The organism is Serratia sp. CY47444 (genome assembly GCF_052168635.1).
Classification (GTDB): Bacteria; Pseudomonadota; Gammaproteobacteria; order Enterobacterales; family Enterobacteriaceae; genus Serratia; species Serratia bockelmannii.
In genome coordinates this window covers 1-112,557 of the sequence record NZ_JBJNMH010000017.1, presented here as the reverse complement: position 1 = coordinate 112,557, position 112,557 = coordinate 1, and the positions used below count along the sequence as shown (strand labels likewise).

General features: G+C 60.1%; 104 protein-coding genes, 2 pseudogenes and 1 riboswitch (1 of these 107 only partly in view). Of the genes and pseudogenes, 43 read left to right on the top strand and 63 right to left on the bottom strand.

Annotated features, from left to right (window positions below; genetic code table 11):
- On the bottom strand, positions 1–254 hold the 5' end (the start) of the coding sequence (rluF, locus tag ACJ8IL_RS19765) for a 23S rRNA pseudouridine(2604) synthase RluF (RefSeq protein WP_025303889.1). Its footprint begins 616 nt before the window's first position; 254 of the gene's 870 nt are visible here — the first part of the coding sequence; it begins with the start codon at positions 252–254; its stop codon lies off the left edge, out of view.
- A 273-nt stretch (positions 255–527) separates the two neighbouring features.
- On the opposite strand from rluF, the gene ACJ8IL_RS19760 reads away from it, so the two are divergent.
- The 3 genes from ACJ8IL_RS19760 to ACJ8IL_RS19750 are packed head-to-tail and all read left to right on the top strand — an operon-like array spanning position 528 to position 1,765.
- Entirely contained in the window at positions 528–1,061 is a 534-nt protein-coding gene (locus tag ACJ8IL_RS19760; protein WP_308370184.1) for a type IV secretion protein Rhs, read from the top strand.
- 7 nt (positions 1,062–1,068) lie between these two features.
- The gene (locus ACJ8IL_RS19755) at positions 1,069–1,449 is read left to right on the top strand and encodes a putative T6SS immunity periplasmic lipoprotein (RefSeq protein ID WP_033648952.1); all 381 of its coding nucleotides are present in this window, start codon (positions 1,069–1,071) and stop codon (positions 1,447–1,449) included.
- A gap of 55 nt (positions 1,450–1,504) precedes the next feature.
- Positions 1,505–1,765 carry a DUF1158 family protein gene (locus ACJ8IL_RS19750; protein WP_060434382.1) on the top strand — a complete coding sequence of 87 codons (261 nt, stop codon included), beginning with the start codon at positions 1,505–1,507 and terminating at the stop codon, positions 1,763–1,765.
- A gap of 6 nt (positions 1,766–1,771) precedes the next feature.
- Here the strand turns inward: ACJ8IL_RS19750 and ACJ8IL_RS19745 are convergent, their stop codons facing one another.
- Positions 1,772–2,221 (bottom strand): winged helix-turn-helix transcriptional regulator, encoded by a 450-nt coding sequence (locus tag ACJ8IL_RS19745; RefSeq protein ID WP_060434485.1) that lies wholly within the window; start codon positions 2,219–2,221, stop codon positions 1,772–1,774.
- A gap of 95 nt (positions 2,222–2,316) precedes the next feature.
- Between ACJ8IL_RS19745 and ACJ8IL_RS19740 the strand changes: the two genes are divergently transcribed.
- Positions 2,317–3,546, top strand: coding sequence for an MFS transporter (locus ACJ8IL_RS19740; RefSeq protein ID WP_442516776.1), 1,230 nt, complete (start codon positions 2,317–2,319; stop codon positions 3,544–3,546).
- On the opposite strand, the gene ACJ8IL_RS19735 is transcribed toward ACJ8IL_RS19740, so the two are convergent.
- The 5 genes from ACJ8IL_RS19735 to ACJ8IL_RS19715 all read right to left on the bottom strand — a co-directional run bounded on the left by ACJ8IL_RS19735 (position 3,523) and on the right by ACJ8IL_RS19715 (position 8,081).
- Complete coding sequence (locus tag ACJ8IL_RS19735) at positions 3,523–4,203, bottom strand: class I SAM-dependent methyltransferase (protein WP_337055692.1); 681 nt, start codon at positions 4,201–4,203, stop codon at positions 3,523–3,525. The two genes, ACJ8IL_RS19740 and ACJ8IL_RS19735, sit on opposite strands and share 24 nt — an antisense overlap.
- 101 nt (positions 4,204–4,304) lie before the next feature.
- Positions 4,305–4,730: a GNAT family N-acetyltransferase gene (locus ACJ8IL_RS19730; RefSeq protein ID WP_406903631.1), complete on the bottom strand. Its 426-nt coding sequence runs from the start codon at positions 4,728–4,730 to the stop codon at positions 4,305–4,307.
- Between the two features lie 70 nt (positions 4,731–4,800).
- Positions 4,801–6,780: an FUSC family protein gene (locus ACJ8IL_RS19725; RefSeq protein ID WP_406903632.1), complete on the bottom strand. Its 1,980-nt coding sequence runs from the start codon at positions 6,778–6,780 to the stop codon at positions 4,801–4,803.
- Entirely contained in the window at positions 6,770–7,807 is a 1,038-nt protein-coding gene (mdtN, locus tag ACJ8IL_RS19720; protein WP_049204871.1) for a multidrug transporter subunit MdtN, read from the bottom strand. The genes ACJ8IL_RS19725 and mdtN overlap by 11 nt, the downstream gene beginning before the upstream one ends.
- A gap of 10 nt (positions 7,808–7,817) precedes the next feature.
- Positions 7,818–8,081, bottom strand: coding sequence for a YtcA family lipoprotein (locus ACJ8IL_RS19715; RefSeq protein ID WP_060434389.1), 264 nt, complete (start codon positions 8,079–8,081; stop codon positions 7,818–7,820).
- A gap of 217 nt (positions 8,082–8,298) precedes the next feature.
- On the opposite strand from ACJ8IL_RS19715, the gene ACJ8IL_RS19710 reads away from it, so the two are divergent.
- The 4 genes from ACJ8IL_RS19710 (at position 8,299) to ACJ8IL_RS19695 (ending at position 11,271) form a co-directional block, all read left to right on the top strand.
- Positions 8,299–8,913 (top strand): TetR/AcrR family transcriptional regulator, encoded by a 615-nt coding sequence (locus ACJ8IL_RS19710; protein WP_025303883.1) that lies wholly within the window; start codon positions 8,299–8,301, stop codon positions 8,911–8,913.
- Positions 8,914–9,004: 91 nt separating this feature from the next.
- Positions 9,005–9,101, top strand: a riboswitch (TPP riboswitch).
- A 35-nt stretch (positions 9,102–9,136) separates the two neighbouring features.
- Positions 9,137–9,928: a hydroxyethylthiazole kinase gene (gene thiM, locus ACJ8IL_RS19705; RefSeq protein WP_442516775.1), complete on the top strand. Its 792-nt coding sequence runs from the start codon at positions 9,137–9,139 to the stop codon at positions 9,926–9,928.
- A complete protein-coding gene (thiD, locus tag ACJ8IL_RS19700) occupies positions 9,928–10,728 on the top strand; it encodes a bifunctional hydroxymethylpyrimidine kinase/phosphomethylpyrimidine kinase (RefSeq protein WP_025303881.1) in 801 nt (266 codons plus the stop codon). Before thiM ends, thiD begins: the two co-directional genes overlap by 1 nt.
- An 84-nt stretch (positions 10,729–10,812) precedes the next feature.
- Complete coding sequence (locus tag ACJ8IL_RS19695; protein ID WP_060434395.1) at positions 10,813–11,271, top strand: inhibitor of vertebrate lysozyme family protein; 459 nt, start codon at positions 10,813–10,815, stop codon at positions 11,269–11,271.
- A 39-nt stretch (positions 11,272–11,310) separates the two neighbouring features.
- Here the strand turns inward: ACJ8IL_RS19695 and gutQ are convergent, their stop codons facing one another.
- The 15 genes from gutQ to yegS all read right to left on the bottom strand — a co-directional run bounded on the left by gutQ (position 11,311) and on the right by yegS (position 26,093).
- Positions 11,311–12,282, bottom strand: coding sequence for an arabinose-5-phosphate isomerase GutQ (gutQ, locus tag ACJ8IL_RS19690; RefSeq protein ID WP_016926691.1), 972 nt, complete (start codon positions 12,280–12,282; stop codon positions 11,311–11,313).
- Complete coding sequence (srlR, locus tag ACJ8IL_RS19685; protein ID WP_025303878.1) at positions 12,275–13,048, bottom strand: glucitol operon DNA-binding transcriptional repressor SrlR; 774 nt, start codon at positions 13,046–13,048, stop codon at positions 12,275–12,277. The genes gutQ and srlR overlap by 8 nt, the downstream gene beginning before the upstream one ends.
- An 83-nt stretch (positions 13,049–13,131) precedes the next feature.
- Positions 13,132–13,488 carry a transcriptional regulator GutM gene (gene gutM, locus ACJ8IL_RS19680; protein ID WP_442516774.1) on the bottom strand — a complete coding sequence of 119 codons (357 nt, stop codon included), beginning with the start codon at positions 13,486–13,488 and terminating at the stop codon, positions 13,132–13,134.
- A 46-nt stretch (positions 13,489–13,534) separates the two neighbouring features.
- A complete protein-coding gene (srlD, locus tag ACJ8IL_RS19675) occupies positions 13,535–14,314 on the bottom strand; it encodes a sorbitol-6-phosphate dehydrogenase (RefSeq protein WP_197836341.1) in 780 nt (259 codons plus the stop codon).
- A gap of 10 nt (positions 14,315–14,324) precedes the next feature.
- Positions 14,325–14,687, bottom strand: coding sequence for a PTS glucitol/sorbitol transporter subunit IIA (gene srlB / locus ACJ8IL_RS19670; RefSeq protein ID WP_004941520.1), 363 nt, complete (start codon positions 14,685–14,687; stop codon positions 14,325–14,327).
- 22 nt (positions 14,688–14,709) lie between these two features.
- On the bottom strand, positions 14,710–15,690 hold the full coding sequence (gene srlE, locus ACJ8IL_RS19665) for a PTS glucitol/sorbitol transporter subunit IIB (protein WP_025303875.1): 981 nt from the start codon (positions 15,688–15,690) through the stop codon (positions 14,710–14,712).
- A gap of 15 nt (positions 15,691–15,705) precedes the next feature.
- Positions 15,706–16,254: a PTS glucitol/sorbitol transporter subunit IIC gene (gene srlA, locus ACJ8IL_RS19660; RefSeq protein ID WP_004941528.1), complete on the bottom strand. Its 549-nt coding sequence runs from the start codon at positions 16,252–16,254 to the stop codon at positions 15,706–15,708.
- Positions 16,255–16,490: 236 nt separating this feature from the next.
- The gene (fbaB, locus tag ACJ8IL_RS19655; RefSeq protein ID WP_025303873.1) at positions 16,491–17,540 is read right to left on the bottom strand and encodes a class I fructose-bisphosphate aldolase; all 1,050 of its coding nucleotides are present in this window, start codon (positions 17,538–17,540) and stop codon (positions 16,491–16,493) included.
- 206 nt (positions 17,541–17,746) lie between these two features.
- On the bottom strand, positions 17,747–18,433 hold the full coding sequence (locus ACJ8IL_RS19650; RefSeq protein WP_025303872.1) for a GntR family transcriptional regulator: 687 nt from the start codon (positions 18,431–18,433) through the stop codon (positions 17,747–17,749).
- Between the two features lie 98 nt (positions 18,434–18,531).
- Complete coding sequence (locus tag ACJ8IL_RS19645; protein ID WP_442516773.1) at positions 18,532–19,863, bottom strand: MFS transporter; 1,332 nt, start codon at positions 19,861–19,863, stop codon at positions 18,532–18,534.
- A complete protein-coding gene (locus ACJ8IL_RS19640; protein WP_147824122.1) occupies positions 19,844–21,349 on the bottom strand; it encodes a mannitol dehydrogenase family protein in 1,506 nt (501 codons plus the stop codon). Before ACJ8IL_RS19640 ends, ACJ8IL_RS19645 begins: the two co-directional genes overlap by 20 nt.
- Positions 21,350–21,401: 52 nt before the next feature.
- On the bottom strand, positions 21,402–22,691 hold the full coding sequence (locus ACJ8IL_RS19635; protein ID WP_025303869.1) for an MFS transporter: 1,290 nt from the start codon (positions 22,689–22,691) through the stop codon (positions 21,402–21,404).
- Positions 22,692–22,782: 91 nt separating this feature from the next.
- Positions 22,783–23,799 carry a Zn-dependent oxidoreductase gene (locus tag ACJ8IL_RS19630; protein WP_173888398.1) on the bottom strand — a complete coding sequence of 339 codons (1,017 nt, stop codon included), beginning with the start codon at positions 23,797–23,799 and terminating at the stop codon, positions 22,783–22,785.
- Between the two features lie 5 nt (positions 23,800–23,804).
- Complete coding sequence (manD, locus tag ACJ8IL_RS19625) at positions 23,805–25,019, bottom strand: D-mannonate dehydratase ManD (RefSeq protein WP_173888300.1); 1,215 nt, start codon at positions 25,017–25,019, stop codon at positions 23,805–23,807.
- A 168-nt stretch (positions 25,020–25,187) separates the two neighbouring features.
- Positions 25,188–26,093, bottom strand: coding sequence for a lipid kinase YegS (gene yegS, locus ACJ8IL_RS19620; RefSeq protein WP_043137977.1), 906 nt, complete (start codon positions 26,091–26,093; stop codon positions 25,188–25,190).
- A 29-nt stretch (positions 26,094–26,122) separates the two neighbouring features.
- On the opposite strand from yegS, the gene ACJ8IL_RS19615 reads away from it, so the two are divergent.
- Positions 26,123–26,344 (top strand): hypothetical protein, encoded by a 222-nt coding sequence (locus tag ACJ8IL_RS19615; protein WP_141998673.1) that lies wholly within the window; start codon positions 26,123–26,125, stop codon positions 26,342–26,344.
- A gap of 216 nt (positions 26,345–26,560) precedes the next feature.
- Here ACJ8IL_RS19615 and trhP read toward each other — a convergent pair whose 3' ends face one another.
- Together trhP and ACJ8IL_RS19605 are read right to left on the bottom strand one after the other, a co-directional pair.
- Positions 26,561–27,913, bottom strand: coding sequence for a prephenate-dependent tRNA uridine(34) hydroxylase TrhP (trhP, locus tag ACJ8IL_RS19610; protein WP_025303865.1), 1,353 nt, complete (start codon positions 27,911–27,913; stop codon positions 26,561–26,563).
- A 178-nt stretch (positions 27,914–28,091) separates the two neighbouring features.
- Positions 28,092–28,430: a YegP family protein gene (locus tag ACJ8IL_RS19605; protein ID WP_016926703.1), complete on the bottom strand. Its 339-nt coding sequence runs from the start codon at positions 28,428–28,430 to the stop codon at positions 28,092–28,094.
- A 337-nt stretch (positions 28,431–28,767) separates the two neighbouring features.
- On the opposite strand from ACJ8IL_RS19605, the gene ACJ8IL_RS19600 reads away from it, so the two are divergent.
- Together ACJ8IL_RS19600 and ACJ8IL_RS19595 are read left to right on the top strand one after the other, a co-directional pair.
- Positions 28,768–29,031: an antitoxin gene (locus ACJ8IL_RS19600; RefSeq protein ID WP_004941563.1), complete on the top strand. Its 264-nt coding sequence runs from the start codon at positions 28,768–28,770 to the stop codon at positions 29,029–29,031.
- A 3-nt stretch (positions 29,032–29,034) separates the two neighbouring features.
- Positions 29,035–29,424 (top strand): type II toxin-antitoxin system VapC family toxin, encoded by a 390-nt coding sequence (locus tag ACJ8IL_RS19595; protein WP_025303864.1) that lies wholly within the window; start codon positions 29,035–29,037, stop codon positions 29,422–29,424.
- Between the two features lie 7 nt (positions 29,425–29,431).
- On the opposite strand, the gene baeR is transcribed toward ACJ8IL_RS19595, so the two are convergent.
- From baeR to ACJ8IL_RS19565, 6 genes are read right to left on the bottom strand one after another with little or no spacing between them, the layout of a single operon-like run.
- Positions 29,432–30,148, bottom strand: coding sequence for a two-component system response regulator BaeR (baeR, locus tag ACJ8IL_RS19590; RefSeq protein ID WP_004941568.1), 717 nt, complete (start codon positions 30,146–30,148; stop codon positions 29,432–29,434).
- A complete protein-coding gene (gene baeS, locus ACJ8IL_RS19585; RefSeq protein ID WP_049204856.1) occupies positions 30,148–31,530 on the bottom strand; it encodes a two-component system sensor histidine kinase BaeS in 1,383 nt (460 codons plus the stop codon). The genes baeR and baeS overlap by 1 nt, the downstream gene beginning before the upstream one ends.
- Positions 31,527–32,957, bottom strand: coding sequence for an MFS transporter (locus ACJ8IL_RS19580; RefSeq protein WP_049296101.1), 1,431 nt, complete (start codon positions 32,955–32,957; stop codon positions 31,527–31,529). Before ACJ8IL_RS19580 ends, baeS begins: the two co-directional genes overlap by 4 nt.
- 10 nt (positions 32,958–32,967) lie before the next feature.
- The gene (mdtC, locus tag ACJ8IL_RS19575) at positions 32,968–36,048 is read right to left on the bottom strand and encodes a multidrug efflux RND transporter permease subunit MdtC (RefSeq protein WP_060434402.1); all 3,081 of its coding nucleotides are present in this window, start codon (positions 36,046–36,048) and stop codon (positions 32,968–32,970) included.
- A complete protein-coding gene (locus ACJ8IL_RS19570) occupies positions 36,045–39,164 on the bottom strand; it encodes an MdtB/MuxB family multidrug efflux RND transporter permease subunit (RefSeq protein WP_025303860.1) in 3,120 nt (1,039 codons plus the stop codon). The genes mdtC and ACJ8IL_RS19570 overlap by 4 nt, the downstream gene beginning before the upstream one ends.
- Positions 39,164–40,417 carry an MdtA/MuxA family multidrug efflux RND transporter periplasmic adaptor subunit gene (locus ACJ8IL_RS19565; protein WP_442516772.1) on the bottom strand — a complete coding sequence of 418 codons (1,254 nt, stop codon included), beginning with the start codon at positions 40,415–40,417 and terminating at the stop codon, positions 39,164–39,166. The genes ACJ8IL_RS19570 and ACJ8IL_RS19565 overlap by 1 nt, the downstream gene beginning before the upstream one ends.
- A 272-nt stretch (positions 40,418–40,689) precedes the next feature.
- Here ACJ8IL_RS19565 and ACJ8IL_RS19560 point away from each other — a divergent pair, with 272 nt between their 5' ends.
- The gene (locus ACJ8IL_RS19560) at positions 40,690–41,643 is read left to right on the top strand and encodes an aldo/keto reductase (RefSeq protein ID WP_049204848.1); all 954 of its coding nucleotides are present in this window, start codon (positions 40,690–40,692) and stop codon (positions 41,641–41,643) included.
- A gap of 68 nt (positions 41,644–41,711) precedes the next feature.
- A complete protein-coding gene (locus ACJ8IL_RS19555) occupies positions 41,712–42,329 on the top strand; it encodes a pyridoxamine 5'-phosphate oxidase family protein (RefSeq protein ID WP_442516771.1) in 618 nt (205 codons plus the stop codon).
- Here ACJ8IL_RS19555 and ACJ8IL_RS19550 read toward each other — a convergent pair.
- Entirely contained in the window at positions 42,326–42,892 is a 567-nt protein-coding gene (locus ACJ8IL_RS19550) for a GNAT family N-acetyltransferase (RefSeq protein WP_442516770.1), read from the bottom strand. The genes ACJ8IL_RS19555 and ACJ8IL_RS19550 overlap by 4 nt on opposite strands.
- 52 nt (positions 42,893–42,944) lie before the next feature.
- The gene (gene yegD / locus ACJ8IL_RS19545) at positions 42,945–44,297 is read right to left on the bottom strand and encodes a molecular chaperone (RefSeq protein ID WP_442516769.1); all 1,353 of its coding nucleotides are present in this window, start codon (positions 44,295–44,297) and stop codon (positions 42,945–42,947) included.
- Between the two features lie 164 nt (positions 44,298–44,461).
- Between yegD and alkA the strand changes: the two genes are divergently transcribed.
- Entirely contained in the window at positions 44,462–45,952 is a 1,491-nt protein-coding gene (gene alkA, locus ACJ8IL_RS19540) for a DNA-3-methyladenine glycosylase 2 (RefSeq protein WP_442516768.1), read from the top strand.
- Between the two features lie 6 nt (positions 45,953–45,958).
- On the opposite strand, the gene ACJ8IL_RS19535 is transcribed toward alkA, so the two are convergent.
- The 6 genes from ACJ8IL_RS19535 to ppk1 form a co-directional block, all read right to left on the bottom strand.
- Positions 45,959–46,312 carry a DNA-binding protein gene (locus tag ACJ8IL_RS19535; RefSeq protein WP_049209521.1) on the bottom strand — a complete coding sequence of 118 codons (354 nt, stop codon included), beginning with the start codon at positions 46,310–46,312 and terminating at the stop codon, positions 45,959–45,961.
- Positions 46,313–46,506: 194 nt separating this feature from the next.
- Positions 46,507–49,833, bottom strand: a complete 3,327-nt coding sequence (locus ACJ8IL_RS19530; RefSeq protein ID WP_442516767.1) for a diguanylate cyclase — start codon at positions 49,831–49,833, stop codon at positions 46,507–46,509.
- Positions 49,834–50,018: 185 nt separating this feature from the next.
- Positions 50,019–51,452, bottom strand: coding sequence for a magnesium transporter (gene mgtE / locus ACJ8IL_RS19525; RefSeq protein ID WP_025303851.1), 1,434 nt, complete (start codon positions 51,450–51,452; stop codon positions 50,019–50,021).
- A gap of 103 nt (positions 51,453–51,555) precedes the next feature.
- Positions 51,556–51,738, bottom strand: a complete 183-nt coding sequence (locus ACJ8IL_RS19520) for a YfgG family protein (RefSeq protein WP_004941600.1) — start codon at positions 51,736–51,738, stop codon at positions 51,556–51,558.
- A 181-nt stretch (positions 51,739–51,919) separates the two neighbouring features.
- A complete protein-coding gene (ppx, locus tag ACJ8IL_RS19515) occupies positions 51,920–53,470 on the bottom strand; it encodes an exopolyphosphatase (protein WP_025303850.1) in 1,551 nt (516 codons plus the stop codon).
- A 10-nt stretch (positions 53,471–53,480) separates the two neighbouring features.
- Positions 53,481–55,544 carry a polyphosphate kinase 1 gene (gene ppk1, locus ACJ8IL_RS19510; RefSeq protein WP_025303849.1) on the bottom strand — a complete coding sequence of 688 codons (2,064 nt, stop codon included), beginning with the start codon at positions 55,542–55,544 and terminating at the stop codon, positions 53,481–53,483.
- Positions 55,545–55,940: 396 nt separating this feature from the next.
- Between ppk1 and ACJ8IL_RS19505 the strand changes: the two genes are divergently transcribed.
- The 10 genes and pseudogenes from ACJ8IL_RS19505 to ACJ8IL_RS19460 all read left to right on the top strand — a co-directional run bounded on the left by ACJ8IL_RS19505 (position 55,941) and on the right by ACJ8IL_RS19460 (position 71,911).
- Positions 55,941–58,112, top strand: a complete 2,172-nt coding sequence (locus ACJ8IL_RS19505; protein ID WP_060434410.1) for an ABC transporter permease subunit — start codon at positions 55,941–55,943, stop codon at positions 58,110–58,112.
- Complete coding sequence (pstA, locus tag ACJ8IL_RS19500; RefSeq protein ID WP_060434412.1) at positions 58,109–59,758, top strand: phosphate ABC transporter permease PstA; 1,650 nt, start codon at positions 58,109–58,111, stop codon at positions 59,756–59,758. The genes ACJ8IL_RS19505 and pstA overlap by 4 nt, the downstream gene beginning before the upstream one ends.
- A gap of 28 nt (positions 59,759–59,786) precedes the next feature.
- Complete coding sequence (pstB, locus tag ACJ8IL_RS19495; RefSeq protein ID WP_019452422.1) at positions 59,787–60,599, top strand: phosphate ABC transporter ATP-binding protein PstB; 813 nt, start codon at positions 59,787–59,789, stop codon at positions 60,597–60,599.
- 191 nt (positions 60,600–60,790) lie between these two features.
- Entirely contained in the window at positions 60,791–62,458 is a 1,668-nt protein-coding gene (locus ACJ8IL_RS19490; protein ID WP_442516766.1) for a ShlB/FhaC/HecB family hemolysin secretion/activation protein, read from the top strand.
- A gap of 60 nt (positions 62,459–62,518) precedes the next feature.
- Positions 62,519–68,578, top strand: coding sequence for a DUF637 domain-containing protein (locus ACJ8IL_RS19485; protein ID WP_442516765.1), 6,060 nt, complete (start codon positions 62,519–62,521; stop codon positions 68,576–68,578).
- Positions 68,578–68,958, top strand: coding sequence for a hypothetical protein (locus ACJ8IL_RS19480; RefSeq protein WP_049288535.1), 381 nt, complete (start codon positions 68,578–68,580; stop codon positions 68,956–68,958). Before ACJ8IL_RS19485 ends, ACJ8IL_RS19480 begins: the two co-directional genes overlap by 1 nt.
- Positions 68,959–69,126: 168 nt before the next feature.
- Positions 69,127–70,602: pseudogene (locus ACJ8IL_RS19475) on the top strand (DUF637 domain-containing protein); the annotation flags it as partial.
- Positions 70,603–70,613: 11 nt separating this feature from the next.
- A complete protein-coding gene (gene imm2 / locus ACJ8IL_RS19470) occupies positions 70,614–70,979 on the top strand; it encodes an Imm2 family immunity protein (protein ID WP_164098041.1) in 366 nt (121 codons plus the stop codon).
- A 146-nt stretch (positions 70,980–71,125) separates the two neighbouring features.
- Positions 71,126–71,359 (top strand): annotated as a pseudogene (locus tag ACJ8IL_RS19465) (DUF637 domain-containing protein); the annotation flags it as partial.
- Between the two features lie 285 nt (positions 71,360–71,644).
- Positions 71,645–71,911 carry a hypothetical protein gene (locus ACJ8IL_RS19460; protein ID WP_060434423.1) on the top strand — a complete coding sequence of 89 codons (267 nt, stop codon included), beginning with the start codon at positions 71,645–71,647 and terminating at the stop codon, positions 71,909–71,911.
- Positions 71,912–72,031: 120 nt separating this feature from the next.
- On the opposite strand, the gene ACJ8IL_RS19455 is transcribed toward ACJ8IL_RS19460, so the two are convergent.
- The 4 genes from ACJ8IL_RS19455 to purM form a co-directional block, all read right to left on the bottom strand.
- Positions 72,032–72,247 (bottom strand): hypothetical protein, encoded by a 216-nt coding sequence (locus tag ACJ8IL_RS19455; protein ID WP_043140451.1) that lies wholly within the window; start codon positions 72,245–72,247, stop codon positions 72,032–72,034.
- Between the two features lie 196 nt (positions 72,248–72,443).
- On the bottom strand, positions 72,444–72,995 hold the full coding sequence (gene speG / locus ACJ8IL_RS19450) for a spermidine N1-acetyltransferase (protein WP_004941631.1): 552 nt from the start codon (positions 72,993–72,995) through the stop codon (positions 72,444–72,446).
- A 113-nt stretch (positions 72,996–73,108) separates the two neighbouring features.
- The gene (gene purN, locus ACJ8IL_RS19445; RefSeq protein ID WP_025303844.1) at positions 73,109–73,747 is read right to left on the bottom strand and encodes a phosphoribosylglycinamide formyltransferase; all 639 of its coding nucleotides are present in this window, start codon (positions 73,745–73,747) and stop codon (positions 73,109–73,111) included.
- Positions 73,747–74,784 carry a phosphoribosylformylglycinamidine cyclo-ligase gene (gene purM, locus ACJ8IL_RS19440; protein ID WP_025303843.1) on the bottom strand — a complete coding sequence of 346 codons (1,038 nt, stop codon included), beginning with the start codon at positions 74,782–74,784 and terminating at the stop codon, positions 73,747–73,749. Before purM ends, purN begins: the two co-directional genes overlap by 1 nt.
- A 255-nt stretch (positions 74,785–75,039) precedes the next feature.
- Here purM and upp point away from each other — a divergent pair, with 255 nt between their 5' ends.
- Together upp and uraA are read left to right on the top strand one after the other, a co-directional pair.
- On the top strand, positions 75,040–75,666 hold the full coding sequence (upp, locus tag ACJ8IL_RS19435) for a uracil phosphoribosyltransferase (RefSeq protein ID WP_004941642.1): 627 nt from the start codon (positions 75,040–75,042) through the stop codon (positions 75,664–75,666).
- 76 nt (positions 75,667–75,742) lie between these two features.
- Positions 75,743–77,032 carry a uracil permease gene (gene uraA, locus ACJ8IL_RS19430; RefSeq protein ID WP_016926727.1) on the top strand — a complete coding sequence of 430 codons (1,290 nt, stop codon included), beginning with the start codon at positions 75,743–75,745 and terminating at the stop codon, positions 77,030–77,032.
- A gap of 47 nt (positions 77,033–77,079) precedes the next feature.
- Here the strand turns inward: uraA and ACJ8IL_RS19425 are convergent, their stop codons facing one another.
- Both ACJ8IL_RS19425 and ACJ8IL_RS19420 read right to left on the bottom strand, forming a co-directional pair.
- Complete coding sequence (locus tag ACJ8IL_RS19425) at positions 77,080–77,328, bottom strand: GlsB/YeaQ/YmgE family stress response membrane protein (RefSeq protein WP_016926728.1); 249 nt, start codon at positions 77,326–77,328, stop codon at positions 77,080–77,082.
- A 33-nt stretch (positions 77,329–77,361) separates the two neighbouring features.
- Entirely contained in the window at positions 77,362–77,877 is a 516-nt protein-coding gene (locus ACJ8IL_RS19420) for a hypothetical protein (RefSeq protein ID WP_016926729.1), read from the bottom strand.
- A gap of 272 nt (positions 77,878–78,149) precedes the next feature.
- Here ACJ8IL_RS19420 and hda point away from each other — a divergent pair, with 272 nt between their 5' ends.
- The gene (gene hda, locus ACJ8IL_RS19415; protein ID WP_173888396.1) at positions 78,150–78,851 is read left to right on the top strand and encodes a DnaA inactivator Hda; all 702 of its coding nucleotides are present in this window, start codon (positions 78,150–78,152) and stop codon (positions 78,849–78,851) included.
- 48 nt (positions 78,852–78,899) lie between these two features.
- Here the strand turns inward: hda and arsC are convergent, their stop codons facing one another.
- Both arsC and ACJ8IL_RS19405 read right to left on the bottom strand, forming a co-directional pair.
- A complete protein-coding gene (gene arsC / locus ACJ8IL_RS19410) occupies positions 78,900–79,253 on the bottom strand; it encodes an arsenate reductase (glutaredoxin) (protein ID WP_060434430.1) in 354 nt (117 codons plus the stop codon).
- Between the two features lie 20 nt (positions 79,254–79,273).
- Positions 79,274–80,743 carry a beta-barrel assembly-enhancing protease gene (locus tag ACJ8IL_RS19405; RefSeq protein ID WP_025303839.1) on the bottom strand — a complete coding sequence of 490 codons (1,470 nt, stop codon included), beginning with the start codon at positions 80,741–80,743 and terminating at the stop codon, positions 79,274–79,276.
- 340 nt (positions 80,744–81,083) lie between these two features.
- On the opposite strand from ACJ8IL_RS19405, the gene ACJ8IL_RS19400 reads away from it, so the two are divergent.
- Together ACJ8IL_RS19400 and ACJ8IL_RS19395 are read left to right on the top strand one after the other, a co-directional pair.
- Positions 81,084–81,623, top strand: a complete 540-nt coding sequence (locus ACJ8IL_RS19400) for an RrF2 family transcriptional regulator (RefSeq protein WP_025303838.1) — start codon at positions 81,084–81,086, stop codon at positions 81,621–81,623.
- 160 nt (positions 81,624–81,783) lie between these two features.
- A complete protein-coding gene (locus ACJ8IL_RS19395; protein WP_147824111.1) occupies positions 81,784–82,992 on the top strand; it encodes an NAD(P)/FAD-dependent oxidoreductase in 1,209 nt (402 codons plus the stop codon).
- A 36-nt stretch (positions 82,993–83,028) separates the two neighbouring features.
- On the opposite strand, the gene ACJ8IL_RS19390 is transcribed toward ACJ8IL_RS19395, so the two are convergent.
- Positions 83,029–83,490, bottom strand: a complete 462-nt coding sequence (locus tag ACJ8IL_RS19390; protein ID WP_019452433.1) for an Lrp/AsnC family transcriptional regulator — start codon at positions 83,488–83,490, stop codon at positions 83,029–83,031.
- Between the two features lie 193 nt (positions 83,491–83,683).
- On the opposite strand from ACJ8IL_RS19390, the gene ACJ8IL_RS19385 reads away from it, so the two are divergent.
- The gene (locus ACJ8IL_RS19385; protein WP_004941674.1) at positions 83,684–84,301 is read left to right on the top strand and encodes a LysE family translocator; all 618 of its coding nucleotides are present in this window, start codon (positions 83,684–83,686) and stop codon (positions 84,299–84,301) included.
- Between the two features lie 36 nt (positions 84,302–84,337).
- Here ACJ8IL_RS19385 and ACJ8IL_RS19380 read toward each other — a convergent pair whose 3' ends face one another.
- On the bottom strand, positions 84,338–84,766 hold the full coding sequence (locus ACJ8IL_RS19380; protein ID WP_406903640.1) for a TOBE domain-containing protein: 429 nt from the start codon (positions 84,764–84,766) through the stop codon (positions 84,338–84,340).
- A 114-nt stretch (positions 84,767–84,880) separates the two neighbouring features.
- Positions 84,881–85,333 (bottom strand): GNAT family N-acetyltransferase, encoded by a 453-nt coding sequence (locus tag ACJ8IL_RS19375; RefSeq protein ID WP_060434440.1) that lies wholly within the window; start codon positions 85,331–85,333, stop codon positions 84,881–84,883.
- 390 nt (positions 85,334–85,723) lie between these two features.
- Between ACJ8IL_RS19375 and ACJ8IL_RS19370 the strand changes: the two genes are divergently transcribed.
- A complete protein-coding gene (locus ACJ8IL_RS19370) occupies positions 85,724–86,806 on the top strand; it encodes a YncE family protein (RefSeq protein ID WP_060434443.1) in 1,083 nt (360 codons plus the stop codon).
- 56 nt (positions 86,807–86,862) lie between these two features.
- Positions 86,863–89,058, top strand: a complete 2,196-nt coding sequence (locus tag ACJ8IL_RS19365) for a TonB-dependent receptor (RefSeq protein ID WP_060434445.1) — start codon at positions 86,863–86,865, stop codon at positions 89,056–89,058.
- Positions 89,059–89,124: 66 nt separating this feature from the next.
- Here the strand turns inward: ACJ8IL_RS19365 and ACJ8IL_RS19360 are convergent, their stop codons facing one another.
- Positions 89,125–89,340, bottom strand: a complete 216-nt coding sequence (locus tag ACJ8IL_RS19360; protein ID WP_033644007.1) for a hypothetical protein — start codon at positions 89,338–89,340, stop codon at positions 89,125–89,127.
- Between the two features lie 852 nt (positions 89,341–90,192).
- On the opposite strand from ACJ8IL_RS19360, the gene ACJ8IL_RS19355 reads away from it, so the two are divergent.
- The gene (locus ACJ8IL_RS19355) at positions 90,193–91,269 is read left to right on the top strand and encodes an AI-2E family transporter (RefSeq protein WP_025303831.1); all 1,077 of its coding nucleotides are present in this window, start codon (positions 90,193–90,195) and stop codon (positions 91,267–91,269) included.
- A 44-nt stretch (positions 91,270–91,313) separates the two neighbouring features.
- Here the strand turns inward: ACJ8IL_RS19355 and bcp are convergent, their stop codons facing one another.
- Entirely contained in the window at positions 91,314–91,778 is a 465-nt protein-coding gene (gene bcp, locus ACJ8IL_RS19350) for a thioredoxin-dependent thiol peroxidase (protein ID WP_025303830.1), read from the bottom strand.
- Between the two features lie 2 nt (positions 91,779–91,780).
- On the bottom strand, positions 91,781–92,386 hold the full coding sequence (locus ACJ8IL_RS19345) for a glycine cleavage system transcriptional repressor (protein WP_369783268.1): 606 nt from the start codon (positions 92,384–92,386) through the stop codon (positions 91,781–91,783).
- Positions 92,387–92,496: 110 nt separating this feature from the next.
- Here ACJ8IL_RS19345 and dapA point away from each other — a divergent pair, with 110 nt between their 5' ends.
- From dapA to ypfH, 6 genes are all read left to right on the top strand, one after another.
- Positions 92,497–93,378 (top strand): 4-hydroxy-tetrahydrodipicolinate synthase, encoded by an 882-nt coding sequence (gene dapA, locus ACJ8IL_RS19340; RefSeq protein WP_060434447.1) that lies wholly within the window; start codon positions 92,497–92,499, stop codon positions 93,376–93,378.
- 16 nt (positions 93,379–93,394) lie between these two features.
- A complete protein-coding gene (bamC, locus tag ACJ8IL_RS19335; protein ID WP_442516764.1) occupies positions 93,395–94,447 on the top strand; it encodes an outer membrane protein assembly factor BamC in 1,053 nt (350 codons plus the stop codon).
- 170 nt (positions 94,448–94,617) lie between these two features.
- Positions 94,618–95,331: a phosphoribosylaminoimidazolesuccinocarboxamide synthase gene (gene purC, locus ACJ8IL_RS19330; protein WP_019453889.1), complete on the top strand. Its 714-nt coding sequence runs from the start codon at positions 94,618–94,620 to the stop codon at positions 95,329–95,331.
- A 209-nt stretch (positions 95,332–95,540) separates the two neighbouring features.
- Positions 95,541–96,407: a KPN_02809 family neutral zinc metallopeptidase gene (ypfJ, locus tag ACJ8IL_RS19325; RefSeq protein WP_043140420.1), complete on the top strand. Its 867-nt coding sequence runs from the start codon at positions 95,541–95,543 to the stop codon at positions 96,405–96,407.
- Between the two features lie 56 nt (positions 96,408–96,463).
- Positions 96,464–98,476 carry a tRNA(Met) cytidine acetyltransferase TmcA gene (locus ACJ8IL_RS19320; protein WP_442516763.1) on the top strand — a complete coding sequence of 671 codons (2,013 nt, stop codon included), beginning with the start codon at positions 96,464–96,466 and terminating at the stop codon, positions 98,474–98,476.
- Positions 98,477–98,596: 120 nt separating this feature from the next.
- Positions 98,597–99,286 (top strand): esterase, encoded by a 690-nt coding sequence (gene ypfH / locus ACJ8IL_RS19315; protein ID WP_442516762.1) that lies wholly within the window; start codon positions 98,597–98,599, stop codon positions 99,284–99,286.
- Positions 99,287–99,316: 30 nt separating this feature from the next.
- On the opposite strand, the gene ACJ8IL_RS19310 is transcribed toward ypfH, so the two are convergent.
- From ACJ8IL_RS19310 to ACJ8IL_RS19290, 5 genes are all read right to left on the bottom strand, one after another.
- Positions 99,317–99,502 carry a YpfN family protein gene (locus ACJ8IL_RS19310; protein WP_004941720.1) on the bottom strand — a complete coding sequence of 62 codons (186 nt, stop codon included), beginning with the start codon at positions 99,500–99,502 and terminating at the stop codon, positions 99,317–99,319.
- Between the two features lie 2 nt (positions 99,503–99,504).
- Positions 99,505–100,179: a M15 family metallopeptidase gene (locus ACJ8IL_RS19305; RefSeq protein WP_025303824.1), complete on the bottom strand. Its 675-nt coding sequence runs from the start codon at positions 100,177–100,179 to the stop codon at positions 99,505–99,507.
- On the bottom strand, positions 100,176–101,303 hold the full coding sequence (dapE, locus tag ACJ8IL_RS19300) for a succinyl-diaminopimelate desuccinylase (RefSeq protein ID WP_025303823.1): 1,128 nt from the start codon (positions 101,301–101,303) through the stop codon (positions 100,176–100,178). The genes ACJ8IL_RS19305 and dapE overlap by 4 nt, the downstream gene beginning before the upstream one ends.
- Complete coding sequence (locus ACJ8IL_RS19295) at positions 101,300–101,686, bottom strand: ArsC family reductase (RefSeq protein WP_025303822.1); 387 nt, start codon at positions 101,684–101,686, stop codon at positions 101,300–101,302. The genes dapE and ACJ8IL_RS19295 overlap by 4 nt, the downstream gene beginning before the upstream one ends.
- 255 nt (positions 101,687–101,941) lie before the next feature.
- Positions 101,942–102,493 carry a LuxR C-terminal-related transcriptional regulator gene (locus ACJ8IL_RS19290; RefSeq protein WP_049204816.1) on the bottom strand — a complete coding sequence of 184 codons (552 nt, stop codon included), beginning with the start codon at positions 102,491–102,493 and terminating at the stop codon, positions 101,942–101,944.
- A gap of 531 nt (positions 102,494–103,024) precedes the next feature.
- Here ACJ8IL_RS19290 and ACJ8IL_RS19285 point away from each other — a divergent pair.
- On the top strand, positions 103,025–103,450 hold the full coding sequence (locus ACJ8IL_RS19285; RefSeq protein ID WP_060434453.1) for a GNAT family N-acetyltransferase: 426 nt from the start codon (positions 103,025–103,027) through the stop codon (positions 103,448–103,450).
- Between the two features lie 7 nt (positions 103,451–103,457).
- Here ACJ8IL_RS19285 and ACJ8IL_RS19280 read toward each other — a convergent pair whose 3' ends face one another.
- Together ACJ8IL_RS19280 and ACJ8IL_RS19275 are read right to left on the bottom strand one after the other, a co-directional pair.
- Positions 103,458–103,889 carry a GNAT family N-acetyltransferase gene (locus ACJ8IL_RS19280; protein WP_025303819.1) on the bottom strand — a complete coding sequence of 144 codons (432 nt, stop codon included), beginning with the start codon at positions 103,887–103,889 and terminating at the stop codon, positions 103,458–103,460.
- A 9-nt stretch (positions 103,890–103,898) separates the two neighbouring features.
- Positions 103,899–104,378, bottom strand: a complete 480-nt coding sequence (locus tag ACJ8IL_RS19275) for a tetratricopeptide repeat protein (protein WP_141998646.1) — start codon at positions 104,376–104,378, stop codon at positions 103,899–103,901.
- A 216-nt stretch (positions 104,379–104,594) separates the two neighbouring features.
- Here ACJ8IL_RS19275 and ypfM point away from each other — a divergent pair, with 216 nt between their 5' ends.
- On the top strand, positions 104,595–104,654 hold the full coding sequence (gene ypfM, locus ACJ8IL_RS19270; protein WP_100396732.1) for a protein YpfM: 60 nt from the start codon (positions 104,595–104,597) through the stop codon (positions 104,652–104,654).
- A 126-nt stretch (positions 104,655–104,780) separates the two neighbouring features.
- Here the strand turns inward: ypfM and acrD are convergent, their stop codons facing one another.
- Positions 104,781–107,915: a multidrug efflux RND transporter permease AcrD gene (gene acrD / locus ACJ8IL_RS19265; protein WP_197836316.1), complete on the bottom strand. Its 3,135-nt coding sequence runs from the start codon at positions 107,913–107,915 to the stop codon at positions 104,781–104,783.
- 292 nt (positions 107,916–108,207) lie between these two features.
- Between acrD and ACJ8IL_RS19260 the strand changes: the two genes are divergently transcribed.
- On the top strand, positions 108,208–108,486 hold the full coding sequence (locus ACJ8IL_RS19260; protein ID WP_004941750.1) for a winged helix-turn-helix domain-containing protein: 279 nt from the start codon (positions 108,208–108,210) through the stop codon (positions 108,484–108,486).
- Between the two features lie 32 nt (positions 108,487–108,518).
- Here ACJ8IL_RS19260 and ACJ8IL_RS19255 read toward each other — a convergent pair whose 3' ends face one another.
- Together ACJ8IL_RS19255 and narQ are read right to left on the bottom strand one after the other, a co-directional pair.
- Positions 108,519–109,151 (bottom strand): response regulator, encoded by a 633-nt coding sequence (locus ACJ8IL_RS19255; RefSeq protein ID WP_025303816.1) that lies wholly within the window; start codon positions 109,149–109,151, stop codon positions 108,519–108,521.
- Positions 109,152–109,312: 161 nt separating this feature from the next.
- Positions 109,313–110,989: a nitrate/nitrite two-component system sensor histidine kinase NarQ gene (narQ, locus tag ACJ8IL_RS19250; RefSeq protein ID WP_173888264.1), complete on the bottom strand. Its 1,677-nt coding sequence runs from the start codon at positions 110,987–110,989 to the stop codon at positions 109,313–109,315.
- A 369-nt stretch (positions 110,990–111,358) separates the two neighbouring features.
- Between narQ and nudK the strand changes: the two genes are divergently transcribed.
- Positions 111,359–111,934, top strand: a complete 576-nt coding sequence (gene nudK / locus ACJ8IL_RS19245) for a GDP-mannose pyrophosphatase NudK (protein WP_033643990.1) — start codon at positions 111,359–111,361, stop codon at positions 111,932–111,934.
- A 50-nt stretch (positions 111,935–111,984) separates the two neighbouring features.
- Here nudK and ACJ8IL_RS19240 read toward each other — a convergent pair.
- Positions 111,985–112,557, bottom strand: a 573-nt coding sequence (locus ACJ8IL_RS19240) for a transketolase-like TK C-terminal-containing protein (protein WP_442516761.1), incomplete at its 5' end; no start/stop codon positions are given.

Below are 112,557 nucleotides of genomic sequence, written 5' to 3'. Positions count from 1 at the left end.
CCGTCTTCGGTGGTGGTGACGATGCCGACCGGTTTGTTCAGCGCGATCAGCACCAGATCTTCTTCATTGCGCGGTTCGATCAGCTGACCGTTAACCTTCACCACATCGCCGGCAAATACCTGAGCGCCAACGGTGGCGCGTTTACCGTTGATGAAAACGTTGCCCTGTTCGATGTATCGATCGGCGTCGCGGCGTGAGCAGATGCCACTCTCGCTAATGTATTTGTTCAGACGAATGGATGAGTTAGTCAGCATGGGATCTCCGTAAAACGCGGACTATACATTACCCGGATGACGCTGCGAAGCGAATCATGCAGGGGGGCTGGATAAGGGTATCCTGACCGCGGCTACTACAAAGGTATTTGCAATATGTTTTTTTCGTTTAATTAATTATAGAAAATCGATGAGGATTTTTCTGCAAATTATTCAGGTTATAAATGGATTGTGCCAAATTAAACCATTTAAGCGTTCATGTATAGATTCATTTTAGAAAAGCATTAGGATATTGATAAATTCAAGGAGGGATAAATGAACGCATTAGCCGAGGAAGGGACGTTACGACGTATGACCATGGGGGAAATTAAATTGGCTCGCCATATATATGGAAGCTCAATTATATATGGTCGTGTATGGATACACTGTGATAGCTATTTCCCGTTTGGCTTACAAAACAGAAGTTATGCCATGGCACCTAATGGCGAGTTATGGTTACGGAGGGAACTCTATAAAGACGATTTTTCTGATAACACGGTTCTGATAGAAGAAAAACATCTTTTCATCCATGAGTTGGGGCATGTATGGCAGCATCAGCATGGACAATGGGTAAGAATGCGTGGGTTGTTTAGTTGGGCGGCTGAGTACAACTATCATCTTGATAAGAATAAAATTACTGATTACTCGCTGGAGCAACAAGCTTCGATTTTTGCTGATTACTGGCTGCTGTTGGTTTATGGTATTGAAACGTGGCGTTATTATCAACGTCCTGGACGAGTGGGCAAGTACAGGGGAACCGATAGTTTGCGTGACATTCATGCACTTTATCAAAAAATTATTAAGGGATGAGGGGAGCATGAAAAAATATTTGGTTCTATTCACGGCCTGCCTCCTGGTCGGCTGTCCGGGGCCTGGCGATAAGCTGACTCCGCGCTTCCCCGCCGTCGTCACTGCCAAAGATAACCATGTCTGCATTCTTTCTTCTATGAAGGCAGGGGATAATATTCGCTTCGTTCAGATTTATAGCGAATCAGGCGATAAGCTCATTAAAGCTATCGATAATGACGTTTTCTTCGTTGAGCCGGGGAGGTGCATGCCGGTATTCGACTATGCTTTTCGGCCAGGGAAGCGTTATTCCGTCGCCTACGATATACAGACACCCGAAGGTTCGCATTTGATTACCGCCGCATTCATGGTTGTCTCCGACGAACGGGGCAACCTGAGGGTTAACCATTAACGCATGTTCTTAGGTTTAGTTTGTTGGACTGCGTTAGGTTGTAGAATGAAAGGCTATGAAAAAACTTGCCCTGTTGCTCGCTAACGCATTGGCTGTTGTTGGGCTGGCTGTGCTGACAATAAAGCTTTTTCCTGTACCCAGGCTAAACCAGAATCAAACCGCTTGGCTGATTGACGCCAGTGGGTTTTTCCATTTTAACGGTACGGAATGGTTTGGTGCGCTCGTTTTTGGCGCGGTTTATCTGCTGGCCGGGTGTCTGGAATGGCTCTTTATCCGCCAGGTTTTTCAGCGGGTGAGCTGCGGGCACCGCCACTAACTCTCATCACCGTTCCTCCACCTTCACCACCCGGGTATTCAGCGGGGTGAGCGTTTGCCCGGCGCTGCCGATCGGCGTCAGGCGCGGGACGGGGCGGCCGCTGTCGCTTTCCACCAGCGTTGAGTGCGCTTCTCCCTCGGCGAACAGATGATCTTCCCCCCACTGACGCAGGCCGACGATCACCGGAAACAGCCCGCGGCCTTTCTCGGTCAGCACATATTCCTGATAGGCGCTGCCGTCTGCGGCGGGCACGATCTCCAGCACGCCGTGCGTCACCAGGGCGCGCAGGCGGGTGGCAAGGATGTTCTTCGCCATCCCCAGCCCTTTTTGAAATTCGCTGAAGCGGGTGACGCCGTCGAAGGCGTCGCGCACGATCAGCAGCGACCACCAGTCGCCAATCACATCCAGCGTGCGCGCCACCGGGCACGGCGCGTCTTCCAGGCTTTTACGTTTCACGGCGGTTATCTCCAGCTGCACATTCTGGTTGCATTATAAAACCTCTGCGCCTAAAGTTCATTGGGTTTAATAATGAAACCAGATTGAGGTGTGTAATGAGCGACAAACTGCTGGCTCCCCCCTGTGCGGCGCTAGGGCGCCTGCCGGCCACCCTGGTGCTGCTGCTGGCTGCCGCCAGCGCCTTCAGCGTGGCCAACGTTTATTATGCGCAGCCGTTGCTGGACGCCATCGCCCATGATTTTTCCATCAGCCTGGCGGCGGTTGGCATGGTGATCACCGTGACTCAGTTGGGCTGCGCGCTGGCGTTGCTGTTGGTGGTGCCGCTGGGGGATCGGTTGAACCGGCATCGGTTGCTGGCGGGGCAACAGCTGGGGTTGATCGGTGCGCTGCTGCTGGTGGGCTGGGCGCACAGCGCGCCCTGGCTGCTGACGGGGATGTTGTTGGTGGGGCTACTGGGCACCGCCATGACGCAGGGGCTGATCGCTTTCGCCGCAGCCCTGGCGGCGCCGCAGGAGCGCGGGCGGGTGGTTGGTGCGGCGCAGGGCGGAGTGGTGCTAGGATTGCTGCTGGCGCGCACTCTGTCCGGCGCGCTGGCGGACGTTGGCGGTTGGCGCACGGTGTATTTCTTCTCTGCCGGAGTGACGCTGGTATTGCTGCCGATCCTGTCGCGGCTGCTGCCTGCGCCGCACACCGCACCCAGCACGCTGAGTTATCCCGCGCTGCTGCGTTCGATGCTGAGCCTGTTGCTGCATGACCGCACGCTGCAAATTCGCGGCATGCTGGCGCTGCTGATGTTCGGCGCTTTCAGCCTCTTTTGGAGTTCGCTGGTGTTGCCGCTGAGCCAGGCGCCGTTCAACTTCAGCCATGCCGCGGTGGGGGCGTTCGGCCTGGTCGGCGCGGTGGGCGCACTGGCGGCGGTGCGCGCCGGGCATCTGGCGGATCGCGGGCTGGGGCAGGCGGCCAGCGGCGTGTGTCTGCTGCTGTTGACGCTGGCCTGGCTGCCGCTTGGTTTGCTCGGCAGCGGCCTGGTTTGGCTGGTGGCGGGCATCGTGCTGCTGGATCTGGCGGGCCAGGCGATCCACGTGCTGAACCAGAGCATGATCTTCAGCGCGCACCCGCAGTCGCACAGCAGGCTGGTGGGCTGCTATATGCTGTTTTACGCCGTCGGCAGCGGTCTGGGCGCCTTTGCCGGCACCCATATGTACGCCTGGGCGGGGTGGAGCGGCGTCTGTTGGCTGGGGGCGGGCGTCAGCCTGAGCGCGCTGCTATTTTGGCGGCTGACGCTGCGCGGGATGCCGCCCTCAGCGACGGCGGTGGAGCAGTGAAAGCTGGAAGCCCAGCGCACCACACAGCCGCTGAGGCGCAGTGAAGCCGCTTTCCGCAAAAAGAAGACGGCTGCGCGCCGCCGCCATCGGGTGCCAGTTGCGGCGGGTGCGTTCGATCACTTCCTGCGCCTGCGCCGCCGAATGCCCGGCGCTTTGCAGCCAGTGTTGGTAGTGGCTGGCGGGCAGGCCCTCCGGTTGATAGTCGAACAGCAGCAGCGGTGCGGCGGGGGAGAGGCGCTGCGCCAACTGCTGCAGGAAATCCAGTTTGGCGCCATCGTCGGCGATAAAGTGCAGCACCAATGAGCACACCGCCGCGTCGTGGCGGGTTTGCGGCGCTTGTTGCAGCAAGGTGGGCTGGAAGCTCACCCGTTGTGCGTAACCCGCGGCTTCGGCCTTGGCGCGCGCGGCCGCCAGCATGCCGGTGGAGGGTTCCACGGCGCTGAAACGCCAGCTGGCGTTGGCGGCGGCCAGCGCCGACAGTTCGCTGCCGGTGCCGCAGCCGGCCAGCAACAGCGTGGCGTCATTCGGCAGCGTCTGCGCGAGCGTCGCCGTCAGCAAAGCCTGGGCAAACTGATAGCCGGGCACCAGGGTCAGGATACGGCGATCGTAATCCGCCGCTGCGGCATCGGGGAAGCGAGTATCCGTTTGATGTTGCATAACCTTCCTTGCCAAGTTCATTGAGAGGGGCAAGGAAGGGTATGCTTAAATGATAATGAAATCCATTATCATTAATGAGTTCTGTGACGGGAAAGGCGGCGTTAGCGGGCCGGTGAATGCATCAGGTAATAATCTTCTTCGCCGTTGTTGCCGGTAGAGATGATGCGCCAACCGTGTTTGCGGTAGAACGCCAGCGCCTTTTCATTCTTCACCAGGCATTTCAGCGAGCCGGTGGCGGTGAAGGTGGCTTGCGCTGCCTGCAGTAGCGCACTGCCGACGCCGCGCGGCGGCTGATGGGGATCGACATACAGGTTATGAATGAAGTTGTCTTCGCGGTAGACGGAGACGAATCCCAGCAGCGTGCCGCCGTCTTCCGCCACCCAAATCGCTTCGCCCAGCGTCGCGCCGTCGAAATCTTCCAACTGATAGTTTGAGGTATCGCGCCAGCCGAACGCCGCCTTGCGCGACGCCAGGTACAGCGTGCGCAGGAAGGGGCGATCGGTCTCTTGGTAGGGTCTTATCTGCATGGCATCTCCCGGTGGTTTGTGCTCACTATAGCGCATTGCACCGGGCGTGCACGGCCACAAACGGAAAATGCTAGGCGTCGCCCCAGGCGGGCAGGCGATTGAGCCCGTCGCTCAACTCCTGAGCCAGATGGCGCACGGTGTCGGCATGCAGGGCGGCCAGCGGTGGATGAAAGTCGGGCGTCCGCAGCGCTTGCGGCGCGCTGGCAAGCTGCGCCGCATACTCGGCGAGAACGCGCCCGCCCTGGCGTTGCACCTCGATCAGCGCCTGGCGTTCGTGCACGGACAGCGCCGCGCCGCCGCCTGCCAGATAGGTGTTGAGCTTTTCGCTGGTCAGCAACAGGCTGCGCGTCTGGTTAAAGATCAGTTGGATGTGCCGGGTGAAGCTTTCATGGTTATCATCTGCCAACTGCCAGGTAGGCTCCAGCGTCACCCGGGCCACCACCGCTTCGCAGCCCTCGATCTTTTGCCAGATGCCGATGGCGTTTGTGTTCTCGCCGCCGAGGAAGCGCGCCAGTTCCCGCAGCACGTTGGCAACCTGCTGCCGCAGCGACTCCCCTTCGTATTCCGGCCACAGCGTGGCGTGAATGAAAGTGGCGAACCCTACCCCCAGCACGATGCCGATCAGGCGATCGCGGATCTCGGTCAGCTCGGTGACCGGGCCAAAGCTTTCCAGCAGCGCCAGGGAAAAGGTGAACAGGATCTGTACCCCTGCATAGCTTATCTTCTCGGAGCCGGCGGCGATCCAGGCGGAGAGGGCGATCACCGGCAGCGTCAGCAGCAGTAAGCCGACGAGGCTGTCGAGCTGAGGCATGATCCACACCACCGAGATCAGCGCCAGCAGGCTGCCGATCGCCGCGCCGCCGAGACGCAGCCGCGCCCGCCGTTGTGTGGCGCCAAGGCTGGGCTGGGCCACGATCAGGCAGCTCAGCATGATGGTATGAATGCCGGGCCAATCGACGGCGGTATAAAACACGTAGGCGACCAGCACGGTCAGCAGCGTTTTCAACGAAAACTGGATGTAAACCGGGTTGGTCAGGGCATCGGGGGTAAAGAAGGGCACTTTTGGCGGTGGCGCGGCCTGCAGGGCGTCGGCGTAGTCGCTGCGGTTGGTGTAGACCTGCAGGAGGCCGGCCATTTCATTGAGCGGCGCCGGCACCTGCGGATCGTCGCTGCCGGCGATCGCGACGGAAAATCGCAGCGCGCTGTCGTGGCTGATCGCGGTTTGCAGCGCGCGGCAGGCGGCGTCTATCTCTTGCGCCAATTGACGCGCGGCCGCGCCGAAAGCCGGCGGCAGCTGATAGGCCAGGATATTCAGCTGCAACACCAGGGTGATCAGCGCCAGATAAGCGGGCTCGCTGGCGCGGCAGCGATCGCTGCGCATCACCGAAAAGCGCAGCAGCTTATGCAGCTCGGTGGCGTGCTGCGAGATGGCGCTCAGATCGCGCGTCTCGCCGCCATTGGCCAACATAGCGCGGGTTTCGTCCAACACCGCGTTCATCCGGCCCTTTAGCTGCTTCAGCGGTTCGGCCGGCAGCAGCAGGGTATTGACGATCAGGGTGAGCAGGATGGCGTAATTGATCGCCACCCATACCCACAGCACCAGCCGTATCACCACTTCCGCCTGCGGAGTGAGATCGACAAAGCTTTGCGTGTAGATCACCACCAGCGCCATCAGGAAGAACAGTACCCCAACCTTGGTCACCCGCATCAGGAACACGCTGAGGAAAAACAGCGCGCTGGAGAGCAGGATGCGCAGTATCGGGTAGTCGTAGGTGAACTTCAGTACCAGGATAGCGGCGCCGATCGCCAGCGTGGAGCTGACGAAAAACAGGATGCCGATCGTGCGGGTGATAACGATATTGGACTGCGTGATAAAGAAGACAGCGATCAGCGACAGCGCCAGCCACGGCACCTGCAGCGTCTGCGAGATCACGATGGCGATCGCGCTGGAGAGCAGAGCACGGATCATCAGGTTGATGCGGCTGTCCGAAGGGCGCAGCTCGTCGATCAACGGGGACAGCCAGCCGCGAGACATCGTTTTATTCTTCATGGCGCAGGTTCAGCTTGGCTACCGCCGAAGCGCCCACGCGGAACAGCGCCGGGTTGGGGGCCTCGACCGCGATCTTGACCGGGAAGCGCTGCGACACGTGTACCCAGTTGATGTTGCGCGACACGTTGGGTAGCCCGCCCAGCACGGTGCCGCCGTCGTCGGGCTGCACGCCGTAGCTGATCGATTCCACCTTGCCGCTGAAGGTCTGGCCGGCGTCGCTCATTAAATACAGCGTGGCCGGCACGCCGGGATGCACGCCTTTCAGGTCGGTTTCGCGGAAGTTGGCGACCACGTACCAGTGGCGGGTGTCGATCAGCGTGAACACCGGTTTGGCGCTGGAGGCATATTGGCCGACGGTGGTTTTCAGGGAGGCGATGCGGCCGTCGAACGGCGCTCTCACCTCGGTGAACTCCAGGTTCAGTTTGGCGATGGCGATGTCGGCCTGTACTTCGGCGCGCTGTGCGACCAGGGCTTCGACGCCGCTGACGGCGGCTTCCGCCTGTTTCGCCTGCAGCAATGCGGCCTGCAATTCCGCCTGCGCCGAGCGCTGGGAGGTGCGGGCGGTTTCCACTTCTTCCGCCGAAACGTAGTTCTTGCCGAGCAGCTTTTGCCGGCGGTTAAGGGTGTCGGTCGCCTGCGCCACCAGCGCCTGTGAGCGTTTGACGATGGCGTTCATCGATTCGGCGTTGTACTGCTGTGCGTTGACCGAACGCTGCGTCAGCTTGATCTGTTCATTCAGCGTGATCAGGCGCGCTTCGCTGGCCGCCAGCGCGTCCTGGTAAGGGCGCGGATCGATGCGGAACAGCAGATCGCCTTGCCGCACTTCCTGGTTGTCGCGGATCGGCATCTCGACGATGCGACCGTTCACCTCCGGCACCACGTCGATAGTGTCGGCATAGGCGTAAGCATCGTCGGTACTGGGGGCGTTTTCCACCCGCCAGACGACGACGGCGGCCACGATGAATGTCAACGCCAGGATGGTAAGCACCAGCAGTCTGCGCCGGTTTGGGGTGTGTGGTTGGGTCATGGCGTCAGTCTCAGTGGGGGAAAACCAGTAACCAGATCAGCATGGCGATCAGCGCGGTCAGCGCCGGATACGTCAGCAGTTGCGGCGCCAGCCAGGCGCGTTTTTCCGGGGTGCGCAGCAGCAGGTGGAGCGCCACCATACCCGCCACGCCGCCGCACAGGCAAAACAGCCAGTCGGGGAACGAAGCGCCGAACACCACTATCGACGGTGCCGGCGAGCACCCGGTGAGCAACAGCGCGGTCAGGCAGGTGATAAGCAGTTTTTTGTCGGGCATAGGGCATTCTCTGACGATTGGCTTGGGCGACGGGCCGAATGAAATGACTCTTTTTCAGTGAGTGAGGTCACTGTTTGTCTTCCCCACGCTTGCGTCAGGGTAAACTAGAATAAATACTCTACTCTAAACTAGAGGGATTAATCTAGTTTTTTGTGTCGCCCTGCCTTCGTAGCGGCAAATGGGTATAATGCGTTGATGACAGCGGGCAGAAACGAATATGCAAATCGACGAAAACATCACCGGGCGAGAGCCACAGCAGGAAAGAGGGCGGCAACGCGTACAAACCATTCTGGATTCGGCGGCGGCGATCGTGGCGCAGGACGGCCTGGCGGCGCTCAGCATGCAGCGGCTCGCCAAGCACGCCAAAACCTCCATCGGTTCGATGTATCACTTTTTTCCCGATCGCCACGCGGTGATCAAGGCGCTGGCAGATCGGCATACCGAGTCGATTGAGGCGCTGGTGCGCGACATGGCGTTGGCCAGTGACGATGAGTGGCGGCGCCTCTCCGCTGAAGCGGTGATCCAGCGGCTGTTTTCACCCTATGCGCAGTACCTGCGTGAGCATGCCGACTACCTGCCGGTGATGCGGGAAATGAACCTGCCGGATGAAAAGTCCAGCTTCCTGACGCTGATCGCTAGCGTGTTGCAGCTGCGCCGCCCCGAGACCGCCGAAGCGGAGATCCTGCAGCAAACCCGGCTGTTGCAAAGCCTGGTGGCCGGTACGCTGCACCATATCTTCAAGACGGCGCCGCAGAGCGTGGCGTTCACGCTGGCGGAGCTGCCCGGCGTGCTGAGCCTGTACCTGGCGGGAAAAGAGGGAAACATCGCTTAGGCGCGAGTCAATTTATTCGCTTGTTTGTCCGCGCCGCCGCTGGCATGATCCCCTGCAGGGATTAACGCAATGTTGATCACAACCTATTGATTTTCATGACTCGGGGTGCCCTTCTGCGTGAAGGCTGAGAAATACCCGTATTACCTGATCTGGATAATGCCAGCGTAGGGAAGTCACGGCCGCCCAGCCGGCGCCGCCTTCTTGAACGCCGGTTGGGAGGAATATGATCGCTCGACCTGATGCACTACCCGGCGCGCGCGCCGCGGCCTGTCTGACCCAATTCCAACAGCGGCCTCCGCTGATCCACTGCCTGACTAACGAAGTGGTGCAATCGCTGACCGCCAACGTGTTGCTGGCGCTCGGCGCTTCCCCGGCGATGGTGGTGGAGCCGCAAGAGGCGGCGCAGTTCAGCGCGCTGGCCGACGGCCTGCTGATCAACGTCGGCACCCTCAACGCGCTGCGTGCCGAATCGATGCGGGCGGCGGTGGCCGCCGCCAATCGGGCCGGCAAGCCCTGGACGCTGGATCCGGTGGCGGTCGGTGCGCTCTCCTACCGCACCGCCTTCGCCAAACAGCTGCTGGACGAGAAACCGGCGGCGATACGCGGCAACGCTTCGGAAATCATGGCGCTCAGTGGGTTGCTGGCCAGCGGCCGCGGCGTGGACAGCGGCGACGATTCCTTGGCGGCATTGCCCGCCGCGCGTGAGCTGGCGCGGCGCAGCGGCGCGGTGGTGGCGGTCACCGGCGCGGTGGATTACGTCACCGACGGCCAGCGCGATTGGGCGATCGAAGGCGGTTCCCCGCTGATGACGCGGGTGGTGGGCACCGGCTGCGCGCTGTCGGCGGTGGCGGCGGCGTTTTGCGCCCAGCCGGGCGATCGCCTGGACAACGTGGCGACGGCTTGCCGGGTGATGTCCCACTGCGGCGGCCTCGCGGCCAGGCAGGCCGCCGGGCCGGGCAGCTTTACGCCGGCGTTCCTCGACGCGCTGTATCAACTGCGCGGGGAGGATCTGTGATGAAACGCATTAACGCGCTGACCATCGCCGGCACCGATCCCAGCGGCGGCGCCGGCATTCAGGCCGATCTGAAGGCCTTCTCGGCGCTTGGCGCCTACGGCACCTCGGTGATCACCGCGCTGGTGGCGCAGAATACCCGCGGCGTGCAGTCGGTGTATTACATCGATCCGGCGTTCGTCGCCGCGCAGCTGGACTCGGTATTCAGCGACGTGCGCATCGACAGCGTCAAGATCGGCATGCTGGCCAACGCTGACATCGTGCAGGCGGTGGCCGAACGGCTGCGCCATTACCGGCCGGAATTCGTGGTGCTGGACACCGTGATGCTGGCGAAAAGCGGCGATCCGTTGCTGGCGCCGGAGGCGGTGGCGTCTATTCGGCGCGAGCTGTTGCCGCTGGTGTCGATCATTACGCCGAACCTGCCAGAAGCGGCGGCGCTGCTGGCGTGCGCGCCGGCGGAAGATGAAGCGCAGATGCGTGAGCAGGGGCGGGCGCTGCTGGCGATGGGCTGCCGGGCGGTGCTGATGAAGGGCGGCCACCTGAGCGAAAGTGAGAGCCCGGACTGGCTGTTTACCGCAGAAGGCGAGCAGCGCTTTACCGCGCCGCGCGTCGCCACCCGCCACACCCACGGCACCGGTTGCACGCTCTCGGCCGCGCTGGCGGCGCTGCGCCCGCGCCATGCCGACTGGGCGGCCACGGTGGCCGCCGCCAAGGACTACCTGCAACACGCGCTGCAACAGGCGGACACCCTGGAAGTGGGGCACGGCATCGGGCCGGTGCATCATTTTCACGCCTGGTGGTGAGTCAACTTTTTGCCGCAACCGTGGTCTGACTAGTTCAGGCCCGGTTTGACGGGCGAAACCTGATTTAACCTAGGGAGAAGGACTATGACGGGACACCAGGCGCTGCGTTGCGCCCTCTTCGGCGCACTGCTCAGCTTCAGCGCGGGCAGCTTTGCCCAGCAGATCGTCACCACGTCGGATTTAATTCAGCAGCCGGGGTATCAGGCCAGCTGGCAAAACATGGTGAAAGGCCAGGCGCGGATGCCGGGCTGGGCGCGCAAGGGCGTCGGCACCTCTACGCCGGCGCAGAACCTGAGCTGGAAGGGCAAAGAGTATCTGGTCGGCAACCTGTGCAAGCCGCACGACTGCGGCAACAACTTTTTGATCGTGGCGTTCAGCGCGGATAAATCTCAGGCCTGGGGCGTGCGGGTCGCGGTGGAAGATCGGCCGGAAGCCGTCGATCATCCGAAGAAATACGCCAAGTACCAGTGGCTAGGCAAGCCGAATGACGACATGAAAGCGCTGCTGAAGCAGCAGTTCGAGAACAATCCCGATTGGAAATGATCTGACCGGGGGCGCCTGTGATGGCGCCCCCGGCGTTGATCAGCCGATGCCGGCCTGATGCAGATCGTGCAGGTTGAGCGCCCCCACCAACACACCGTCCATATCGACCACCGGGGCCGCGCTGATGTGCTGTTCGTGCAGCGCTTCCAGCGCCTCGCCGGCGCGCCACTGCTCCGGCAGCCGATAGCCGGGGCGGGTGATCGCCGGGCTGAGCGGATCCTGCAGGCTGTTGCCCTTCACCAGCCAGCGGCGCAGGTCGCCGTCGGTAAATACGCCCACCACCCGCTGCTGCGCGTCGCAGACCGCCACCAACCCGAGCCCGGTGCGGCTCAGTTCCAGCATCGCTTCCATCACGTTGGCGCTTTCGCTCACGCGCGGCAGGCGATCGCCGGTGCGCATCAGGTGATGCACGCGGTTCAGCAGGCGCGCGCCCAGACTGCCGCCCGGGTGCGAGCGGGCGAAGTCTTCCGCGTTGAAACCGCGCTGGCGCATCAGCGCCATCGCCAGGGCATCGCCCATCATCAGGGTGTTGACCGCGCTGGAGGTGGGCGCCAGCCCCATTGGGCAGGCTTCTCGCTCGACGCCGATATCCAACACGCAGGCCGCGGCCTGCGCCAGCGGCGACTCTTTGCCGCCGGTAACGGCGATCACCGGAATACCGTTCTCCGCCAGCAGCGGCAGGATCAGGTCCAGCTCTTTGGCGCGGCCGGAGTAGGAGATGAACACCACCACGTCGTCGGCGCCGATCATGCCGAGATCGCCGTGCAGCGCCTCCGCCGGGTGCACGAAGAACGACGGCGTGCCGGTGCTGGCCAGCGACGCGGCGATCTTCTTGCCGATATGGCCGGACTTGCCGATGCCGGAAATCACCGCTTTGCCACGGCAGTTCAGCAGCAGTTCGCAGGCGCAGACGAAGTTGTCGTCCAGGCGCGCCAGCAGGCGCTGCGCTTCGGTCAGCTCGATCTCCAGCGTTTCGCGGGCGAAGGCGAGCAGGGCGTTGGCGTTACTCATCGGGGTCTCCTACCAGAAGGATATTGATGCCTTTCGCCTGCAGGGCGGCGAGGTAATCGGGGTTGATGTCTCGGTCGGTGATCAGCGTGTCGACGGCGCTGAGTTCGCACACCACGTTCGGGCTCTTACGGCCGAATTTCGAGGAGTCGACCAACAGAATAATGCGGCCGGCGGCTTCGCACATCGCTTTGCTGACGTTGTGCACTTCGTTGAAGGTGGTGACGCCGGCGTTGAGATCGACGCCGTCCGCGCCGATAAACAGCTTGTCGAAGCTGAACTGCTGGAACGCCGATTCGGCCAGGCTGCCGTGGAACGAGGCCGATTTTTTGCGGTAGGTGCCGCCTGGCATCAGGATGGTCTGATCGTTGTCCAGCTCCACCAGCGCGTTGACGATGGTCAGGCTATTGGTCATCACCGTGATGTTATTGAACTGCGCCAGGTGCGGTACCATTTGCAGCACCGTGCTGCCGGCGTCGAAGATCAGCGAGTCCCCGTCGGCGATCAGCGCCACAGCGGCGCTGGCGATGTGGCGCTTTTTCTCGGTATTGATATGGGTTTTGCGGTCGATCGGCTGATCGCCGTCGTCGCGGCTGAGCACCACGCCGCCGTAGGTGCGGATCACCTCGCCTTCGTCTTCCAGCAGGGTGAGATCCTTGCGGATGGTGGTGCCGGTGGTGGAGAAATGCTCGGCCAGGGCGTCCACTGCCGTTTTGCCATGCCGCTGCAGATATTCAAGGATAGCGGCCTGCCGCTGCTTTGGTTTCATCGCGATTCCCGTTCACAAGAGTGGGGCATTTCCCCTCGCTGAATAATTCACTATGAAAGGTAATGCCTTTTAATGTGAAAATATCACGATTTGGGTTCAATCGCTAACGATAGTGCAGACTGGCATGCGCGATCCTCGGGGAAGATCACATCCGGGCGCAAATCCCGCTGATGCAAACCGTGTAATCGAGGCAGCGGGCGGGGCTGGGCGAAAACGGTCAGGCCGCGTAGCAACAGGCTGCCGCACACCCGCCGATCGGCATCGAAGGCCAGCGCCAGCACCACCCGCGGGCGGAAACGGCCGCCGGAACGGCCGACGCCGACGGCGCCCAGTTGGCACAGGCCGTCGAAGGCGCGGTTGAAGCGCTGCAGTTGCCACCAGCCGAAGGCGATTTGCAGCAGCCAGGCCAGCAGTGCGGAGGCGATCAGAGCTTGTGTCATGGGGTTCTCCTTAGGCCCCCTTCCGCGGGAGGGGGCGTCGGTGGCGTCAGAACATTACCTGGCCGCCGGTGATGTTGATCGACTGGCCGGTGCAGTAAGAGGCCTTCTCGCTGGCGTAGAACAGCAGGGTGTTCAGCACGTCCTGATAGTCGCAACCGCGTTTCAGCGGCACCTTGTCGATGTAGTACTGCTCCACCTGGTCCGGTGCGATGCCCAGTTTTTGCGCGTATTGCGGCAGCAGCGACTGGAACATCGGCGACTTCAGCAGGTTGCCGAGCATCAGCGAATGCACGGTGATGCCGTACTCCGCCAGATCGAGCGCCAGCGACTGCGTCAGCCCCACGCCGCCGAACTTGGCGGCGCTGTAGCCGGAGTTGTGCTTGCTGCCGACCTTGCCGGACTTGGAGTTGATCTGAATGATGCGCCCAGCGATGCCGTCGCGGATCATCAGGCGCGAGAACTCGCGGGCGCAGAGGAAATAGCCCACCAGGTTCACCTGCAGCGAGCGGTCGAAGTCGCCCAGCGGGAAGTCGGTGATCGGCGCCGCCTTGGCGATGCCGGCGCTGTACACCAGCAGGTTGGTCTGGCCGAATGCCCGGTCAACCGCCGCTGCCAACGCGATCACGCTCTGCTCGTCGGTGGCGTCGGCCTGAAAACCGCAGGCGCTGCCTGCGCCAAACGCTTCGTTGATCTGCTGTGCCACCCGATTGGCATTGTCGGCGTTCAGATCGGCCACCGCCACCCGATAACCGGCCTGCGCCAGCCCGTGGGACAAAAAGGCGCCTAACGTTTGGCCGCCGCCAATCACTACAGCTACTTCAGACATGGTCTACTCCTTATGCGATAAATGACAGCGTGCTGCCCAACGGGATATCGGTCGGCGTCGGGCCGGATACGTGGATCGATCCGGGGAATTCGGCTTCGGCTTCGCCGTCGAAGCGCACGGTGATGTGGCCCAGTTCGCGCAGATTCTGCGTGGCGACGCTGCCGACGGCGGTGATGGCGTAGCGCTGCTGCGCCAGCTCCATCACGCCGCCGACCTGCAGCTCGCCGGCGGTCGCACCGTGGCGGTGGATGAAGCAGAACTCTTCGATATCCGCCGGCGCGCCTTCACGGAAAGTGATCAGCATGTTGTCCAGCAACGCGTCGCGGGCGCAACCGCCGATCTGTGTGATGGTGGTATGAAAAATGGTGTGCATAAATGTCTCCCTAGGGATCAACTTATTGATAAATGAAGGCCGAAGCGGCCCAGGCGATCAACACCGTCGGCGCGCCGGTCAGGAAGCGGCCGACCAGCACTGAAGGCACGCCGACTCGCACGGTGTCCTGCTTGGCTTCCGCCAGCGACAGGCCGACCGGAATGAAGTCGCAGGCGGCCTGCGCGTTGATGGCGAACAGTGCGGGCAGCGCCAGCTGCGGCGGAATATGGCCGAGGCCGATCTGCACCCCGACCAGCACGCCGATCACCTGGGCGATGACCGCGCCGGGGCCGAGGAACGGCGACAGCAGCGGGAATGAGCAGATCAGCGCCAGCGTTACCAGGCCGATCGGGCTATTGGCCAGCGGCGTCAGGCCGTGAGCGATAAAGTCCCCGAGGCCGGAGGCCATGATGATGCCGATCAAGGCCGAGACGAACGCCATAAACGGCAGGATGGTCTTCAGCACGGTGTCGATGGTGTCGCGCCCGGCCTGGAAGAACACCGCCACCACCGATCCCATGCCCATGCCGACCTTCGCCAACAGCCCGTCGCTTTGCTCGGTGATTTTCTTGCTGGTGTCGTAGTCGCGCGCCTTGGGCGGCGCTGCAACGGCGGCGGCGGGTTGGCTATCTGCCGCTTCGATTCGGCTGATGTTGTGGTCGCGCACGCCGGAGACATAGATGTCTTCGAGGATAAACTGCGCCAGCGGGCCGGACTGGCCGGTGGCGTGGATGTTGACTGTCGGAATGCGGCGTTTCGGGTACAGGCCGCAGCGCAGGGTGCCGCCGCAGTCTATCACCGCCACGCCGATCTCTTCCGCCGGCGGCTCGCCCTCTTTGAAGCCGTCGACGGCCGGCCAGCCGGTCAATTCGCTGAGGCGATCGACGATGGAAGGTCGGGTGCCGGCGGTGATGTACACCACTTTTTTACCGGGTTCGATCGGCAATTCCAGGGGGCCGCCCCAGCCGCTGGCGCCTTTTTCAATACGGATATAAGCACTCATGCTGCACTCCACGAATTAAAGTTGCACCTGGCGATCCAGACGGATGCCCATCTTGCGTTCAAACAGGCTGGTGGTCAGATCGGTGACCCAGCCGCGGAAGAAGTTGGTGAACAGCCCCACCAGGAAATAGCTCACCGCCAGCGGGCCGAGCGGCAGACCGAGGGTGGTCAGGCCGCTGGCGATGCCGAGATAAACGAACAGTTCGCCGGGGTTGATGTGCGGAAACAGGCCGTTCATCGAGTGGCAGCTGTAGGAGGCCGCCGCGTAGTAGCTCGGCTTGTATTTCTCCGGCATGAAGCGCCCCAGGCTGAGGGTCATCGGGTTGCAGAAGACAAAGGTGCCAATTAGCGGCAGCAGCAGATAACGCGAAACGGGGTTGCCCGCGCAGCGCTGCGCCAATCGTTCGATACGTTCCTGGCCAACAAATTTGATCAGCGCGTTCATGATAACCAACAGGCTGATCAACAAAGGTAAAATGCCGGTCACCATGCCGACAAACACTTCACCGCCTTTCTGAAACAGGCCGATAAACCACTCGGCGCCGTGGGTGATTAGCTCAATCATTATGTTCTCCTGTAATGGACTGATATGGCCTGGAGCGAACGGCGGCTCTGTCGCCATGGGCCTTACAGTAGTCACTTTGTTGGGCTATTTGTTTTAAATAGATCACAATTTGAAAGATAAATATTTTATTTTGAAAGTTTAAGGTGAAAGAAAGAGAAGGTTGACGGCGTCGGGTTTAGGGGGACGGGCACAAAAAAGCCCGGCGAACCGGGCTTTGGGACAGGCGGTCTGTCACATCAGGCGATGGTGACCTTCTTGTCCAGGTAGGCGTCTTGCACGGCGTTGATCAGCGCCACGCCGTCTTTCATCGATTTCTTGAACGCCTTGCGCCCCAGGATCAGGCCCATGCCGCCGGCGCGTTTGTTGATCACCGCGGTGCGCACCGATTCCTGCAGGTCGTTCTCACCGGCGGCGCCGCCGGAGTTGATCAGTCCAGCGCGGCCCATGTAGCAGTTGGCCAGCTGGTAGCGCACCAGATCGATCGGGTGATCGGTGGTCAGTTTGTTGTAGACGCGATCGTCGGTATAGCCGAATTTCACCGCACGGTAGCCGCCGTTGTTTTCCGCCATTTTCTGTTTGACGATGTCGGCGCCGATGGTGGCGGCGATGTGGTTAGCCTGGCCGGTCAGATCGGCGCTGGAGTGGTAGTCCACGCCGTCCTTGGTGAACGCCGGGTTACGCAGATAGGCCCACAACACGGTGACCATGCCCAGCTCATGCGCGCGCTCGAAGGCGATCGAGATCTCTTCGATCTGGCGGCGCGACTGCTCGGAGCCGAAGTAAATGGTGGCGCCGACCGCCACCGCGCCCATGTTGAATGCCTGCTCGACGCTGGCGTACAGGGTCTGGTCGTACTGGGTCGGGTAGCTCAGCGTTTCGTTGTGGTTGAGTTTGACCAGGAATGGGATCTTGTGCGCGTAGCGGCGCGATACCGACGCCAGCACGCCGTAGGTGGAGGCGACGCAGTTACAGCCAGCTTCAATCGCCAGCTCGACGATGTTCTTCGGATCGAAATACAGCGGGTTGGCGGCGAACGAGGCGGCGGCGGAGTGCTCTATGCCCTGATCGACCGGCAGGATAGACAGGTAGCCGGTGCCGGCCAGGCGGCCGTGGTTGAACAGGGTTTGCATCGAACGCAGCACGCTGTTGGGGCGGTTGTTATCGATCATTACGCGGTCGACGAAGTCGTCGCCCGGCAGGTAGAGATTCTCGGCGGGGATAGTGGTACAGCGGTGTTGCAGCAGATCTTCCGCTTCCTTTCCTAGCAACTGCACAATATCAGTCATGATTCACTCCCGATTAAGCTTCTTCATACACCGGCAATGCAAGGGTTTTTGACCACCGGCGCAGTAAAAAAGCGGTGATTGAAGCTGTAAAGCGATGCTACCGAACTTGATCCGGCAAGGACAAACAATAGATGCGATTGAGAGGAAATGCCATTGGCGTGGCCAAATACGCGGGGGCGATCGCCCCCGGCGCGCTAAGCGATTGATTATTCGATCTCGAACCACTCGGTGTTCTGCAGGGCGATCGGGGTGATGGAGTAGATCATCTCCTGCAGGTGATCGTGGATGGCGCGCTCCGCCGCCTCGGCGTCGCGCGCTTTCAGCGCCTCGTAGATGCGGTAGTGCTGCTTGATCAGGCTCTCTGGCGGCGAGACTTCGCTCAGGCTGAGGAAACGCACTCGATCCATGGTGGCCTTGATGGTTTCGATGGTCTCCCACGCCAGCGGGCAGTCGGCAAACTGGGTCAGCAGTTGGTGGAATTCGTCGTCCAGCGCCAAAAACTCGCGCGTTTGCCCGTTCTGCGCCGCCAGCGCCTGGCGGTGCAGATTATGCTCCAGCGTCATCAGCTGCGCCGGGGTGGCGCGCTCGGCCGCGCGGCGCACGATGGCGCATTCCACCGCCTGACGGATAAAGCGCCCGTCGGCCACGCGCTTGGCGGAAATCTTCATCACGAAGGTGCCGCGCTGCGGCAGGATCTGCACCAGGCCGGCCTCCGCCAGCTTGATGAAGGCTTCGCGCACCGGCTGGCGCGAAACGCAAAAGCGGGTAGAAATCTCTTTCTCGGACAGCAGGGTGCCGGGGGGGATGGTGCAGTCGACGATATCCTTGCGCAGGAAGCGATAGATCTGTTGGTTGACCGGGACGTTGTTGGTGAGGCTGTACGTTTCAGACATGGCGACAATCAGGCATCTGGCTGGAATTCGAATGCCACCATACTAGCAGATTATTGGTTAAGGGCGGGGGGATAAATCCGCCCGCCGAGCAGGGTAACTCAGTGATGCCAATCCTGATATTCCTGCTTGCGCCGCGCTGGCGCAGTTTCCGTCATCAGGCTCAGGCCGATGGCCGACACCACGCCCAGCACCATCATGTACCCCGCCAGCCCGTAGTAGTGGCCGCCGGTCACCTGCAGGATCTTCACCGCCAACAGCCCGAGAATGCCGCTGCCGATCAGCGAGCCGATCTGCCAGATCAGCGCGATGCCGCTGCAGCGCACGCGGGTGGGGAACAGCTCCGGGAAGTAAGAGGCCTGCGGCGCGTAGCACATGCTGTGGCCGAAGGTCAGCACCACGATCATGGCGATCTGCGTCACCCAGAAGCTATCGAGGTTGATCGCCATAAAGAACGGCACGATGCACACCACCTGCAGCAGCGCGCCGGCGATGTAAACCGGTTTGCGCCCCAGCCGATCGGAGAGGCGGCCCATCAGCGGAATGGCGAAAATCTCCAGCAGCACCGCCACGATCATCGCCTCCAGCAGAATGGTTTCGTTGAGGTGGTTGGCCTTGCCGTAGGCCAATACGATCACCGTGAACATGGCGAAGGCGCAGGCTTCGATCAGCTTGGCACATACCCCTTTGCCGATAAGGCCGGGATAGCGGCGGGCCACTTCCACCACCGGCCGGCTCTCCACCGCTTTGGTGGCGCGGATCTGGGTAAACACCGGCGATTCGTCGATCCTCAGGCGAATAAACAGCCCGACCAGCACCAGCAGCAGGCTGAGCAGGAACGGAATGCGCCAGCCCCAGTCCAGCATCTGCGCCGGTGACAGCACGGCGGTCAGCAGCGCGAACAGCCCGGACGGCAGCAGGAAACCGGCGGGCGCGCCGATCTGCACCCAACTGGCGTAGAAGCCACGCTGGGGCGGCGGCGCATATTCGGCGGTCATCAGCACCGCGCCTGCCTGTTCGCCGCCGACGCCGAAGCCCTGCAGCACGCGGATAAAGATCAGCGCGAGCGGCGCCCAGATGCCGATCTGCTCATAGGTGGGCAGCAGGCCGATGCAGAAGGTGCCGAGGCCGACGATCAGGATGGTGATCACCAGCGCCTTCTTGCGGCCGACCTTGTCGCCGATATGGCCGAACACGATGCCGCCCAGCGGGCGCGCCAGGAAACCGACCGCGTAGGTGGCGAAGGCCGCCAGCGTGCTGATCAGCGGATCGGCGCTGGGGAAAAACAGCTGGCCGAAGAACAGCACCGCGGCGGTGCCGTAAGCGAAGAAATCATAATATTCGGCGGCGGTGCCGATGGCCGAAGCGCTGGCGACGCGCCGCAGCAGCGGTTGATTGCCGGTATTGACGGCGTTATGCGTGGTGACGGTCATCGGAAACCTCCCGGTCGGTAAGCGGCAGAGCGGCGACGGCGGCTTTGGCCCCCTGGCTCAGCAGTTGATGATAAGCGTGGCTGACGGCGCGGACGAAGTCAGGCGAATCGGGCAGATCGTGGCCGAAGACGCTGTCGAGCTGCAGCAGCGCCAGGACGCGGGGCCGGCCTTCCTCGCTGCCGGCGACCAACGCGGCGAGGCGCTCGCGCAGCGGGTCGCTGATGGCGATCGGCTTGCCTTGTTCATCGCGGCCGCCGACGTAGCGCATCCAGCCGGCGACGCCCAGCGCCAGGCAGTCGAAGCGGCTGCCGCGCGCCAGATGCCAGCGGATCGCGTCCAGCAGCCGTTGCGGCAGCTTCTGCGTGCCGTCCATGGCGATCTGCGCGGTGCGGTGCTTCAGCGCGCGGTTGCGGTAACGCTGCAGCAGCGAGTCGGCATACTGCGCCAAATCGACGTTCGGCACCTGCAGGGTCGGCGCCTGTTCCGCCAGCATCAGGTGACGGGCGGCGCGGACAAAATCCGCATCCAGCATACAGTCGCCGACGTGCTGATAACCGGCCAGGTAGCCGAGGTAGGCGAGGAACGAATGGCTGCCGTTCAGCATGCGCAGCTTCATCTCCTCATACGGCAGCACGTCGCTCACCAGTTCGGCGCCGGCCTTTTCCCAGGCCGGGCGCCCCTGAGGAAATCGGTCCTCAATGACCCACTGGCTGAACGGCTCGCAGGCCACGCTGACGTCATCCTCGACGCCGCCCAGCCAGGTGCGCAACTGTCGGCGGGCCTCCGGCGTTACCGCCGGCACGATGCGATCCACCATGGTGGAAGGGAAGGCGACCTCTTGACGCACCCAGTCGGCCAACGCCGGATCCTGCCGCTGCGCCAGTTCGACCAGCACCTGGCGCGTGACCCGGCCGTTAGCCGGCATGTTATCGCAGGACATCACGGCGAACGGCGGCAGCCCGCGTTCACGGCGCAGGCGCAGCGCCGCCAGCAGCAGCCCCGGCGCCGACTGCGGCTGTGCCGGGTGGGCGATATCGTGCGCGATCGCCGGGTGTTCCTCCATCAGCCGACCGCTGGCGGGGTGGTAGCAATAGCCCTTTTCGCTGATGGTCAGCGAGACGATGGCGATCTCAGGCTGTGTCAGGGCCGCCAGCACCGCCGCCAGCCCGTCGGTTTGCAAGTGCAGCGCCTGGCGAACCACGCCGATGACCCGGCCCCGCCAGCCGTCGTCGTCCATCTCCGCCACCGAGAACAGCAGGTCCTGTTGCCGTAGGTCGGCGATCTTTTGCTGGCCGTGCTGCATGCTGATTTCGCAGTAACCCCAGTCACTGCCGTGCTCGCTGGCCAGCCTGTCGGCGTACATCGCCTGGTGCGCGCGGTGAAACGCGCCGAAGCCGATATGCGCCATGCGCGGTTTCACGCGCTCACGTGCGTAGCCGGGCCGGATAACGGCGGCCGGCAGCGCGCTGTGGTCGGAAAGTCTCATGTTCAATGTCCCTGGAGAGGTAAGCAAAGGGGCGAAGCCGCCCCGTCTGGCGTTAGGGTTTTAAGATTTGCACGCCCGCCGTTGCGCGCGGCGCCTTGATCACCAGCAGCACCAGCAGCGCGCCCAGCGCGGCGACGCCGCCCGCCAGCATAAAGGCGCTGTCGAATTTGCCGGTGTTCTGCACGATGTAGCCGGTGACGATCGGCCCGATGATGCCGGAGACGCTGCCGATCAAATGAATGAACCCGCTGGCGCCGCCGACCCGGGATTTATGCACCACGTCCTGGATGATCGCCCAGTAGAGAGCGCCGGTGATGTAAAGGAAGAAGATCGACACCGACATCAGCATCACCGCCGGCACCACGCTGCTGACAGTGCCTGCCAACGCCACGCACACCGCCGCCGCCAGCAGGCTGGTGACCAGCACGATCTTGCGCGACAGCAGCAATTTGCCGGTGATGTTGAAGATCTTGTCGGAAATATAGCCCCCGAGCGCCAGCCCGACGAAGCCGACGATCCACGGGATCATCGTGGTCAGGCTCATCTCTTTGATGTTCAGGTTGTGCGCCTGCACCAGATACGAGGGGAACCAGCTCAGGAAGAAGAACAGGATGTAGTTGTAGCAGAAGAAGGCGAAGGCGGTGACCAGAATGATCGGCTGCTTCAGGTAGTAACCCAGCCCGTGCGCGGCGTCGCTCAGCGCGCTTTCCTCGCCGAGGTTTTCCTGTTTCAACTGTGCGATCAGCGCCCGTTCTTCGTTGCTGACGCGTTGGCTTTTCGCCGGGTTATCCGCCACCACGAAGAACCACACCAGCATCCAGACGATGCCGATGGCGCAGATGATCATAAACGCCGGCCGCCAGCCGAACGCCAGCGCCAGATAGCCGACGATCGGCCCGGCCACCGCGCCGCCCAACGGTGAACCGGCGCTGAGCAGGCCCATAGCGGTCGCCGCCTGTTTCTTCGGGAACCAGCCGTTGATCATCTTGTTGGCCGAGGCGCAGATCGGCCCTTCGGCCATGCCGAACAGGACGCGCAGGATCAGCATTGAGTAAAAGCCGGTGGCGATCGCCGTCATGCCGCAGAAGATGGACCACAGGCCGACCGCCACGCCCAGCACCAGCGTCGGGCCGAAGCGGTCGACCGCCAGCCCGCCGACGAAGTTGAAGATGGCGTAGCCGAAGAAGAAGCTGCCGAAGATCAGGCCGAACTGTTCGGCGTTCAGCATCAGATCCTGTTCGATCATCGGCACGGTGATCGACAGCGCCACGCGATCGAGGTAGTTGATCATGTAGACCATGAACAGCAGGAACACGATGGTCCAACGCAGGTTTTTAAACATAAAGCACTCCACTGGGTGTCGTTTTAATCGTGATGCTTCGTTGTTTGCACGGGCGGCGGGTGCCGCCCCATGCCCCGATGCTGCCGTGACGTTACTCGAACTGCAGCAGTACCTTGCAGCAGGTGCGCTGATCCCGCTCGAACATCTGCATTGCCCGTTCGACGTCGCCGGCGGGCACGCAGTGGGTGAGTAGCCGCTGCGGGTCTAGCTTGCCGTCCGCCATCCAGGCGATCACCTGTGGGAAGCGCGCGCTGTTCAGGCGCGAGGAGAAGATCGACAGCTCCTTGCTGGTGATGCTCTGCTGGGTCAGGGTGCAAGCGTCGCCGGAAAAGCCCATGATGCCGATGCGCGCCGCCGGCGAAGCCAGCGCGATCGCCTCCGGCAAAATGGCGGGGTGGCAGGCGGCATCGACGATCAGCGTCGGCTGAACGCCGCGCTGCTGCAGCGCCTGCGGCAATGCGGCCTCGGCGTTGTTGAATACTTCGTCGGCACCGTTGGCGCGTGCCATGTCCAGCCGTTCGGCGATGCGATCGACGACCCACACCTGCTTGACGCCGTACACGCCTTTCAGCGTCTGGATCACCGTGAGCCCCATCGGCCCGGCGCCGTAGATCAGCGCGATGTCGTCGGGGCGCGGTTGCAGATGGGCGGTAATGTTGGCGGCGATGCTGAAGGGCTCGATCATCGCGGCGTGGCGATCGCTGATGGCGGCCGGAACCGGATAGGCGTTGCGTGCCGGCACGCAGGCGTAGTCGCTGAAGCCGCCGTCGCGGTGCACGCCGATCACCTGCAGCGAGGTGCAGACGTTGGGGCGGCCGACCGAACAGGGATAGCAGTGGCCGCAGCTCACCACCGGGTCTACCGAGACGCGTTCGCCGAGGCGCGCCGGATCGACGCCTTCGCCTAGAGCATCGATCAGGCCGAAGAACTCGTGGCCGATCACCCGCGGGTAGCGGGCGAACGGGTTATGGCCGTGATAGATATGGACGTCGGAGCCGCAGATGCCGGCGAATTTCACCTTGACCCGCACCTCGCCGGCCGCCGGTTGCGGCAGCGCGCGCGTCTGCAGCGCCAGGCGCCCGGGCTGTTCGATCACGACGCTGCGCATGGTGTTTACCAGTTCCATAAGGTGCCATCCTCCAGACGTGCGACCGGCAGGTAGGCCGGTTCATACGGGTAACGGGCCGCCAGCTTCTCATCGAACTCGATGCCGATGCCCGGCTTGTCGCCCGGATGCATATAGCCGTCGTCGAACGTCCAGCTGTGCGGGAACACCTCGAGCATCTGCTCGGAATAGCCCATGTATTCCTGCACGCCGAAGTTTGGCACCCACAGATCGAAATGCAGCGCCGCCGCCATGCAGATCGGCGACAGATCGGAAGGGCCGTGAGAACCGGTGCGCACCTGATACAGCGAGGCGAAGTCGGCGATGCGCCGCATGCCGGTAATGCCGCCCGCGTGCGTCAGGGTGGTGCGGATGTAGTCGATCAGCTGTTCTTCGATCAGCTGTTTGCAGTCCCAAATGCTGTTGAACACCTCGCCGACGGCGATCGGCGTGACGGTATGCTGGCGGATCAGGCGGAAACAGGCCTGATTTTCCGCCGGCGTCGGATCCTCCATCCAGAACAGGCGATACAGCTCGGCGCTTTTACCAAAGCGCGCCGCTTCAATTGGCGTCAGGCGGTGGTGCATGTCGTGCAGCAGGTGCTCGTTGAAGCCGAACCTGTTGCGCACCGCGTCGAACAGTTTGGGGGTGAAATCGAGGTATTTTTCCGTCGACCACAGCTGCTCTTCCGGCCAGTCACCCTTGGTGGCCGGCTCATAGGCCTGGCCTTTGCCCTTGGCCATGCCGTAGGTGGTTTTCATGCCGGGCACGCCGCATTGCACGCGGATCGCCTTGAAGCCTTGTTCTTTATGTTTAGCGTAGTCGTCGAGCACCTCGTCGATCGAGTGGCCGGTGGTATGGCAATACACCATCACTCCCGAACGTGAGGCGCCGCCCAACAGCTGATACAGCGGCATGTTGGCGGCCTTGGCCTTGATGTCCCACAGCGCCATGTCGACGGCGGAAATGGCGGACATGGTCACCGGGCCGCGCCGCCAGTAAGCGCCTTTGTAGAAGAATTGCCAGAGGTCTTCGATCCGCTGCGCGTCGCGGCCGATCAACTGCGGGCAGAGGTGATCTTTCAGGTAAGAGGCCACCGGCAATTCGCGCCCGTTCAGCGTGGCGTCACCGAGGCCGATGATGCCGTCATCGGTGGTGATTTTCAGCGTGACAAAGTTGCGCCCCGGGCAGGTGACGAACACCTCGGCGTTGACGATTTTCATAACCTTCACATCCTGTAGCTGCGGAGAGATAGCGCGAAAATACGTCATGAACTAACTACCATACAAGTATGAATTGATGAATTTGCCGGAGAGGATCACATTTGATCGCGAGTGGAAGCGGATGAACGGAGGGGAAGAAGTGGGGCGCAGCGGCTGCGCCCGACAAGGTCAGCCCAGCAGGGCGCAGTTAGGCGGCAGGCGGCATTCGATGGCCTGCGGCAACACTTCGATGCGGAAATGGCGGCCTTTGAGCGGTTCGCCGTCGAGGTTGAAGGTCATCTCATGCGGCGCGTCGATCTCGAGCCACGGCAGCGCCGCGCTGAGGATGCTGTTGCTCTCTTCGTCGTTGAACAGGGCGGCGACCAACGCCGGCAGCAGTTCATCGGCGATCAGCAGGCGCAGCTGCAGCAGGCCGTCGTTGATCAGCGCGCTGGGGCACAGTTCCTGGCCGCCGCCGGCCTGCTTGCCGTTGCCGATGCCGATCACCAATGCTTCGCCGGCCCAGCGGAAGTCCGGCCCGCGGATTTCACAGCGGTCGGCCTGCAGCGTATCCATGCGCAGCAAGCCGTGCACGAAGTAGGACACGCCGCCCAAGGCCGCCTTCAACTTCTCCGGTGTCTCGGTGGTGATGCGGGTGCCGAAGCCGCCGGTGGCCATGTTGATGAAGTAGCGCTCGCCGTTGACCTTCGCCAGATCGATCGGCACCGAGCGGCCCTTGATCGCCAGCTGCAGCGCCAGTTCGGGGGATGGGGGGATATTGCACGCCATGGCGAAGTCGTTGGCGGTGCCGAGCGGCAGAATGCCCAGCGCCGGCCGGTTATGCGCCGGCAGCTGCACCAGCGCGGCGGCCACTTCGTTGATGGTGCCGTCACCGCCGCCGGCGACGACGGTGCCGACGCCGAGTTGTGCAGCTTCCGCGACGTAGCGCGCGGCGTCGCCGTGCTCCCAGGTCACGCGCACGTACAGCGTGATTTGCTCTTCGCGCAGCCGTGTGACCGCCTGACGCAGTTCTTCGTTGCCGGCGCCCTTGCCGTTGAGAATAAGCAGGGCGGCTGCATGTGAGTGTTGAGGCATTACCGATCTCCTCCGGCGGAAAACCAAGAATGCCTCAAGATAAACCAGCCTACGCCGCCAAGCCATCAGAATATTCAGCTAATTCCGGTTATTTCCTATTGTGCCGTGAATATGAAGACGATGCGAATTTATCTGAATTTAACCTGACAATAAGCGGAATTTTAATGGCGGCAGGATTAATCGCTATAGCGTTATTTATATATCGATGTGGCGTTATTATTTTTATTAAAATGGATAACGGGAAAACGTAATGAAAAATAGGCGCACCGGCGGCAATGGCGGACCCATAAAGAAAAAGCCAGCCCAAGGGAGATTGGGCCGGCTAAGGAGGTGGTTCCTAGTATTGCTATGCAAATATTTTCGTTGTTCGTTTTAAGCAGCGTGATAGTAACCAAGCTGCGGGCACATTGATGTGATCCAATTCTAATATTTGCTAAAAATCGCCGCCGAATGGCGACGATTGATTGTTAGGCTCCGGCGCTATTTTCTTCCGCCAAATTGCGGATCAGCAATGCATAATTGAGATCAATATCCTGCGGGATCGGCAAATAAACGATATGGCCGTTGCCCGGCGCGACCTCAATCGGCTCGCCTTTCTTATTTTGCATGCTTTCGAGGGTGAACAGTACGTTGCCGCCTGGCGTCATCATCTCGACGCTGTCGCCGAGTGAGAATTTATTCTTCACGTCGACTTCCGCCCAGCCTTCGCGGCGCACGCCGGTGAACTCGCCGACGAACTGCTGGCGCTCGGAGAGCGAAGAGCCGTATTCGTAATTCTGCTGCGCTTCGTGCACGTGGCGGCGCAGGAAGCCTTCGGTATAGCCGCGGTGCGCCAGGCCTTCCAGCGTGGTGAGCAGGGTCGGATCGAACGGTTTGCCGGCAACGGCGTCGTCGATGGCGCGGCGGTAGACCTGGGCGGTGCGGGCGCAGTAGTAGAAGGACTTGGTGCGCCCTTCGATCTTCAGCGAATGCACGCCGAGCTGCGTCAGACGCTCCACGTGCTGGATGGCGCGCAGATCCTTGGAGTTCATGATATAGGTGCCGTGTTCGTCTTCGAAGGCGCTCATATATTCACCTGGCTTTTGCGCTTCAGACAGCATGAACACCTTGTCGGTCGGCGCGCCGATGCCCAGCGTCGGCTCGACGGTCTGCACCGGGATCGGTTCGTGCAGGTGCACGATATTGCCGGTGTCGTCCTCTTTGCCTTCCTCCGCCTTGTACTGCCAGCGGCAGGCATTGGTGCAGGTACCCTGATTGGGATCGCGTTTGTTGATGTAGCCGGACAGCAGGCAGCGGCCGGAGTAGGCCATGCACAGCGCGCCGTGGACGAAGATCTCCAGCTCCATGTCCGGCACTTCGGCGCGGATCTCGGCAATCTCTTCCAGCGACAGTTCGCGCGACAGGATCACGCGGGTCAGGCCCATTTGCTTCCAGAACTTCACCGTCGCCCAGTTAACGGCATTGGCCTGCACCGACAGGTGGATGTCCATCTGCGGGAAGGCTTCGCGCACCATCATGATAAGGCCAGGATCGGACATGATCAGCGCATCCGGGCCCATATCGATAACCGGCTTCAGATCGCGCAAGAAGGTTTTCAGCTTGGCGTTGTGCGGGGCGATGTTCACCACCACGTAGAATTTTTTGCCCAGCGCATGCGCTTCGTTGATGCCCTGCGCCAGATTCTCGTGGTTGAACTCGTTGTTGCGTACCCGCAGGCTGTAGCGCGGCTGGCCGGCGTAAACCGCATCGGCGCCGTAGGCAAAGGCGTAACGCATGTTTTTCAGCGTTCCGGCCGGGGAGAGAAGTTCCGGTGTAAACATAGTGTGTCTCGGTCTGATTTCAGGTCAGCACCACGCCACCTGATGGCGCAGTAAAAGCGGGGGATTGTAGCCGCAGCGCGGCAAGAAATCAGCAGTTAACCGGATTTATTCAAGGGAGATTGATCCCGGTCAAACGGAAAACGCGCGGTGGCGGCCACCGCGCGGGCGAAACGGGGGATCAGGCGCTCAAATCGCGGATATCGGTGGTCGGGCCGTTTTTCGTCACCGACTGGATACCGTTTTTGGCCGCGCTTTCGGAGCTGTACATTTCGCTGACGCCGATCACCTGATGGTTCTTGGCCTTCAGCACAAAATAGGGCTGATTGCTGGCGCTGTGCTTCAGTTCGTACTGCGCTTCGTGCGGTGAATTGGTCTGCACCGAGGCGATGCCGTTCTCCGCCGAGGCTTTGCTGGCATACATCTCGCTGGCCAGAATAATTTCGCCGTTACTGGCTTTCAGGTTGAAGTGGTACTGTCCGTTCTTTGCTTTTTTCAGCTCGTAATGACCGATTGCCATGGTTCTTCTCCTGTAGGTTCCGATTCGTGATGTAAGTGTAGCCAATCGCTTGAAAATCGGCGGCTAAACCTCACAGCAGCTTAGTCGAAAAAATGCGCAGTTTTTTTGCGCCGGCGCGGAGTTTTCATTCGGTGAGCCCGGCGCCGCACGGGAAGCTAAGGAAAGGCGCGGTGATTGCGCAGTGCGCCGCATAATGACAATTACGTGGTTTCATCGAGCAGCATTGCGCGTTACCGTTTGCCCGCTACGTAAAGGTGAGTGAAAAGTGAGCGATAGATCTTGGCATCGACGCGCTGCAGGCATATGCTTTGGCCTATGCCTGCTGTGGAGTGTCGAGATGGAAAGAATCGCCAAGCTGTTTAAAAACGGTAGAAATCAGGCGGTGAGGTTACCGGTGGAATTTGAATTTGATACGGATCGTGTGTATATCCGTCGCGATCGGGAGGGAAACGTGATTTTATCCAAATATCCGGCAAAGCCGGACAGCTGGGCACCGCTGCTGAGCATTATCGCCCAAACGCCGGTGCCGCAAGAGTTTCTTGGCGCGGAAGATCGTCAGCAAGGGGTTGCAGACCGCGATCCATTCTCAGAGGAAGAGTAGGCGATGTACATGTTTGATACCAACACCGTCAGCCACTTGTTTCGGCAGCATCCGCAGGTGCTTAACGTCATGCAAAAGCTCCCGCCTTCTGCCGTATGTATTTCCAGCGTCACGGAGGCGGAACTGCTTTACGGTGTGGCCAAACGGCGGAACAAAGCGTTGCAAAGCATGGTCGAGGCCTTTCTTGCTGCGGTGACGGTCTATGCATGGGATCGCGAGGCCGCCCGCTGCTACGGTGAAATGCGGGCAAACATGGGGAGAAAGGGCAAAATCATGGGCGCGATGGATCAACTGATCGCCGCTCACGCGCAGAGCCGTGGCGCGACGCTGGTGACCAACGATCGCGCATTCGCCATGGTGCCCGGGTTGGCGGTTGAAGACTGGACGCGCTGATTTCCCTCTAAACCCCATTCATCAGCCGGCAGGGCTCGGCTTCCCAGCGGTAGCCCACACCGTATACCGAGCGAATAAAGGATTTTTCCCCGTCGATCAGTTCCAGCTTGCGGCGCAGGTTTTTGATGTGGCTGTCGATGGTGCGGTCGGTGACCACCCGGTAGTCGTCGTACAGGTTGTTCAGCAGCTGCTCGCGAGAAAACACGTTGCCTGGCTGGCTGGCCAGCGTTTTCAGCAGGCGGAACTCCGCCGGCGTCAGATCCAGCAACTGCCCCTGATAGCTGGCCTGGAAGCGCGGTTCATCGATGTGCAGCAGATCATCTTCCCGCGCGTTCTCCTGCGGCCGATAGCTGCGGCGCAGGATGGTTTTCACTCGCGCCACCACTTCACGCGGGCTGTAGGGTTTGCAGATGTAATCGTCGGCGCCGATCTCCAATCCCAACAGGCGGTCAATCTCTTCGATTTTCGCCGTCACCATCACGATGGGCACGTCGCTGAAGCGGCGCAGCTCGCGGCACACCGTCAGGCCGTCGGCCCCTGGCAACATCAGGTCGAGTAAGATCAGCGCCGGCGGATGCTGGTGCACGGTCGGCACCACTTCATTACCGTTGGTCAGCCAGCGGGTGGCGTAGCCCGCCGCCTGCAGATAATCCACCAGCAGCTGGCCCAGCTTGGGCTCATCTTCAACAATCATGATCTGCACGGGTTGATTCTGAATGTCCATCAGGGCGCCTTATTTTTTATCGGGGTAGCAAATTCTACTGTAATGCGCACGCCGCCTAAAGGCGAATGCTCGGCGCGGATTTTCCCGTCGTGCGCTTCCACGATGTTGTGGCAGATCGCCAACCCCAGCCCTGAGCCGCCGCTGGCGCGGTTGCGTGAACCTTCCGCCCGATAGAAGCGTTCGAAAATGCGCGTCAGTTGCTGATCGCTGATGCCCGGCGCGCTGTCCTGCCAGCAGAGGATCAGTCTCCCCGGCTGCAGCTCGGCGCCGATCTCCAGCCGGCCACCGACGTCGGTGTAACGCAGGCTGTTTTCCAACAGGTTATTGAACAGCTGATTCAGGCGATCGGGATCGCCGAACAGCGGCGCCTGGGCCGGCAGATGGGTGACGATCTCCAGCCCTTTGGCGCGGAAGCGTTCGCGGAAGGCGGCGACGGCGATCTGCACCAGGTGCACGCAGTCCACCTGCGCCTTGCGATAGGCCAGCGCGCCGAGATCGGAGAGCGACAGCTGGTGCAGGTCGTCGACCAGTTTGGTCAAGGTGGATACCTCAGCCTGCAGCGAGCTGAGCGACGCCGGCGTCGGCTGGCGCACGCCGTCCTGCAGCGCCTCCAGCTCGCCGCGCAGCACCGCCAGCGGCGTGCGTAGCTCGTGCGACACGTCGGCCATAAAGGCGCGACGCATCTGCTCGTTTTTTTCCAGCGAGGTGGCCAACTGGTTGAAGTCGTGCGCCAGCCTGCCCAGTTCATCCTGGCTGCTGACCGCCACGCGGGTGGTGAAATCGCCCGCCGCCAGGCGGTGGGTGCCCGCCACCAGGCGCTTGACCGGGGCCAGCATGCCGCGCGACAGCAGCCAGGTCACCGCCGCTGCCAACAGGGTGGAGAGCGCGACGATAATCCAACTGGTGCGCCGCTGCTGGCGATCGAAGTTGATGTCCGTATTGCGCGTCAGGCGCTCGACCGGGGTGGTGAGCACCCAGCCGACGATCTCGTTGTTATAGCGGATTGGATGGCGCGGCCCCTCTTTCGGCAACGGGCCGGAATGCCCGACCAGCCGATTGAACTGGCTGTCCACCACCCAAAACTGGGTGCGCCAGCCCTTGGGCGGCAGATTGTGGCTGCTGTCGCTGTTCTGCTCGAACGAACGCATGATTTGGTAGACCACCTGATCGTTGTTGCGCAGGAATATCCAATTGCCATGATGGCTGTACTGTTCCTCCAGCGCTTCGCTCAGCATGTTGATGCGCTGCTCGTTGCTGCTCTTGATGTAATCGATAAAGCCGCGCTCAAAGCTGACGCGCACCCCCCAATGCATGGTGATCAACACCAGCATGCAGGTAGCGAAAATGGCCAGGAACAGCTTCCCGGTAATGCCTATCCTCATTGCAACCTCGTTGAGCCGGTACCCGGCTCTTTGGTCAGCGTGCGGTTGGGCGCGCTATCGGCCGGCACGCGCGCGAAGGCGAGCGCGGGCAGGGCGATAATCAACGCCATACAGCAGTAGCTGTAAATAAATGCGCTGTGAATGGCTGGGCTATCGGCCACCACCTGGTGATGGGCGAAGCTGCCGATCAAGATGCCGGCGACGCTGACGCCGAGGCTCATCGACAGCTGCATGACCATCGACAGCAGGCTGTTGCCGCTGCTGGCCAGCCGGTCCGGCAGATCTTTCAGCGTCAGGGTGTTCATCGCCGAGAAGCGCAGCGAGTTGACCATCCCCTGGAAGAACAGCACCACCGGCAGCAGCCACAGCCAGCCGAGCATCGCCGCCAGCAGGAAACTCAGGCTGACCAGCGCCAGCAGCAGCGTGGCGGCCACCAGCACGTTGCGGTAGCCGAAGCGGTTGACCACCTGCACCACGATGCGCTTCATGCCCATGCTGCCGATGATCATCGGGATCATCATCAGCCCGGCGTGGAACGGCGAGAAGCCCATGCCCACCTGCAGAAACAGCGGCGTCATGAACGGCAGCATGCCGCTGCCGATGCGCCCCAGCAGGCTGGCCAGCAGTCCGATCTTGTAAGTCGGGGTGCGCAGCAGCCGCAGCGAGAACAGGGCGCGGCTATTGCCGTAAGCATGCCAAACATACCCCAACAGCGCCGCCACGCCCAGCGCCACCAGGCCGGCGATGGCGCTGCCGGACAGCCCCATGCCTTTGTGGCCGTCGAGCGCCAGCGTCAGCGACGCCATGCCGATCGCCAGCAGGATAAAGCCGCTGACGTCGAAGCGGCGGGTCTGCATTTGGTAGTTGGGCATCAGCAGCAGCGTGGCGATGGCGCCCACGATACCCACCGGAATATTGATCAGGAAAATCCAATGCCAGCTGGCGTATTGCACCAGGAAGCCACCCAGCGCCGGCCCCATCAGCGGGCCGATTTGGCCTGGCAGCGTTACGAAGGTCATCGCCGCCATGTACTGCTCGCGCGGCACGATTTTCATCACCGTCAGGCGGCCGACCGGCACCATCATCGCGCCGCCGACGCCCTGAAGCACGCGCGAGGCGATCAGTTCGTTCAGGGTTTCCGAGCGGGCGCAGAGGAGGGAGCCGAGGGTGAACAGCACGATGGCGCTGAAAAACACCCGCTGTACGCCGACCTTGTCCGCCAGCCAGCCGCTGGCCGGCAGCGTCACCGCCACCGTCAGCACATAGGAGACGATCACCGACTGCATGCGCAGCGGGTTCTCCCCCAGGCTCGCGGCCATCGAGGGCAGGGCGGTGTTGACGATAGTGGTATCCAGCGTCTGCATAAAGAAGCCGAATGCCACTATCCAGAGTTGCCAGCGTACCGTGGCGGTGTGTTTCATCAGCATCGGTCGGCCATTAATGGGGCAGCGGGGCCAGTTGCTTGTTGCGGCGGAACTTCGCCTGCAGCCGGTCGAAGTAAAGGTAGACCACCGGGGTGGTGTACAGCGTCAGCAGCTGGCTCATCACCAGGCCGCCGGCGATGGTGATGCCGAGCGGCTGGCGCAGCTCCGCGCCGTCGCCGCGGGTCAGCACCAGCGGCAGCGCGCCGAACAACGCCGCCAGCGTGGTCATCATGATCGGCCGGAAACGCAGCAGGCTGGCCTGGAAAATCGCCTCGCGGGCGCTGATGCCGCCGTTGCGCTGCGCTTCGAGCGCGAAGTCGACCATCATGATGGCATTTTTCTTCACGATACCGATCAACAGCATGATGCCGATCAGCGCGATCAGGCTGAACGGTGCGCCGAACAGCTCGAGCGCCAGTAGCGCCCCCACGCCGGCGGAAGGCAGCGTGGAAAGGATGGTCAGCGGATGGATATAGCTCTCATACAGCACGCCGAGCACGATATACACCGTGGCGATCGCTGCCAGGATCAGGATGAGCTGCGACTTCAGGGTGTCCTGGAATACCTGGGCGGTGCCGGCGAACGCGCCGCGCACCGTGGACGGCACGCCGAGCTGAGTCATGGTGCGCTCTACCGCCGCGGTGGCGTCCGACAGGCTGCCGCCGTCCGGCAGGTTAAAGGAGATGGTCGAGGCGGCGGACAGCCCCTGATGGTTGACCGACAGCGGCGCGTTGGCCGGTCGCCAACTGGCGAAGTAGGAGAGCGGTATCGCCTTGCCTTCGTTGTTGATGATGAACATTTTGTCCAACGAGCTCACGTCCTGAGTGTAGGGCGGCGCCACTTCCATCACGACTTTGTATTGGTTGAGCGGTTGATAGATGGTCGAAATCTGTCGCTGGCCGAAGGCGTTGTTCAACAGGTTGTTGGCGTCGGACACCGAAATGCCGAGGCGCGCCATGGTTTCGCGATCGTAGACCAGATCCATCTCCGAGCCTTTATCCTGCTGATCCGAGTTGACGTCCGCCAGCTCGGGCAATGCGGCCAGCGCGGTGCGGATCTTCGGCTCCCATTCGCGCAGCGCGGCGAGATCGTCCGCCAGCAGCGTATATTGGTAGCTGGCGTTGGCCTGCCGGCCGCCGACGCGGATATCCTGTACCGCCATCAGAAACAGGCTGGCGCCCGGTTCTTTGGCCAGGCGGGCACGCAGGCGGGCGATCACTTTCTGCGCGTCGTCGCTGCGTACCGACAGGGGTTTCAGTGAGATGAACATCGAACCGCTGTTGGTGCGCGAGCCGCCGGTAAAACCGGTGACGTTTTCCACGTCCGGATCTTCGCGCACGATTTTCATGAAGTCTTCCAGTTTGCCGCGCATCGCCTGGAACGAAATGCTTTGGTCGGCCTGGATAAAGCCCATCAGACGCCCGGTATCCTGTTCAGGGAAGAAGGTTTTCGGGATGCTGATATACAGCCAGACGTTGAGCGCAACGGTGGCGAGGAACACCGCCAGCACCCAGCGCGAGTGGCCGAGCACCCAGTTCAGCGAGCGTCCGTAACCCTGCTGCAGCGCCAGCAGCATTTTGCCGAAGCCGCGCGCGCGCCGCTGCGAACGCGCCGGCTGGTGGCGCAGCAAATAGGCACACATCATCGGCGTGAGCGTCAGCGAGACGATGAGCGACAGCCCGATCGATACCGACAGGGTGACGGCGAACTCGCGGAATAGCCGGCCGGGCAGGCCTTCCATCAGCAGCAGCGGGATAAACACCGCCACCAGCGAAATGCTCATCGACAGCACGGTGAAGCCGACTTCCCGCGCGCCCAGCAGCGCGGCGTTGATCGGTTTCATGCCGGCCTCGACGTGGCGGGAAATGTTTTCCAGCACCACGATGGCGTCGTCCACCACAAAGCCGGTGGCGATGGTCAGCGCCATCAGCGACAGGTTGTTGAGGCTGAAGCCGCACAGATACATGGCGGCGAACGAGCCGATCAGCGACACCGGCACGGCGACCGCCGGGATCAGCGTGGCGCGCCCGGAGCGCAGGAAGATGAACACCACCAGGATCACCAGCCCGATGGCGATCGCCAGCGACTGTTCCACCTCGGCCAGCGACGCGCGGATGGTTGGCGAACGATCCTGCGCGACGTTGAGTTGAATCGAGGCCGGGATATTCTCCTGCAGGGCGGGCAGCTCGGCGCGAATGCGATCGACGGTTTCGATGATGTTGGCGTCCGGCGCGCGGCTGATGGCCAGAATGATCGCCGGTTTGGCGTCGGTCATCCCGGCGTTACGCACGTCTTGCACCGAGTCTTTGACCTCGGCCACGTCGGCTAAACGCACCGCCGAGCCGTTGTTGTAATGAATGATCAGCGGACGATAAGCATCGGCGGTTTTCAGCGCGTCGTTGGCCTGGATCTGCCAGCGCTGCTGCGGGTTTTCCACGGCGCCCTGCGGACGGCGCACGTTGGCGTTGGCGATGGCCTGCCGCACGCTGTCCAGCGACACGCCCTGATTGAACAGCGCCGAAGGGTTCAGCTCCACCCGCACCGCCGGCAGCGAGCTGCCGCCTACGGAAACGTCGCCGACGCCCTCGGTCTGGCTGATCTTCTGCGCCAGCTGGGTGGAGGCGAAATCGTAAAGCTGCCCCTGGCTGTAGGTGTCCGAGGTCAGCGTCAGGATCATGATCGGCGCGTCGGAAGGGTTGACCTTACGGTAGCTGGGGCGGCTCGGCATGCCGGTCGGCAGCAGGCTTTGCGCGGCGTTAATCGCCGCCTGCACGTCGCGCGCGGCGCCGTTGATGTCGCGATCGAGATCGAACTGCAAAATGACGCGGGTACTGCCGAGCGAACTCATCGAGGTCATTTCGTTAACCCCGGCGATGCGGCCCAGCGCGCGCTCCAGCGGCGTCGCCACCGAGGACGCCATGGTTTCCGGCGAGGCGCCCGGCAGCGACGCGCTGATCGAAATCACCGGAAAATCCACCTGCGGCAGCGGCGACACCGGCAGCAGGCGAAAGCCGATCGCGCCGCTGATGGCGATGGCCAGCGTCAGCAGGGTGGTGGCCACCGGCCGGTGAATGAACAGGGCGAAGAATTTCACGGCAGCTCCTGCGTATCCAGCTGGCGATGCGTGTTGCGCGCCAGCTTGTCAAACAGCAGGTAGATCACCGGCGTGGTGAACAGCGTCAGGATCTGGCTCATGATCAAACCGCCGACCATACAGACGCCGAGCGGATGCCGCAGCTCAGCGCCGACGCCGGTGCTCAGCATCAGCGGCAACGCGCCGAGCAAGGCCGCCAGCGTGGTCATCAAGATCGGCCGGAAACGCAGCAGACAGGCCTGATAGATGGCGTCGCGCGGCGATAAACCCTGCTCGCGTTCCGCCGCCAGCGCGAAGTCGATCATCATGATGGCGTTCTTCTTCACAATGCCGATCAGCAGGATGATGCCGATGATGGCGATCACGTCCAGCTCGCTGCCGGCCAACATCAGCGCCAACAGGGCGCCGACCCCGGCGGTCGGCAGGGTGGAGAGGATGGTGACCGGATGAATGAAGCTTTCATACAGCACGCCCAGCACGATGTACATCGCCACCACCGCCGCCAAAATCAGCCACAGCGTGCTGCCGAGCGCCGCCTGGAAGGCCAGGGTCGCCCCCTGGAATTGGGTGGTGATGTCCCTTGGCATATTGAGATTTTTTTCCGCCTGGGTGACCGCGTCGACCGCCTCGCCGAGCGAGTAGCCGTCGGCGACGTTGAACGAAACGGTGGCCGACGGGAACTGGTCGAGATGGTTCACCGACAGCGGGCCGAAGCGCTCTTCGATTTTGGCGATGGCGCTCAGCGGCACCACGGCGCCGTCGTTGCCGCTCAGACGGATCTCATTGAGCGCCGCCAACCCCGGTGTCGCGCTGACGTCGTGCTCCAGCACCACGCGGTATTGATTGGCCTGGGTGTAGATGGTGGAGATCAGGCGCTGGCCGAACGCGTTGTACAGCGCATTGTCCACGTCGCTCATGGTGACGCCGAGGCGGGAGGCCGAATCGCGATCGACGTTGACATAGGCCACCAGCCCCTGATCCTGCCAGTCGCTGGTGACGTCCGCCAGCTGCGGGGTTTGCTTCAGCTCATCCATCAGCTGCGGCACCCACAGGCTGAGATCGTCCAGCGACATCGCCTGCAGGGTGAACTGGTACTGGGTGCGGCTGACCTGGGTATCGATGGTCAGATCCTGCACCGGTTGCAGATACAGCTTCACGCCGGGGAACTGCGCCGTTTGCTGCTGCAGGCGGCTGATGATCGCCGGAATGCGCTCGCTGCGTTCGCTCAGCGGCTTCAGGTTGATCTGCAGCCGGCCGCTGTTGAGCGTGGCGTTGCTGCCGTCGACGCCGACGAACGAGGTCAGGCTCTCCACCGCCGGATCTTTGAGGATCTGCGCCGCGACCTGCTGCTGGCGCTCGGCCATGTTGCTGAACGAGACGCTCTGCGGCGCTTCCAGCGTGCCCTGAATGATGCCGTTGTCCTGCACCGGGAAGAAACCTTTCGGGATCAGCAGGTACAGCAATACCGTCAGCGCCAGCGTGCCCACGGCCACGCCGAGCGTCAGCCAGGGATGGTTAAGCACCGTTTTCAGCCACTTGCCATATTGCGCGATCACCCGGTCGAAAAAGCGTTCGGAGGCGGCGGAAAAACGGTTCTGCTTGCGCAGCGATTCGTGGCTGAGCATGCGTGCGCACATCATCGGTGTCAGCGTCAGCGACACCACGGCGGAGATCAAAATTGCCACCGCCAGCGTGACGGCGAACTCGCGGAACAGGCGGCCGACGATGTCGCCCATGAACAGCAGCGGGATCAGCACCGCCACCAGCGAGAAGGTCAGAGAGATGATGGTGAAGCCGATCTCGCCGGCCCCTTTCAACGCGGCGTCGAGCGGTTTTTCCCCTTTCTCGATGTAGCGCGAGATGTTCTCGATCACCACGATGGCGTCGTCCACCACGAAGCCGGTGGCGATGGTCAGCGCCATCAGCGTCAGGTTGTTGATGGAGAAGCCAAGGAAGTACATGGCGGCGAAGGTGCCCACCAGCGACAGCGGCACCGCCACGCTGGGGATAATGGTCGCCGGCACGTTGCGCAGGAACACGTAGATCACCATCACCACCAGCGCGATCGCCAGCAGCAGCTCGAACTGCACGTCGCTGACCGAGGCGCGGATGGTGGTGGTGCGATCGGTCAACACCTTGACGTCGACTGACTTGGGTAGGCTTTTAATCAGCGTCGGCAGCATTTCGCGGATGCTGTCGGCGGTGGTGATGACGTTGACGCCGGGCTGGCGTTGGATGTTCAGCACGATCGCCTGTTGCTTGTTGGCCCAGGCCGCCAGTCGGGTATTTTCCGCCCCTTGTTCGATGGTGGCGATATCCTGCAGGCGGATCGCCGCGCCGTTCTGATAGGCGACGATCAGCTGGCGATAGTCGTCGGCAGATTTCATTTGGTCGTTGGCGGAGAGGGTGACCGATCGGGTCGGGCCGTCAAGGCTGCCTTTCGCCGAGTTGACGTTGGCGTTGCTGATGGCGGCGCGAATGGTTTCACTGTTCAGGCCATAGGCGGCGACCGCCGCCGCGTTCAATTTTACGCGCACTGCCGGGCGTTGGCCGCCGGCCAGCGTCACCAGGCCGACGCCGGTCACCTGAGAAATTTTTTGCGCCACGCGGGTTTCCACCATGTCTTCCACCTGCGTCATCGGCATGGCGGTGGAGGTCACGGCCAGCGTCAGGATCGGCGGATCGGCGGGGTTAACCTTGCTGTAAATCGGCGGGTAAGGCAAATCGGTCGGCAGCAGGTTGGTGGCGGAGTTGATCGCCGCCTGCACTTCCTGCTCCGCGACGTCGAGCGGCAGCGCCAACTGGAACTGCAGTGTGACCACCGAGGCGCCGCCGGAGCTTTGCGACGCCATTTGCTTCAGGCCGGACATCTGGCCGAACTGGCGTTCCAGCGGCGCGGTAATGGCGGAGGTCACCACGTCCGGGCTGGCGCCGGGGTACAGCGTCACCACCTGGATAGTGGGGTAATCCACCTCCGGCAGGGCGGACACCGGCAGCGCGCGATAACCGATAATCCCCGCCAGCAATATTGCCACCATCAGCAGCGTGGTGGCGACCGGACGCAGAATAAACAGGCGGGACGGACCGCCGCCGGCGTTGGGAGGCATCACCTGCATCAGGACTTCCTCTGAACGTCAGGTTCGCGCTTGGCGTTGGCCGCCGCCGGCGCTTCGCTCGGCGCGAGCACTTCCACCTGCATGCCTTCGGTCAGGCGATCGATGCCGTCGGTCACCACCCGATCGCCGGCGTTGAGACCGGCGCTGATCACCACCTGCCGGCTGTCCTGCACGCCGGCGGTGACCCGATGTTTGCTGACCTTGTTGTCTTCGCCGAGCGTCCAAACGAAGTTGCCCTCGTTGCCCATCTGCAGCGCAGCGGTCGGGATCATCACCGCATCGTGCAGGGTATCCACCTGCAGCCGCGCGTTGACGAACTGATTGGGGAACAGCGCGTCATCTTCGTTGGCGAAGCGCGCTTTCAGCTTGATGGTGCCGGTGGCGGTATCAATCTGGTTGTCCAGGCTCAGCAGCGAACCGGTCGTCAGCTTGTTCTGGTTGGTGCGATCCCAGGCTTCGACGCTCACCGGCCCGGCTTTTTGCGCCTTGAGCAGATCGGCGATGTTGCCTTCGGGCAGCGTGAACACCACGTCGATCGGGTGCGTCTGCGTGATCACCACCAGACCGGGGGTGCTGCCGCTGGTAACGTAGTTGCCGACGTCGACCAGTTTCAGGCCGACGCGGCCGTCGATTGGCGCAGTGATGCGGCTGTAGGTGATCTGCAGTTTGGCGCTGTCGACCGCGCCCTGATCGGCCTTGATCGCGCCTTCGGTCTGCTGCACCAGCGAGGCCTGCGTATCCAGCTCCTGACGGGACACCAGATTGGTTTTCACCAGCTGCTGATAGCGCGCCAGATCGCGTCGGGCGTTGGCCAGCGTGGCCTGATCTTTTGCCAACTGCCCCTGAGCCTGGGTCAACTGAACCTGGAATGGCCGGGGATCGATTTCCGCCAGCAGATCGCCGGCTTTGACCTGCTGGCCTTCGGTAAAGTGGATCGCCATCAGTTGGCCATCGACCCGGCTGGTGACGGTCACGGTATTGGCGGCGGTGGCGGTGCCCAAGCCGGAAAGATAGCGTGGCACCGTCTGTTGCGTGGCGGTCGCCGCTTGCACCGGCGACATCGGCGCGCCGCGTCTGCCGCCCGCCGCGCGGCCCGCTCCCGTTTTACCGGCGGCCTGGTGCGCGCCCGGCGTCGTCCCAGCGGTCGGTTGGGCGGCGCTGAAATGGCGCCAGGCCAGAACGGCGACGATGATCGCAATCGCCGCAACTAGCAGGCGTAGCAGCAGGGAACGACGTTGGGGTTTTGCATTCATGGTGGTGAAAATTCTCTCCAAAAGGCAGGGGCGCGGGCACTCATTGCCACAAAAATGACACTCCTTACAGGATACTAGTTTAGCCAGCGAAGACGGCATAAAAATGAAGGAAATATGGAGGAACCGTCAGCATTGTCTTAATAAGTGGGTGATTTGCGCGTGCTATGTTTATAAGTGATTTATTCCGGCTTATAGCCAATACGTTTTAACGATTTCCTGTATTTGGCGCTAATAATTAACAGGCAAATCATTTAACCCATGGAGCCTTTGTGATGAGCAAGAAACAACTGGGTCGTTCAGGCATTCAGGTGCCGGCGTTAACCTTCGGTGGCAACGTGTTCGGCTGGACGGCGGATCAAGCGACCTCGTTCAGCCTGCTGGATGCGCTGGTGGACAATCAGCTCAACTTTATCGATACCGCCGACGTTTATTCCAGCTGGGCGCCGGGCAACCGGGGCGGCGAATCGGAAACCGTCATCGGCGAATGGCTGAAGAAGAGCGGCAAGCGCGACCAGGTGATCATCGCCACCAAGGTGGGCAAACCGATGGGCGAAGGCAAGCAGGGGCTGTCGCCGCGCTATATTCAGCAGGCGGTGGAGGACTCGCTGCGTCGCCTGCAAACCGATTATATCGATCTTTATCAGTCGCACGACGATGACCGCGATACGCCGCTGGAAGAGACGCTGGCGGCGTTCGATGCGCTGATCAAGGCCGGCAAGGTGCGGGCGATCGGCGCCTCCAACTATCAGGCGGATCGCCTGGAAGAAGCGCTGCGGGTGAGCGAGAGCAACGGATTGGCGCGCTACGAAACCCTGCAGCCGGAATATAACCTGTATGCGCGCGAAGGGTATGAAGCCGAGCTGGAAGGCGTGGCGCAGCGTCATGGCCTCGGGGTGATCAACTTCTTCGCGCTAGCCAGTGGTTTTCTGACCGGCAAATACCGCAGCAAAGCGGACGAGGGCAAAAGCCAGCGCGGCGATCGCATCGTCGAACGCTACCTGAACCCGCGCGGTTTCCGCATTCTGGCGGCGCTGGATCAGGTGGCGGGCAAACACGGCAGCTCCCCGGCGCAGGTTTCGCTGGCCTGGCTGATAGCGCGCCCGAGCATCACCGCGCCGATCGTCAGTGCGACCTCGTTGCCGCAGCTGGATGAGTTGGTCAGCGCCACCCGCCTGACGCTGGATGCGGACGACATTCAGGCGCTGAACGACGCCAGCGCCGAGTAGGGGGCGTTACCCGGCGGCGATTTTGCTCTATGCTGAAGGGGTTAATATGGCCCATTCAGGAACCCGCAATGTCTGGTGATATCATCAACGACCTCGCGACGCTGGAACAGCTGTACGGCAAACCCGCCGCGCCCTCGGTTTTTAAAGAAGTCAGCTATATTCACCCGGCGTACCGTCCGTTTATCGAGGCGGCGCCGTTTGCCGCGCTCTCGACGGTCGGGCCGGACGGCATGGATGTCTCTCCGCGCGGCGATCCGGCCGGTTTTATCCATATCGAAGACGAGAAAACCCTGCTGCTGCCGGACCGTCGCGGCAATAACCGCATCGACAGCTTGCGCAATATCCTGCACGACAACCGGGTGGCGCTGCTGTTGCTGATCCCCGGCATCGGCGAAACGCTGCGGATTAACGGGCGGGCGGAAATCGTGGTGGCGCCAGCGATGCTGCAGCGCTTCGTCCACCGCAACCAGCTGCCGCGTTCGGTGCTGCGCATTCGGGTGGAGGCGGTGTTCTTCCAGTGCAGCCGGGCGATCTTGCGTTCGGGATTGTGGGAAGAGGGCAGCCGCCTCGAACGTTCGGCGCTGCCCAGCCCCGGCCATATTTTGGCCGCGGTGAGCCAAACGCGCTTCGACGGTGAGGAGTACGACCAGGCGCTGCCGCAGCGGCTGAAGGATACGCTGTATTAATCGCCGCGGCGTTCGCGCCATGTTTGCCGGTTCAGCCGGTACAAGACATGTTTTTGCAGCGGGTGCCCCGCCGGCAGGCGCGGGTGCAGGAAGGTTTCGCCGTCAAAGTGCATGCCGATGCGCTCCATCACCCGGCGCGACGGCTGGTTATCTTCGGCGGTGAAGGACACCACTTCCGGCAAGTGCAGTGTGTCGAAGGCGCACGCCAGCGCAGCGCGTGCCGCCTCAGCGGCGTAGCCGTTGCCCCAGTGAGCCGCCGCCAGCCGCCAGCCAATCTCCACGCAGGGGGCACAAGGCAGATCGTCGCCCGGCCGCGCCAGCCCGACAAAACCGATAAAAGGCGCGCCGCCTTTCACTTCCACCGCCCATAGCCCCCAGCCATGTTGTTGCATGAAGGCGCGGATGCGTTCGGCCTGCGCGTGGCTTTCCTCGGCCGTCATCGTCGCCGGGAAATAGCGCATCACCTGCGGATCGGCGTTAAGCGCGGCGAAGGCCGGCAGATCGTCGTCGCGCCAGGGGCGCAGCCGCAGCCTGTCGCTGTCGAGGGTAAGGATGGTGGACATGATGCATAGCCTCCAATGAGCAAGGGCGCGGCGAGCCGCGCCCTTGGCGCCGTCAACGGAACAGCGTTTGCGCCCAGCGCGCCAGCCCGGCGGTGACCGAGCCGAAGTCGTTGCCGCCGACGATCGGAATGCCCGGCAGCTGCTGTTGCAGCGCGGCGCGCAGCAGCGGCGAACGCGCGCTGCCGCCGGTCAGGTAGATCACCTGCGGCGCGGTCTGGCTGCTGGCCAACGCGGCACTGACCTGCTCCTGGATGCGCATCAACGGCTGCGAGATGGCGTCGGCGAGCTGATCCTGGCTGATGTTTTCCGCCAGATCGGCCTGCACGAAGCTGAGCGGCGCGCTGATGGCGGTTTGGCCGGACAGGGCTATCTTACTCTCTTCGGCCGCGCGCACCAGCCGGTAGCTCAGGCGCTGCTGGTACACTTTCAGCAGGCGTTTGACCTTTTCCGGCTCCGCCGCGTCGAGGATCAGATCGCGCAGCACGCGGCCATTGGCGGCGCTGTAGAAGTCGTTTTGCGCCGGTACGTCGTTGGTCGCCACCGCGTTCCAGTAAGGCAGCGCCGGCAGGGCGATGCCTTTCCCGGTTTCGCCGCCCAGGCCGAACAGCGGCATCAGCTGTTTGAAGGCCAACATGATGTCCAGATCGTTACCGCCGACCCGGCAGCCGCTGTGGCCCAGCAGGCTCTGCTGACGATCGGCGCGGTCGCGCCACTGCGGGCCCATCAGCAGCACCGAGCAGTCGGTGGTGCCGCCGCCGATGTCCACCACCAGCACGGTTTGCTCTTCGCTCAGCGTCGCCTCGAAGTCCAGCCCCGCCGCCACCGGCTCGAACTGGAATTCAATCTCTTTGAAACCGGCGCGTTCGGCGGCGCGCTGCAAAATGCCCTGCGCCTGCCGGTTGGCTTCGTCGCCGCCGATGCCCTGGAAGTTGATCGGCCGGCCGATCACCGCCTGATCGATACCGGTCTGCAGCACGTTTTCCGCCTGGCGCTTGATGTGGAACATCATGGCGCACACCAGGTCTTCGAACAGCGCGATCTGCTGCGGTTTCAGGCCGTTGGCGCCGAGAAAGGACTTCGGCGAGCGCACGAAGTACACTTCTTCCGGATCTTCCATGTAGTGCGCCAGCGCCTGCAGGCCGAACAGCACGCTGTCGCCGTTGACCGGGATGTCTTCTTCGCGGTTGTAACTGATGGCGCGGCGCAGCAGCTGCTGGTTTTCTTCGCTGCCGGTCGGCACCTGCCAATGGCGGTGCAGGCATTCGCTCACCGCTTCGCGGGTCGGCGCGCACAGCATCGAAGGCAGATACGGTTCGTTGTTTTCCAGCGTCAGCAGCTCGGGGCCGTGGTCGCGCATCACTGCAACGGAACAGTTGGCTGTCCCGTAGTCGAATCCAATAAACATCTCTTTTTTGTCCCCATGCCAATGAAGGGGGGCGACTTTACCCGAGACGGGGCCGGCGGGCAATGCGCCAATGCGCGAGTGTCGAAAAATTTAGCGGGCGCGGCGGCGGCGTGCTTAACTTAATGTCCGAATTCCGCACGTCAGCGCGTCAGGCGAGCCCCATAATGCAGAAAAAACCGAACCCGAGCGTTGCCATGAATACTCAACAGCAAGCGTTGTACGACGCGCTGCGCGCGCGTGACCGCAAATTCGACGGCCGTTTTTTCGTCGGCGTCTCTTCCACCGGCATCTATTGTCGCCCGGTGTGCAGCGCCCGCACGCCGAAGCGGGAAAACTGCACCTTTTATCCGAGCGCGGCGGCGGCTGAACTGGCGGGGTTTCGCCCCTGCCTCAAATGCCGACCGGAACTGGCCCCTGGCCTGGCGCTGATCGATCTGGGCAACCGCTATGCCCAGGTGGCGGTGCAGCTCATCGAGCAGGGCTATCTGTCCGAACACAGTTGCGAAGCGCTGGCGGCGCGGCTCGGCATTTCCGATCGCCACCTGCGGCGTATCTTCGCCGAGCAGTTTGGCGCTTCGCCGATCGATTACGCGCAGTCGCACCGGCTGCTGCAGGCCAAGCGCCTGTTGGCGGATACCGACCTGCCGCTCAGCGAGGTGGCGTTCGCCGCCGGTTTCGGCAGCCTGCGGCGTTTCAACGAGCTGTTCAAGGCGCGCTACCGCCAGATCCCGTCGGCGCTGCGCAGCGGCGGCGCGCGTGGTGAACGGGCGGCCGCCAGCGGGTTGGTGTTTCACCTGGGCTATCGGCCGCCCTATGACTGGGATCGCATGCTGAACTTCTTGCAGGCGCGCGCCGTGCAGGGCGTCGAGCGGGTCGAGGGCCGCCGCTATCTGCGTTCGATCTCAGTCAGCCAGGGCGGTACGGAGTATTGCGGCTGGCTCAGCGTGCAGCCGGAAGAAGCGCGCAACCGGGTCAGGGTAGAGATCGCGCCGGCGCTCAGTCTGGTGACGACGGAGGTGCTGCGCCGCGTACGCTTGCTGTTCGATTTGGATGCCGCGCCGGATCGCATCAATGAGGCGCTGGGTTCGCTGGCGGCCGATGCGCCGGGATTGCGCCTGCCGGGCTGCGTGAACAGTTTCGAGCAGGCGGCGCGTGCGGTGCTGGGCCAGTTGGTCAGCGTGAAAATGGCGGCGACCTTCGCCGGGCGGATGGCCGAACGCTGGGGGGAAGCTCTGGCAACGCCACATGAGGGCATCACCCATGTCTTCCCCACCGCAGCACGGGTGGCGCAGTTGCAGCCCGAAGAACTGCGCCCGCTCGGGGTGCAGGTGAAGCGTGCGGCGGCGCTGATCGAGATCGCCCGCGCGCTGGGCGAAGGGCGGCTGCAGCTCGATAACGTGCTGGATATTGAACAGGGCATCAAGGCGCTGACCGCGCTGCCGGGCATCGGCAACTGGACCGCCAGCTATATCGCCATGCGCGCCTGGTCGTGGCCGGACGTGTTCCTGGCCGGCGACTACCTGATCAAACAGCGTTTCCCTGGCATGACGCCGCGCCAGATTGAACGCTACGCCGAGCGCTGGCGCCCGTGGCGCTCTTACGCCACGCTGCACCTGTGGCACAACGGCGGCTGGGCGCCGGAAGGGGGGAGTTGAACGTGGCTAGCGGGGGGCGTCGATCAGCTGCAGCAAGCGGCTCATGCCTTCACGCATCAGGAACGCCAGCAGCTTTTCCCGTTCGGCCGGCGTCAGGTGATAGTAATACTCGATCCAGACCCGTATTGGATCCTGGCGTTTGACGTCGTAGTCCGGATGATCGGCCTCGTGCAACGCCGAGAGGCTGCGCGCGCCGAATGGCAGGCTGTCGATATGGTATTCCAGCGCTTTGCCCTGTACGCCGCTGCGGCGGCGACTGACCCAGCCTTCTCGCCGGGCCATCAAATTGACTCCTTGTGGGGTTGAGGGCAACCCCGCCTTCCCCATCAGTTCCCTGGCGGAAAACCATTTCTTTTCCATAGTCCCTTATCCCTGAGTCATCACATGTCGAGGAAAATCAACGGATACGCTGATACTCGCATGGGCGATTCATCTTACTTAATCGTTTAAGTCTAAGGTGTTATTTATATCACTAATCTCGTATGGGTTAACACAATGTGAAATACGGGGGAGTGCGGCGCCGCCCGTGCGACGGCGCCGGTGAGGAAGAGGGATTAGCGAATGCCGAAATAACCGTCGCTGAGCAACACCGCCAGCGGCTGCTCCAGCGCCACCTGATCGCCGTCCGCCAGATCGATGCCGATATCGCGCAGCGCCTGCAGCGTCACCGGCTGGTGGGCCGGCCCGGCGAGCGTCTGCGCCTTGATTCGATGCGCCGCGCCGTTGAGCATCGCGACCATCAGCTCGTCCATCTGGTTGCAGTGCACGTTGGTGATAAAGCGTTCATCGATGCGAATGATGTCTATCTTCTGATCGCCCAACTCATCGAAGGCATTGATGTTATGCCCAAAGCCGTTGACGATCAGTCGGCAGCCCAGCTGCTGCAGCTCGCGGAGAAATGCCCGGCACTGCGCGGCATGTTCCAGCACCGCAGCCTCATCGACGCTAAACAGCAGTGCCTGCGGCGGCAGCGAGGAGGCGCGCACCGTTTCCGTCAGCTCGCGCTGGAAGTCGGCGCTGAGCAGACTGTCGATAGCCAGCGGCAGCGCGAGCGACAGCCCCTTGCGCTTGATGTCGTCGGCGCACGATACCAGCAGCTGCGCCACCGCCCAGCGGTCGATATCCGGCATCAGGCCGTACAGCTGCGCGGCGGCGATGAACGCCTCGTGCGGCAGCGGCCGATCGTCCGGTGCCATCACCTGCAGCTTCACCTGGTGGAACGCGGCCGACAGCGGCGTCGCCGGCGGCGCGACCGCGTGGGTCAGCAGCCGCAGTTGCCCCTCGCTGATGATGGCCTGTACCTCCTGCGAGTTCAGCAATTCATGCTGCCGTTCCAGCAGCTGTTTTTGCCGCGTTTCGTATAGATAAACCTGGCCGCGCCCGTGGTGTTTGGCGGTGTAGCAGGCGATGTCGGCCTGCGCCAACAGTTCGCTGCTTTGGGCGTCGCCGCTGATGTGCGTGATGCCGGCGCTGGCGCCGACGCGGTAAATTTTTCCTTCCCAATAGAACGGATGCTGGCTGATTTGGTTGACCACCTGCTGTACCAGCGATTTGGCCTGTTCCAGCCGGCAGTCGAACAGGATCAGACCGAACTCGTCGCCACCCAACCGAGCCAGGCAGTCGCTATTGCGCAGCTGGTGGCGCATCAACTGAGCGATGTCGCGCAGCAAGGCATCGCCCGCCGCATGGCCGGCGGTGTCGTTCACCGCCTTGAACCGATCCAGATCGAGGAATACCAGCGAATGCGGCGGCGACGGTTCCCCGGTGGCGGCGATCGCCGCCTTCAGCTGCTTCTCGAAGCGGGTGCGGTTCGGCAACCCGGTCAGCGCGTCGTGTGAGGCGCTATAGCTGAGCTTTTTCATCAGTTCGCGCGAGGCGGTGACGTCCTGCAGCACCATGACCGCGCCCATGGTTTCGCCGTCGAGAGTTTTCAGCGGTGAGACCGACTGCTGCACGTCGAAATAACGCCCGTCACGGTTGTGCAGCACCAGCGCATAGTCCGCCGGCCATTGCCGCGGGTATTGCGTGAGGTTTTCGATTTCCGGGCCGTCTTTGCCGTTGGTCAGGCGCACCACGCCGGCGACCGGCATGCCGATCGCCAGGTCGAGCGGCCAGCCGCACATTTGCTCGGCCACCGGGTTCATAAAGGTGATGCGCAGGTGGCCGTCGGTGGAGATCACCCCTTCGCCGATGGCGTCGAGAGTGATGTGCAGGCGCTCTTTTTCTTCGTGCAGCGCCTCGGCGAGGATCTTGAGCTCGGTCATGTCGATATTGGTGCCGATCATACGTAGCGGCCGGCCGTGGTCGTCGAGGATCACGTTGCCCTGGCCGCGAATATGGCGCACTTTGCCGGCGCGCGTGGTAATGCGAAATTCCATGATGAACGGCCGCGGCTGCGCCAGGATCTCGGCCAGTTCGCGATCGGTGCGCTCGCGATCTTCCGGCACCAGCAGGCTGCGCCACAGCGCCTGCGTCGGCGTTTGGTCGGGATTGAGATCGTAGAGTTCGAACATACGCTGATCCCAGGTGAAGTTTTCCTGGTTCATCACCCATTCCCAGATGCCGACGCCGCCCACCTGGTTGGCCAGCGTAATGCGCTCCACCAGCCGGTTGTTCTCCGCCTCGCTGCGTTTGAGGCCGCTGATGTCCTCGATCTGAGAGATGAAGTACAACGGCCGGCCTTCGCCGTCGCGCACCAGCGAGACCGCCAGCAGCGCCCAGACCGTCTGGCCGTCGCTGCGGATATAGCGCTTCTCTAGGGTGTAGCTGCTGATATGGCCGTCGAGCAGTTCGTGCAGTTGGGATAGGTCGGCGTTCAGATCGTCCGGGTGGGTGATCTCTTGAAAGGTCAGGCGATAAAGTCTTTCGGGCGGATAGCCGAGCAGTTTGCACAGCGCCTGATTGACCTGCAGCCATTTGCCCTCCGGCGACACCAGCGCCATGCCGATGGCGGAATACTCCAGCGCGCTGCGAAACCGGCTCTCGCTCTCGACGATGTGCTGTTTCTCCACCCGGAAGGTGTGCATCACCATCGCCATGGCGTGCGCCGGGATCAGGATCAGCAACATCGGCAGATAGAGGCCGAGCTCACCGAAGACGTGTGCAGAGGCCTGCAGGTGCAGCACGGCCAGCGAGATCAGCACCGTGATCAGCAGCAGGGTACAGAAGCAGACGGCGAAGGCTTCGAAGCGCGGCAGCGCGATGGCGGCCCACAGCAGCGGCAGGATGACGAAGGTGAACGGGAACGGCAGATAGGTCAGCGCCAGGTAGCTGAAGGCCAGTGAGCCCATCAGCGTGAGCAGCAGCGGGTAGGGGTTCAGCACTGCCAATGTGCGGCGGTGATAGGTGAGGCCGAGCGGCGCCAGCGACAGCACCCCTATCGCTTCGGAGATGAACCAGATGCCGAACGATTGCCAGAACGTTTGATCCGGCGTGGGCGAGAGCCCGGCGGCCAGCAGCGCGCTGAACAGCGGGGTGAAGATCACCGCGCAGACCACGAAGCGCAGCCAACAGCCCAGATCGCTCAGCGGATCGATCGCCGGCAGCGTGCGGCGCAGCAGCAGAGCGCACACTGCCGCTTCCAGCAGGTTGATGGCGGCCAGCTTGACGGGAATGGCGCTGAGGCCGAACAGCAGGAAGCTGGCGAGCACGATGCCTGTGCCGCTGGCCAGCAGCGGCAAACCCCAATGACGCGGGGGATGGCGATACAGCACGGCGATCGCGGCGGCGGTCGGGAACCACAGCGGCGTGAAGTGATGAGCCTCACTGGATAACGACAGGCTCAGCAAGGCGAGCAAAAACGTCGCCAGCGCCACGAACAGGGAATGCGTCAGCACGACGCCTTTGTGTGTGCCGAACGTGTTCGGCGCGCTGATCTCCATAGACACCCTTACCGATGGCCTCTGCCTGTGATTGAATTCATGACGTGAATGAATTAAGGCGATTTATTGGCAAAGGGTAGTACAGCGTGAGAGGAAAACCTACCGGGAGGGCCGACTTTACTGCATCAGCGCAGGCCCGGCGACAGAATGACGAAAAAGCCGGCGCGGGGCCGGCTTTGAGCGTCTTACAGCAGGAACAGGGTGGCGAGGCCGAGGAAGATGAAGAAGCCGCCGGTGTCGGTCAGCGCGGTGATGAGCACGCTGGAGCCGACCGCCGGATCGCGGCCCAGTTTGAGCATGGTCATCGGGATCACCACGCCCATCAGCGCCGCCAGCAGCAGGTTGAGTAGCATCGCCAGCGTCATTACGCCGCCCATCGCCGCGTCGCCATACAGCAGCCAGGTGATCACGCCCATGATGCCGCCCCACACTACGCCGTTGATGATGGCCACCCCCAACTCTCTGAGCATCAGGCGCGAGATGTTGCCGACTTCGATCTGGTGCAGCGCCAGCGCGCGCACGATCATGGTGATGGTCTGGTTGCCGGTGTTGCCGCCGATGCCGGCGACGATCGGCATCAGCGCCGCCAGCGCCACCAGCTGGGAAATGGTGTGTTCGAACAGGCCGATCACGCGGGAGGCTATGAATGCGGTGCAGAGGTTGATCGCCAGCCAGGCCCAGCGGGTCTTGACCGCCTTGCTGACCGGGGCGAACACGTCTTCTTCCGGGCTCAAACCGCCCATGCGGCGCAAATTGGTGTCGCTCTCTTCGTTGACGGCGTCGACGATCTCTTCGATGGTCAGGCGGCCCATCAGTTTGCCTTTGGCATCAACCACCGGGGCGCTGATCAGGTCATAACGTTCGAAGGCGCCGGCCGCATCATCGGCCTTGTCTTCGGGCTGAAAGGTGGCGGGATCGCTGTCCATCACGTCGCGCACCGGGATCTCCGGATCGTTCAGCAGCACCGCGGTCAGCGGCAGCTCGCCCAGCAGTGTGTTTTTGCGGTCAGTGACGAACAGTTTATCGGTGGCGTCGGGAATGGTTTTGCGCATGCGCAAAAAGCGGTGCACCGCGCCGAGCGTGACGTCCGGCCGCACCGTCACCAGTTCGAAATCCATCATCCAGCCGACGCTGTCTTTGGCGTATTGGCTCATCTCGCGCACCTGGGCGCGCTGCTCCGGCTCCAGCGAGGTCAGCAACCGGCCCATCAGGTTACGCGGCAGGTATTGCGCCAGGTAGGCCTGTTCGTCGACATCCAGCGTTTTGATCGCCTTGAGCAGGTCTTTGTCGCTCATTTCCTCGATCAGGCTGTCCCAGACCGGCTCGGCGACTTCCACCAGCGTCTGGCCGCGCTTGCTGTTGCCCACCAGCCGCCACAGCGCCATGCGTTCGTCCTGCGGCAGCGCTTCCAGCAGGTCCGCCAGGTCGGCGGCGTGCATGTCGTCCAGCAGGCCGGTAATTTCCGCCGTTTGGTTCAGCCGTTCGCTTTGGCTGAGGGCGTGTTCATCCCCCGGCCGGCCGAGAATGCCGTCGACCAATTCCTTATTGTTCAACAACAGAGTAAGAATGCGCTGGCGGTGTTCAGCGACTTTTTTGACGTTATGGGTTGCGGCTGACATGGTGTTCCTTAACGGGCGCTCGGCGTTCCTGACGCAGGCTCATTAAAAGATAGAGCATAGCGAGTGCCGGAGTCATTTTTATGAAACGGACGGGGCGCGGCGGTTATTCAGAGGAGGCGTCCTGTTGCGGCGCGCTGACTTCGGCGGCGTTTTGCGCAGCGGCCTGCTTTTTTTCCTGATGATGAGGCACCGCCACCACGGCGGCGTACAGCAGTCGGCCGACTAAAATGATAAAGCTGATAAACAACACTATCTTCGTCATCTGTCCGGTGGTTTTCTTGCGCATATATCACCCGGTATGCCGGTGTCCTGTGTTATTCGCTCGAGAATTTGTAACCGGATTTTAGGCGCTGATGACAAAAGTTGTCCATTTTTTTCCGGCGAGCGGCGCGCCGTATTAGGGTTTCGTTTAGGTTGGCGGAGCGGGGGCGGAAAGAAAAACCCCCTGGCTGGCAGGGGGCGAAGGATCAGGCGGAGCGCTGTTCGTCTTGCGAGCCTTCTTCGTCGATCAGCAGCTTCCAGCCGACGACGTCGTTCCAGTAGGCCTGCTCGCGCTCGAAGTCCAACTGCACCAGGTTGTTTTGCGCCAGGTAGCCGGCCGGGAAACGCAGCGTCCAGTGGTTGTCGTCGGTGGTCAGGCGCAGCGTTTCCGGCGTGGTGGTCGACTGACGCTGGTTGTTGAGCAGGGTGCTCAGACGCAGCAGCTGGATCAGCGGCAGGTAGTGTTTCTTCTTGAACAGGTTAAGGCGCGGCAGCTCTTCCAGCTTGATCGCCTTGCGGTGGAAGCGCACCAGCGCCGCCAGCAGCAGCTGCTGTTCCTGATTGAAGCCAGGCAGGTTGGAGTTTTGCAGAATGTAGGCCGAATGGCGGTGCATGCCGCTGTGGTTGATGCTCAGCCCCACCTCGTGCAGCATGGCGGCCCATTTCAGCAGGGCCTCCAGCTGCGGATGCGCCAGCTTGGTGTTTTGCGCCATCCACTGTGAGTAGAGCAACTCGGTGGTTTCCAGCACCCGTTTGGCCTGTTCGCGGTCGATGTTGTAGTGATCGGCCAGGCTCTTGGCGGTGCGGCTGCGGATGTCCTGGTGGCGGAAACGGCCTTCCATTTCATACAGCACGCCTTCGCGCAGCGCGCCGTCGGACAAGCGCAGATCGCGGATCGCCAGCGCGTCGAACACGCCGCACAGGATAGCCAACCCCGGCACGAACACCGATTGGCGGTCTTCCGACAGCCCCGGCAGGCTCAGCGAGCCGAAGCTTTTGAACTGCAGCACCTGTTCGGCGAGCATTTCCAGGCGTTCCAGGGTGATGAGACCGTCTTTTTCTCCCATCGCCACCAGCACTTCGTGGGCGGCCTTGATGGTACCCGAGGCGCCCAGCGCGTACTGCCAGCCCTGAATGCGGTACTGCCAGGCCAGCGTTTCCAGCTTCTGTGCCGCCGCCAGCCGCGCGCGGCGGAAGTTGTTTTTGCTGATCTCTCCGCCGGGGAAGAACAGCTGGGCGAAGCTGACGCAGCCCATGCGGCGGCTTTCCGCCAGCAGCGGCTCGAAGTCTTCGCCGATCACCAGCTCGGTGGAGCCGCCGCCGATGTCGATCACCAGCTTGCGGCCTTTCTCCGGCTGGGTGTGTTCCACGCCCATGAAGATCAGGCGCGCCTCTTCCTGGCCGGCGATGATTTCGATCGGGTAGGGGATCACTTTGGCGGCGCGCTTGAGGAATACTTCGGCGTTCACCGCCTGGCGCAGGGTGTGGGTCCCGACGATGGTGACGTTATCCGCCGGGAAGCCCTGCAGCCGTTCGGCAAACAGCGCCAGGCAGGCCAGGCCGCGTTCTATCGCCTCTTCACTGAGTACGTTGTTGCTGTCCAATCCGTCGGCGAGATGTACCCGTTGTTTCAAACGGCCCAATACCTGTAAAGCGCCGTTGACGACGCGGGCGATCACCATGTGGAAGCTGTTCGACCCGAGGTCGATGGCGGCGATTTCCTGCGGTTTGTTCGATGCAGTGTTTTTTAGCGGCATAGTTGCTGGCCTACTGTCCTGGTTGTTCCAGAGCTTTTAAATACTCGTAAATAGCCACCTGGGCGCGCACTTTGCGGCGGTTGCCGCGCGGCACGTACTGGTTGCTCAGTTCTTTATCCACATAACGGGCCTTGACCGTATCGCTGAACAGGATCTCCAGAATGTCCAGAACGCGCTGTTTCAGCGCCGGATCCAGCAGCGATACCGCCACTTCGATACGGTAATCTATGTTGCGGGTCATCCAGTCGGCGGAGGACAGATACACCCGTTTGTCACCTTTATTGTCGAAAACGTAAACCCGATCGTGTTCCAAAAAGCGATCGACGATGCTGATCACCTGAATATTGTCGCTGATCCCCGGCAGGTTGGGAATCAGGGAACACATGCCCCGCACCAGCAGGCGGATCTTCACGCCGGCGCCGGACGCGGTATATAACCGATCTACCAGTCCTTTATCCACCAGATTATTTATTTTCAACATAATGCCGGCCTGTTCCCCGGCCTGCGCGTTGGCGATTTCGTTGTCGATCAGCTCATACAGCTTCAGGCGCGAGTTCTGCGGCGACACCATCAGGTTGTCGAAGGTGACCGGCCGGTAGGGGTTCTCGATAAAGTTGAATACCCGGCGCACCTCGTTGGTGATGCGTGAATCGGCGGTCAACAGCGAATAGTCGGTGTAGATGCGCGCGGTTTTTTCGTTAAAGTTGCCGGTGCCGATATGAGCATAGCGCACAATGTCATCGCCTTCACGGCGTGAAATCAGGAACAGCTTGGCGTGGATTTTCAGGCCCGGTGCGGAGAAGATCACGTGTACGCCGGCCTCGGTCAGGCGCTTCGCCCAGTGAATGTTGGCTTCTTCGTCGAAGCGCGCCTGCAGCTCGACCACCACCGTGACCTTCTTGCCGTTGTGCGCGGCGTGGATCATCGATTCGATGATGCGCGAATCTTTCGCCACTCGGTAGATGTTGATTTTGATCGCCAACACGCTCGGATCGAACGACGCCTGGCGCAGCAGCTCCAGCACGTGCTCGAAGGTGTGGTACGGGTAGTAGAGCAGCACGTCTTTTTCACGAATGGCGTCGAAGCCGTTGCGGAAACCGTCGAACCAGATGTGGCGCAGGCGCGGCAGCGGCTTGTTGACCAGATTGGCCTTGCCGACGTTCGGGAAACTGATGAAATCTTTGAAGTTGTGGTAGCGGCCGCCGGCGATCACCGAATCGTAGTTGGAGATGCCCAGCTTGCCGCGCAGCAGTTCCACCATTTCGTTCGGCATGTCGCGCTGATAAACAAAGCGCACCGGCTCGGCGGTCAGGCGCTGTTTCAGGCTGGAGGACATCAGTTCCAGCAGGCTGGATTCCATTTCGGTGACCAGATCGTACTCCGCGTCGCGGGTCATTTTCATCGAATAGGCGTTGAGCGCATCGTAGTCGAAGAAGCCCTTGAAGATATCGTCTAGGCAGTAACGCAGAATGTTGTCCAGCAGGATCATCGGCTTACGGCGGCGCGGCGCTTCCGGCGGCAGATTGACGAAGCGCGGCACCTTGTCGGACGGGATCTCCAGCAGCGCATAGTCGGTGCGGGCGCCGCGGATGATCTCCACCGCCAGATAGGTGTAGTCGTCTTTCAGGAACTGCACCAGGTTGGTGTCGTGGTTGATCAGGATCGGCGTGATGTGCTGGCGCAGATGTTGTTTGAAATATTGCCGCAGCCAGATTTGCTGGTTCTCGGACACCTGGCGTTCGTTGATCAGGAAGATCTGGTTGCGGGCCATTTCCAGCAGCAGATCGTTGTACAGGCCGTCGAACTCCTGATCGGTTTTCAGCACCTTGGCCTGGATCTTTTTCAGCAGGTGGCGCGAGGAACCGGCGGAGCCTTGCTCTTCGCTGATCAGGATGCGCCGTTTGAGATCGGCGAAGCGGACTTTATAGAACTCGTCGAGGTTGTTGGAGTAAATGCCCAGAAAACGCATACGTTCAATCAGGGGATTGCTCTTATCTGCGGCTTCCTGCAACACGCGTTCATTAAAGGATAACCAGCTTAGTTCTTTTTCGATGTAGAGCTTTTCCTGACCCATTGCCACTCCAGTTCAAATTTAGAATAGGATCCGGGACGCAGCGCCCGGATGCCGCTCTAGTGTCCTTCATCATTATTGCGAGAGATTGACAGGAAAGTCCAACATATCCATTGCGTTGGCGCGCGGCGTTTTTCGGCGGCAATAAATTTTCCCCGCGGCGGGATGCTCGGCAGTAAAACGATCAGCATGAAATGACGGCTAGCAGGCTTATTCTTGGCGTTATAAAGCGTGTTTATGGTCATTTTTCAGCAATATATCAAATTCATATTGTCTGTTGGCAGTGTAAAAAACCTGGGTTGAGTCGGGTAACTTTGTCATGCAAACGTCATAAAACTGACATAAGATGCCCGGTTATCTTACGGCGTAAGCCCGATTACATCAGCGACAGCGAGACACATGACACAGACGACGGCCAATCAACATCCCCGAGATCGCATGCGCGGGCGCATCGACCGCGGCGTGCAGGCGGCAGTGACCGCCAGCGGGCTGATGGTGCTGATGACGTTGATGCTGATCTTCGTTTATCTGCTGTTTGCGGTGCTGCCGCTGTTCAAACCGGCCTCGCTTGGGCAGGCTCAGCCGCTGCCGATCGCGGTGTCGGCCCCGGCGCTGGCGCTGGGCATGGACGTGCAGCAGCGCGTGGGTTATCGCATCGACGCGCAGGGCGCGGGGCAATTTTATCGTCTGACGCCGGCGCCGAGCGGCCAGGCCCAGACGCCTCTGGTGCAGCAGACGCTGCTGGCCAAACCGGCGCTGCTCGCGCAGGCTGCCGGAGAGCGCGATCTGTTTGCGCTGGCGCAGGCCAACGGCCGGTTGGTGGTGGCACGCGCGGACTTCGCGACGGCGGAAAACGGCCGGCCGCAGTGGCAGTTCCCGCTTGGGCAACAGCCGTTGGCGCTGGATCCGCAGAACAAACCGCTGAAACTGCTGTCGTTGGCGGATGCGCATCGCGGGCAGTATCTGTTGGCCGGGGTGACCGACGATCGGCGCCTGGTGTTCGGTCGCTTCAGCCCCGACCGGCCGCCGCAGTTCAGCGAGCGTCCGCTGGAGCACGACGGGGAGCAACTGGTGCTGACGCCGGATGGCCGCCAGCTTTACCTGCTGAACGGCAACCGGCTGGCGCGTTATCAGATCGACGGCGCGCAGCTGCAGCTGCGTGAAACGCGTACCCTTGGCGAACACGCCCCGTATCAGATGACGGCGCTGCCCGGCGGTAGCGCGCTGCTGATCAAGGGCGCCGACGGCAATCTGCGCGAGTGGTTCGAGGTGGAAAAAGATCGGCGCTGGCGCCTGACGCCGGTGCAGCATTTCGATCACGGTGCTGACGGGCAGGAGCTGACGGTGGCCGAGCCTTACCGCCGTGTGTTCGCCACTCTGCGGCCCGATGGCGGCTTCTCGTTATTTTCCGCCATTCAACCGCAGCCGCTGCTGAATACCCGTTTGGGTGCCGAGGTGCGGCAGATGGCGTTCGCGCCGCGCGGCGATGGTCTGCTGCTGGAGAGCGCGCAGGGCTGGCAGCGCTATGCGCTCGACAACCCGTATCCGGACGTCACCTGGCGTTCGCTGTGGGGCAAGGTGTGGTATGAGAACTACCCGCAGCCGGCCTACGTCTGGCAGTCCACCTCCGGCGAAGACAGCTACCAACCCAAATTCAGCCTGATGCCGGTGATCTTCGGCACCTTCAAGGCGGCGGCTTACGCGATGCTGTTCGCCATACCCTTGGCCTTGGCCGGCGCCATCTATACCGCTTACTTTATGACGGCGGGGCTACGACGGGTGATCAAACCGGCTATCGAAGTGATGGGCGCGCTGCCGACGGTGGTGATCGGGCTGGTGGCCGGCATCTGGCTGGCGCCGATCATCGAGCAGTATCTGTTGGCGGTGCTGGCGTTGCCGCTGCTGCTGGCGGCGGCGGTGCTGCTGTGCGGCGCGTTGACCCATCGTTTTATGCCGCGCTGCCGGCCGGGCGTCGATCTGCTGTTGCTGTTGCCGCTGCTGGCATTGACGGTATGGCTGGCGTTCAGCCTGGGGCCGTGGCTGGAGGTGGCGCTGTTTGGTGAGCCGTTGCATTTCTGGCTGGGGGATAATTATGACCAGCGTAATGCGCTGGTGGTGGGCGTGGCGATGGGCTTCGCGCTGGTGCCGATCATCTTCTCGCTGGCGGAGGACGCGCTGTTCAGCGTGCCGGCCACCCTGAGCCAGGGCTCTTTGGCGCTGGGCGCCACCCAATGGCAGACGGTGATCAAGGTGGTGCTGCCTTCCGCCAGCGCCGGCATTTTCTCCGCGCTGATGATCGGCTTTGGCCGCGCGGTGGGGGAAACCATGATCGTGCTGATGGCTACCGGCAACACGCCGATTATCGACGGCAGCCTGTTCCAGGGGCTGCGCGCGCTGGCGGCCAACATCGCCATTGAAATGCCGGAGGCGGTTTCCGGCAGCAGCCATTACCGCGTGCTGTTCCTGACTGCGCTGGTGCTGTTTGTCTTCACCTTCGTGTTCAACACGCTGGCGGAGGCGGTGCGCCTGCGGTTGCGTAAGCGTTACACGCCGAATCAGGAGGCGCCATGAAGAGCTGGGTGAAGAGCGGGTCGCCGTGGGTGTGGCTGACCGCCGGTTCGGTGGCCGTCAGCCTGTTGGCGCTGATCGGCATTCTGCTACTGCTGGCCGGGCAGGGGATGCGCTATTTCTGGCCGAGCCCGGTTTATCAGTTCGAACTGAATCAGAACGGCGCTGGGCCGGTGACGGTGATCGGTGAGTTGTACCAGCAACAAAGCATTTCCCGGCGCCAACTGGCCGAGGCGGGCGTCACGCCGCCGGGCGAGGCGCAGAACGTCGAACGTTATCTGATTAAGGTCGGCAACCGCGAACGCGAGGGGCAGGATTTCCGCACCTTGCTGGCCAGCGATATCCGCAGCCAAAGCGCGCCGCGCAGCCTGCTGGTGCTGGAACGCGACAGCCACGGTACCGCTTACGGCTATCTGGCGGGGCTGCTGGAAGACGGGCAACCACTGACCGGCCGCAATCTGGGGCAGGCGTTGCAGCAGCGCCTGCCGCAAATCGCCGCGCTCTCGCGCCAGGCGCACGACATTCAATTCCGCGACATGGCGCGCATCAATCAGCAGTTTGACGCGCTGCGGCTGCGGGAAAAGCGCCTGCAGCGCGACGATAAGCTGGACGCCCGCGCACAGGACGCCATCAAGGCCGAACGGCTGGAGCTGCAGCGGCAGTATCAGCTGTTGTCCGAACGTCTGGCGGGGCTGAACCGCGATCGCCAGCGCGACGCGTTGCTGCTGCGCGACATGCACGGGCAGACGTTGACCATTCCGCTCAGCCAGGTGCGCGATGCCTGGTACCCGAACGCCATGAGCACCACCGAGAAGCTGATGCACTGGGGCGAGCAGGTGAAGAAGTTTCTCACCGACAGCCCGCGTGAGGCGAATACCGAAGGCGGGGTGTTCCCGGCCATTTTCGGTACGGTGTTGATGGTGATCCTGATGTCGATCGTGGTGATGCCGTTTGGCGTGATCGCGGCGCTGTATCTGCACGAATATGCCGGCAACAATCTGCTGACGCGGGTGATCCGCATCGCGGTGGTCAATCTGGCCGGCGTGCCCTCGATCGTCTACGGCGTCTTCGGCCTCGGCTTTTTTGTTTATATGATCGGCGGCACGCTCGATCAGCTGTTCTATCCTGAATCTTTGCCTAACCCGACCTTCGGCACGCCCGGCGTGCTGTGGGCGGCGCTGACGCTGGCGCTGCTGACGCTGCCGGTGGTGATCGTCGCCACCGAGGAAGGGCTGTCGCGCATTCCCGCCTCGCTGCGGCAGGGCTCGATGGCGCTGGGCGCCAGCCGGGCCGAGACGCTGTGGCGCATCGTGCTGCCGATGGCGGCGCCGGCGATGATGACCGGCCTGATCCTGGCGGTGGCGCGCGCCGCAGGGGAGACCGCGCCGCTGATGCTGGTGGGGGTCGTGAAATCGGTGCCGGTGCTGCCGGTGGACGAGATTTTCCCGTATCTGCACCTGGAGCGGAAGTTCATGCATTTGAGCTTCCAGATCTACGATATGGCATTCCAGAGCCCGAGCGTGGAGGCGGCGCGGCCGCTGGTGTTCGCCACCGCCTTCTTGCTGGTGACGATCGTGGTGAGTTTGAATCTGGCGGCGATGGGCATCCGCCATTCGTTGAGGGAGCGGTACCGAGCATGGTCGCAGTAACAATGACGCTATTTTTGGGGAGTGCGTAATGGGTTTGATGACGCCAGGCAGTTTGCCCCGGCTGGATGTCCAGCATCTCGACGATGAACAGACCGCGCTGGCGGTCAACGGCCTGAACCTGTTTTATGGTGACAAACAGGTGCTGCACGATATTTCGCTGCGTATCCCGAAACATCGGGTGACGGCCCTGATCGGCCCTTCGGGCTGCGGCAAATCGACGCTGCTGCGCTGTTTCAATCGCATGAACGATCTGGTGGACAACTGCCGCATTGAGGGCGATCTGCAGCTGAACGGCGCGGCGATCTCCGGCGCGCAGATCGACGTGGCGGCGCTGCGGCGGCGGGTGGGCATGGTGTTCCAACGGCCGAACCCGTTCCCGAAATCGATCTATGAAAACGTGGTGTACGGCCTGCGGCTGCAGGGCGTGCGCGACCGGCGCTTGCTGGATGAAGCGGTGGAGCGTTCACTGCGCGCCGCCGCGTTGTGGCATGAGGTAAAAGACCGGCTGCGCGAAAATGCGTTCCGCTTGTCCAGCGGCCAGCAGCAGCGCCTGGTGATCGCGCGCGCCATCGCCATCGAGCCGGAAGTATTGCTGCTCGACGAGCCGACCTCGGCGCTCGATCCGATCTCCACGCTGACCATCGAAGAGCTGATTTCCGCACTCAAGCAGCGCTATAGCGTGGTGCTGGTGACGCACAACATGCAGCAAGCGGCGCGCGTCTCCGACTACACCGCCTTTATTCATCAGGGGCGGCTGGTGGAATACAACGACACCGACGCCATTTTCACGTCGCCGCGCCAGCGCCGCACCGAGGATTATATTACCGGGCGGTATGGGTGAGTTCTGGGGGGCGTTGCATACGGCGCCCCTTTTCCCGTCTTTGTGTTTCCTCCGATTATTCTCGCTAACACGCCAAGCACGTCTTTTCACTGGCTACATTAATAAAAATAATTCTCATTTGCATGGACGGAGCCAGCGAATTGTTTATAATTCGCCAATCTGTGTAAATCAGTGTAAATGGATGTGTTTGAATGTGTGCATGGAGGCTTGGCGCCTGGTCGCTATTATTAGCGTTTTGCAGCTCGGCGTGGTGCGCGGAAATCACCAGCCCTGCCGATCGCGACAGCATTACCCAACAGCAGAAAACGTTGCTGGAACAGGCCCAGCAGCAACGCGAGGCGCTGCAAAATAACGTTGAACTGCCGGCGTTACCGCTGCCTGAGCCGGCCGCCGCAGGGGCGGTTTGCCAACCGGTGCGGCAGATCGTTTTTCAGGGCGCCGAACATCTTTCCTGGTCGGTAAAAGAAAGCCTGGTCCGCCCGTATCAGGGGCGCTGCCTGACGCTGGAGCACATCAACCGTCTGGTGCGCGAAACCACCAATGCTTATCTGCAACGCGGCTATGTCACTTCGCAGGCCTGGCTGCAGGAGCAGGATATCTCCCGCGGCGTGTTGACCGTCAGCGCCAGCGAAGGGCGAATCGAGTCCATCACGCAAAACGGTGAGCAGACGCTGGCGTTGAAGATGGCGTTCCCCGGTCTGGTTGGTGACGTATTGAATCTGCGCGATATCGAGCAGGGCATGGAGCAGCTCAACCGCCTGCCGTCGCAACAGGTGACTATCGATATTCAACCTGGCGAGCAACCCGGCTTTTCCAACGTGGTTTTGCTGCGCGGTGCCACGCGCGCACCGGTCTCTTTCTCTTTCGGCGCCGATAACAGCGGCCAGAAAAGCACCGGCACCGGGCAGATGAACGCCGCCTTCTCGCTGGATAATCCGCTGCATCTTGCCGATCAATGGTCGCTTTCCGCAGCGCGCAATAACGATTTCAGCCCGCATTATCGCAGCCGCAGCCTGAACGGCAGCGTTACCTTACCCTATGGCTATTGGCTGTTCAGCTACCAGTATACCTGGAACGATTTTTTCCAGCAGGTGCCATTCAACGGCACGGCTTACCGCTATCAGGGCAACAACCAGACTCAGCGTTTGGGCGCCAACCGCACGTTGCTGCGGGATGGCAAACGTAAGCTGGCCGTCGATATCGGGCTGGCGCGGCGCACCACGGAAAACAAGCTGGCGGGGGAACGGTTGGGCGTCAGCAGCCCGACGCTCAGCATTGCCAGCCTGGGCCTCAATTACAGTGCGGTCGCGGGCGGCGGCTATATGACGCTGAACCCGACGGTAAGCCGTGGGCTGCGCATGCTGGGCGCCACCGCCGACGATCCTGAGCGCAACGGGGCGCCGCGCAGCGAGTTCCGCAAGCTTGGTCTCAGCGCCAGCTATTTCTATCCGCTCGCCCCCTCTCTCTACTACCTGACCTCGGCCTACGGGCAAACCAGCGCAGACAACCTGTATGCCGGGGAACGCATTTCCATCGGCGGGCAATACTCGGTGCGTGGCTTTAAAGAGCAGTACCTGACCGGCAATCGCGGCGCCTACTGGCGCAATGAACTCAACTGGCAATGGCGGACGTTGCCGGGGCTGGGGGCGCTTTCTTTGACCGGCGCGTTAGACGCCGGCTGGCTGCAGGGGCGCGCCGGGCAGATAGACGGCGGCAGCGTCGTTGGTGCGGCGCTGGGCACCACGCTAAGCGGCCGCTGGTTCAATCAGGCGGTCACCGTCGGTAAACCGCTGACGCACCCAGACAGCCTGCAACCGGATCGTTGGGTGGCCTACTGGCAGGCCACCGTCACGTTATAACGCCAGCACACAGCAGGAGCGCCTCGGCGTTCAAAACAACATCCTTTCGAAGGAATGAATATGGATAAGTCCACTCCCCCTTTGGCGCGGGGCGCCAGCTATTTGCTGATCTACCTGACGGCTTTCCAGCCGTTGCACCCGGCGTTTGCCGCCGGCATTACCGCCGCCAACGGCAATACGCAGGTGGTTATCAAGCCGGGCGACGTGCCGGTGGTGAATATTGCCACGCCGAACGGTGCAGGCATTTCGCACAACACCTATAAAGATTTCAACGTTGGGCCACAGGGCGCCGTGTTGAATAACGCCACTCACGGCGGCAAAACGCAGCTGGGCGTGGAGATCTACAGCGCGCAGGGCAACACCTACCTGAAGGGAAAACCGGCGGAGTTGATCATCAACGAGGTGATCGGCGGCAGTCGTTCCGAGCTGCAGGGCAAGCTCGAGGTGTTCGGCAACAAGGCCAATGTGATGATCGCCAACCCGAATGGCATCACCTGCGACGGCTGCGGCTTTATCAACGCGCCGGGCGTGACGCTGACCACCGGCAAACCGCAGTTCGACAAGCAGGGCGCGCTGGAAGCGCTGGAGGTGAAAAAAGGCGGCGTCACCATCGGCGGCAAAGGGCTGGACGGCAGCGGCGCCGACTATGTCGATATCATCAGCCGCGCCACCGAGCTGAACGGCAAAATCAACGCACAAAATCTGTCGCTGACCCAGGGCGCCAACCGCATTAGCTTCAAGGACGGCAGCATCAAACCGATCGCCGGTGAAGGCGCTAAGCCCCAACTGGCCGTGGATACCAAAGCGCTGGGCGGCATGTACGCCAACAAAATCCGCCTGGTGGCCAACGAGGATGGGGTGGGGGTGAACCTGAAAGACCTCACCAGCAAACAGCGGGATATTACGCTGAGCGTTAACGGTAACCTGATGCTTAACGGCACCACGCACAGCAAAGGTGACCTCAATGTCAGCGCCAAGGAATTGCACATTACGCCAGGCGCTGTCGTGCAGGCGGACGGCAACGCCACGCTGGCAGCAACGACGCTAGTGAATGACGGGCAAACCAGCACCAGTGGCGATATGCGTATCTTTGGCGACCATATCCGCAACGCCGGGGAAAATGCCAAGCTGCACGCCAATAAAAATATGTGGATCCAAAAGGATGCGCAGGGCAACAAGGCTAAATCCGTCGAGAACCGTTCGGCGAAAATCCTGACCAACAGCGGCGATTTGGTGATACGTGCCGAACAGGTTCGCAATAAAAGAGATGTCGAGAGTATTAGTAAAACCAAGCTAATACCGACATCAACTGATAAAAATATGCAAGTGGCGAATGTCATGGCAGAAACCGGTGATTATCCGGTAATTATTACCGCTGAGTTGACGTCGCCATTACCTGAAAAATGGTTTGGAAAAGCGGATTTTAGCAATATTGAGCGGGGGGTATTGGTTAACGACCAGCAGACTCGGTTTGATGTGGAGGGAAGTTCAGCACCTGCAGAGATCTCTTCTGGTAAGCACCTTTATATCTATGGAGATGAATTAGATAATAATAACAGTGTGTTGAGTGCTAATTTAGACCTTATTTTGACGGGTCAGCGCTTTGTCAATACGCAAACTTCCACAGGCACGTTATTGAATTACATTCGCTATATTCCTGATGAAAAAGCCAATAAAGAAAATGGGGGAGTGACATTTAATCCATTAACGGCAAAAGAGTTACGTATAACCAATTACTTTACCCGAGGTGATAGTGTTCAAGCTTGGCATTCTGTAGGCTACGTTTTACAGCGTATCAGTTTAAGTGCTGGAAAAAGTTTGGTGGCGGATTTCAAAGATAAAATAGAGATAAAAAACCAAACGCCAGAAGAAAATAAACCCTATGAAGTGAGAGCATTACAACGTCCTGAAACCTTAAAGGCGCAGAACATTTTTCTGCATGCTGCGAATATCATCAATACTGACATAATTCGTGCTGACGGCAATATCACCGCGATTGCCGAAGATCGGATTGTTCTTGGGCAAGGCATTTTGGCCGCCGGAAAAGAACTGTCTCTGACGGCAGTCAACGCTATCGACGCATGGCAAAGTGAGCTGAAAGGGCAGGACGTCACGTTAAACGCCAAAAACGGTGAGATAAAAATACATTCCAGTGAGAAACCTCATTACTTCCGCCCTGACGGCTCTCGCTGGTTGGGCAGCCTTGAGGCTTCACGCGATTTGTCTCTCACGGCTGGCAGCACCATTACGTTGCTGAATACGCTGTTGGCGCCGCAAAGCCGCAATATCGCTATGACGGCTAACGGCAGCATTGCCATCGTCAAAAACAGCGCGTTGTTGGAGGGGCCGCTATTAGGGGGGCCGGTTTCTCCGGCTAAACGGCAAGAATATTTCAACCAACTGTTGGCCAGTGGCCAAATGAGGGCAACGGGTTCGGTGCTGCTTAATAGCGGTGGCTATCTGGCGCTACGCGGCACCAAGATTAATGCGGACAAGGACGTTACGCTGTTAGCCGCCCATAACGCCGATCTTAATTACCGTGAACTTGACGGCCGATTCAATGCGCTTTTCCCTGTGTCCCGCACGCCTGAACTGGGCAGCCGGGTACACGCCGGCGGCAATTTGCTGATTAACTCGGCTCGCGACATCGGCACCCAGGGCGGCGCGCTTTCCGCTAACGGCAACATCACGTTGCTGGCCGGGCAGAATCTATGGTTATCGAATCTGGCCTATTCCGCCATTGATGCCGCCAACGACAACAATAAAGACGACCGCCATGTGGTCACTACTCTCAGCGCCGGGAAAAACCTGACCGCGGCGGCGAATAACCAACTGCTGACTTACGGCGCCAGGTTGACTTCGGGCGCCAATATGACGCTATCCTCCGGCGGTGATATGCGCTTCGAGGCGGTGCAAAACCACACTTACCGAGAAGGTGGCAACGAATTTACCGAAACTCGCACCCAGCAAGGGACCGAGCTGAATGCCGGCGGCCTTATGGCGGTGATTTCCGGCGGCAGCATTCTCTTTCAGGCCACCAAACTCCTGTCTAAGGGACAACTTGGACAGATAGGTATTTCTATTGACCTTTCTGGGGTTGACTCTGCATTTTCAATGGCTGAACGCCGGGTTCAGGAGGCTAGGCAGCGACTTGAACAGACGATAAATAATAGGTCTAAGACCGAAAACCAACTAAATGCAAGTAAACACGCATTGGGTAGCGCACGTCAGCACCCTGATACCTTGTCGTTATTTGATGCTGCCGCACATCCAATTACGTCATCATCATCCCGGTTCGTTTCAGTGCCGGTTTATAGCGGAGGGGGCGTTCACTTTGACGCTTCGGCATTGATTGATAATCAGGCACACCTCGAGCGGTTATTACGAGAAGGGGGCCGGGCGTTTGTTAATAATGTCCTTCAATGGGGAGATGTCACTGCACCGACTCAAGACGGCGTCAAAGTCGGTAACGCGATAAAAGAAGCGACCATAGAAGAATATGACAAGATTCGTCAGCGTTTAATAGACCGCCAGAATGCGATAAATAACGCGCAAAGTGCGCTAAATGCATCCCAACATGCATTTGACCAGGCCCAGCAGCAGACTCTACAACAGACGAAAGAAAAAAATGATGCCGAAAATCAACTTAACGTGGCTCTGGCAGCAAAACAGCGCCAACATGATGCGGAAAGACAACGTAAAGAGCAGGAAGATGCTCGAAATCGTGAACTGGCGATCCGCACCGGTTCCTTGGATATCGCCGCCAAGGGCGGCTATCTCTACGCCCAGGCGATGGAAGAGTCCAGCCACTACGAGAAAAAGGAAACCAAGCGCAAATGGTGGGGCAAGAAAACCGAGGTTAAGCAGACCCGCCATGACGTGACCAACAAGGTTACCGAGTTTACCGCCGCCGGCAATATCACGCTGATGAGCCGCGACGACAGCACCTATGAAGCCAGCAAAATCGCCGCCGGGCAAAACGCGCGCCTGACCAGCTCCCGTGGACAGGTTAACTTCCGCGCGGTGAAAAACACCTCTTTCGAACAGACCGTCAGCAATTCGAAAGGCTTCTTTATCAAGCAGGCCAATAAAGGGTACGAAGACAATAAGTGGGTGCTGCCGAGCATCCATACCGGTGGCGCCTTGACCGTAGAGGCCGCCAAGGGTGTTAACGCCGATGTGAAGGTGAAAAACGGCCAGGCGCTGCAAAGCGCCATCGATGCCCTGGGCAATACGCCGGGCACCACCTGGGTCAAAGATCTGAACAAGCGCAACGACGTGCAGTGGAGCAAGGTCAAAGACGCTTACGACAGCTGGGATTACAAGAGCCAGCACCTGAACCCGGCGGTGGCGGCGGTGATCGCCATTGCGGCCGCGGCGGTGACCGCAGGCAGTTCACTGGCGGCCACGGCGGCCTCCAGCGTTTCCGGCGCCGTGGGCGGCGGGGTGGTAACCAGCGGCGCGGTCACGGCCGGGATGTCTTCTCTGGCCTCCCAGGCGGCGGTCGCGCTGGTTGAGAATCAAGGCAACCTGTCGAAAACGCTGCAGGCGCTGGGCAGCAATGAAAACGTCAGGGCGACCGCCACGGCGATGGCGATCGGCGGAGCGCTCAACGGCTTCGACAGCGCGATGGGCTGGAGCAAGGATGCGGCGGGCAAACCGCTCAATCCAAATAACGTCAAACTGCCGCAGCTGAGCAACGGCGACTGGAGCAAAGTGGCGCAGCGGGTGGCCGGGCAATCGGTCATCAGCTCCAGCCTGAATACCGCCATCAATGGCGGCAGCTTCAAGGACAACCTGACCAATGCGCTGCTGGCGAACATCGGCAGCCAGGTGCAGGCCGAGGGCGCCAACCTGATTGGGGATAACGGTCAGGTTCTTGATATACCGGGCCGGGCCGTAAGCCATGCCGTTCTGGCGGGCATCAGCGCGGAAATCGGCAAGGGGAATGCCAAAGGCGCGGCGGCAGGGGCGCTGGCGGCGGAGCTGGCCGGGGTGATCATCAATGATAATCTGGTCAGAAGTGAAGGCTGGCAAGAGCGTCAGGCTCAAATCAGCCGCGTAGCGGGCGCCTTTGCAGGGGCCATCGTAACCGCCAAAGCCGCAGGTGCCACCAGCGGTGCAAATGCGGGTGAGTTTGTCGAGCGTTTCAATCGACAGCTGCACCAGGAAGAACTCAACGCCATTAAAGCGTTGGCTAAGGGCGACAAGGAAAAAGAAGCGCGTCTGATGGCCGCATCCTGCCGAAAAGTCGCCTGCACCACGCAGGAAGCGCTAAACTCAGATGAGCGCAAGCAGTTTGAAGCCCTGATGAATAAGTATCCGTCAACGCGGGATGAAGACGGCCTTATTGCCAACTACTGGGTACAAAAAGAGCGCCAGCGTTTCGGCAACTATCCGGCGTTTGCCGGTTATGACAGCGAAAAGTTATTCACGTATGATTTGGGCGACCAGATAACCGACGGCCAGCTGTTTGCTCGCAACCAGCAGATAGAACAAATCAGCAAGTTGACCGGTTGGTCGCCGGACTGGGTGAATGCCTCGGTGATGGCGGTTTCTATCGCCAGTACGTTTGCCGGTATGGGTAAAGCGAACGTCGGCAACCAGTATCTGTCATCCAAACTGGTAGGGCCAACCAGTGCCTGGAAAGGGTATCTGGTCAATGAGAAGACGGTTCAGCAGGCAGCAACGTTCAGGCAGCAGGTATTGGATGCCAGGGCACCGTTCTCACAAAAGATCAGGAAAGGTGGGAATGCCGCCGTAGCGCAAATTGATATCCCCGGTATGCCAAAGACACTTGCGGCGCACAGTGGGATCGATAAAGCAGAGAATAGTTTTATAGGAAAAGGTAGCGGCAATTTTAAATTTAAAACCATCAATAGCGGGGATGGTAAACCAATACCAAGAAATACAGACTCGGAATACAAAATTCTGGACAACCTGGCTGATAAGTTGGGTGGCAATGTGTCTATCAAAGGTAAAGTCACTATTTTCACTGAACGTGCTGCCTGTGAGAGCTGCTTGGGTGTTGTGGACCAATTTCAGAAAAAATACCCAGGGATTAAAGTGGATGTCCTTGATAATAACGATGTAATGCTAATTCCTAGGAGGTTGAAATAATGGATGATGAGCGTATGACTTACGGTGAAATAAGAGAAATGGTACTGGGGTGTTTCTATGATTGCTGTAGAAACATTCTTGACATTAACCAAAAAACGGGTGAAAAATCATCTTATGATGGTTTAGAAATTGGGTATGCAGCCTATCAATATGAAAATACTCCTTTTTCGCCAATAGAAAAGTTAATGTTCAAGGTTTTTCTCCTAATTTTAATGGCCGGAAGAGAACCGGGAGAGGTGGAAAATAACATTCGGAGTGTTATTAAACAGATTATAAATGAATATCCTCTGGGTGTTTTGACTGAAGATATCTCTGAAAAAGAAAAAAGCGATTTGCTTTATGATATGGAGTTGCTTGGATTGCTTGATAAGCCCGAGTAACCTTCCAGCTCCTAACAGTTTGAGACTAAGCACGTTTTTCTCATGCGGGGGGCTAGCCAAGGTAAAAAGTACCACTATAGATCAAGATTGACGGAAATCTAACGCCCATACGAACGGCTCTTCGGAGCCGTTTTCTCTTGATGTTGTATTCCATATAAACGCCGATAGGACGCGGCGGGCAAACCGCTCAATCCACGCAACGTCAAACTGCCGCAGCTGAGCAACGGGGACTGGAGCAAGGTGGCGCAGCGGGTGGCCGGGCAATCGGTCATCAACTCCAGCCTGAATACCGCCATCAATGGCGGCAGCTTCAAGGACAACCTGACCAATGCGCTGCTGGCGAACATCGGCAGCCAGGTGCAGGCCGAGGGCGCCAACCTGATTGGGGATAACGGTCAGGTTCTTGATATACCGGGCCGGGCCGTAAGCCATGCCGTTCTGGCGGGCATCAGCGCGGAAATCGGCAAGGGGAATGCCAAAGGCGCGGCGGCAGGGGCGCTGGCGGCGGAGCTGGCCGGGGTGATCATCAATGATAATCTGGTCAGAAGTGAAGGCTGGCAAGAGCGTCAGGCTCAAATCAGCCGCGTAGCGGGCGCCTTTGCAGGGGCCATCGTAACCGCCAAAGCCGCAGGTGCCACCAGCGGTGCAAATGCGGGTGAGTTTGTCGAGCGTTTCAATCGACAGCTGCACCAGGAAGAACTCAACGCCATTAAAGCGTTGGCTAAGGGCGACAAGGAAAAAGAAGCGCGTCTGATGGCCGCATCCTGCCGAAAAGTCGCCTGCACCACGCAGGAAGCGCTAAACTCAGATGAGCGCAAGCAGTTTGAAGCCCTGATGAATCAGTACCCGTCAACGCGGGATGAAGACGGCCTCATTGCCAACTACTGGGTACAAAAAGAGCGTCAGCGCTTCGGCAACTATCCGGCGTTTGCCGGCTATGACAGCGAAAAGTTATTCACGTATGATTTGGGCGACCAGATAACCGACGGCCAGCTGTTTGCACGCAACCAGCAGATAGAACAAATCAGCAAGTTGACCGGGTGGTCGCCGGACTGGGTGAATGCCTCGGTGATGGCGGTCTCTATCGCCAGTACGTTTGCCGGTATGGGTAAAGCAAACGTCGGCAACCAATACCTGTCATCCAAACTGGTAGGGCCAACCAGCGCCTGGAAAGGGTATCTGGTCAATGAGAAGACCGTTCAGCAGGCTGCTACATTCAAAAACCAGGTTACAGAACTGAGGGCCGGTTTGACATCAGCCCCGAAACGCAGTGGTAACGTTGCAGTGGCCAGTATTGATATATCTGGAATGCCAAAGACACTTGCAAGCCATAATCTCATAGACGTTGCAGGTAAGGGTTTTGTTGGGATGGGAAAAGAAAATTTTAAATATGAGACTATTCTTACTGATGATGGTAGACATGTAGCAAGAAATATAGACTCCGAATATAAAATATTGGATAACTTAGCCGATAGATTGGGTAAAAACTATTCCGCCAATGGCTCTGTTACTATTTTCACCGAAAAGCCTGCCTGCGAAAGCTGTTTAGGCGTTGTTAAGCAGTTCGAAAGTAGATATCCAGGGGTGAAAATTGACGTTTTGGACAATAATGGTGTGCGTTTGATTCCAGGAAGAGGTAAATAACAATGAATGTGATGAGTTATGATGAAATAAGGAGTAGCTTTGCCTATTCAAGTTACGCTTATTGCAGAAATATACTTAACCTACTGAAACGTGATGGTAATCATTCTGTTTGTGCTACATCTGATCAGGCGTTTGCGTATGAGTCATTAGAAGGTTCGTTTGAAGAACCAATAGAATGCCTCATGCTTGAGCTAGTGACGCTCATCTTTATGGCTGGTAGATGTAGTGATCAAACAGTAAAGTTCCACACAGATATCATATTAAAAATATTATCGGAAAATGATTTATTCGAAATGCTTAAGGATGTAACTGAAGATGAAAAAAACGAAATTTTAAACGATCTTCGATTGCTTGGCTTGATCGATAAGCCTGAATAAAAGGATGCTCGTGTGGATTGATGTGTTTTGTCTATCGTCTGGATCCATGACAGCGGCTATGAAGATTGGATCTAACCCACACACAGAAACGGCTCTTCGGAGCCGTTTTCTCTTGATGTTGTATCCCATATAAACGCCGATAGGTCGCGGCGGGCAAACCGCTTAACCCGAACAACGTCAAACTGCCGCAGCTGAGCAACGGCGGCTGGAGCAAGGTGGCGCAGCGGGTGGCCGGGCAATCGGTCATCAGCTCCAGCCTGAATACCGCCATCAATGGCGGCAGCTTCAAAGACAACCTGACCAATGCGCTGCTGGCGAACATCGGCAGCCAGGTTCAGGCCGAGGGCGCCAACCTGATTGGGGATAACGGTCAGGTTCTCGATAAAAACAGTTGATGGACATCAATATGCACGTATAGGTGATCGTCTTTACTCTCAACATGCCGTTGACCGAATGTAAGCAACAAGCTTAGGCTCTTCGGCAGGAACCATTGGACCTGGAAAAACCGTTTCGTCCAATATAGTTGAGTATGTAATTAAAATAGGTGTTACTGAAACAAGCATATCTAATGATATTCAAAGGACAATTTATCGGGCTGGTGACATTGGTGTGGTTACTGAAAACCATGGTAACATAATAATCACAATCCTTCGCAGGAGTGAAAAATGAGTGGGTGGATTTATCCCGATGTAATTAAAAAGCTTAGTTTTTCCTGTGTGGCCTTTTTAGAAGGAAAACTACCTGTGGCTGAAATTCAATCAGAAATAAATAACGCAGGTGACAGTATTGTAGCGATAGAGGAAAAATGGTTACGACAGATGCTACTTGATGCGGAAAGCGACATTGAGCTTTTAATCTTCACTATTGACAATGAAAAATTGACAGCAGCTGTCAAACCTATCGTGCAGAATATTATCAAGGCAATAAGTTAGGACATGGATTAACCCCCTATTTCCGCAACATGCTATGCATCATAAAATAGGCACCTGATACCGTTTATGAAGGCTGTTGACCCACGTATGGAAACGGCTCTTCGGAGCCGTTTTCTGTTTTTAACGTCCCCGCCCCGAAACCCGCAACACGACCCCCACCAGCAGCAACGCAGCTCCCGAGGCATAGAGCGGGAACCAACGCGTCCACCAGAGTGAGGAAAACAGCGGGGTGCTATTGGGATCTGCGGAGGCGTAGCCGCTATAGGTATTCAGGCCGGCGGCGATGGCGAGCATCGCCAGGCCGATAAAAAGCAGCAGGTTTGAGACGGTTGTCATGGCATTTTTCCTTTGTAGAGGCAGAGGGTAATTCTTACTATTAATTATTGTTCGATTAATTATCTCGGGAAATATTATTTATTTTCGTATTCATCTGGCTATTTCCTGACGATAAAATAATATGCCTTAATACTAGCCGCTTATTTCCCAATAAAAAACCCGCCTGGGCGGGTTTTCTCTTTTTTCTCGCAAATTGTCACTTCACCAGCGGCTTATCATTGGGCGTTTTGAACTTCGCCAGGTATTGCGGCTGGAAGATGCACATGCGCAGCACGGTGCGGTATTCGCCGTTGACGAAGAACTCGTCGATCAGTTCGCCTTCCACGTTGAAGCCCAGCTTGCTGTAGATGTGGATCGCCTTCGGGTTCTCCTTGTCGACGATCAGGTACAGCTTGTACAGGTTCAGCACCGAGAAACCGTAGTCCATCGCCAGACGGGCGGCGGTGCTGGCGTAGCCTTTGCCCTGGTGGGCAGGATCGATGATGATCTGGAACTCAGCGCGGCGGTGGATGTGATCGATCTCCACCAGCTCTACCAGGCCGACCTTGGCGCCTTCGTGCTCGATGATAAAGCGGCGCTCGCTCTGATCGTGGATGTGTTTGTCGTAGAGATCGGAAAGCTCGACAAAGGCTTCGTAGGGTTCTTCAAACCAATAGCGCATGACGCTGGCGTTGTTGTCCATCTGGTGGACGAACGACAGATCGTCCCGTTCCAATGGGCGTAACCTGACGCTGGCAGTGCTGGACATGTGGGCTCCTCTGTGCCGTGAAATTGTGCAAAGTATAACTTCACAGAATGGATGAAGGCGAAAAAAAACGGCGCCGCGTGGGCGCCGTTTAGGCAAGGTTCAGGCTGCGCGCATCAGTCGGCGGCGTGACCCTGCTCAGGCAGGCGTTCGCCGTCCAGCCAGGCGGCGCCATCGCGCATCGCCAGGCGACCGTCGACGAACCAGCTCACCACCAGCGGATAGATCGTGTGTTCCTGGGTTTGCACCCGTTCAACCACGTCATCCTCTCCGTCGTCAGCGAAAATCGGCACCTTGGCCTGTAAAATCACCGGGCCGCCGTCGAGCTGTTCGGTCACGAAGTGCACCGAGGTGCCGTGTTCGCTGTCGCCGTTGTCGATGGCCTGACGGTGGGTATGCAGACCCGGGTATTTCGGCAGCAGGGAAGGGTGGATGTTCAGCATGCGGCCGGCATAACGCTGCACGAACTGCGGGCTGAGGATGCGCATGTAGCCGGCCAGCACCACCAGATCGGGCTGGTGCTGGTCGATGGCGTCCGCCAACGCGGCGTCGAACGCCGTGCGATCGGCGTAGGCCTTGGCATCCAGCGCCTGGGCGGCGATGCCCGCCGCTTCGGCGCGTTGCAGGCCATAAGCCTGCGCCTTGTTGCTGAACACCGCCACGATTTCAGCGGCGATGCGGCCCTGCTGGCAGGCGTCAATCAGCGCCTGGAGATTGCTCCCCTGGCCGGAGACCAACACCACGATCTTTTTCATCAGTTGATGACCACTTGTTGTTCGTCGGAAGAGGCGGTCAGTTTACCGATTTTCCACGCTTTTTCACCTGCTGCGGTCAACAGCGCGATGGCCGCTTCCACTTCGGCTTCCGGTAGGGCGATGACCATGCCTACGCCGCAGTTGAAGGTGCGGTACATTTCATGACGGCTGACGTTACCGGCCTGCTGTAGCCAGGTGAACACCGCCGGCCACTGCCAGCTGGCTTCGTCGATCACTGCCTGCATGCCTTCCGGCAGCACGCGTGGAATATTTTCCCAGAAGCCGCCGCCGGTGAGGTGAGCGATGGCGTGTACGTCCGCCTTCTCGATCAGCTCCAGCACGGACTTCACGTAAATTTTGGTCGGCGCCAGCAGGTGGTCGGCCAGCGGCTTGCCTTCCAACTGAGTGGCGGTCGGATCGGTGTTGCTCACTTCCAGGATTTTGCGCACCAGCGAGTAGCCGTTGGAGTGTGGGCCGGAAGCGCCCAGGGCGATCAGCGCGTCGCCGGACTGCACTTTGCTGCCGTCGATGATCTCGGATTTTTCGACCACGCCGACGCAGAAACCGGCCACGTCGTAGTCTTCGCCGTGGTACATGCCCGGCATTTCAGCGGTTTCGCCGCCCACCAGCGCACAGCCAGACTGTTTGCAGCCCTCGGCGATGCCGGTGATCACGCTGGCCGCGGTGTCCACGTCCAGCTTGCCGGTCGCGTAGTAGTCGAGGAAGAACAGTGGCTCGGCGCCCTGAACCACCAGATCGTTGACGCACATCGCCACCAGATCGATGCCGATGGTGTCGTGGCGTTTCAGATCCATCGCCAGACGCAGCTTGGTGCCCACGCCGTCGGTACCGGAAACCAGCACCGGCTCGCGGTATTTCTGCGGCAACGCACACAGGGCGCCAAACCCGCCCAGACCGCCCATCACTTCCGGGCGACGGGTCTGTTTAACTACACCTTTGATGCGATCTACCAATGCGTTGCCTGCATCGATATCGACACCTGCGTCTTTATAGCTGAGAGAGGTTTTGTCGGTCACTGCGCGATTCCCCACGACGATTTGCGGTTTGAAAACTGTGCTTCCGATGTTGATTCCGGAATAAGGCGCGGCAATTCTAACAGCGCAGGCAAACGTTTGCGAGCGGCTTGTGAACCGGCTCCGCTTTTTCGTCATCTATACTGATATTCAAACTTTTGTTGATCCCGATCGGGCTATTGTGGGTGGCGCGGCGAAAAAAAGGAGGTATAATCCCGCGATTTTTTTGGCCGCAACCACCTTAATAGGAGAAAAATGATGAAGATCGTTGAGGTGAAACACCCGCTGGTAAAACACAAGCTTGGCCTGATGCGTGAAAATGACATCAGCACCAAACGCTTCCGTGAGCTGGCCTCAGAAGTGGGTAGTTTACTGACCTATGAAGCGACCGCCGATCTGGAGACGGAAAAAGTCACCATCGAAGGCTGGTGCGGGCCAGTTGAAGTGGATCAGATCAAAGGGAAAAAGATTACCGTAGTGCCAATCCTGCGCGCAGGTCTGGGCATGATGGAAGGGGTGCTGGAGCACGTGCCGAGCGCGCGCATTAGCGTGGTGGGCGTATACCGCGACGAAGAAACCCTGGAGCCGGTGCCGTACTTCCAGAAGCTGGTTTCCAACATCGAAGAGCGCATGGCGTTGGTCGTCGACCCGATGCTGGCCACCGGCGGTTCGATGATCGCCACTATCGATCTGCTGAAGAAAGCCGGCTGCCACAGCATCAAGGTGCTGGTCCTGGTCGCAGCGCCGGAAGGCATCGCCGCGCTGGAGAAAGCGCATCCGGACGTTGAGCTGTACACCGCCTCCATCGATCAGTGTCTGAACGACAAGGGCTACATCGTGCCTGGCCTGGGCGATGCGGGCGACAAGATATTTGGTACTAAGTAAACATTTGAGCCGACTTAACGAGTCGGCTTTTTTTTGACTAAAACCTATAAAACCAATAAACCGAGGAAAAGCACACATGACCCGTCGCGCCATCGGCGTCAGCGAGCGCCCGCCGCTGCTCCAGACCATTCCGCTCAGCTTCCAGCACCTGTTCGCCATGTTCGGCGCCACCGTGCTGGTGCCTATCCTGTTCAAGATCAACCCGGCGACCGTGCTGTTGTTCAACGGCATCGGCACGCTGCTGTATCTGTTCATCTGTAAAGGCAAGATCCCGGCCTACCTCGGCTCCAGCTTCGCGTTTATCTCGCCGGTGCTGCTGCTGTTGCCGCTCGGTTACGAAGTGGCGTTGGGCGGTTTCATCATGTGCGGCGTGCTGTTCTGCCTGGTGGCGCTGATCGTGAAAAAGGCCGGCACCGGCTGGCTGGACGTGATGTTCCCGCCGGCGGCGATGGGGGCGATCGTCGCCGTCATCGGGCTGGAGCTGGCGGGCGTAGCGGCCAACATGGCGGGGCTGCTGCCGGCGGAAGGCACCAGCGCCGACTCGACCACCATCACCATTTCGCTGGTGACGCTGGCGGTCACGGTGCTCGGTTCAGTGCTGTTCCGCGGCTTCCTGGCGATTATCCCGATCCTGATCGGCGTGCTGGTGGGCTATGCGCTGTCGTTCTTCATGGGCGTGGTGGATTTGACCCCGATCCGCGAGGCGCACTGGTTCGCGCTGCCGACCTTCTACACCCCGCGCTTTGAGTGGTTCGCCATCTTCACCATTCTGCCGGCGGCGCTGGTGGTGATCGCCGAGCACGTCGGCCACCTGGTGGTGACCGCCAACATCGTGAAAAAAGACCTGATCCGCGATCCGGGCCTGCACCGCTCGATGTTCGCAAACGGCATCTCGACGGTGTTCTCCGGCTTCTTCGGCTCCACGCCGAACACCACCTATGGCGAGAACATCGGCGTGATGGCCATCACCAAGGTCTACAGCACCTGGGTGATCGGCGGCGCGGCGGTGCTGGCGATCCTGTTGTCCTGCATCGGTAAGCTGGCGGCGGCGATCCAGGCGGTGCCGGTGCCGGTGATGGGCGGCGTTTCCCTGCTGCTGTACGGTGTGATCGGCGCTTCGGGCATTCGCGTGCTGATCGAGTCCAAAGTGGATTACAACAAAGCGCAAAACCTGATTTTAACCTCGGTGATCCTGATCATCGGCGTGAGCGGCGCCAAGGTGCACATCGGCGCGGCGGAGCTGAAAGGCATGGCGCTGGCGACCATCGTGGGGATCGGCCTGAGCCTGCTGTTCAAGGTCATCAGCCTGTTCCGCAAGGAAGAAGAGGTGCTTGACGCGCCGGACGAATCGGCGGAGCAGAAGTAACGAAAAGGGCAGCCCAGGGGCTGCCCTTTTGACTTATGGCATTCGCCTTAGCTGCGAATTTTGCGGTACACGAACAGCACCACGATGGCGCCGATAACCGCCACCACGAAGCTGCCGAAGTTGAAGCCGTCAACCTTGCCGTAGCCGAAGAAGGTGCTGATATAGCCGCCGACCACGGCGCCGATGATCCCCAGCACGACGGTCAGAATAAAGCCGCCGCCGTCTTTGCCGGGCATGATCCACTTAGCCAAAATACCGGCGATCAGGCCGAAGATAATCCAGGAAATAATCCCCATTTACTGCTCCTTTCTTTGGTGGCTGAGAATAGCTTACTGCTGGGTGGCCGGCTGAGTATTGCCGTTCACCGCCGCATCGGTCTCTTGTTTCAACTCTTGCGCTTTGTTTTCGGCGCTGTTCTTGATGGCTTCGGTCTTCGCCTTGGCCTGCTCGGTCAGATCGTTGGCGCCGTTGATGGCGTCGTTTTTGATGGCCTTGGCCTGATCCACCAACTGCTGGCTCTGTTTACCTGCGTCGTCTTTGATCGCGGCGGCTTTGGCCTTGGCGTCGTTGGTGATGGCGTCCGCCTGCTTGGCGGCGTCTTCTTTAATCGCCGAAGCTTTGTCTTTCAGCTGATCCGCCTGAGTGGCGGCCTCTTTTTTGATTTCATCCGCCGTCGCTTTCGCTTTGTCCGTCAGATCGTCCGCTTTTTTCTGGGCGGCGTCTTTCATCTGCTCGGCGCTGTCTTTGGCTTTATCCAGGTTGGCGTCAACCTTGGACGAGTCATCACAGCCGGCAACCAACAACCCGATAAAGGAGGCCAACAGCACTTTATTCCATACTTTCATCGTCTATATCCTTGCAGAAACCTTGTTGATGGTGATTGCATTTAGCCTACCTATACTAGGTCAGATTTTACTTAAATTACAAATTTAACCTGCGCAGGCATGGAGTTAGGGAATGATATCGGATAATTCTTGCCTCGACGGGTGCCGCCGCCGATCAAGCGGCGCTTAGGCATTGTTCACTATTGCGGCATAAGATCCTGCCGGTTCAACAGCGCCCGTTTTCTGTGTTAAACTGCTCACGTTTTTCTGCCAGTTTTGGTTGAGGTGCTTCTCTGAATACGCCGGCACAGCTTTCACTGCCACTTTATCTTCCCGATGATGAAACTTTCGCCAGTTTTTATCCGGGCGAGAACCCATCCCTATTAGCCGCGATCCAATCCGCCGTCCGTCAGGAACATGGCAGCTATATCTATTTCTGGTCGCGTGAAGGCGGCGGGCGCAGCCATCTGCTGCATGCGGCCTGCGCCGAGCTTTCGCAGAAAGGCGAAGCGGTGGGCTATGTGCCGCTCGACAAGCGCGCTTACTTCGTGCCTGAAGTGTTGGACGGCATGGAGCAGCTGGCGCTGGTCTGCATCGACAATATCGAATGCATCGCCGGCGACGAAGAGTGGGAGATGGCGATCTTCAACCTCTACAACCGCATCCTGGAAACCGGCCGCACCCGGTTGTTCATCACCGGGGATCGCCCGCCGCGTCAGCTGAACCTGCGTTTGCCGGATCTGGCTTCGCGCCTGGACTGGGGGCAGATCTACAAGCTGCAGCCACTGTCGGACGAAGAGAAACTGCTGGCGCTGCAGCTGCGCGGCAAACTGCGCGGCTTCGAGCTGCCGGAAGACGTGGGCCGCTTCCTGTTGAAACGGCTGGATCGCGAGATGCGCACGCTGTTTATGACCCTCGATCAACTCGATCACGCCTCGATCACCGCCCAGCGCAAGCTGACCATCCCGTTCGTTAAAGAGATCCTGGGGCTGTAATAGCCTGAGTAAAAGAAAGGGCGCGACAGTCCGCGCCCGAATTCGAATCTATAAAATCTCCAGCACCTGCTCCGGCGGCCGGCCGATGCGCGCCTTGCTGCCTTTCACCACGATCGGGCGTTCGATCAGTTTCGGGTTCGCCGTCATCGCCGCCAGCAGCTGCTCTTCGCTCAAGCTGTCGTCCGCCAGCTTCAATTCCTTGTACAGATCTTCTTTCTTGCGCATCAGATCGCGCGCCGATGTGAAGCCCAGTTCTTTCAACAGTTTTTTCAGCTCATCGGCCGACGGGGGCGTTTCAAGATACAGCACCACCTTGGGCTCGACACCGTGCTGCTCCAGCAGCGCCAGGGTTTCACGGCTCTTGGAGCAGCGCGGGTTGTGGTAAATCGTGACGTTTTTCATGGCGTTCATTCCTTGTTGAATCAGCTGCGCTGGTATTGGCGGAAGCGCTGTTGCAGTTGGCGCAGCTGGTCGATGCGCGCATCGTAGCGCGCCTGTTTCAGGCTGCCGAGTTTTTGCAGCGAACTGGCATTGCTGAGCAGGCCGATAGCCTGATCGAGCCGGCCGTTCAGCGCCAGGCTTTCGGCACGGGCCGACAGCTCTTCATCGCGCAGCCCTTGTGCGGCGCTGGCCTGCGCCAGCAGATCCCAGCCGTTCGGATCGTCCGGATGGGCAAAAGTGTAGCGGTTCAGGATCTTCGACGCCTGCGCCGGCTGGTTGCCTTCGACATAGGCGTTGGCCAGGTTGAGCTGCAGCACCGGATTGTTGCTTTGGGCGGCGTTGGCCGCCTGCAGGCGGGCGATGGCCTGCGGCGCGCGTTTCTGGCCGAGATCGATGTCGGTCATCAGGTCGATCAGCCAGACGTTTTTCGCATCCTGCGCCAGCATCGGTTGAATGATGTTGCGCGCGTCGTCGTATTTTTTCGCTTCATAGAACAGGATGGCGCGGCCGTATTTGGCGGCCGCCTGTTCGCGCACGTTGCCCTTGCTAAGCGAGCCGAGCAGTTCTTCGTTCAGGCCATAGCCTTCCGAACTGTACATGCCCAGTGCGCGCACTTTGGCCATCAGGTAATCCTGCGAGGACTGCACGATGTGTTTCGGCATCTGGTTGGCGCGGTTGCGTGCGTCGGAGAGGCGGCTGTCCGGCAACGGGTGCGTTAGCAGCATTTCCGGCGGTTTGGAGGCGTAGCGCGACTGATCCGAGAGTTTCTGCAGGAAGTCGGGCATCGCTTCCGGATCGAAACCGGCGCGCTGCAGCACCTGAATGCCGATGCGATCGGCTTCCTGTTCGTTCGATTGGGTAAAGCTGATCATGCCTTGCTGGGTGCCGGCCATGGTGCCGCTCAGCGCCGCCATGCCCATGGTCGGGTTGGCCATCGCCAGCAGGATGGAACCAAGCGCGCCCACCCAGGTCAACGGGGCGTTGCGCTGCTGATCTTCCATGGCGCGCGCCAGGTGGCGCTGGGTGACGTGCGAGATTTCGTGCGCTAGCACCGAAGCCAGCTGGCTTTCGTTGTCGCTGACGCGGAACAGGGCGGAATGCAGCACCACGTTGCCGCCGAAGAAGGCGAAGGCGTTGATTTCGTCGTTGCGCACCAGATAGAAATGGAACGGCGTGCGCACCGAATAGGCGCTGGCCACCAGCCGGTTGCCCAGCTGATTGATGTATTGGATTAGCAGCGGATCGTTGATCAGCGGGGCGCTGGCGCGCAGTTGGCGCACGTAAAAATCGCCCATCGCCAGTTCTTGTCCGATGCTCAGGGTGCCGCCGGCGGAGGTGCCCATGTCCGGCAACTGGTCCTGGCTTTCCGCCTGTGCTGGCGCCAGGGCGGTGGCGTTCAGCGTGCCGAGCAGCAGCACCGCTAACGCGGTTTTGGTCAACCGGTTGGTCATAGTCAGGCGTTTCCCTTAAATAATCATTTCTAAGACGTCAGCAGCAGACAAGAGTTCTTTATTCCCACGGCGCAATCCGCGTGAAAGTGCGGCGGCTCACAAACCGCGGCGGCGGCACCCATCACATCATAGTCAGCCTCAGGCGACAAGGAAACGTTAGCCGGGCGCGGATCGGGCAAAAAAGTTTTATTTTTCATTTTGAAGGGCGCTTTCTGCGTCGCCGGCGGCCTGCATTGTCAATAAAACACAGACAAAGTTGATCCGCGTTTTATTGACAAGATAAACGCAGACTCATATAGTCTGCGTTATTGAAGGTTCATTGACGGTCGAAAACGGACATATGGCGTACATCACAACCAGCGTTGAATATGGCATCCACTGCCTGCTGTGGCTGGTCGGCGATAACCAGCGGGCGCTCAGCAGCCGCGAACTCGCCGAGTTGCAGGGCATCTCCCCCAGCTTTCTGGCCAAGATTTTCCCCAAGCTGGAAAAGGCGGGGATCGTCGCCGCCAGCGAAGGGGTGCGTGGCGGCTACCGGCTGGCCCGCCCGGCGGACGAGATCAGCTTTCTGGCAATCATCGACGCCATCGAGGGGCACAAGCCGCTGTTCGATTGCCAGGAGGTGCGCGGGCGCTGCGCGGTGTTCGATGACTCCCCGCCGGATTGGGCGGTCTCCGGCAAATGCGCTATCCATGCGGTGATGCTGCAGGCGGAGAAGGCGATGCGCGATGCGCTGGCGGCGCAGACTCTCGGTGCCGTCGCCGCCCGTTTTGGCCGCAAAGCGCCGCAAGGCTTCTTCGGCGAGGTCAACCTCTGGCTCGACGAGCGCATGACGGAACGCACCGCGCGCAGCGGCAAAACGGCGCGCGCCAAGACCTAACCACCGCCTTTCCTTAAAACGAAACACACTTTTTCCCGCCTCTTCGGAAGGGGCGGGCGGGCCTTCTGCACCCTGTTACGGGAGCGGGACGGCATCGTTCATCCGAAAAAACTGCGGGCAGCCTTGTCGCCCGGTTAACCCTGTATGAAGGAGTCATCCCATGACGCAGAAAATAGTGATTGCCGGTTCCGGTTTTGCCGGTTTTTGGGCCGCCGTGTCCGCCATGCGCGCCATTACCCTTGCCGGTAAGCATGGCGATATCGAGGTGCTCATGGTTTCACCGACGCCAACCGTTACCATCCGGCCACGCCTGTATGAGGCCGTGCTGGAAAACATGAACCCGGACATTTCCGCGCAGCTCGCTGTCGTCGGTGTGCGCCACCTGGCCGGGACGGTAGAGCGTATCGATGCCGCTGCTAAAACGCTCACGGTGGCGCAGGCGACGGGGGAACCCCTTGAGTTGGCCTACGATCGTTTGGTGTGGGCCACCGGCAGCCGGCTGTCCGTGCCTGCGGTGCCGGGCTTTGCCGAATACGGCTTCAACGTCGATACGCTGGAAAGCGCACAGCGTTTGGGCGCCCATATCAACGCGCTGGCGGCCAAACCCTCGACGCCGGCGCGCAACACCGCCGTGGTGGTGGGGGCGGGGCTGACCGGGCTGGAGAGCGCGGCGGAGATGCCGCAGCGGTTACGCGATGCGCTGGGCAAAGACGAGAACGTGCGCGTGGTGATCGTCGATACCGCGCCGGAAGTGGGCGCCGGGATGGGGGCGGAGCCGGGGGCGGTGATACGCCAGGCGTTGGCGGAATGCGGCGTGGAAGCGCGGGCCGGCCTGCGCGTCTCGGCCATCGACGCCGAGGGGGTGATGCTGTCGAACGGTGAGCGCATCGCCGCCAACACGGTGATCCTGGCGGCGGGCGTGCGGGCGCATCCGCTGACCGAGCAGATCCCCGGCGAGCGCGACGGCAGCGGCCGGGTGATCGGCGACGCCTTCCTGCGCGCGCCGGCGGCGGCGGGCATTTTCGTGACCGGCGATACGGTGAAGGCGGCGACCGACGATCTCGGTAACCACAACCTGATGACCTGCCAGCATGCGCTGAGCCTTGGGCGCGTGGCCGGCCACAATGCGGCGGCGGAGCTGACGGGCTTGCCGACGCACCCTTACAGCCAGCCGAAGTATGTGACCTGTCTGGATCTGGGCCCCTGGGGCGCGCTGTATACCGAAGGCTGGGAGCGCCAGGTGCGCTTTACCCGTGAGGAAGGCAAAAAGATTAAGCGGGAGATCAACACGCAGTGGATTTACCCACCGGCGGCGGATCGCGAGGCGCTGTTTGCCGTCGCCAATCCGGATTTCGTGATTGTGCCTTAAAGAAAAGAGAAAACGGGAGCGGTAACGCTCCCGTCGTCATTTGCCCAGCGGCAGGAACGAGCGCTCCGGCACCACGGTTTTCATCACCAGCGTGGAGCTCAGGCGCTGCACGCCCGGCAGAGCGGAGAGTTTCTCGTCGTAAAGCTGCTGGAAGGCGGGCAGATCGCGGGCGATCACGTGCAGCAGATAGTCGGGATCGCCAAACAGCCGCTGTGCCTGCACCACCTGCGGAATGTCCACCATGGCGTTTTCGAAGGTTTCAACGGCGCGGCGATCGCCTTCGCGCATGGTGACGAACACCAGGGCGGAAAAGTTATAGCCCAGGCTGCCGGGGTCGAGCTGGGCGCGGTAACCCCTGATCACCCCGGACTCCTCTAATGCCCGTACCCGGCGGTGGCAGGGAGACACGCTCAAACCGATCCGCTCGGCCAGCTCGGTTACCGACAAACGGCCATCGACCTGCAGTTCAGCAAGAATCTTGCGATCAATCTTATCCATTTGGAAAAATTTCCCCGCTTATGCCGATTTCAGGCAAGTAATTGAAAGCACATTTTAACGCCTTGAGGATATTCTTGCCATCTGTTGAACGGTTTTGACGGCCACCGCGGCAGGCGGAGGCCGTTCTTCTTCCACGAGGAAAGGCAATGGTTCTCTGTTTGGTGTGGCGTGGCGCGTCTGAGAGGGCGCCGGCATGACGCTCGCTCTGTTCGCCGCTTTTTGGGCGGTGTCGATTTTATTGGTGATCACGCCGGGTATGGATTGGGCCTATGTGATCTCGGCGGGCATTCGCGGCCGGGTGGTGGTGCCCGCCGTCGCCGGCTTGCTGTTCGGCCATCTGCTGATGATTGCGATTGTGGTGGCGGGCGTCGGCGCGCTGCTGGTCGGCAACCCGCTGGCGCTGACGGCGCTCACCCTGTTGGGGGCGGCTTATCTGTTGTGGATCGGTTTCAACATGCTGCTGCACCCGCCAGTGCCCGGCGCCGGTGAAGATCAGCGTTCCGATTCCTGGCTGCGCTGGGCCGGCAAGGGCGTGTGCGTCAGCGGCTTGAACCCCAAGGTGTTTCTGCTGTTTCTGGCGCTGCTGCCGCAGTTTACCGACGCCCGAGCCGAATGGTCGGTGCCGATGCAGATGCTGGCGTTGGGCGTCGTGCATTTGATCAGCTGCGGCCTGGTGTATCTGCTGGTGGGATTCGGTTCGCAGTCGGTGCTGCGCACGCGCCCGCAGGCTGCGAAGGTGGTGGGGCGCATCTCCGGCGCGGCGATGATCGTCATCGCCCTCGGGCTGCTGGCCGAGCAGGCGCTGAAATAGTGGTTCGAAAGGCCCGCTGGCGCGGGCCAGGCGGTATCAGGCTCTGACGGCGAGCAGCACCGATGAGGCTTTGATCAGGGCAATGGCGCGCGAACCGTTCTTCAGCGCCATCTCCTGCAGGCTTTCATTGGTGATCACCGACGTCAGCACAAAACCGGCATCCGCTTTGAGGTGTACGGTGCTGTTGACTGCGCCGTGCTCAACCGCAGTCACTTCCCCGGCAAACTGGTTGCGGGCGGAAAAACGCAAACCGCAATCCTCTGTCGCCAGGATCACCCACGGCGCTTTAATCAGCGCGACGGCCTCTTTGCCGACGGTTAATCCCAACGACTGCTGGCTTTGAACCGTGACGATGGCCACCAGTTTTTCACCGCCCTGCAATGCGATCTCCACTTCGTCATTGACGGCGCCTTTGGCGACGGCGGACACGGTACCGGCTAACTGGTTACGGGCTGAAACGGGCATAGATTCTCCTTGAAAGGGGCAAACGGTAAAATTTGTCGCCAGCATGGGCTTTAACCGCCGCGATTGCCAATGTTACGCAGAAAGAGTGTGAACCGGGGCGGCCTTGCTGAAAAATTAACGTCGGTAGATGTCCGGCCGGGCGATCTGCCAAACAAAATCGGGTCGGTTGATGGCGCTATACCCCACTTTTTCATAGAGCCAGGGGGCGGTGCTGGTGACCAGCATGACTCGCCGCAGCGTCGCCATCAACGGATGGGCCTGGCAACATTCCGCCAGCCACAAACCCAGTCCGCTTTTTTGATGCGTCTCCAACACGTACACGTCGCACAGATAGCCGAAAGTGGCGTAATCGGTGACCAGCCGGGCGAAACCGATTTGTCTGGTGCCGTGATACAAACCGAAGCACAGGCTGTGGGTGAGGGACTGGCGAACGGTCTCCTTATCAATGCCCTCCGCCCACGACGAACGGGTCAGAAATGCATGGATGGCATCGAGATCCAGCAGGGCGGGCTCGGTGCTGACGAGATAGTCCGCACGCCGCCACTCCCGTGGGGCAGGGGTTGTCATGAGGGGGCTTCTCCTGTTGTCTGCTTGTTTGCTGTTAAGTGTCTGTACGCAGGGTGAGGCAGTCTCTCGACGGTGTAAGGCGAGAGAATCATGCCCGCACCGCGATCGATAGCTGACGTATTGGCTTTGATAATACGAGATACCGACATGACTTTTAGAGAGCGAAGGAAAATAATTACGCTTGATTGCGTAAATAATAATGAGTATGTTTCTCATTCTCTTTGTTGTTCGCGGGCACATGAAGGAGTTATTAGCCTGCATTAGCGTGATAGTTGATTCACAGGGAAACACTGAGACGCGCGGTGGCGCTCATTTCTCGTTATGAGAAAGCTTAAAACTAAACTGCAGAGCCCCCGTTAACGACGTTTTAAATGGTCAAGGATTTCCCCGATGAAAATGAAAGTCTCTGTGCTCGCCCTGCTGACGGGTATGGCGCTAAGCGGCTGCGCGCCGCATCAAACCACTTCCTCTTCTCCTGCTGTGCAACCTCTCGCGCCAGCGGCGCAATCCGACAGCGTCGTCAAACGCCAACTGGCTTATGGCTTGTATGAAATGGCGCTGACGCCAGGGGGAGATGCGCTGTACGTCGCCAGCGCCGAAAGTTTTAAAGATGTGCAGGGCGGCGTGGTCTATAAGTTGGACGCCAATACTCTGAAAACCCTTGGCACAACGCATACCGATCTGAAAAATTTCGCCATGCAGGCCTCTGCGGATGGGAAAACCCTTTACGTCAGCAATTCGCTGGATGGCGGTATCAGCGCAATCGGCGCCGCCGATGGTAAGGTGAAAGGGCGTTTGCTGTTCAGCGAGCGCAATGAGAAAGGGTTACCGTATGGTGCGCGCCAAATTCTGGCTCACAACAACACGCTGTATGTGGGGGCGGTCGCCGATCCGGCGCAAATTTGGGTGGTTGACGCCGAATCGCTCAAGCTGAAAACGCGCATTAAAAATACCGGCAAATGGATGACCGGCCTGCATTACTCCGAACAGACCCAACGCGTGTATGCCGCCAATGGCAGCGGCGAGATCCTGGTGATCAACCCGCGTTCCAATCGCATCGAAAAACGCTGGAAACCGTTGGGAGACCAACCCGCACTGCTGCTCAATATGGCGGAGGACGAGGCTACCGGCCGTTTGTTCGTCACTGACAACTCCAAGGCGAAGACCACGCTGGTCTTGGATATTCACACCGGGAAGTTATTGAAGCGGCTTGATGTGGGCGACTCTTTGGCTGTCGTTTTCAATTCACGGCGCAACGAAATTTATATCTCGCAGCGTGAATCCGGCAATGTACTGAGCCTGGATGCGACGACCTATGCGGTGAAACAGCGCTGGGCGCTGCCGCCGAATCCAAACAGCTTGCTGTTGTCGGCAGACGGTCAGACATTGTTCGTTACTGTCAAACAACCGTTTAACAAAGATCATTCCACTCAGGGGCCGGACAGCGTGGTTCGCATCGCATTGAATAAATAAGCCCTATCGGCCCGGCAAAGGGCCATTTAACTTTTATCCTCATTCATGAGTGAATTATGCACAACACCAGTACAACGAATTCCCCTTTACGTAAAACGCTGTTGGCGCTGGCCATCGGCGCGATGAGCCAGGGAGCGCTGGCCGCAGACGGCGACGCCAAGAAAAACCGGGAGGACACCCTGGTCGTCCGGGCCGAAAAACATGCCGATTTCAACTCCGGCGGCAATGATTTGGTTCCCGCCTACCTGGATGGACAGGTTGCCCACGGCGGCCGCCTGGGGATGTTGGGAGAACAGAAAGCAATGGATGTTCCGTTCAACGTCATAGGATATACCGCGAAGCTGGTACAGGATCAGCAGGCGAAGACCATCGCCGACGTGGTCAGCAACGACGCGGGTGTGCAGGCGGTGCAGGGATACGGTAACTTCGCCGAAACCTATCGCATCCGCGGTTTCTCACTGGACGGTGACGACATGACGATGGGCGGGCTGCCGGGCGTGGTACCGCGTCAGGTGATGGATACCCAGATGCTGGAGCGGGTAGAGATCTTCAAAGGGGCGAACGCCTTGCTGAACGGCCTGGCTTCCAGCGGCGTTGGCGGCATGATCAATCTTGAACCGAAGCGGGCGGAAGAAACGCCGACCACTCAGATCGGCCTCGACTACACCTCCGATTCTCAGGTGGGCGGCAAGCTGGATCTGGGCCGCCGTTTCGGTGACGACAACCAGTTTGGCGCTCGCGTCAACCTGGTACACCGAGAGGGGGAAACGGCGGTTGAGGATGATAAGCGGCGCACTACGCTGGCATCGGTCGGGCTGGACTATCGCGGCGATCGTTTCCGTTCATCGTTGGACTTCGGTTATCAGAAAAAGACCTTCCATGGCGGAACGATGGGAGTCAACATCAGCGGCATCGATGTGGTACCCGCGGTGCCTGACACCCGTAAAAATTACAGTCAGAAGTGGGGCTACAGTGATATCGAGAACGAATTTGGCATGGCGAAAGCGGAATATGATTTAACCCGCGACTGGAAGGCCTATGCCGGATTGGGCGCGCAGCACGGCCATGAAACCGGCGTTTACAGCGCACCGAAGCTCATCAACGCCAACGGCGACGCCACGGTTGGGCGCCTGGACACCAATCGCATCATCGACGCTTTCAGCGGCATGGCGGGGCTTGAGGGCAAGTTCACGACCTGGGCGGTTTCGCACCGGGTCAACGTCGGCTATTCCGCGCAGATTAAACGCGACAAAACCGCGTGGCGCATGTCTGCCAACAATCCGACGACCAATATCTACGATAACCATGATGTCGCAATACCGGACAACGCCTATTTCGGCGGCAACTACAGCGATCCGCTGACCACGGCGCGCAACCGGACGCAGGGCTGGTTGTTCAGCGATACGCTGGGCTTTTTCGGCGACCGGGTGTTGTTAACGGCGGCCGCGCGTCATCAGAAAGTGGTGGTGCGTAATTACAGCAATGCCACCGGCCTGGAGGATACCGCCTCCCGTTATACGCAAAGCCGCTGGATGCCGACGTTCGGGCTGGTCTATAAGCCGTGGGAAACGGTGTCGCTTTATGCCAACCATACCGAGGCGTTGCAGCCTGGCGGCATTGCGCCGAAAGAGGCGGCTAACTTCGGGCAGAGTACCGGTATCGCCCGTTCCAAGCAAAATGAAGTGGGCGTGAAAGTTGATTTCGAACGCGTGGGTGGCTCGTTGGCGCTGTTTGAAATCAAAAAGCCGGCCACCATGATCGACAGCAACAACTACTACACCTTGAACGGCGAACAACGCAACCGCGGCGTGGAGTTGAATGTGTTCGGCGAACCGGCATTCGGCCTGCGCCTCAACGGCAGTGCTACCTGGCTTTCGCCCGAGTTGACCAAAACCCAGGGCGGTCGTAACGATGGCAAAGACGCGATCGGCGTAGCGCATTTCTACGCGGTGCTGGGAGCGGAGTACGACATCAAGCCGGTCGATGGCCTGACTGCAACGGCGAAAGTGCGGCATACCGGTTCGCAATATGCCGACTCCGCCAATACCAAAAAGCTCGATAGTTTCACGACCCTGGATCTCGGCCTTCGCTATCGCATGCGTTTGAATGAGGATCAAAATACGCTGGTATGGCGTGTGGGGTTGGACAACGTCACGAATGAGAAGTATTGGTCCGGCGTAGAAAGCAATGGCACTTACGTCTTCCAGGGACAGGCGAGGACGCTGAAAGCGTCGGTAACTTACGACTTCTAATCGAAACGGAAACGACGGCGGCCCACATGCGATGGGGCGCCGGCTCCTTCACCACCGGGGGGGGGGTCAGCATGACCGATGGGTGAGGACGCTGATCAAATCCAGCGCGTCGTCCGCCGCCGCGATTTCGCTTTCGCTGAGCGCCTGTCGTTCGATGAAACACTCGATAGCTTCCAACAGGGAGAAGACGCTGATTTCATCCCCTATCTTCACGACTTCGCAAACGCCACGCCCGATCGCCAGACAGATGGCTTCATCAAATTCACACGGTTTGCTGTTCATCTTTCCCCCTACGGCGTTTGGGATGATATCGGCCATGCTACCGGTTTTTTCCCGACGGCTGTCTGATGAAAATCCCATTTTTTCGTTGATGCTGACTGGCGCACGACCGCGGGCATTGGCGAAATTCTGATTTCCTCACCGTGGTCAAATTTCCCTTGTGACCACCGTGCCGGCGCGGTATTGTCGCCAAATGACGACAATACCGCCTCATTGTCCGCATAAAAAATTCATGACGTTATCATCCCTTCATCCCGCTGCCGTGCGGGATTTTTTTATGAGGTTTATCTCAAAGTGCGGATAACCTCGACGCGATCGCTTGCCATGCTCTGAGAATAATCCTAGCTTGAAATAGTCATTTAGGGTTAGCAATCCCTCATGACCTCCTTGTAACACTTGATGCACCAGAACGTTTTCTCCCCCGCTGCGGCGGGGGTTTTTAATGACGTGCATCAGAAAAGGCCGCAACGCAAGAACCGACAGAGTTCGTGACGATAACCAGTTTAAGTATCAGGGGACGGGACTATGAAAAATGATCTGGCGGCGGCGATCGCGATTGGCTGTGTGTTGTTGTTCGCATTGGCAGTCGGTTCGCCCCTTTCTATCGGTACCTCGCTGTAATCTTCCGCGGCCCCGTTCGGGGCCGCTCACCGAACCTGTCGCCGCGTCTGCGGATTTTTGCGCCGATCGCCTGCCCGCGCGATAAAATCAGCCAAATCGCTGTTGATGTATGGTGAACTTTGAGTACTCTGAGTGCTTTGCACACCTCGCGTGCGCCCGTTCTATCTATGCTTTAATCAGGCCCATCACAGGAATCGCCATGCCCGCCCGCCAAATCTCGAGGAGCCCGCTCTGATGCTGGAGATGTTATTACAGTGGTACCGCCGCCGCTTCACCGATCCGCAGGCTATCGCGCTGCTGGTGATCCTGGTCGCCGGGTTCCTCATTCTCTATTTTCTGCACGGCATTCTGACCCCGTTGCTGGTCGCCATCGTGCTGGCGTACCTGCTGGAGTGGCCGACCGCGCGCCTGCAGCGCATCGGCTGTTCGCGCACCTGGGCGGCGAGCATCATGCTGTTGGTGTTCGCGGGCGTTGCCATGCTGCTGGTGTTTGTCGTCGCGCCGACCGCTTGGCAGCAGGGCATCAATCTGATGAGCGATCTGCCGGGCATGCTCAACCAGTTCTATAACTTCGCCGCGACGCTGCCGAAGCGTTATCCAGCGCTGGTGGATGCCGGCATCATCGACATGATGGCGGAAAACCTGCGCAGCCGGCTGTCCGGCATGGGCGAATCGGTGGTGAAATTCTCGCTGGCGTCGCTGGTCGGCCTGCTGACGTTGGCTATCTACCTGATCCTGGTGCCGATGATGATGTTCTTCCTGCTGAAGGACAAAGATCAACTGTTGAACGCGGTGCGCCGCGTGCTGCCGCGCAATCGCGGCCTGGCGGGGCAGGTCTGGAACGAAATGAATCAGCAGATCACCAACTATATCCGCGGCAAGGTGCTGGAGATGGTGATTGTCGGTGTGGCGACCTACCTGGTGTTCGCCGTGCTGGACATGCGCTACTCGCTGCTGCTGGCGGTGCTGGTGGGCTTTTCGGTGCTGATCCCCTACATCGGCGCGGTGCTGGTCACCATACCGGTGGTGGTGGTGGCGCTGTTCCAGTGGGGCGTCGGCGCCGATTTCTGGACGCTGATCGTCGCCTATCTGGTGGTACAGGGGTTGGACGGCAACCTGTTGGTGCCCATTTTGTTCTCCGAAGCGGTCAACCTGCATCCGCTAGTGATTATCCTGGCGGTGATCGTGTTCGGCGGGATGTGGGGCTTTTGGGGCGTGTTTTTCGCCATACCGCTGGCGACGCTGGTGAAGGCGGTGATTCACGCCTGGCCCGATGAACTGCGGGTCGAGGTGGAAGACAAGGCCGGCTGACAGGGAAGAAACGAAGCGCAGCAGGCCGCTGCGCTTCGTGAGAATTACTGCTGCAGGTAGCTCAGAACGATGTCGTGGTGATTGGTGGTTTTGAAATCATCAAACACTTTTTCAATCTTGCCGTTGGCGTCGATCAGGAAGCTGATGCGGTGAATACCGTCGTAGGTCTTGCCCATGAAGGTTTTCTCGCCCCACACGCCAAACTGTTGCGATACCTGATGATCTTCATCAGACAACAGCGTGAAGTTGAGCAGCTCCTTTTCGGCGAAGCGCGACAGTTTTTCCGGTTTGTCGGTGCTGATGCCCAGCACTTCGACGCCGACCTTTTTCAATTCGTCCATGTTGTCCCGCAGGCCGCAGGCTTGCACGGTGCAGCCCGGCGTCATCGCCTTCGGATAGAAATAGACCAATACTCGCTGTCCCTGGAAGTCGGCCAAATTAATTTCCTCACCGTCCTGGTCAGGCAAACTAAATTTCGGCGCTGTGTCACCGGCTTTCAATGGGCTCATCACTACTCTCCATCTTTCTCATCATGCTGTGGATAGTTCACCACGCTAATACTGCCTTGCGCGTTCAGTTCTGTACATAGGCGATGGAAGGCTTGCTCAATATTTGAGGCATCCCGATCGCCGGAGCTGTGGGCGGTGATTTGGATATACAGCTGCGGTGGCAGGTCGCCGTCCGCCGGCTGCGTGCGCGAGACCAGCTCGGCGATATTCATCTGGCTGGAGTCGAACAAATCGGTAAAGCGTTCGATGATATGTGGCGAGTCCTTGACTTCCACCTGCACCCATACCGTGGCCGGCATCGGCGGCCTTTCGTGCGAGTTTGTGCGCTTCATCACGATCAGCAGATCCAGCTCCGCGCCTTTTTGCGGCAGGGTGGATTCGATCAGGGTGATGGCGTTCCAGCTGCCGGACAGCAGCATGATGAACGTGAACTCCTCCCCCAGCATGGCCAGACGGCTATCTTCGATATTGCATCCGCAACTGCTGACGTGGCGGGTGATGGTATTGACGATTCCGGGGCGGTCGGCGCCGAGCGCGGTAATCACGAGATAGTGTTCGTCTGACTGAGGCAAAATAGCGCTTCCTGTCGTGCTTAATGGGGTTACCATGGTAAACATAAAAAAAACCGCCTGCCAAGCGCTTACAACGCGGTTGTGCGCTTGCTTTTGGATAGGCAGCAAAAGTACCATGAGTGACTTGTTTGTGGAGGGGACGGCCAATGTTTACGGGAAGTATTGTTGCACTGGTTACGCCGATGGACGACAAAGGTGCTGTCGATCGCGCGAGCCTGAAAAAATTGATCGATTATCATGTAGCCAGTGGCACCGCGGCGATCGTTTCCGTAGGGACCACCGGCGAGTCCGCAACGCTTGCCCATGACGAGCACGTTGACGTGGTGCTGCAGACGCTGGAGTTGGCCGACGGCCGCATCCCGGTGATCGCCGGCACCGGCGCCAACGCCACCGCCGAAGCCATCGCGCTCACCACCCGCTTCGCCAATACCGGCGTAGTGGGCTGCCTGACGGTGACGCCGTACTACAATAAGCCGACGCAGGAAGGGCTGTACCAGCACTTCAAGGCGATCGCCGAGAGCACCGAGCTGCCGCAGATCCTGTACAACGTGCCTTCGCGCACCGGTTGCGACATGCTGCCGCCGACCATCGCTCGGCTGGCGAAAATCAAGAATATTGTTGCTGTAAAAGAAGCGACGGGGAACTTAAGTCGCGTTAGTCAGATCCAAGTGCTGGTTGACGATGAAGATTTCATTTTGCTGAGCGGCGACGACGCCAGCGGGCTGGACTTCATGCAACTGGGCGGCAAAGGGGTGATTTCCGTGACGGCCAACGTGGCCGCGCGCGAGATGGCGGAACTTTGCGCGCTGGCGGAGCAGGGCAAGTTTGCCGAAGCGCGCCGCTTAAATCAGCGCTTGATGCCGTTGCATCAGGATCTATTTGTAGAAGCAAACCCAATTCCGGTGAAGTGGGCCTGTAAGGCGTTGGGATTGATGGCAACCGATACGCTGCGTCTGCCGATGACGCCGTTGAGTGAAACCGCCCGCCCGGTGGTGGAGCGCGCGCTGAAAAGCGTCGGTTTGCTGTAACTCTAAGGGAAATTTGATGGCTTATTCATTGCAAAAGTCGACGGTAGCAAAAGTAGTGGGCATCTCTTTGGTGATGATGCTGGCAGCCTGCAGCAGCGATCAGCGCTACAAGCGCCAGGTCAGCGGCGACGAGGCCTACCTCGACGCGGCTCCGCTCAAGGCGCTGAACGCGCCGTCCGGCATGATCCTGCCGGTGCAGAGCGGCAACTATGACGTTCCCGCCACGACGCTGCAAGGCAACGTCGGCAAGCAGCTGGACATTCGTCCGCCGGTGCAGCCGTTGGCGCTGCTGAGCGGTTCACGCGCGCAATACGCCGGCGACAGCGGCACGCTGCTGCTGGAAAACAGCCCGCAGAACCAGAACCTGTGGTCGCGCGTCGTCAGCCTGCTGCAGGCGAAGAACATCGCGATCGCTTCCCGCCAGGACGCCGGTCAGACCCTGACCACCGACTGGGTGAAGTGGAACCGTCTGGACGAAGACAACCAGTACGAAGGCCGTTATCAGATCAGCGTGCAGCAGCAGGGCTACCAGCAGGCGCTGGTGGTGAAAAGCGTTGGCCTGCAGCAGCAGGGCAAGAGCGAGCAGGTGACCGACCAATCTGAGATTCAGCGCTACAACGGCATGATGATCAACACCCTGATCGAAGGCCTGGACAAGCAGGACAACCTGGCGAGCAGCCAGACCGCCAGCCGCTTCGGCGCACTGGACGTGCAGAGCGGCGCCGATGACACCGGCCTGCCGATGCTGGTCGTGCGTGGCCCGTACACCGTTGTGTGGGATCGCCTGCCGCCGGCGCTCGAAAAACTGGGGATGAAAGTGGGTGACCGCAGCCGTCCGCAGGGCACCGTCGCCGTGACCTACAAGTCCTTGAGCAGCAGCGATTGGGATGCGTTGGGCGTTAAGGATCCTGAACTGGCGGAAGGGGATTACAAGCTGCAGGTCGGCGATCTCAACAACCGCACCAGCCTGCAATTCATCGATCCGAAAGGCAAACCGCTCACCCAGTCGAAAAACGATGCACTGGTGGCGGCATTCCAGTCTGCCTTCAGTAAAACCAGCGTTAACTAATCAAAAAGGGGCCTCGGCCCCTTTTTGTTTTGTCTATACGGTATCGTTTGCGTCGCAGGTTTGGCACAATAGTGTCCGGCACGCCAAAGAATTCATTAGGTCAATTCTATACCCCCTAATTTCGGGCCGCGCTCGGGAGACAACGGGGATACATCACTGGAGTAAGTAAGATGCAAAAGCTAGCTGAGCTGTATCGCGGAAAGGCAAAAACCGTTTACACCACCGAGAATCCCGATCTGTTGGTGTTGGAGTTCCGCAACGATACGTCAGCACTGGATGGTCAGCGCATTGAGCAGTTCGATCGCAAAGGCATGGTGAACAACAAGTTCAACCATTTCATCATGAGCAAACTGGAAGAAGCCGGCATCCCGACCCAGATGGAGCGTCTGCTGTCCGACAACGAAGTGCTGGTGAAGAAGCTGGACATGGTGCCGGTGGAATGCGTGATCCGCAACCGCGCCGCCGGTTCGCTGGTGAAGCGTCTGGGCATCGAAGAAGGTCTGGTGCTGAACCCGCCGCTGTTCGATCTGTTCCTGAAAAACGACGCCATGCACGATCCGATGGTGAACGAATCCTACTGCGAAACCTTCGGCTGGGTGAGCAAGGAACATCTGGCGCGCATGCGTGAGCTGAGCTACCGCGCCAACGAGGTCTTGACCCAGCTGTTCGACGACGCCGGCCTGATCCTGGTCGACTTCAAGCTGGAGTTCGGCCTGTTCAACGGCGAAGTGGTGCTGGGCGATGAGTTTTCGCCGGACGGCAGCCGCCTGTGGGACAAAAACACCCTGGACAAGATGGACAAAGACCGTTTCCGTCAAAGCCTGGGCGGCCTGATCGAAGCCTACGAAGAAGTGGCGCGCCGCATCGGCGTGAAGCTCGACTAAGCGTTGGCACCGCCATTCGGGGCGATCCGGCCGGATCGTCCCGCTATTCTGCGTTTTTCCAGAAAATTTCTACATTTCCTCCGCGGCAGACCATTTATAATGATGGATGCGAGATGACTAAAACCTATCCCACTCAGGCTTGAAGCTGCCTTTGCGCTTACGATCGCGGTGCAACTTCAACGAGCAGGGGAAATATCTGGAGTGTATTTATGCGTTGGCAAGGGCGTCGGGAAAGTGACAATGTTGAGGATCGTCGCGGGCAATCTTCAGGTTTGGGCGGTGGTGGCGGCGGCTTCCGTGTGCCGCGCGGCAAGGGCGGCATTGTCATTCTGGTGGTGGTGCTGGTGGCCGGCTATTACGGTATCGATCTGTCGCCGCTATTGAACGGCGGTAACGTCGCACCGCAGGGTCAACAGCAGAGCGCTAACATCAGCCCGAAAGACGATGAATTGGCCAAATTTACCTCGGTGGTGCTGGCCTCAACCGAGGATAACTGGAAAGAGATTTTCCAGCGCATGGGCAAAACCTATCAACCGCCGAAGCTGGTGATGTATCGCGGCGTGACGCGCACCAGCTGCGGCACCGGTCAGGCGGCTATGGGGCCGTTCTACTGCCCGGGTGACAGAACGGTGTATATCGATTTGTCTTTCTACCAGGATATGAAAACCAAGCTGGGCGCCGGCGGTGATTTCGCTCAGGCCTATGTGGTGGCGCACGAAGTCGGCCACCACGTGCAGAACCTGTTGGGCATCGAGCCGAAGGTCCGCCAGATGCAGCAGGGCGCCAGCCAAGCGGAAGTAAACCGCCTGTCGGTGAAAATGGAGCTGCAGGCGGACTGCTTTGCCGGCGTGTGGGGCAAATACGCTGAGAAGCAGCAGATGCTGGAAGAGGGCGACCTGCAGGCGGCGCTGAACGCTGCACAGGCGATTGGCGACGATCGGTTGCAGCAGCAGAGCCAGGGCCGCGTTGTGCCGGACAGCTTCACTCACGGCACCTCGCAGCAGCGCTATACCTGGTTTAAACAGGGCTTCGACAGCGGCGATCCCAATACCTGCAACACCTTTGCATCCCGTTAACGCCTCAAGTGCCGGAGCCTGACTCCGGCATTTTTTTCGGATTGAGACACAGCGTTATGTTACAGGCAGCGCAACAACTTATGCGGCGGCAGGGCATCCGACGCCTGCTGGTGCTCAGCGGTGAACCTGACTGGTGCCGCGAACAGGCGCAGCGGCTGGCGGCTACGTTGCCAGGCGACTGGCCGTGGGTCGGGGAAAATCCGCCGCCCGGCGAGGTGGCTTTAGCAAGCGGCGCGATGCGCCAATTGCTGGGGCAGGAGCGGCTGCACGCGGTGTTCGACGCCGGTCACTCGCTGGACGTAGAGGCGCTGGCGGCGTTGAGTGGCGCCTTGCGCGCCGGCAGCTGGCTGCTGCTGTTGACGCCCCCCTGGCGACAATGGCCTCAGCAGCCGGACGGCGACAGCCTGCGCTGGAGCGATTGTCCGCAGCCGATCACCACGCCGCATTTCATTCATCATCTGCAGCAGCATCTGGCCGATGACAGCGAAGTGACGATCTGGCGGCAGGGAGAGCCCCTGACGCTGGCCGCGCTGCCGGCGCGTGAAGGGTGGCAGCCGCCGGATGGCCGCCCGACCGAGGAACAACAGGCGATCTTGACGGCGCTGCTGCAGGCCGAGTCCGGCGTGTGGGTGCTGACCGCCGCCCGTGGCTGCGGCAAATCGACGTTGGCGGGTATGCTGGTGGCGCAGTCGCCGCTGACCTGCTGGATCACCGGGCCGAGCCGCGCCGCCACTGAGGTGGCCGGGGAATGGGCGCAGGGGCGCGCGCAGTTTTGGGCGCCCGATGCCTTGCTGGCGCAGTGTCGTGAGGGTGACGTCAGCGCCGTGGGGTGGCTGCTGGTGGATGAGGCGGCGGCGATCCCCGCGCCACTGTTGCAGCAGTTGATCGGTTATTTTCCTCGTGTGCTGTTGACCACCACGGTGCAGGGCTATGAAGGCACCGGCCGCGGTTTTCTACTGAAGTTTTGCGCCGGGCTGCCGTCCTATCAGGCGCTGAGCCTGCAACAGCCGATGCGTTGGGCACAGGGGGACGCGTTGGAACGGATAACGGACAATGCGCTGTTGTTCAACGAGCTGCCCGCCTGGCCGGCGGACGGCCAGGCGATCGATTACAGCCAGGCGGAGCAGCGTGAACTGTGCGCCGATCCGCAGCGGCTGGCGCGTTTCTATGCTCTGCTAAGCAGCGCGCATTACCGCACCTCGCCGCTAGATTTGCGCAGGTTGATGGATGCGCCCGGTATGCATTTCGGGCTGGCGCAGGCCGAACAGGAAGTGGTGGGCGCCGTGTGGCTGGTGGACGAAGGCGGGTTGAGCGCCGAGTTGGCGCACGACGTGTGGGCCGGCCGCCGCCGACCGCGCGGCAACCTGGTGGCGCAGTCGCTGGCGGCGCATGGCGGCCAGTGGTGGGCGCCGACGCTGCATTCACGGCGCATTACCCGCATCGCGACGCTGCCGGCGTTGCGGCGGCAGGGTATCGCGCGTCAGCTGGTCGAGCGGCAACACCGCCAGGCGCAGGGTCTGGACTTCCTGTCGGTCAGCTTCGGCTATACCGAGCCGCTGTGGCGCTTTTGGCAATCCTGCGGTTTCGAGCTGGTGCGCATCGGCAACAAGCCGGAGGCCAGCAGCGGCTGCTATACCGCGATGGCTATCTTGCCCCTGAGCGAGCAAGGAGAAGCGCTGCGGCACGCGGCGCACAAGCATCTGGCGCGCGACTGGCCCTGGCTGCGGCAGCGTATTGAACTCGCGCTGGCGATCCCGGGCGACGACGGCGACACGCCGCTTGGCGAAGAGGACTGGCGCGAGCTGGCCGGATTCGCTTTCGCCCATCGGCCGCTGGAGGCCAGCCTGGGGGCATTGCAGCGTTTGCTGTTGGCCAGCAATTTGCCGCTGCCCGCGCTGCGCGGCCATCTGCAACGGCGACAATCCCCGGCGGCGTGCGCGGAGCAGGCGGGCGTAAGTGGCCAGAAAGCCTTGCTGCGGCACTGGCGGCACGAAACGGCGCAGGCGCTGGAACAGTTGAATGCGCAGCACTGCCGTTACTGGCGCGACTGGACGCAGTCGTTGCAATAAATTGAATAACTCGCTCAATAAAACCCGATTTTCCCGATTTCTCAACGGCGTATAGTCACTGTCAGCGGTGCGGCGGCGACTGTCGCCGCACCAGGTTTGGTTACTATTAAGGAGTCATCGATGAAACATGAGCATTTCGTTGTCCAAACCCCGGCGACCCCGGCGGCGCAGCTGATCTTGCTGTTTCACGGTGTCGGCGACAACCCGGTGGCGATGGGGGAGATCGGCAGCTACTTCGCCAAAGACTTTCCTCAGGCACAGGTGGTGAGCATCGGTGGCCCCGAAGCGTTCGGCAACGGTGCAGGGCGTCAGTGGTTTTCGGTGCAGGACGTGACCGAAGAGAACCGCGCGGCCCGCATCGCAGACGTGATGCCGCAGTTTGTGGCCGTGGTGCGTCATTGGCAGCAGTTGAGCGGCGTAGGCTATGCCGGCACGGCGCTGGTGGGGTTCTCGCAGGGGGCGATCATGGCGCTGGAAGCGTTGAAAGCAGAAACCCGGCTGGCCGGGCGCGTGGTCGCGTTCAGCGGGCGTTTCGCGCAACTGCCTGAGCGGGCTTTCGGCGACAGCGTGGTGCATTTGATCCACGGTGAAGAGGATGCGGTGATCGCGGTGCAACACGCTCACGCGGCGGCGGCGGCGTTGCGGACCAACGGCGCCGATTTCACGCTGGACGTGGAGGAAAACGTCGGGCACGCAATCAACCAGGGCATGATGAACGCCGCGTTGGAAAGGCTGCATTATTATGTGCCGCAGCGCTACTGGGACGAAGCCTTGTCCGGCAAGCGCGGCGAGCTGATCGCCTTTCGCTAAAAATTCAGGGCGCCGATGAGCGCCCTGATGTCATTTCTTTTTCGGCCAGTCGTCTTCGTCATCCCACTGGGCATTATTGTCGCGGTGCGGCGGTATCTCCGGCTTGTTGGCCAAATAGCTTTTAACGTCGACGCGGCGCAGTTCCTTGATGCCGCTGACGACCATCCCCACCAGAACCAGCAGGATAATCCACCAGTAATCAGCTAACCATTGCATAGCTACTCCTTTCCTTCACTGCGTATAAAACGCGAAAAAATCGAGGGCAGATGGCGTTCGAGCCATTCGGCACCGGCGACCTCCTTATCATGCCAGGCCGCCAGCAACAGCGCCGGGGTCAGCAAATGTTCGGCCTCTTGCGCCAGCGGCCGGTAGCTCAGATGCCACGGCTCCACCGCCACGCCGCCGCAGTCTTCGGTAAAGGGGCGGTAGAAACCGAATTCGGCCATATGCGCCGTCAGCCACTGGTTGAGCGGCGCAAAGTAACCGCCTTCCTCATATTCCCACGGCTCCAGCTGCAGCTTTTGCCCTTCCGGCAACAGCGACGGATCGTACACGTCCAGATCGCTGCCCCAGTGATGGCGGCTGGCGCCCGGCAGGGCCGACCAGCGCAGGATCGCCTCACAGCGCTCGGCGGCCGATAGCGTCGCGACGTCGATCGGGCGGCTGTCCTTATCTAATACTGGCCGCTGGCCGCAGAATTTGCCATTCCAAATCGCCAACTGGCGGTCGAAATCGCGGAAGGTGCTGGCGGGCTGGAGATCGAATCCCGCCTCATGCGCCGCCTGCTGCATCGCCAGGAAGGCGTTGACCGCCTGCGGCTGCAGGCGGTGGTTCCCGCTCAGCGGCGCGAGGTGTTCGGTTGAGCGGCCGGTGAGCATCTCTGCGTTGATCATGCGACCAATTGCTCCATGATGCGTTGATACATGCGGCTCAGCAGCTGCAGATCCGCGGCGTTGACACATTCGTTGACCTTGTGGATGGTGGCGTTGACCGGCCCCAGTTCCACCACCTGCGCGCCCATCTGCGCGATGAAGCGGCCGTCGGAGGTGCCGCCGGTGGTCAGCAACTGCGGCGTCAATTCAGAATAGTGCTCGACCGCGTTGACCACCGCATCCACCAGCGCGCCGCGCGAGGTGAGGAACGGTTGACCGGACAGCCGCCATTCGATGCTGTAATTCAACTGATGGCGTTCCAGCAGCTCTTCCACGCGCTGCTTGATCATCGCGTCGGTCAGTTCGGTGCTGAAACGGAAGTTGAACTGCACGTAGAGATCGCCCGGGATCACGTTGTTGCTGCCGGTGCCGGCCTGCACGTTGGCGATCTGCATACTGGTCGGCGGGAAGAACTCGTTGCCGCGATCCCATTCGATCGCCACCAGTTCATTCAGTGCCGGCATGGCGCGGTGCACCGGATTGTCCGCCAGATGCGGATAGGCAACGTGCCCCTGTACGCCGTGGATATGCAGGTTGGCGGTGATGGAGCCACGACGGCCGTTTTTCACCACGTCGCCGACGCGCTCGGTGCTGGACGGCTCGCCGACCAGGCAGTAATCCAGCCGCTCGTTGCGCGCCATCAGCGCTTCGACCACTTTAACCGTGCCGTGAGTGGCGCTGGCTTCTTCATCCGAAGTGATCAGGAATGCCAGACGGCCCCGGTGATTCGGGTTGGCGGCGACAAAGCGTTCCGCGGCCACCACCATCGCGGCCAATGAGCCTTTCATGTCCGCCGCGCCGCGGCCATAGAGCATGCCGTCACGGATTGCCGGTTCAAACGGCGGGTTGTCCCAGCGTTTTTCATCACCGGTCGGCACCACGTCGGTGTGCCCGGCAAACGCCAGGGTTTGCCCTTCACCGCGCCAGGCCCAGAAGTTTTGGGTATCTTCGAAGTCCATTGCTTCGACGGTGAAGCCGATCGCCTGCAGGCGATCGATCATCAGCTGCTGGCAGCCTTCGTCATTCGGGCTGAGGGAAGGGCGTTTGATCAACTGCTGGGCCAGTTCGATAACCGGGCAAGTCATACGGCAACCTCGGTGATAAATTGTTGGTAAGTGTCGGCGTTAAAACCGAGCAGGGCGTGGCCGTTGCCGTCGTCCAGCAGCGGACGTTTAATGATTGCCGGCTGCGCCAACATCAGCGCGATGGCGGCGTCGGCATTATCACAGGCGTTGCGCTGCGCTTCATCCAGCTTGCGCCAGGTGGTACCGCGGGTATTGAGCAGCGGCTCCCAACCCAGTTGCGCGACGAAACCGCGCAGTTGCTGTTCGGTCAGGCCGTCGGCGCGGTAGTCGTGAAAATGATAGGCTATGCCCTGATCTTCCAGCCAGCGGCGGGCTTTTTTGATGGTGTCGCAGTTTTTGATGCCGTACATCGTCAGCGTTGTCTGTTGCGGTTTATTTGCCATGGCGTAAAGCTACCTGTCTCGTCGAGTCGATACTGAGCGGCGGGCGCGGTCTTAGGCCTTCTCGCCGCCCGGCGATAGCAGAGATAATGCCAGTAAAGCGGCGGCGAGATCCAGACAACGATGCGCGCGAGAGACGATTGGGCGCCAGGGAGAGAGAGGTTGGCAAAGCGATGAAACGGCGACCTTCGCCAGCGGTGCTTTTAAAAGACGCCGGCGAACGCATTCAGCCGCCAATGCGGAGCTGGGGGGCGGTCACTACTCTTTATTGGTTCTTATGTTTAAACGATCGGTCAAACACCGTACGCGGGTAATATGCAACAGCGGTTTTATCCTGCTGGCGCCGAGCTTTTTCATTATTCGCGACTTGTAATGATTGGCGGTTTTATTTCTGATATTCATGGCATTGCTGATATCGGCCAGCGATTTTCCCGTCGACCACTCCGAAAGGAAAAGGGACTCGCGCTGGGAGAGTTGCGGCGGTTCGGTATAGTGACTGTAACGCTTATATAAGTCACCGATCAGGTGGCTGAAGCGGCTCAATGATATAAGGTTTGATAATATAATGGTCTTATTGTCGACAATCACCACCTCATGCAGGCAGTCGGTGATAATGATTATTTTGTAGGTATTGGGGTTGGCATATTCATCGCGGTAACGTGCTTCAAAATTGGCGATAGTGACATCGATAAAGCAGACCCTTTTACGGCTAAAGCCGGCCGGCGCGCGTTTTTCCGCCCATGTTTGGTTAATGAGTTGTCGAATGCCGACGGTGGTATAGGCACACTCGCTGAAAATATCAATTTCCATTTTATTATAGTCCTTTACTTTCTATTTCCCGGTGAGGATTGATATCTTAAAACATAAAAAAAGAAATAATCTAAATAATTTCATGTTGAACTTATCTTGCACCGCAAACGAATGAGCGTTATCTGGGCGCGAGCTTTGAAGGGAAGGTTATATACTAGCATGATTTATAAAGAGTAAATCTTTTTTTCAACCGAATTTTTAAGCAAGGTAAGGCTAATAGAATAGACATCTTCTATTAATACCTCGGTAATTGAAAGGAATTAACATAGATATTGACTATCAAAATTATCAAAACGATCGTTTTTGACGATCATTAAATGACGGAAGATTGCGTTTAACGAGTTAAAAACTAAGATTTTTCTTGGTTTTATCACGATGAGAAGCTTTACTTGGAGCGACAGTAAAGTCGGCGCTGAAGTCATGCGAAAATTAACGTGGAAATTGAGACAAAGATAATTCTAAACAAAGAAAATGCGATGTTTTAAGCTGTGAGCAGAGTGCGAACGTGGATGATTGATACGGAGAGCTGGCGTGAAAGAATGTCATATCGAAATTTCCGATCGGGTAACGCAGGAAATAACGTCCTGTATCGCGGAGGGGTTGGACCGTTTTAATGATCAACATATCGGCTACGGCGATCGTCTGCCGTTGGCCGTGGTGGTAAAAGATCCCGATAGTGGGGAGGTTCTCGGGGGGATTACCGGGCGCTCATCATTAGGGCTGCTGTTTCTCGATCTCTTTTATCTGCCGGAAGCGTTGCGCGGGGCGGGGCTGGGCAGCGAATTGTTGCGCCGTTTCGAGCAGGAAGGCCGCCGGCGCGGTTGCCTTTCCGCCGTGTTGTACACCATCAGTTTTCAGGCGCCGGACTTTTATCAACGACATGGCTGGCAGCGTATGGGGGAGGTGCCGTGCCTGCCGCCGGGGACCTGCCGTATCTTTATGAGCAAAACCTTGTAATGCGCGATTAACGTACGTAGCCTCCCTGTTGCAAACGCCGCAGGGCGGCGCCCTCAGCGAACACCATGCCGGTGGTCAAATCGTGAAAGCCGTACTTTTTATAGAAGGCCAGTTTTTCCGGCACCGAATAGATGAAAATCTTGCCGAGCGGCGCCAGATCTTGCATCACCCGGTCCATCAACCTGCGCCCCAACCCCTGTCCCTGAAAGCGCGGATCGATCGCCACGTCGGCCAGGTAGGCAACCGAGGTCAAATCGCTGATGGCATGCGCGGTGGCGATCAGCTCATCGCCGATAAACCCCCAATAGCAAAACTGGCTGTGTTGGTAAACGCGTTGCAGCGTATGCGGATCGCGTTCGCCCAGCCCGGCGGCCTGCAGCAATTCACACAGCCGCTGCCAGTCTATGGCGCGGCGGCTCATATCGGTGATGATTTCCATGGTTTTCCTCTAATCAATATGATTGAGATCGGCGGCATAGTGCCGAATGGCGCGCTGATAGCCGTGGATGCCGGGGTCTGACGAGGTGTCCGCCAGCAACAATAACAGATCGGCCACGGCGCGTTTATTTTCACCCAGGTTGTACAGCGTCATGGCGCGAAACAGCATTAGTTCGTTGGCCTGCGGGAATTCGGTCAGGCCATCGTCGAAAGCGCGCAGCGAAGCCGGGTATTTCCCCAGGGCGCGGTAAGTGCTGCCGAGGCCCAGCCAGGCTTCACGGCGCTGGGCGGGCGGCAAATCGCGAGCCAATGCCGCGAGGTAGCAGGGAATGGCCTGTTGCTCCAGGCCCTGAACGTCATACAGGCAGGCCAGCTGAAAGTGTAACATCGCCGCTTCCGGCTCGGCCGCCAGTTGCCGTAACGCCAGCGCAGTCGCTTCCTGATAGCGGCCCTGCGTTTTCAACTGCGAGAGAGACAAAGAAGTGGACATGATCGGCGCTCCCTTGGCGTATTTTTATACCTTTTACACGCTACCGTGGAGAAATTGATATCACAAGGGAATAGCTGTACTGCACATTGATCAGATAAATACGAAAATGTGCGCTAAGCCCGATTTCCGGGCCCGGCATCGTTCCCGTTTCCCTTCACATGGTCAAAAAACAAGCGTAGAATCCGCTTCGTCAAATAATTGAGGTTGTAAAGTATTATGGTTGATCGTGAATTAGGAAACTGGAAAGACTTCATTGATGAGATGTTGGGCAACTGACACAGCGTTGAAGCAGATGGCAAGGTTGAGTCATTGGAACGTCACTGAAACACCTTGGGAACGAGATTATCGTTCGAAAAAAAGCAGCATCGGTTACCCGACGCTGCTTTTTTTATGCGCTGCCTGTTACTCCTCAGTGGTCGGCGTGGTTGCCGGATGCGCTTTACCCGGGAAACGGCGCCGCACCAGCACGAAGAACAGCGGCACGAAGAAAATCGCCAGCAGGGTGGCGGAGATCATGCCGCCCATCACCCCGGTGCCGACCGCATGCTGGCTACCGGAACCGGCGCCGCTGCTGGTGGCCATCGGCAGCACGCCGAAGATGAACGCCAGCGAGGTCATCAGGATCGGCCGCAGACGCATGCGGGACGCGTCGAGCGTCGCCGACATCAGATCCTGGCCTTTATGGTTCAGCTCATTAGCGAACTCGACGATAAGAATGGCGTTTTTCGCCGACAGCCCAATGATGGTCAACAGGCCAACCTGGAAATAGACGTCGTTCTCCAGACCGCGCAGCCAGGTGGCGGCGACCGCGCCGATCACCCCCAGTGGCACCACCAGCATCACAGAGAACGGTATCGACCAGCTCTCGTACAGCGCCGCCAGGCACAGGAACACTACCAGCAGCGAGATGGCGTACAGCGCCGGCGCCTGCGAGCCGGACAGCCGTTCCTGATAGGACATCGCCGTCCATTCCAGCCCGAAGCCGGTCGGCAGTTGGCTGACCAGTTTTTCCATTTCCGCCATCGCGGTGCCGGTGCTGACGCCGTTGGCCGCTTCGCCGACGATCTCCAGCGCCGAGCTGCCGTTATAGCGCTCCAGCCGCGGCGAACCGTACTCCCAGTGCGAGCTGGCGAAGGCCGAGAACGGCACCATGCCGCCCGCGCTGTTGCGTACATACCATTTGTTAATGTCAGCCGGCAGCATGCGGAACGGCGCTGCGGCCTGCACGTAGACTTTTTTCACCCGGCCGCGGTCGACGAAGTCGTTGACGTAGGTCGAGCCCCAGGCGGTGGAGAGGGTATTGTTGATGTCGTCGATAGACACGCCCAGTGCCTGAGCCTTGCGTTGATCGATATCGATTTGCAACTGCGGGCTGTCGTCCAGTCCGTTGTGGCGCACGCGCGACAGCAGCGGGTTTTGCCCGGCCAGCTGTAGCAGCTGATCGCGCGCCGCCATCAGCTTGGCGTGGCCGAGGCCGGCGTGGTCTTCCAACTCCATATCGAAGCCGGAAGAGTTGCCGAGGCCGGTGATAGCCGGCGGGCTGCTGGCGATCACCCGCGCTTCGTTAATCTTGTTGAACGCCAGGGTGGCGCGATCGATGATGTCGAACGAGCTGTTGGCGCCCGAGGTGCGCAGATCCCAGTCTTTTAGCCGAATGAACAGACGCGCCACGTTTTGGCCGTTCCCCCCCGGCCCGGAGCCGATGATGGCGAACACCGACAACACATCCTGTTTCTCTTCGGTGAGGAAGTACCGCTCAACCTTTTCCACCACTTTGGACGTTTGTTGCAGGGTCGAACCTGCCGGCAGCTGCACCTGTACGGTGAAGATGCCACGGTCTTCCTGCGGCAGGAAGGAGGTCGGCAGCTTGATGAACAGCAACGCCATGCCGCCGAGCAACAGCAGATAAATCACCATGTAGCGGCCGCTGGCGTGCAGGATGCGCCCCACGCCGCGCTCATAGCGTTCGGTGTTGCGGTTGAACATGCGGTTGAACCAGCCGAAGAAGCCGCGCTTACCGTGGTGGTGGCCCTTGGCGATCGGTTTGAGCAGCGTGGCGCACAGGGCAGGGGTCAGGATCATCGCCACCAGCACCGACAGCACCATGGCGGAGACGATGGTGATGGAGAACTGTCGATAGATGGCGCCAGTGGTGCCGCCGAAGAACGCCATCGGCACGAACACCGCCGACAGCACCAGGGCGATGCCAACCAGCGCGCTCTGGATTTGCCCCATGGATTTGCGCGTGGCTTCACGCGGCGGCAGGCCTTCTTCGCTCATCACGCGTTCGACGTTTTCCACCACCACGATGGCGTCGTCCACCAGCAGGCCGATCGCCAACACCATGGCGAACATGGTGAGGGTGTTGATGCTGAAGCCGCAGGCGGACAGGATGGCGAAGGTGCCCATTAGCACCACCGGCACGGCGATGGTGGGGATCAGCGTGGCGCGGAAATTCTGCAGGAACAGGTACATCACCAGGAACACCAGCAGGATGGCTTCCAGCAGCGTTTTCACCACGTCCTTGATCGAGGCTTTGACGAACGGGGTGGTTTCATAGGCCACTTTGGCCTCCAGCCCGCGCGGGAAGTACTGCGACAGTTCGGCGATCTTGTCCTTCACCAACTGGTCGGTCTGCAGTTCGTTGGCGCCGGAGGCCAGCTTGATGTTCATGCCCGCGGCCTGCATCCCGTTGTAGCGGCTGAGGTAGTTGTAGTTCTCGCCGCCCAGTTCGACGGTGGCGACGTTGCCCAGCGTCACCAGCGATCCGTCCTGATTGACCCGCAGGGTGATCTGGCGGAATTGTTCTGGCGTCTGGAGCTGCGACTGGGCGTTGATGGTGGCGTTCAACGCCTGTTTATCGACCGATGGCGTGCCGCCCAACTGGCCGACCGCCACCTGGGCGTTCTGCGATTGAATGGCCTTGACCACGTCCTGGGTCGTGAGCTGGTAACTGTTGAGCTTGTTGGGATCGAGCCAGATACGCATGGCGTATTGCGAGCCGTACACGTCCATGCTGCCGACGCCGTTGATGCGGCTGAGCGGATCCTGCAGGTTGGAGACGATGTAATCGGCGATGTCCTGCTTGTCCATGCTGTTGTCGGTGGAGACGAACGCCACCATCATCAGCGTGGTGTCGCCGGATTTCGACACCGTGACCCCCTGATTCTGCACCGCCTGCGGCAAACGTTTGATCGCCGCCTGCAGCTGGTTTTGCACCTGCTGCATCGCTTCGTTGGGATCGGTGCCGGCTTCGAACGTCAGCGTGACGGTTGCCTGGCCGGTATTGGTGCTCTGCGACGACATATACATCATGTTGTCGAGGCCGGTCATATTCTGTTCAATGATCTGCGTGACGGTGTTTTCCAGCGTTTGCGCCGAAGCACCTGGGTAAGTTGCGCTAATGCGCACGTTCGGCGGCGCCAGATTCGGGTATTGTTCTACCGGTAAAGAAAAAATCGCCAATGCCCCGGTGAGGCAAAGAATAATTGCCAGCACCCAGGCGAAAATCGGGCGATCAATAAAAAAATTGGCCATGCAGCGCGAACCTCGTTATGACTTGTTCTATCTTTAAAACGCATCGGAAATATGCATTTCAGCGGCAGGGAAGGATTCCGGCGCTATTGCACTTTACTCGGGATAGTCGAGGAAAGCGTGGAGAAAAAAAGGAGATAGTGTAAATAACGGTAGCGGAAAACGGCGTGGATGCACCGACGCCGATAATTGTACGCTATTAAGACATTTTTATTACTATCAAAGGCCTTGCGCATGTCTTCGCCGCAGGCAACCGAAAGTAAAAACTGGACTCACCTTACAGCAGGAGCTTGGCATGGGAATTAACCCGGTATTTGCCCGTCGGCTTTATTTATGCTGGCTGATCAGCCACAGTGAGCGGCCCAATGTGCCGCGGTTGATGGCGCTGACCGGTTGGCCGCGCCGCACGTTGCAGGATGTGCTGAAGGCGCTGCCCGGCATGGGCGTCGAGCTGCAGTTCGTGCAGCAGGGCGTGCGCAACAACGACGGTTTCTATCAGTTGGAAAGCTGGGGGCCGTTCAACAAGAGCTGGGTGCATCAGCACCATCAGGCGCTGCTCAGCGCCATCGAGTAAGCGGCCCCGGCGTATTGGCCGGGGCGGGGCGATCAGTGGCTTTTGTACTCCAGGTACATCACCGTCGCCGCCACGCGAGAACGCACGTCCAGCTTGCGCAGTATATTGCGGATGTGCACCTTCACGGTTTCTTCAGAGATATGCAGCTGCGCCGCCACCTGTTTGTTGGACAGGCCGCGCGCCACCTCTTGCAAGACGTCCAGTTCGCGTTCGGTCAAGGCGGCGAAGGGATCGCGTTGCTCGCCGCGCGCCAGCAAATAGTCGGCCATGGCGTCGCTGATCACGTTCTGCCCTTCGGCGGCGGCGCTGATGTGTTCCAGCAGCTGTTCCGGTTCACTGTCTTTCAGCAGATAGCCGTCGGCGCCGGCGTCGATCAGCGCATACAGATCGCTGCGCGCGTCGGAGACCGTCAGCACGATGATGCGCGCGTCCACGCCTTCGTCGCGCAGGGCCCGCAGCGTATCCAGCCCGGACATGCCCTTCATGTTCAGATCCAACAAGATCACGTCCGGCGCGTGCTGCAGTGCCAGCGCAACCGCCTCGCTGCCGTTGCCGGCCTCCGCTACCACGCCAAATCGCGCATCCAGTCCCAGCAGCTGTTTGATGCCGCGCCGCATCAACGGATGATCGTCAACGATCATGACTCGGTATTGCTTCATCACCATGAAATATGCTCCCTGTAGCAAGTAAAGCCACTCAAACGCGCCCGGAGGCGTGCTTCACAGTGGGACTGTCTCTTCAAAAATAGCGGCATTCTGCACCGCAAACCTCTCTGGGCAGCCTTCTGCCCGGCGGCAACCGTAACGCCGAGTGAACAGCCGCAAGGTCAGGGCGAGAATGTCAGGCAGACCGCCGTGCCGCCGCCGCTTCTGCGCCGGATGCGCAGCGTTCCTCCCAGTCGCGCCGCGCGTTCGCTCATGATGGTCAAGCCGTAATGCCCTTCCGGTTCTTCCAGACTGGCGATGCCGCAACCGTCGTCGGTAATGCTGAATACGTTGTCGCCTGCGGCATTGACCTCGCAACACACCGCGATCTCGTTCGCTCCGGCGTGCTTGACGGCATTGAGTACCGCTTCGCGCACGATCTGCAGCGCGTGCACCTGCTGTTGGGCGTTGAGCGCCTGCGAGGGCAGCCGACAGTGTAACTGAATCCGCGCGGGGGTTAGCGCCTTTAATGGCTGCAACAGTTGCTCCAGCGCGGCATTCAGATCCGCCTCCTGAATGTTGAGGCGGAAGGTGGCCAGTAATTCTCTCAGCTGGCGATAGGCATCGGCCAGCGTGCGATCGAAATCATCGATAATCGTCTGCGCCGCCGGATCGTCGGCGGCGCGCCGGAGCAGCGTCAGCTGGATGCGCAGGAACGACAGCGTCTGCGCCAGCGAATCGTGCAGCTCGCGGGCGATGGTCCCACGCTCTTCCATCAGCAACAGATATTGGTGCTGCTTTTGCGCGCGGTTGAAGTAGACGCCGCGGCCCAACATATTGGCCAGGCTCTGCATCAGGTGAGGATGCGGCGGCTGCGCCTCGGGCTGCCAACGCAATTCGCCCAGCAGTTTATCGCCTTGAGTGATCGACAGCGCGCTCCAGGCTTGCGCCGGCGCCGGCTCTCCTTCGTTCAGTTGCCACTGGCCATGGTCGTCCGCCACGTTCAACCGGATGCAGCGCAGTCGTTCACTTTGGCGCACGATGCGCAGCACATTTTCAAACGCCTGCTGATCGATCTGGCGCACGCTCAGCGCCTGCGAGCAGCGATACAGCACCTCCAGCGTTTCGTTGGCCTGCTGCAGGCGCTGGGTCTTTTCCTGCACTTTCAGCTCCAGCGACTGATAGAGCCGGGCCAGCTCGTCCGACATGGCGCTGAAGGTTTGCGACAGCACGCCGAGTTCGTTCGGCAGCGCCACGTCCAGCTGCGGGTGGCGAAAGTCGCGCTGTTGCACGCGCTGGCTGGCGTCGACCAGATGCTGCAGCGGCGTGACCACCTGGCGGCGCATAAAACGGATGCAGAACAGCACCAGACCGATGATGGCGGCGTAGCCCAGTACGCTGATGGCGGCCACCAGGGTGAGTTTCAACTCTGAATAACGCTGCAGAGCGGAAACGAAATGATCGACGCGGTTGACGTAGCCGGCAACCTCTGCCCGGTAGGCGGCCGCCTGCCCGTCGCGGATCTGCTGCTCCATCGTTTGCCATGTTCGTTGCAACGCCAGATAGTGGTTGCGTACCTCGGCCGGGACGTAAAAACGCGCCAGCTTTTGCAGCGCGGGTGCCTGCAAAGATTGCCGGTATTGCTGCAGGTGCAGCTCCAGCTCCGGGTTCTGCCGGTCGAGGTCAAAGGCCAAGCGGTAGCTTTGCATGCGCAGCGAACCGGCGATGTTGATCGCCTCGGCATCGCTCTGGCTGCCGGCGACGGTCGTCAACGCCAACCCGGTGGCGAGCACCGACAGGATCACGATGCCGAACAGCGCTCTGGCCAGGCTGCCGGTCACGGAACGTTTAACAAGCAATCACGGAATCCTTTTCTCTCAGGTGAGGCGCTTCGCCAGTTTCATTCGAAAGCAAAACTATAACTTTTGCAACTAAATTGCACCGCGATTTGTATCAAGTTGTCAACAAAACGGGAACAATTGTCGTTGTGTAATCAAATGAATAGCGAAATGCCCACCGATTTTCAGCCGCAGCCCGGTTTCCACTGATGATTTGCCTTTGTGGATGCGATTCGTCCTGACTCGTCTGTCAGAGTCTGCGTCTGCCCACGATGTATTTTAAATCCTGGTTTACCCGGAGAGGCGATGTGATTTTTGTTGCAAATCGTCTGCCGCGGCGCGGCCTAATCGCGGTATGATCTGCACGTTGTCACGCAAGGGAAAAGGGTTATGTCGTCGAAAATTGAGAATGTGAAGAAAGAGCTGCTGTCTGACAACTGGTATGTGCTGCACAAGTACACGTTCGATCTGAAACGCAAAAACGGCGGTTCGGTGCAACAGGTGCGCGAGGTCTACGATCGTGGCAACGGCGCTACCATTTTGCTGTACAACCGCGCCAAGGGCACGGTGGTGCTGACCAATCAGTTCCGCATGCCGACCTACGTCAACGGCAACGAGAGCGGCATGCTGCTCGAGGCCTGCGCCGGCCTGCTGGACGCCGACTCTCCGGAGCAATGCGCGCGCCGCGAAGCGGTGGAGGAGACCGGTTTTCAGGTCAGCGAGGTGAAGAAAATCTTCGAAGCGTACATGTCGCCGGGCGGCGTGACCGAAATCGTGCACTTCTTTATCGCCGAATACCATGATGATGAGCGGCGCGCGGCCGGCGGCGGCATTGAAGATGAAGATATTGAGGTGATCGAACTGCCGTTTCGCGACGCGGTGGCGATGATCGCCGACGGCCGGATTAAAGACGGCAAGACCATCATGCTGCTGCAGTATTTGCAGATTCATCGGGTGATGGAATAAAAAAAGCCGGTCATGATGACCGGCTTTTTTATCGGCTTGCGCCCGGCCGCTTACTTCAGCAGCGCCTGCGCCTTGGCCACCACGTTGTCCACGGTGAAGCCGAACTCGGCGAACAGCTGCTCCGCCGGCGCCGACTCACCGAAGGTGGTCATGCCCACGATGGCGCCGTTCAGGCCCACGTACTTGTACCAGTAGTCCGCGATACCCGCTTCCACCGCCACGCGCGCCGTTACCGCCGCCGGCAGCACCGACTCGCGGTACGCCGCATCCTGCTTGTCGAACGCGTCGGTCGACGGCATCGACACCACGCGCACCTTGCGGCCCGCTGCGGTCAGCGTGTCCGCCGCTTCCACCGTGATACCCACTTCGGAGCCGGTGGCAATCAGGATGACGTCCGGCGTGCCCGCGCAGTCTTTCAGCACGTAGCCGCCGCGGTACACGTTCGCCAGCTGCTCTGCGGTGCGCGGCTGCTGGGTCAGGTTCTGGCGCGAGAACACCAGCGTGGTCGGGCCGTCGTTGCGCTCGATACCGTACTGCCACGCCACCGCCGATTCCACCTGGTCACACGGGCGCCAGGTGCTCATGTTCGGGGTCACGCGCAGGCTCGCCAGCTGCTCCACCGG

Excerpts from the sequence above, each read along its gene's own strand:
- srlR (WP_025303878.1), bottom strand. The coding sequence starts at position 13,048 with ATGAAACCAAAGCAGCGGCAGGCCGCTATCCTTGAATATCTGCAGCGG.
- ACJ8IL_RS19380 (WP_406903640.1), bottom strand. The coding sequence starts at position 84,766 with ATGCCCGTTTCAGCCCGTAACCAGTTAGCCGGTACCGTGTCCGCCGTC.
- dapE (WP_025303823.1), bottom strand. The coding sequence starts at position 101,303 with ATGACTTGCCCGGTTATCGAACTGGCCCAGCAGTTGATCAAACGCCCT.
- bcp (WP_025303830.1), bottom strand. The coding sequence starts at position 91,778 with ATGAGCCCATTGAAAGCCGGTGACACAGCGCCGAAATTTAGTTTGCCT.
- ACJ8IL_RS19560 (WP_049204848.1), top strand. The coding sequence starts at position 40,690 with ATGAGCAAGAAACAACTGGGTCGTTCAGGCATTCAGGTGCCGGCGTTA.
- ACJ8IL_RS19530 (WP_442516767.1), bottom strand. The coding sequence starts at position 49,833 with ATGGAGATCAGCGCGCCGAACACGTTCGGCACACACAAAGGCGTCGTG.
- ypfH (WP_442516762.1), top strand. The coding sequence starts at position 98,597 with ATGAAACATGAGCATTTCGTTGTCCAAACCCCGGCGACCCCGGCGGCG.
- ACJ8IL_RS19760 (WP_308370184.1), top strand. The coding sequence starts at position 528 with ATGAACGCATTAGCCGAGGAAGGGACGTTACGACGTATGACCATGGGG.
- thiD (WP_025303881.1), top strand. The coding sequence starts at position 9,928 with ATGAAACGCATTAACGCGCTGACCATCGCCGGCACCGATCCCAGCGGC.
- yegS (WP_043137977.1), bottom strand. The coding sequence starts at position 26,093 with ATGCCTCAACACTCACATGCAGCCGCCCTGCTTATTCTCAACGGCAAG.
- srlE (WP_025303875.1), bottom strand. The coding sequence starts at position 15,690 with ATGAGTGCTTATATCCGTATTGAAAAAGGCGCCAGCGGCTGGGGCGGC.
- ACJ8IL_RS19290 (WP_049204816.1), bottom strand. The coding sequence starts at position 102,493 with ATGGAAATTGATATTTTCAGCGAGTGTGCCTATACCACCGTCGGCATT.
- ACJ8IL_RS19630 (WP_173888398.1), bottom strand. The coding sequence starts at position 23,799 with ATGCGCAGCGTCGTGATCGAACAGCCCGGGCGCCTGGCGCTGCAGACG.
- ACJ8IL_RS19370 (WP_060434443.1), top strand. The coding sequence starts at position 85,724 with ATGAAAATGAAAGTCTCTGTGCTCGCCCTGCTGACGGGTATGGCGCTA.
- gutM (WP_442516774.1), bottom strand. The coding sequence starts at position 13,488 with ATGACACAAGCTCTGATCGCCTCCGCACTGCTGGCCTGGCTGCTGCAA.
- acrD (WP_197836316.1), bottom strand. The coding sequence starts at position 107,915 with ATGGCCAATTTTTTTATTGATCGCCCGATTTTCGCCTGGGTGCTGGCA.
- ACJ8IL_RS19715 (WP_060434389.1), bottom strand. The coding sequence starts at position 8,081 with ATGCCCGACAAAAAACTGCTTATCACCTGCCTGACCGCGCTGTTGCTC.
- ACJ8IL_RS19275 (WP_141998646.1), bottom strand. The coding sequence starts at position 104,378 with ATGTCCACTTCTTTGTCTCTCTCGCAGTTGAAAACGCAGGGCCGCTAT.
- dapA (WP_060434447.1), top strand. The coding sequence starts at position 92,497 with ATGTTTACGGGAAGTATTGTTGCACTGGTTACGCCGATGGACGACAAA.
- ACJ8IL_RS19635 (WP_025303869.1), bottom strand. The coding sequence starts at position 22,691 with ATGTTTAAAAACCTGCGTTGGACCATCGTGTTCCTGCTGTTCATGGTC.
- fbaB (WP_025303873.1), bottom strand. The coding sequence starts at position 17,540 with ATGACTGATATTGTGCAGTTGCTAGGAAAGGAAGCGGAAGATCTGCTG.
- ACJ8IL_RS19645 (WP_442516773.1), bottom strand. The coding sequence starts at position 19,863 with ATGACCGTCACCACGCATAACGCCGTCAATACCGGCAATCAACCGCTG.
- srlB (WP_004941520.1), bottom strand. The coding sequence starts at position 14,687 with ATGCACACCATTTTTCATACCACCATCACACAGATCGGCGGTTGCGCC.
- ACJ8IL_RS19755 (WP_033648952.1), top strand. The coding sequence starts at position 1,069 with ATGAAAAAATATTTGGTTCTATTCACGGCCTGCCTCCTGGTCGGCTGT.
- ACJ8IL_RS19490 (WP_442516766.1), top strand. The coding sequence starts at position 60,791 with ATGTGTGCATGGAGGCTTGGCGCCTGGTCGCTATTATTAGCGTTTTGC.
- ACJ8IL_RS19480 (WP_049288535.1), top strand. The coding sequence starts at position 68,578 with ATGGATGATGAGCGTATGACTTACGGTGAAATAAGAGAAATGGTACTG.
- trhP (WP_025303865.1), bottom strand. The coding sequence starts at position 27,913 with ATGTTTACACCGGAACTTCTCTCCCCGGCCGGAACGCTGAAAAACATG.
- upp (WP_004941642.1), top strand. The coding sequence starts at position 75,040 with ATGAAGATCGTTGAGGTGAAACACCCGCTGGTAAAACACAAGCTTGGC.
- ACJ8IL_RS19400 (WP_025303838.1), top strand. The coding sequence starts at position 81,084 with ATGGCGTACATCACAACCAGCGTTGAATATGGCATCCACTGCCTGCTG.
- ACJ8IL_RS19360 (WP_033644007.1), bottom strand. The coding sequence starts at position 89,340 with ATGAACAGCAAACCGTGTGAATTTGATGAAGCCATCTGTCTGGCGATC.
- baeR (WP_004941568.1), bottom strand. The coding sequence starts at position 30,148 with ATGGACATTCAGAATCAACCCGTGCAGATCATGATTGTTGAAGATGAG.
- ACJ8IL_RS19580 (WP_049296101.1), bottom strand. The coding sequence starts at position 32,957 with ATGCTGATGAAACACACCGCCACGGTACGCTGGCAACTCTGGATAGTG.
- speG (WP_004941631.1), bottom strand. The coding sequence starts at position 72,995 with ATGTCCAGCACTGCCAGCGTCAGGTTACGCCCATTGGAACGGGACGAT.
- alkA (WP_442516768.1), top strand. The coding sequence starts at position 44,462 with ATGCAGAAAAAACCGAACCCGAGCGTTGCCATGAATACTCAACAGCAA.
- manD (WP_173888300.1), bottom strand. The coding sequence starts at position 25,019 with ATGAAAATCGTCAACGCCGAGGTGTTCGTCACCTGCCCGGGGCGCAAC.
- ACJ8IL_RS19365 (WP_060434445.1), top strand. The coding sequence starts at position 86,863 with ATGCACAACACCAGTACAACGAATTCCCCTTTACGTAAAACGCTGTTG.
- ACJ8IL_RS19535 (WP_049209521.1), bottom strand. The coding sequence starts at position 46,312 with ATGGAAAAGAAATGGTTTTCCGCCAGGGAACTGATGGGGAAGGCGGGG.
- thiM (WP_442516775.1), top strand. The coding sequence starts at position 9,137 with ATGATCGCTCGACCTGATGCACTACCCGGCGCGCGCGCCGCGGCCTGT.
- ACJ8IL_RS19600 (WP_004941563.1), top strand. The coding sequence starts at position 28,768 with ATGGAAAGAATCGCCAAGCTGTTTAAAAACGGTAGAAATCAGGCGGTG.
- mgtE (WP_025303851.1), bottom strand. The coding sequence starts at position 51,452 with ATGTCAGCCGCAACCCATAACGTCAAAAAAGTCGCTGAACACCGCCAG.
- ACJ8IL_RS19615 (WP_141998673.1), top strand. The coding sequence starts at position 26,123 with ATGCCTCAAGATAAACCAGCCTACGCCGCCAAGCCATCAGAATATTCA.
- imm2 (WP_164098041.1), top strand. The coding sequence starts at position 70,614 with ATGAGTTATGATGAAATAAGGAGTAGCTTTGCCTATTCAAGTTACGCT.
- ppx (WP_025303850.1), bottom strand. The coding sequence starts at position 53,470 with ATGCCGCTAAAAAACACTGCATCGAACAAACCGCAGGAAATCGCCGCC.
- ACJ8IL_RS19485 (WP_442516765.1), top strand. The coding sequence starts at position 62,519 with ATGGATAAGTCCACTCCCCCTTTGGCGCGGGGCGCCAGCTATTTGCTG.
- pstB (WP_019452422.1), top strand. The coding sequence starts at position 59,787 with ATGGGTTTGATGACGCCAGGCAGTTTGCCCCGGCTGGATGTCCAGCAT.
- srlD (WP_197836341.1), bottom strand. The coding sequence starts at position 14,314 with ATGTCTGAAGTAGCTGTAGTGATTGGCGGCGGCCAAACGTTAGGCGCC.
- ACJ8IL_RS19455 (WP_043140451.1), bottom strand. The coding sequence starts at position 72,247 with ATGACAACCGTCTCAAACCTGCTGCTTTTTATCGGCCTGGCGATGCTC.
- ypfJ (WP_043140420.1), top strand. The coding sequence starts at position 95,541 with ATGCGTTGGCAAGGGCGTCGGGAAAGTGACAATGTTGAGGATCGTCGC.
- ACJ8IL_RS19305 (WP_025303824.1), bottom strand. The coding sequence starts at position 100,179 with ATGATCAACGCAGAGATGCTCACCGGCCGCTCAACCGAACACCTCGCG.
- ACJ8IL_RS19460 (WP_060434423.1), top strand. The coding sequence starts at position 71,645 with ATGAGTGGGTGGATTTATCCCGATGTAATTAAAAAGCTTAGTTTTTCC.
- ACJ8IL_RS19295 (WP_025303822.1), bottom strand. The coding sequence starts at position 101,686 with ATGGCAAATAAACCGCAACAGACAACGCTGACGATGTACGGCATCAAA.
- ACJ8IL_RS19730 (WP_406903631.1), bottom strand. The coding sequence starts at position 4,730 with ATGCAGATAAGACCCTACCAAGAGACCGATCGCCCCTTCCTGCGCACG.
- ACJ8IL_RS19740 (WP_442516776.1), top strand. The coding sequence starts at position 2,317 with ATGAGCGACAAACTGCTGGCTCCCCCCTGTGCGGCGCTAGGGCGCCTG.
- ACJ8IL_RS19310 (WP_004941720.1), bottom strand. The coding sequence starts at position 99,502 with ATGCAATGGTTAGCTGATTACTGGTGGATTATCCTGCTGGTTCTGGTG.
- ACJ8IL_RS19385 (WP_004941674.1), top strand. The coding sequence starts at position 83,684 with ATGACGCTCGCTCTGTTCGCCGCTTTTTGGGCGGTGTCGATTTTATTG.
- ACJ8IL_RS19255 (WP_025303816.1), bottom strand. The coding sequence starts at position 109,151 with ATGGTGATGAAGCAATACCGAGTCATGATCGTTGACGATCATCCGTTG.
- uraA (WP_016926727.1), top strand. The coding sequence starts at position 75,743 with ATGACCCGTCGCGCCATCGGCGTCAGCGAGCGCCCGCCGCTGCTCCAG.
- ACJ8IL_RS19345 (WP_369783268.1), bottom strand. The coding sequence starts at position 92,386 with ATGGTAACCCCATTAAGCACGACAGGAAGCGCTATTTTGCCTCAGTCA.
- arsC (WP_060434430.1), bottom strand. The coding sequence starts at position 79,253 with ATGAAAAACGTCACGATTTACCACAACCCGCGCTGCTCCAAGAGCCGT.
- ACJ8IL_RS19395 (WP_147824111.1), top strand. The coding sequence starts at position 81,784 with ATGACGCAGAAAATAGTGATTGCCGGTTCCGGTTTTGCCGGTTTTTGG.
- ACJ8IL_RS19605 (WP_016926703.1), bottom strand. The coding sequence starts at position 28,430 with ATGGCAATCGGTCATTACGAGCTGAAAAAAGCAAAGAACGGACAGTAC.
- mdtN (WP_049204871.1), bottom strand. The coding sequence starts at position 7,807 with ATGACCCAACCACACACCCCAAACCGGCGCAGACTGCTGGTGCTTACC.
- ACJ8IL_RS19750 (WP_060434382.1), top strand. The coding sequence starts at position 1,505 with ATGAAAAAACTTGCCCTGTTGCTCGCTAACGCATTGGCTGTTGTTGGG.
- ACJ8IL_RS19570 (WP_025303860.1), bottom strand. The coding sequence starts at position 39,164 with ATGCAGGTGATGCCTCCCAACGCCGGCGGCGGTCCGTCCCGCCTGTTT.
- ACJ8IL_RS19640 (WP_147824122.1), bottom strand. The coding sequence starts at position 21,349 with ATGAGACTTTCCGACCACAGCGCGCTGCCGGCCGCCGTTATCCGGCCC.
- ACJ8IL_RS19735 (WP_337055692.1), bottom strand. The coding sequence starts at position 4,203 with ATGCAACATCAAACGGATACTCGCTTCCCCGATGCCGCAGCGGCGGAT.
- ACJ8IL_RS19355 (WP_025303831.1), top strand. The coding sequence starts at position 90,193 with ATGCTGGAGATGTTATTACAGTGGTACCGCCGCCGCTTCACCGATCCG.
- purN (WP_025303844.1), bottom strand. The coding sequence starts at position 73,747 with ATGAAAAAGATCGTGGTGTTGGTCTCCGGCCAGGGGAGCAATCTCCAG.
- ACJ8IL_RS19420 (WP_016926729.1), bottom strand. The coding sequence starts at position 77,877 with ATGAAAGTATGGAATAAAGTGCTGTTGGCCTCCTTTATCGGGTTGTTG.
- ACJ8IL_RS19650 (WP_025303872.1), bottom strand. The coding sequence starts at position 18,433 with ATGTCTGAAACGTACAGCCTCACCAACAACGTCCCGGTCAACCAACAG.
- ACJ8IL_RS19565 (WP_442516772.1), bottom strand. The coding sequence starts at position 40,417 with ATGAATGCAAAACCCCAACGTCGTTCCCTGCTGCTACGCCTGCTAGTT.
- ACJ8IL_RS19555 (WP_442516771.1), top strand. The coding sequence starts at position 41,712 with ATGTCTGGTGATATCATCAACGACCTCGCGACGCTGGAACAGCTGTAC.
- ACJ8IL_RS19375 (WP_060434440.1), bottom strand. The coding sequence starts at position 85,333 with ATGACAACCCCTGCCCCACGGGAGTGGCGGCGTGCGGACTATCTCGTC.
- ACJ8IL_RS19405 (WP_025303839.1), bottom strand. The coding sequence starts at position 80,743 with ATGACCAACCGGTTGACCAAAACCGCGTTAGCGGTGCTGCTGCTCGGC.
- ACJ8IL_RS19260 (WP_004941750.1), top strand. The coding sequence starts at position 108,208 with ATGGGAATTAACCCGGTATTTGCCCGTCGGCTTTATTTATGCTGGCTG.
- gutQ (WP_016926691.1), bottom strand. The coding sequence starts at position 12,282 with ATGAGTAACGCCAACGCCCTGCTCGCCTTCGCCCGCGAAACGCTGGAG.
- pstA (WP_060434412.1), top strand. The coding sequence starts at position 58,109 with ATGAAGAGCTGGGTGAAGAGCGGGTCGCCGTGGGTGTGGCTGACCGCC.
- ACJ8IL_RS19710 (WP_025303883.1), top strand. The coding sequence starts at position 8,299 with ATGCAAATCGACGAAAACATCACCGGGCGAGAGCCACAGCAGGAAAGA.
- ACJ8IL_RS19505 (WP_060434410.1), top strand. The coding sequence starts at position 55,941 with ATGACACAGACGACGGCCAATCAACATCCCCGAGATCGCATGCGCGGG.
- ppk1 (WP_025303849.1), bottom strand. The coding sequence starts at position 55,544 with ATGGGTCAGGAAAAGCTCTACATCGAAAAAGAACTAAGCTGGTTATCC.
- ACJ8IL_RS19695 (WP_060434395.1), top strand. The coding sequence starts at position 10,813 with ATGACGGGACACCAGGCGCTGCGTTGCGCCCTCTTCGGCGCACTGCTC.
- ACJ8IL_RS19390 (WP_019452433.1), bottom strand. The coding sequence starts at position 83,490 with ATGGATAAGATTGATCGCAAGATTCTTGCTGAACTGCAGGTCGATGGC.
- nudK (WP_033643990.1), top strand. The coding sequence starts at position 111,359 with ATGTCGTCGAAAATTGAGAATGTGAAGAAAGAGCTGCTGTCTGACAAC.
- ACJ8IL_RS19725 (WP_406903632.1), bottom strand. The coding sequence starts at position 6,780 with ATGAAGAATAAAACGATGTCTCGCGGCTGGCTGTCCCCGTTGATCGAC.
- baeS (WP_049204856.1), bottom strand. The coding sequence starts at position 31,530 with ATGAGGATAGGCATTACCGGGAAGCTGTTCCTGGCCATTTTCGCTACC.
- yegD (WP_442516769.1), bottom strand. The coding sequence starts at position 44,297 with ATGTTTATTGGATTCGACTACGGGACAGCCAACTGTTCCGTTGCAGTG.
- ACJ8IL_RS19595 (WP_025303864.1), top strand. The coding sequence starts at position 29,035 with ATGTACATGTTTGATACCAACACCGTCAGCCACTTGTTTCGGCAGCAT.
- ACJ8IL_RS19550 (WP_442516770.1), bottom strand. The coding sequence starts at position 42,892 with ATGTCCACCATCCTTACCCTCGACAGCGACAGGCTGCGGCTGCGCCCC.
- ACJ8IL_RS19425 (WP_016926728.1), bottom strand. The coding sequence starts at position 77,328 with ATGGGGATTATTTCCTGGATTATCTTCGGCCTGATCGCCGGTATTTTG.
- ACJ8IL_RS19320 (WP_442516763.1), top strand. The coding sequence starts at position 96,464 with ATGTTACAGGCAGCGCAACAACTTATGCGGCGGCAGGGCATCCGACGC.
- purC (WP_019453889.1), top strand. The coding sequence starts at position 94,618 with ATGCAAAAGCTAGCTGAGCTGTATCGCGGAAAGGCAAAAACCGTTTAC.
- srlA (WP_004941528.1), bottom strand. The coding sequence starts at position 16,254 with ATGATTGAGCTAATCACCCACGGCGCCGAGTGGTTTATCGGCCTGTTT.
- ACJ8IL_RS19280 (WP_025303819.1), bottom strand. The coding sequence starts at position 103,889 with ATGGAAATCATCACCGATATGAGCCGCCGCGCCATAGACTGGCAGCGG.
- bamC (WP_442516764.1), top strand. The coding sequence starts at position 93,395 with ATGGCTTATTCATTGCAAAAGTCGACGGTAGCAAAAGTAGTGGGCATC.
- ACJ8IL_RS19520 (WP_004941600.1), bottom strand. The coding sequence starts at position 51,738 with ATGCGCAAGAAAACCACCGGACAGATGACGAAGATAGTGTTGTTTATC.